This is a genomic window from Flavobacterium sp. CECT 9288, from assembly GCF_918731615.1.
Classification (GTDB): Bacteria; Bacteroidota; Bacteroidia; order Flavobacteriales; family Flavobacteriaceae; genus Flavobacterium.
This window is the reverse complement of sequence record NZ_OU957226.1, coordinates 173,015-288,357: the sequence shown is the minus strand read 5'-3', so window position 1 is coordinate 288,357 and position 115,343 is coordinate 173,015. Positions and strand designations below refer to the sequence as shown.

General features: G+C 33.8%; 93 protein-coding genes, 1 tRNA gene, 1 pseudogene and 1 riboswitch (2 of these 96 running past the window's edge). Of the genes and pseudogenes, 55 read left to right on the top strand and 40 right to left on the bottom strand.

Going from position 1 to position 115,343, the window contains the following annotated elements; all coding sequences use genetic code 11:
• From LQ189_RS01240 to LQ189_RS01215, 6 genes are all read right to left on the bottom strand, one after another.
• Window positions 1–1,149 carry the 5' portion of a PLP-dependent aspartate aminotransferase family protein gene (locus LQ189_RS01240; protein WP_230153951.1) on the bottom strand. It extends 24 nt beyond the left edge of the window, so 1,149 of the gene's 1,173 nt are visible here — the first part of the coding sequence; it begins with the start codon at window positions 1,147–1,149; its stop codon lies beyond the left edge, outside the window.
• A 90-nt stretch (window positions 1,150–1,239) separates the two neighbouring features.
• Window positions 1,240–1,671 (bottom strand): OsmC family protein, encoded by a 432-nt coding sequence (locus tag LQ189_RS01235; protein WP_230153950.1) that lies wholly within the window; start codon window positions 1,669–1,671, stop codon window positions 1,240–1,242.
• A gap of 73 nt (window positions 1,672–1,744) precedes the next feature.
• Window positions 1,745–2,365 (bottom strand): DUF3592 domain-containing protein, encoded by a 621-nt coding sequence (locus LQ189_RS01230; RefSeq protein WP_230153949.1) that lies wholly within the window; start codon window positions 2,363–2,365, stop codon window positions 1,745–1,747.
• A gap of 58 nt (window positions 2,366–2,423) precedes the next feature.
• Window positions 2,424–4,838 (bottom strand): bifunctional aspartate kinase/homoserine dehydrogenase I, encoded by a 2,415-nt coding sequence (gene thrA / locus LQ189_RS01225; RefSeq protein ID WP_230153948.1) that lies wholly within the window; start codon window positions 4,836–4,838, stop codon window positions 2,424–2,426.
• Window positions 4,839–4,857: 19 nt separating this feature from the next.
• The gene (locus LQ189_RS01220; RefSeq protein WP_230153947.1) at window positions 4,858–5,820 is read right to left on the bottom strand and encodes an alpha/beta fold hydrolase; all 963 of its coding nucleotides are present in this window, start codon (window positions 5,818–5,820) and stop codon (window positions 4,858–4,860) included.
• Between the two features lie 77 nt (window positions 5,821–5,897).
• A riboswitch (SAM riboswitch) is annotated at window positions 5,898–6,005 on the bottom strand.
• A gap of 226 nt (window positions 6,006–6,231) precedes the next feature.
• The gene (locus tag LQ189_RS01215) at window positions 6,232–6,444 is read right to left on the bottom strand and encodes a hypothetical protein (protein WP_086453330.1); all 213 of its coding nucleotides are present in this window, start codon (window positions 6,442–6,444) and stop codon (window positions 6,232–6,234) included.
• Between the two features lie 805 nt (window positions 6,445–7,249).
• Here LQ189_RS01215 and metK point away from each other — a divergent pair.
• Window positions 7,250–8,500 carry a methionine adenosyltransferase gene (gene metK, locus LQ189_RS01210; RefSeq protein WP_230153946.1) on the top strand — a complete coding sequence of 417 codons (1,251 nt, stop codon included), beginning with the start codon at window positions 7,250–7,252 and terminating at the stop codon, window positions 8,498–8,500.
• A gap of 76 nt (window positions 8,501–8,576) precedes the next feature.
• Here metK and LQ189_RS01205 read toward each other — a convergent pair whose 3' ends face one another.
• The 5 genes from LQ189_RS01205 to LQ189_RS01185 form a co-directional block, all read right to left on the bottom strand.
• Window positions 8,577–9,500 carry an IS3 family transposase gene (locus tag LQ189_RS01205; RefSeq protein WP_230158597.1) on the bottom strand — a complete coding sequence of 308 codons (924 nt, stop codon included), beginning with the start codon at window positions 9,498–9,500 and terminating at the stop codon, window positions 8,577–8,579.
• Entirely contained in the window at window positions 9,410–9,943 is a 534-nt protein-coding gene (locus tag LQ189_RS01200; protein ID WP_255667772.1) for a helix-turn-helix domain-containing protein, read from the bottom strand. Before LQ189_RS01200 ends, LQ189_RS01205 begins: the two co-directional genes overlap by 91 nt.
• 82 nt (window positions 9,944–10,025) lie before the next feature.
• Entirely contained in the window at window positions 10,026–12,776 is a 2,751-nt protein-coding gene (locus tag LQ189_RS01195) for a carboxypeptidase regulatory-like domain-containing protein (RefSeq protein WP_230153944.1), read from the bottom strand.
• A gap of 33 nt (window positions 12,777–12,809) precedes the next feature.
• Window positions 12,810–13,646, bottom strand: coding sequence for a GLPGLI family protein (locus LQ189_RS01190; protein WP_230153943.1), 837 nt, complete (start codon window positions 13,644–13,646; stop codon window positions 12,810–12,812).
• A 13-nt stretch (window positions 13,647–13,659) separates the two neighbouring features.
• Window positions 13,660–14,556 carry a GLPGLI family protein gene (locus LQ189_RS01185; protein WP_230153942.1) on the bottom strand — a complete coding sequence of 299 codons (897 nt, stop codon included), beginning with the start codon at window positions 14,554–14,556 and terminating at the stop codon, window positions 13,660–13,662.
• A 113-nt stretch (window positions 14,557–14,669) separates the two neighbouring features.
• Between LQ189_RS01185 and LQ189_RS01180 the strand changes: the two genes are divergently transcribed.
• Together LQ189_RS01180 and LQ189_RS01175 are read left to right on the top strand one after the other, a co-directional pair.
• Window positions 14,670–15,461, top strand: coding sequence for a hypothetical protein (locus tag LQ189_RS01180; protein ID WP_230153941.1), 792 nt, complete (start codon window positions 14,670–14,672; stop codon window positions 15,459–15,461).
• Window positions 15,461–16,075: a deoxynucleoside kinase gene (locus LQ189_RS01175; RefSeq protein WP_086453323.1), complete on the top strand. Its 615-nt coding sequence runs from the start codon at window positions 15,461–15,463 to the stop codon at window positions 16,073–16,075. The genes LQ189_RS01180 and LQ189_RS01175 overlap by 1 nt, the downstream gene beginning before the upstream one ends.
• A gap of 31 nt (window positions 16,076–16,106) precedes the next feature.
• Here the strand turns inward: LQ189_RS01175 and LQ189_RS01170 are convergent, their stop codons facing one another.
• The 8 genes from LQ189_RS01170 to LQ189_RS01135 all read right to left on the bottom strand — a co-directional run bounded on the left by LQ189_RS01170 (window position 16,107) and on the right by LQ189_RS01135 (window position 28,005).
• Window positions 16,107–18,695, bottom strand: coding sequence for a hypothetical protein (locus LQ189_RS01170; RefSeq protein WP_230153940.1), 2,589 nt, complete (start codon window positions 18,693–18,695; stop codon window positions 16,107–16,109).
• A 219-nt stretch (window positions 18,696–18,914) separates the two neighbouring features.
• Window positions 18,915–19,712, bottom strand: a complete 798-nt coding sequence (locus LQ189_RS01165; protein ID WP_230153939.1) for a GLPGLI family protein — start codon at window positions 19,710–19,712, stop codon at window positions 18,915–18,917.
• Between the two features lie 98 nt (window positions 19,713–19,810).
• The gene (locus tag LQ189_RS01160) at window positions 19,811–20,122 is read right to left on the bottom strand and encodes a hypothetical protein (protein WP_230153938.1); all 312 of its coding nucleotides are present in this window, start codon (window positions 20,120–20,122) and stop codon (window positions 19,811–19,813) included.
• Between the two features lie 360 nt (window positions 20,123–20,482).
• Entirely contained in the window at window positions 20,483–23,038 is a 2,556-nt protein-coding gene (locus LQ189_RS01155) for a sodium-translocating pyrophosphatase (protein ID WP_230153937.1), read from the bottom strand.
• Between the two features lie 111 nt (window positions 23,039–23,149).
• Complete coding sequence (locus LQ189_RS01150) at window positions 23,150–23,680, bottom strand: inorganic diphosphatase (RefSeq protein WP_086453321.1); 531 nt, start codon at window positions 23,678–23,680, stop codon at window positions 23,150–23,152.
• A 106-nt stretch (window positions 23,681–23,786) separates the two neighbouring features.
• On the bottom strand, window positions 23,787–24,389 hold the full coding sequence (locus LQ189_RS01145; protein WP_230153936.1) for a DNA-3-methyladenine glycosylase: 603 nt from the start codon (window positions 24,387–24,389) through the stop codon (window positions 23,787–23,789).
• Window positions 24,390–24,442: 53 nt separating this feature from the next.
• Window positions 24,443–26,929: a DUF5686 and carboxypeptidase-like regulatory domain-containing protein gene (locus tag LQ189_RS01140; RefSeq protein WP_230153935.1), complete on the bottom strand. Its 2,487-nt coding sequence runs from the start codon at window positions 26,927–26,929 to the stop codon at window positions 24,443–24,445.
• Between the two features lie 98 nt (window positions 26,930–27,027).
• Window positions 27,028–28,005 carry a pyruvate dehydrogenase complex E1 component subunit beta gene (locus tag LQ189_RS01135; protein WP_144891543.1) on the bottom strand — a complete coding sequence of 326 codons (978 nt, stop codon included), beginning with the start codon at window positions 28,003–28,005 and terminating at the stop codon, window positions 27,028–27,030.
• 291 nt (window positions 28,006–28,296) lie between these two features.
• On the opposite strand from LQ189_RS01135, the gene LQ189_RS01130 reads away from it, so the two are divergent.
• From LQ189_RS01130 to LQ189_RS01110, 5 genes are all read left to right on the top strand, one after another.
• Window positions 28,297–29,043, top strand: a complete 747-nt coding sequence (locus tag LQ189_RS01130; RefSeq protein ID WP_230153934.1) for an electron transfer flavoprotein subunit beta/FixA family protein — start codon at window positions 28,297–28,299, stop codon at window positions 29,041–29,043.
• Between the two features lie 101 nt (window positions 29,044–29,144).
• Window positions 29,145–30,110 (top strand): electron transfer flavoprotein subunit alpha/FixB family protein, encoded by a 966-nt coding sequence (locus LQ189_RS01125; protein ID WP_230153933.1) that lies wholly within the window; start codon window positions 29,145–29,147, stop codon window positions 30,108–30,110.
• A gap of 148 nt (window positions 30,111–30,258) precedes the next feature.
• Window positions 30,259–30,882, top strand: a complete 624-nt coding sequence (locus tag LQ189_RS01120) for a bifunctional nuclease family protein (RefSeq protein WP_086454858.1) — start codon at window positions 30,259–30,261, stop codon at window positions 30,880–30,882.
• A gap of 122 nt (window positions 30,883–31,004) precedes the next feature.
• Window positions 31,005–32,288 carry an amidohydrolase family protein gene (locus LQ189_RS01115; RefSeq protein ID WP_230153932.1) on the top strand — a complete coding sequence of 428 codons (1,284 nt, stop codon included), beginning with the start codon at window positions 31,005–31,007 and terminating at the stop codon, window positions 32,286–32,288.
• 18 nt (window positions 32,289–32,306) lie between these two features.
• A complete protein-coding gene (locus tag LQ189_RS01110) occupies window positions 32,307–33,131 on the top strand; it encodes a thymidylate synthase (RefSeq protein WP_230153931.1) in 825 nt (274 codons plus the stop codon).
• Window positions 33,132–33,150: 19 nt separating this feature from the next.
• Here LQ189_RS01110 and LQ189_RS01105 read toward each other — a convergent pair whose 3' ends face one another.
• Window positions 33,151–33,447 (bottom strand): isoamylase early set domain-containing protein, encoded by a 297-nt coding sequence (locus tag LQ189_RS01105; protein ID WP_230153930.1) that lies wholly within the window; start codon window positions 33,445–33,447, stop codon window positions 33,151–33,153.
• 240 nt (window positions 33,448–33,687) lie between these two features.
• Between LQ189_RS01105 and LQ189_RS01100 the strand changes: the two genes are divergently transcribed.
• From LQ189_RS01100 to LQ189_RS01085, 4 genes are all read left to right on the top strand, one after another.
• On the top strand, window positions 33,688–34,014 hold the full coding sequence (locus tag LQ189_RS01100; protein WP_230153929.1) for a 2TM domain-containing protein: 327 nt from the start codon (window positions 33,688–33,690) through the stop codon (window positions 34,012–34,014).
• A 15-nt stretch (window positions 34,015–34,029) separates the two neighbouring features.
• A complete protein-coding gene (locus tag LQ189_RS01095) occupies window positions 34,030–34,512 on the top strand; it encodes a dihydrofolate reductase (protein WP_230153928.1) in 483 nt (160 codons plus the stop codon).
• A gap of 578 nt (window positions 34,513–35,090) precedes the next feature.
• Window positions 35,091–35,822, top strand: a complete 732-nt coding sequence (ubiE, locus tag LQ189_RS01090) for a bifunctional demethylmenaquinone methyltransferase/2-methoxy-6-polyprenyl-1,4-benzoquinol methylase UbiE (RefSeq protein WP_086455530.1) — start codon at window positions 35,091–35,093, stop codon at window positions 35,820–35,822.
• A gap of 1 nt (window position 35,823) precedes the next feature.
• Window positions 35,824–36,528, top strand: a complete 705-nt coding sequence (locus tag LQ189_RS01085; RefSeq protein WP_230153927.1) for a porin family protein — start codon at window positions 35,824–35,826, stop codon at window positions 36,526–36,528.
• Between the two features lie 30 nt (window positions 36,529–36,558).
• Here the strand turns inward: LQ189_RS01085 and LQ189_RS01080 are convergent, their stop codons facing one another.
• Entirely contained in the window at window positions 36,559–37,284 is a 726-nt protein-coding gene (locus LQ189_RS01080) for an RNA methyltransferase (RefSeq protein ID WP_086455523.1), read from the bottom strand.
• Between the two features lie 38 nt (window positions 37,285–37,322).
• Between LQ189_RS01080 and LQ189_RS01075 the strand changes: the two genes are divergently transcribed.
• The 5 genes from LQ189_RS01075 (at window position 37,323) to LQ189_RS01055 (ending at window position 43,386) form a co-directional block, all read left to right on the top strand.
• The gene (locus tag LQ189_RS01075) at window positions 37,323–39,890 is read left to right on the top strand and encodes a BamA/TamA family outer membrane protein (protein WP_230153926.1); all 2,568 of its coding nucleotides are present in this window, start codon (window positions 37,323–37,325) and stop codon (window positions 39,888–39,890) included.
• A 61-nt stretch (window positions 39,891–39,951) separates the two neighbouring features.
• The gene (gene fbaA / locus LQ189_RS01070) at window positions 39,952–41,019 is read left to right on the top strand and encodes a class II fructose-bisphosphate aldolase (RefSeq protein ID WP_144891512.1); all 1,068 of its coding nucleotides are present in this window, start codon (window positions 39,952–39,954) and stop codon (window positions 41,017–41,019) included.
• A gap of 74 nt (window positions 41,020–41,093) precedes the next feature.
• Window positions 41,094–41,948 (top strand): acetyl-CoA carboxylase, carboxyltransferase subunit beta, encoded by an 855-nt coding sequence (gene accD / locus LQ189_RS01065; protein WP_086454725.1) that lies wholly within the window; start codon window positions 41,094–41,096, stop codon window positions 41,946–41,948.
• A gap of 143 nt (window positions 41,949–42,091) precedes the next feature.
• Window positions 42,092–42,520 (top strand): hypothetical protein, encoded by a 429-nt coding sequence (locus LQ189_RS01060; RefSeq protein WP_230153925.1) that lies wholly within the window; start codon window positions 42,092–42,094, stop codon window positions 42,518–42,520.
• Window positions 42,521–42,534: 14 nt separating this feature from the next.
• Window positions 42,535–43,386: an IS3 family transposase gene (locus tag LQ189_RS01055; RefSeq protein WP_221917391.1), complete on the top strand. Its 852-nt coding sequence runs from the start codon at window positions 42,535–42,537 to the stop codon at window positions 43,384–43,386.
• 85 nt (window positions 43,387–43,471) lie between these two features.
• Here the strand turns inward: LQ189_RS01055 and LQ189_RS01050 are convergent, their stop codons facing one another.
• On the bottom strand, window positions 43,472–44,722 hold the full coding sequence (locus tag LQ189_RS01050; RefSeq protein ID WP_086454723.1) for an ABC transporter permease: 1,251 nt from the start codon (window positions 44,720–44,722) through the stop codon (window positions 43,472–43,474).
• 196 nt (window positions 44,723–44,918) lie between these two features.
• Between LQ189_RS01050 and purH the strand changes: the two genes are divergently transcribed.
• The 6 genes from purH (at window position 44,919) to rodA (ending at window position 52,144) form a co-directional block, all read left to right on the top strand.
• A complete protein-coding gene (gene purH / locus LQ189_RS01045; RefSeq protein ID WP_230153924.1) occupies window positions 44,919–46,445 on the top strand; it encodes a bifunctional phosphoribosylaminoimidazolecarboxamide formyltransferase/IMP cyclohydrolase in 1,527 nt (508 codons plus the stop codon).
• Between the two features lie 53 nt (window positions 46,446–46,498).
• Window positions 46,499–47,527 carry a rod shape-determining protein gene (locus LQ189_RS01040; RefSeq protein ID WP_086454445.1) on the top strand — a complete coding sequence of 343 codons (1,029 nt, stop codon included), beginning with the start codon at window positions 46,499–46,501 and terminating at the stop codon, window positions 47,525–47,527.
• Window positions 47,528–47,628: 101 nt separating this feature from the next.
• Window positions 47,629–48,453, top strand: coding sequence for a rod shape-determining protein MreC (mreC, locus tag LQ189_RS01035; RefSeq protein WP_230153923.1), 825 nt, complete (start codon window positions 47,629–47,631; stop codon window positions 48,451–48,453).
• Entirely contained in the window at window positions 48,446–48,952 is a 507-nt protein-coding gene (gene mreD, locus LQ189_RS01030; protein ID WP_230153922.1) for a rod shape-determining protein MreD, read from the top strand. The genes mreC and mreD overlap by 8 nt, the downstream gene beginning before the upstream one ends.
• The gene (gene mrdA, locus LQ189_RS01025) at window positions 48,949–50,934 is read left to right on the top strand and encodes a penicillin-binding protein 2 (protein ID WP_230153921.1); all 1,986 of its coding nucleotides are present in this window, start codon (window positions 48,949–48,951) and stop codon (window positions 50,932–50,934) included. Before mreD ends, mrdA begins: the two co-directional genes overlap by 4 nt.
• Entirely contained in the window at window positions 50,909–52,144 is a 1,236-nt protein-coding gene (rodA, locus tag LQ189_RS01020; RefSeq protein WP_230153920.1) for a rod shape-determining protein RodA, read from the top strand. Before mrdA ends, rodA begins: the two co-directional genes overlap by 26 nt.
• 114 nt (window positions 52,145–52,258) lie before the next feature.
• Here rodA and LQ189_RS01015 read toward each other — a convergent pair whose 3' ends face one another.
• Window positions 52,259–53,041 (bottom strand): DNA/RNA non-specific endonuclease, encoded by a 783-nt coding sequence (locus tag LQ189_RS01015; protein WP_370634830.1) that lies wholly within the window; start codon window positions 53,039–53,041, stop codon window positions 52,259–52,261.
• A gap of 190 nt (window positions 53,042–53,231) precedes the next feature.
• Window positions 53,232–55,409, bottom strand: coding sequence for a carboxy terminal-processing peptidase (locus LQ189_RS01010; protein WP_230153918.1), 2,178 nt, complete (start codon window positions 55,407–55,409; stop codon window positions 53,232–53,234).
• A gap of 208 nt (window positions 55,410–55,617) precedes the next feature.
• Here LQ189_RS01010 and surE point away from each other — a divergent pair, with 208 nt between their 5' ends.
• The 5 genes from surE to LQ189_RS00985 are packed head-to-tail and all read left to right on the top strand — an operon-like array spanning window position 55,618 to window position 60,471.
• Window positions 55,618–56,400 (top strand): 5'/3'-nucleotidase SurE, encoded by a 783-nt coding sequence (gene surE, locus LQ189_RS01005; RefSeq protein ID WP_230153917.1) that lies wholly within the window; start codon window positions 55,618–55,620, stop codon window positions 56,398–56,400.
• A complete protein-coding gene (locus tag LQ189_RS01000; RefSeq protein WP_230153916.1) occupies window positions 56,390–56,662 on the top strand; it encodes a hypothetical protein in 273 nt (90 codons plus the stop codon). Before surE ends, LQ189_RS01000 begins: the two co-directional genes overlap by 11 nt.
• Window positions 56,663–56,699: 37 nt before the next feature.
• Window positions 56,700–57,812, top strand: a complete 1,113-nt coding sequence (gene lpxB, locus LQ189_RS00995) for a lipid-A-disaccharide synthase (protein ID WP_230153915.1) — start codon at window positions 56,700–56,702, stop codon at window positions 57,810–57,812.
• A 52-nt stretch (window positions 57,813–57,864) separates the two neighbouring features.
• On the top strand, window positions 57,865–58,371 hold the full coding sequence (locus LQ189_RS00990; RefSeq protein WP_230153914.1) for a C40 family peptidase: 507 nt from the start codon (window positions 57,865–57,867) through the stop codon (window positions 58,369–58,371).
• Window positions 58,372–58,431: 60 nt separating this feature from the next.
• On the top strand, window positions 58,432–60,471 hold the full coding sequence (locus LQ189_RS00985; RefSeq protein WP_230153913.1) for a ComEC/Rec2 family competence protein: 2,040 nt from the start codon (window positions 58,432–58,434) through the stop codon (window positions 60,469–60,471).
• An 11-nt stretch (window positions 60,472–60,482) separates the two neighbouring features.
• On the opposite strand, the gene LQ189_RS00980 is transcribed toward LQ189_RS00985, so the two are convergent.
• The 6 genes and pseudogenes from LQ189_RS00980 to LQ189_RS00955 all read right to left on the bottom strand — a co-directional run bounded on the left by LQ189_RS00980 (window position 60,483) and on the right by LQ189_RS00955 (window position 68,720).
• The gene (locus LQ189_RS00980; RefSeq protein ID WP_230153912.1) at window positions 60,483–60,938 is read right to left on the bottom strand and encodes a thioredoxin family protein; all 456 of its coding nucleotides are present in this window, start codon (window positions 60,936–60,938) and stop codon (window positions 60,483–60,485) included.
• Window positions 60,939–61,049: 111 nt separating this feature from the next.
• On the bottom strand, window positions 61,050–61,508 hold the full coding sequence (locus LQ189_RS00975; protein ID WP_086452723.1) for a thioredoxin family protein: 459 nt from the start codon (window positions 61,506–61,508) through the stop codon (window positions 61,050–61,052).
• A gap of 52 nt (window positions 61,509–61,560) precedes the next feature.
• Complete coding sequence (locus tag LQ189_RS00970) at window positions 61,561–63,072, bottom strand: peptide MFS transporter (RefSeq protein ID WP_230153911.1); 1,512 nt, start codon at window positions 63,070–63,072, stop codon at window positions 61,561–61,563.
• A 3-nt stretch (window positions 63,073–63,075) separates the two neighbouring features.
• Window positions 63,076–64,735 (bottom strand): annotated as a pseudogene (locus tag LQ189_RS00965) (peptide MFS transporter).
• A gap of 87 nt (window positions 64,736–64,822) precedes the next feature.
• Window positions 64,823–66,514 carry a peptide MFS transporter gene (locus LQ189_RS00960; RefSeq protein ID WP_230153910.1) on the bottom strand — a complete coding sequence of 564 codons (1,692 nt, stop codon included), beginning with the start codon at window positions 66,512–66,514 and terminating at the stop codon, window positions 64,823–64,825.
• Window positions 66,515–66,548: 34 nt separating this feature from the next.
• The gene (locus LQ189_RS00955; RefSeq protein WP_230153909.1) at window positions 66,549–68,720 is read right to left on the bottom strand and encodes a S9 family peptidase; all 2,172 of its coding nucleotides are present in this window, start codon (window positions 68,718–68,720) and stop codon (window positions 66,549–66,551) included.
• Window positions 68,721–68,900: 180 nt separating this feature from the next.
• On the opposite strand from LQ189_RS00955, the gene LQ189_RS00950 reads away from it, so the two are divergent.
• Both LQ189_RS00950 and LQ189_RS00945 read left to right on the top strand, forming a co-directional pair.
• Window positions 68,901–70,217: a hydroxymethylglutaryl-CoA reductase, degradative gene (locus LQ189_RS00950; protein WP_230153908.1), complete on the top strand. Its 1,317-nt coding sequence runs from the start codon at window positions 68,901–68,903 to the stop codon at window positions 70,215–70,217.
• Between the two features lie 60 nt (window positions 70,218–70,277).
• Window positions 70,278–71,192, top strand: a complete 915-nt coding sequence (locus LQ189_RS00945; RefSeq protein WP_230153907.1) for a GYDIA family GHMP kinase — start codon at window positions 70,278–70,280, stop codon at window positions 71,190–71,192.
• 72 nt (window positions 71,193–71,264) lie between these two features.
• Here the strand turns inward: LQ189_RS00945 and LQ189_RS00940 are convergent, their stop codons facing one another.
• The 5 genes from LQ189_RS00940 to LQ189_RS00920 all read right to left on the bottom strand — a co-directional run bounded on the left by LQ189_RS00940 (window position 71,265) and on the right by LQ189_RS00920 (window position 76,487).
• Entirely contained in the window at window positions 71,265–73,361 is a 2,097-nt protein-coding gene (locus tag LQ189_RS00940; RefSeq protein ID WP_230153906.1) for a peptidylprolyl isomerase, read from the bottom strand.
• Between the two features lie 347 nt (window positions 73,362–73,708).
• On the bottom strand, window positions 73,709–73,912 hold the full coding sequence (locus LQ189_RS00935) for a hypothetical protein (protein ID WP_086452715.1): 204 nt from the start codon (window positions 73,910–73,912) through the stop codon (window positions 73,709–73,711).
• Between the two features lie 11 nt (window positions 73,913–73,923).
• Window positions 73,924–74,439: an LPS export ABC transporter periplasmic protein LptC gene (gene lptC / locus LQ189_RS00930; RefSeq protein WP_230158595.1), complete on the bottom strand. Its 516-nt coding sequence runs from the start codon at window positions 74,437–74,439 to the stop codon at window positions 73,924–73,926.
• Window positions 74,440–74,508: 69 nt separating this feature from the next.
• Complete coding sequence (locus LQ189_RS00925) at window positions 74,509–75,759, bottom strand: hypothetical protein (protein WP_230153905.1); 1,251 nt, start codon at window positions 75,757–75,759, stop codon at window positions 74,509–74,511.
• Window positions 75,756–76,487: a type III pantothenate kinase gene (locus tag LQ189_RS00920; protein WP_230153904.1), complete on the bottom strand. Its 732-nt coding sequence runs from the start codon at window positions 76,485–76,487 to the stop codon at window positions 75,756–75,758. Before LQ189_RS00920 ends, LQ189_RS00925 begins: the two co-directional genes overlap by 4 nt.
• Window positions 76,488–76,585: 98 nt before the next feature.
• Here LQ189_RS00920 and LQ189_RS00915 point away from each other — a divergent pair.
• The 9 genes from LQ189_RS00915 to acs all read left to right on the top strand — a co-directional run bounded on the left by LQ189_RS00915 (window position 76,586) and on the right by acs (window position 87,950).
• Window positions 76,586–76,658, top strand: a tRNA-Phe gene (locus tag LQ189_RS00915).
• A 324-nt stretch (window positions 76,659–76,982) separates the two neighbouring features.
• Entirely contained in the window at window positions 76,983–77,402 is a 420-nt protein-coding gene (locus LQ189_RS00910; protein ID WP_086452712.1) for a helix-turn-helix domain-containing protein, read from the top strand.
• A 101-nt stretch (window positions 77,403–77,503) separates the two neighbouring features.
• Window positions 77,504–78,883 (top strand): porin, encoded by a 1,380-nt coding sequence (locus LQ189_RS00905; protein ID WP_230153903.1) that lies wholly within the window; start codon window positions 77,504–77,506, stop codon window positions 78,881–78,883.
• A gap of 19 nt (window positions 78,884–78,902) precedes the next feature.
• On the top strand, window positions 78,903–80,453 hold the full coding sequence (locus LQ189_RS00900; protein WP_230153902.1) for an MFS transporter: 1,551 nt from the start codon (window positions 78,903–78,905) through the stop codon (window positions 80,451–80,453).
• A gap of 11 nt (window positions 80,454–80,464) precedes the next feature.
• Window positions 80,465–80,689, top strand: a complete 225-nt coding sequence (locus LQ189_RS00895) for a DUF6814 family protein (protein WP_086452709.1) — start codon at window positions 80,465–80,467, stop codon at window positions 80,687–80,689.
• Window positions 80,690–81,039: 350 nt separating this feature from the next.
• On the top strand, window positions 81,040–83,745 hold the full coding sequence (locus LQ189_RS00885) for a sensor histidine kinase (RefSeq protein WP_230153901.1): 2,706 nt from the start codon (window positions 81,040–81,042) through the stop codon (window positions 83,743–83,745).
• 3 nt (window positions 83,746–83,748) lie between these two features.
• Window positions 83,749–84,111, top strand: a complete 363-nt coding sequence (locus LQ189_RS00880; protein WP_158728459.1) for a response regulator transcription factor — start codon at window positions 83,749–83,751, stop codon at window positions 84,109–84,111.
• Complete coding sequence (locus LQ189_RS00875) at window positions 84,108–86,027, top strand: propionyl-CoA synthetase (protein WP_255667910.1); 1,920 nt, start codon at window positions 84,108–84,110, stop codon at window positions 86,025–86,027. The genes LQ189_RS00880 and LQ189_RS00875 overlap by 4 nt, the downstream gene beginning before the upstream one ends.
• A gap of 15 nt (window positions 86,028–86,042) precedes the next feature.
• On the top strand, window positions 86,043–87,950 hold the full coding sequence (acs, locus tag LQ189_RS00870) for an acetate--CoA ligase (protein ID WP_230153899.1): 1,908 nt from the start codon (window positions 86,043–86,045) through the stop codon (window positions 87,948–87,950).
• Between the two features lie 111 nt (window positions 87,951–88,061).
• On the opposite strand, the gene LQ189_RS00865 is transcribed toward acs, so the two are convergent.
• The 4 genes from LQ189_RS00865 to LQ189_RS00850 all read right to left on the bottom strand — a co-directional run bounded on the left by LQ189_RS00865 (window position 88,062) and on the right by LQ189_RS00850 (window position 96,443).
• Complete coding sequence (locus LQ189_RS00865) at window positions 88,062–90,950, bottom strand: alpha-amylase family glycosyl hydrolase (protein WP_230153898.1); 2,889 nt, start codon at window positions 90,948–90,950, stop codon at window positions 88,062–88,064.
• 75 nt (window positions 90,951–91,025) lie between these two features.
• A complete protein-coding gene (locus LQ189_RS00860; RefSeq protein WP_230153897.1) occupies window positions 91,026–91,847 on the bottom strand; it encodes a SusE domain-containing protein in 822 nt (273 codons plus the stop codon).
• A 29-nt stretch (window positions 91,848–91,876) separates the two neighbouring features.
• Entirely contained in the window at window positions 91,877–93,487 is a 1,611-nt protein-coding gene (locus LQ189_RS00855; protein WP_230153896.1) for a RagB/SusD family nutrient uptake outer membrane protein, read from the bottom strand.
• Between the two features lie 10 nt (window positions 93,488–93,497).
• Window positions 93,498–96,443 carry a SusC/RagA family TonB-linked outer membrane protein gene (locus tag LQ189_RS00850; RefSeq protein ID WP_230153895.1) on the bottom strand — a complete coding sequence of 982 codons (2,946 nt, stop codon included), beginning with the start codon at window positions 96,441–96,443 and terminating at the stop codon, window positions 93,498–93,500.
• A 237-nt stretch (window positions 96,444–96,680) separates the two neighbouring features.
• On the opposite strand from LQ189_RS00850, the gene LQ189_RS00845 reads away from it, so the two are divergent.
• The 10 genes from LQ189_RS00845 to LQ189_RS00800 all read left to right on the top strand — a co-directional run bounded on the left by LQ189_RS00845 (window position 96,681) and on the right by LQ189_RS00800 (window position 109,896).
• The gene (locus LQ189_RS00845) at window positions 96,681–97,700 is read left to right on the top strand and encodes a LacI family DNA-binding transcriptional regulator (RefSeq protein WP_230153894.1); all 1,020 of its coding nucleotides are present in this window, start codon (window positions 96,681–96,683) and stop codon (window positions 97,698–97,700) included.
• A 274-nt stretch (window positions 97,701–97,974) separates the two neighbouring features.
• Entirely contained in the window at window positions 97,975–99,504 is a 1,530-nt protein-coding gene (locus LQ189_RS00840) for an MFS transporter (protein ID WP_230153893.1), read from the top strand.
• Complete coding sequence (pgmB, locus tag LQ189_RS00835; protein ID WP_230153892.1) at window positions 99,497–100,156, top strand: beta-phosphoglucomutase; 660 nt, start codon at window positions 99,497–99,499, stop codon at window positions 100,154–100,156. The genes LQ189_RS00840 and pgmB overlap by 8 nt, the downstream gene beginning before the upstream one ends.
• Window positions 100,157–100,239: 83 nt before the next feature.
• A complete protein-coding gene (locus LQ189_RS00830; RefSeq protein ID WP_230153891.1) occupies window positions 100,240–102,543 on the top strand; it encodes a glycoside hydrolase family 65 protein in 2,304 nt (767 codons plus the stop codon).
• Window positions 102,544–102,830: 287 nt separating this feature from the next.
• Window positions 102,831–104,603: a glycoside hydrolase family 13 protein gene (locus LQ189_RS00825; RefSeq protein ID WP_230153890.1), complete on the top strand. Its 1,773-nt coding sequence runs from the start codon at window positions 102,831–102,833 to the stop codon at window positions 104,601–104,603.
• An 87-nt stretch (window positions 104,604–104,690) separates the two neighbouring features.
• Window positions 104,691–106,343: an alpha-amylase family glycosyl hydrolase gene (locus tag LQ189_RS00820; RefSeq protein ID WP_230153889.1), complete on the top strand. Its 1,653-nt coding sequence runs from the start codon at window positions 104,691–104,693 to the stop codon at window positions 106,341–106,343.
• Between the two features lie 81 nt (window positions 106,344–106,424).
• Window positions 106,425–107,102, top strand: coding sequence for a glycerophosphodiester phosphodiesterase family protein (locus LQ189_RS00815; protein WP_230153888.1), 678 nt, complete (start codon window positions 106,425–106,427; stop codon window positions 107,100–107,102).
• Between the two features lie 104 nt (window positions 107,103–107,206).
• Window positions 107,207–107,614 (top strand): GxxExxY protein, encoded by a 408-nt coding sequence (locus tag LQ189_RS00810; protein WP_086452693.1) that lies wholly within the window; start codon window positions 107,207–107,209, stop codon window positions 107,612–107,614.
• Between the two features lie 225 nt (window positions 107,615–107,839).
• On the top strand, window positions 107,840–109,060 hold the full coding sequence (locus tag LQ189_RS00805) for an NAD(P)/FAD-dependent oxidoreductase (RefSeq protein WP_230153887.1): 1,221 nt from the start codon (window positions 107,840–107,842) through the stop codon (window positions 109,058–109,060).
• Window positions 109,061–109,143: 83 nt separating this feature from the next.
• Complete coding sequence (locus LQ189_RS00800) at window positions 109,144–109,896, top strand: hypothetical protein (RefSeq protein WP_230153886.1); 753 nt, start codon at window positions 109,144–109,146, stop codon at window positions 109,894–109,896.
• Between the two features lie 45 nt (window positions 109,897–109,941).
• Here the strand turns inward: LQ189_RS00800 and LQ189_RS00795 are convergent, their stop codons facing one another.
• A complete protein-coding gene (locus LQ189_RS00795; RefSeq protein ID WP_230153885.1) occupies window positions 109,942–110,418 on the bottom strand; it encodes a TspO/MBR family protein in 477 nt (158 codons plus the stop codon).
• Between the two features lie 110 nt (window positions 110,419–110,528).
• Between LQ189_RS00795 and LQ189_RS00790 the strand changes: the two genes are divergently transcribed.
• From LQ189_RS00790 to LQ189_RS00765, 6 genes are all read left to right on the top strand, one after another.
• Window positions 110,529–111,611, top strand: coding sequence for a diphosphomevalonate/mevalonate 3,5-bisphosphate decarboxylase family protein (locus LQ189_RS00790; protein WP_230153884.1), 1,083 nt, complete (start codon window positions 110,529–110,531; stop codon window positions 111,609–111,611).
• Window positions 111,612–111,655: 44 nt separating this feature from the next.
• Window positions 111,656–111,850 (top strand): hypothetical protein, encoded by a 195-nt coding sequence (locus LQ189_RS00785; protein ID WP_230153883.1) that lies wholly within the window; start codon window positions 111,656–111,658, stop codon window positions 111,848–111,850.
• A 51-nt stretch (window positions 111,851–111,901) separates the two neighbouring features.
• A complete protein-coding gene (locus tag LQ189_RS00780; RefSeq protein WP_230153882.1) occupies window positions 111,902–112,840 on the top strand; it encodes a mevalonate kinase in 939 nt (312 codons plus the stop codon).
• 89 nt (window positions 112,841–112,929) lie between these two features.
• A complete protein-coding gene (locus LQ189_RS00775) occupies window positions 112,930–113,886 on the top strand; it encodes a geranylgeranylglycerol-phosphate geranylgeranyltransferase (RefSeq protein ID WP_230153881.1) in 957 nt (318 codons plus the stop codon).
• A 320-nt stretch (window positions 113,887–114,206) separates the two neighbouring features.
• Complete coding sequence (locus tag LQ189_RS00770) at window positions 114,207–115,115, top strand: pseudouridine synthase (RefSeq protein WP_230153880.1); 909 nt, start codon at window positions 114,207–114,209, stop codon at window positions 115,113–115,115.
• Between the two features lie 76 nt (window positions 115,116–115,191).
• Window positions 115,192–115,343: the 5' portion of a nuclear transport factor 2 family protein gene (locus LQ189_RS00765; protein WP_230153879.1), read on the top strand. The gene runs 61 nt beyond the window's last position; only the first 152 of its 213 coding nucleotides appear in the window; the start codon lies at window positions 115,192–115,194; its stop codon lies beyond the right edge, outside the window.

Sequence of the window (115,343 nt, the reverse complement as noted above, 5' to 3'; positions counted from 1 at the left end):
GGCAATTACATCAGTTACGGTTTCTAAACCTACAGAAACACGAACCAGACCATCGGTAATACTCACCGCCAAACGTTCTTCGACAGATAATTTACTGTGTGTTGTTGAGGCTGGATGTGTAACAATAGTTCTCGTATCTCCTAAATTTGGCGAAAGCGAACACAATTTAATTTTATCTAAGAAAGCTCTTCCGGCTTCTAATCCTCCTTTTATTTCAAAAGCAACAATATTGCCACCCAACTTCATTTGCTTTTGTGCGATTTCATATTGCGGATGCGATTTCAAAAAAGGATATTTCACTTTATTCACCTGAGGATGATTCTCTAAAAACTCTGCTACTTTTAAGGCATTTTCGCAATGTCTGTCCAATCGAATGGCTAATGTTTCTAAGCTTTTTGACAATACCCACGCATTAAAAGGCGATAAAGAAGGTCCTGTAAGTCGGGAAAACAAATAGATTTTCTGAATCAAATCAGCATCACCAACTGTTATTCCACCCAAAACTCTCCCTTGACCATCCATTAATTTGGTAGCCGAATGCACCACTAAATGCGCTCCCCATTTGATTGGTTGCTGCAAATAAGGCGTTGCAAAACAGTTGTCAATAATTAAAATTAAATTGTGCTTTTTGGCAATATTTCCAAGCAATTCCAAATCAATAATATCAACAGCAGGATTGGTTGGTGACTCTGCAAAAAGAATTTTTGTGTCAGGCGTAATCAAACCTTCAATAGTCTCGGGTTGATTGATGTCAAAATACGAGGTTTGTATGTTCCATTTTGGAAAATAATTAATAAACAGTGAATGCGTGGCACCAAAAACACTGCTCGAAGAAACAATGTGATCTCCAGAATTCAATAAAGCAGCCAAGGTTGAATACACTGCTGCCATACCAGATGCAAAGGCAAAACCAGCTGCAGCACCTTCCATAGCGCATACTTTACTAATAAATTCGTTGTTATTTGGGTTGCTGTAACGGCTGTAAATATTCCTGTCTTTTTCCTCTGCAAATGAGGCACGCATGTCTTCGGCATCTTCAAATACAAAACTAGACGTGAGGTACAACGGCACCGAATGCTCTAAATATTGTGTTCTTTCTAACTGATTGCGTATGGCTTGGGTTTCGAAACCAAATTCTTGTTCGTTCATTTTAATAAGCTTTTAGCTATTGGCTTTTAGCTTATAGCTAATACCCAATGCAAATTATTAATATTTTGTTTTGTTGCTAAAAGCTAATGACTAATCGCTAAGAGCTTTTCCATTCAAAACTACCTTGTAATGTATGGTTGCCGTTGGTTCTAATGTTTTGGAAACCGAACAGTATTTTTCAAAAGAAAGTTGTGCGGCTTTTACAGCTTTGTCTTCCTTGATATCACCTTCTAAATAAAACACCACATGAATGTTTTTAAATGGTTTTGCTTCTCCAACCTGAACTCTTTCGCCTTCAACCTCAGCTTTGAAAGATGTGATTTCTTGACGTTGCTTTTTCAAAATCGAAATCATATCAATGGCGCTACACCCTGCAACTCCCATCAATACTAATTCCATCGGACTGGCGCCCATATCATTTCCTCCATATTCAGGACGGCTATCTACGTTTACCAAATGCCCTCTTTCGTTTTTTAATTCGAAATGGAAATTATCGTTTACTCTGTTTAATGTTATTTTCATCTTACTATAAATTTTACTTATCCTCAACTCCCCTCTTACAAAAGGAATAAAACATAAGAATTATTATCATTTCTTATTTTTCAATTGTTTGTAAATTAACTTTTTCTAGGACAACTACACTACTTTCCATATCAATATTCGTAGCGCCTGACAATAATAAATAAATACCTCCCAACCAGATTAAAATCAGAAGTACTTGAATATATTTTTTAATGTTTTCATACAGTAATGTCAAAAGTGAACCCATCATTGTCGCATTCCATAAAATTGAAAATATCAGAACAAAAACTATAGAGCCATTTATATTAGGTATTATAACAGACTCATTCTTGTCATTAGGATTAACGTAAACCATAATTTTTTTACTTTCTCGTAGTTTCCTAAATAAATCCTGATGATCTTCAAAATTATTCATACTATAGCCAAAAGCTAAATTCCAACCTAAATATTTTTTTGAATTAAATACATAGGAATACTTTACAATAAGTTCATATAATTCTGTTCCTTTTGAAGTTTTAGTTGAATCAATATAAACTTGCTCAACATTTGCAGCTGTTTGAGTCCAATCTTTAGCTTCTTGGATTTTGATTATATCTTTTAAACTAAAAAACAAAGTCATGAGACCAATGCCTAAAAATGGAATTATCAACAAAGATTTCCAACCATTTTTTACTACAAGCTCTTTAATTCTCATTATTCTGATTTACAATTAAATCCTTATATTTTTTTGTGATTTTTCAAAATCAATCAACTTAACCTTTATCAGACAACCTTAGAATATCACCAAACACACCTCTGGCTGTTACCGCAGATCCTGCGCCAGCGCCTTGAATTACAATTGGTCGGTCTCCGTACGATTCAGTGTAAATTTCAAAGAAAGAATCTGAACCTTTCAATCCGCCTAATGCCGTATCTGATGGTACCGAAACTAATTTTACTTCTAGATTTCCTTTGTCATTTTGCAAATCTCCCGATAATTCTCCAATGTAACGCAACACGTGATTCGGTTTTTGTTCTGCTTTTATTTTTGCATAAATAGGATCAAACTCCGTTAATTTATTCAAAAACTCTCCTACATCTCCGCTACGCAAATGTTCTGGAATTAAATTTTGAATAGCAATTTCTTCAAACTCATTTTGCAAGTCTAATTCTCTAGCCAAAATCAACAATTTTCGCCCTACATCATTTCCGCATAAATCCTCTCTTGGATCTGGCTCTGTATATCCATTATCGATGGCTTCTTTCAAGATTTCGCTAAACGGCGCGTCTTTGGCCGAAAAATTATTGAACAAATAACTCAATGTTCCTGAGAAAACACCTTTAATCTTTGTGATATTTTCGCCAGAAAGGTGCAACAATTTAATAGTATCAATCAACGGTAATCCTGCTCCAACATTGGTTTCATAAAGATACGTCTTTTGGTTTTCTGCCAGAACTTTTCGTAATTTTTTATAAAAACTATAACTTAACGTATTGGCTACTTTGTTTGACGAAATCAAATCGAAACTATTTTCAACTAACGAAATATAATTTGTAACAAAATCAGCGCTTGCAGTATTATCAATGGCAATTAAATTCTCTAAATGGTGCTCATTGGCATAGGCAATCACATCATCAATAGTATATGAGAATCCGTTGGTTTGAATCTCATTTTTCCAGTTAGGTGTCACGCCATTTTTATTCAAAAGTACATTCTTAGAATTGGCAATCGCAAAAACATTCAATTTAATATCTTTTCTTTTTTCGATGGCTGATGCCGATTCTAAAATTTGATTAATCAAGGTGCCGCCCACCAAACCGTGACCAAAAACAGCGATATTTATTTTCTTGGCTACGCCAAAAATCTCCCCGTGAATCACATTTAAGGCTTTGTGCAATTGTGATTTTTTAACCACCAAACTCACATTCTTGCCCGTCACTGTATTATTGAAAAGGATTGGGACTATTTTATTCTTGATTAAAGCCGTGTAAGGTTTGTGAAACGTGCTTAAATCCTGGCCAATAATAGAGATGACAGCTACATCGTCAGCAACAGTTATTTTATTGACATCTTTCGAATAGAAATCATTTTCGAATTCTTTTTCCAATTCAATCATGGCCGTAGTAGCTTTGTCAGCAGCCACAACCAAGCCTATTCCACGCTCTGATGAACCTTGCGAAATGATACTAACACTGATATTGTTGTCGCCCATTACTCTAAAAATTCGAGCATCGACTCCTGTTTTACCAAGCAAACCTCTTCCTTCCAGATTGACCAAAGCCACATTTTCGAGAACCGAAAGAGTTTTAATTCCTTCCTTATTAGAATTGGAAGTTATTAAAGTTCCTTTATTTTCATGATTGAAAGTATTTAAAATTCGAAGCGGAATGTTTTTTTCTAATAACGGAATGATGGTTTTAGCGTGCAAAATAGTAGCTCCAAAATTAGCAATCTCATTCGCCTCATTAAACGATAAGTGATCAATTTTCTTAGCATCTACAACTAAATCAGGATTGGCAGTATAAATTCCGTCAACGTGTGTGTAATTTTGTAATTCGTCGGCATTTAAATAATTCGCAATCAACGAAGCGGTATAATTACTACCGTTTCTCCCTAGAGTTGTAGTATCATTATTGGTCGTAGAACCTATAAAACCTGTGATTATACTTACTGTATTTTCAGTGTTTTGCTTAAAAAAAGCAACCACATTTTTCTTCGAAAGTTGTTCTAAGGGTTGTGCATCACCAAATTTAGCATCGGTTTTTATCAATTCACGCGTATCTGTAAAACGAGCATGAATTCCTTTTTCTATCAAGATTGCCGTCAGTAATTTTGCCGAAAGCAATTCGCCTTTTGACAAAATTTGGTCTTTGATCTTTTTACTGTAATCGCCTATAAGACTTACACCTTCGAACAATTTTTCTAAAATAGTAAACTCCTCAGACAAATCAACAGCTTCATAAACGTTTTGCTGGTATTTTTTAAAATCTTCAAAAAGAGGCTTGTAATCTCCGTTTTGAGAAGCAATGGTTAAAATTTGTTCCAACTCATCCGTTGCATTACCACGTGCCGAAACTACAATTGCTATTTTTTCGCCTTGATTTACTTTGTCTATTATTATGGCAACCACCTTATTTATACCGTCACCATTTGACAACGATTTACCTCCAAATTTTAATATTTTCATTGTGTTGTGTGTTTGTAGCTTAGAATAAATCCTTAAGCAAATTGTGTAATTGTTTGTATTCTATTAAAAAAGCATCGTGTCCGTGAATGGAAACTATTTCTTGGTAACTAACTTTTTTATTTATTTTTTGTAGTTGCTCAAAAGTGGTTTTGTTTTCACTGGCCGTAAAAAACAAATCCGAATTGATGGCTATGATTTGAATTTCTGCCGTTATAGCTTCAATTGTGTTTTCAAACGAAGTTCTATTGCGAGTGACATCAATGGTCTTTAATAATTGATTCATCATTTTGTAGGATGCCAATTGAAAACGCTGTTGCAGTTTTTCGCCGTGATGTAACAACCAACTTTCAACATTAAAAATGGCTAACTCTTCATTAGTAGTTCGTTGAAATTTTGCGGCAAATGATTCTGGAGTTCGGTAACACAACATAGCGTGCGCGCGCGCATCTTGAATTGGTTTAGATGAGTTATTCAGAATTTGTTCTTGCAAAAAACAATTGGCAATAAGCCAGTCTGTCGCTTTCCAATCGGTAGCAATAGGGATTAATTTTTGGGTAATTGTTGGTTCTAATGCAACCATTTCCCAAGCAATTCCGCCACCCACAGAACCTCCAATAATGGCATATAGATTTGTAACCCCAAGCAAATTAATGCCTTTTATAAAAATTCTAGCAATGTCTCTTGCTGTAAAATCAAGATAATTTTCAATTACAGATCCATCAAATCCATTTCCAGGAATATTAAAAGCAAGTACGGTATATTTTGTAGTATCAATAGTTTTGTTGGCGCCAATTAGGTCATTCCACCAACCATTATCGCCTACAACCTGTGAATTTCCGGTTAGCGCATGATTGACCAAAACGATGGGAGCTTTATGCAAAGGCAATCCAAAAACTTGATAACTTAAGTTTAGAGCATTATAAATTGCACCTGACTCCGTGGTGAAATTGTATATTGTAAGTGTTGTTGGTTTATTTTCCAATTTCAAATCTGTTATAATTAGGACTTGTGTTTGGAAATATTAGAAAGAAAGCTAGGTGTTATCTAGACAAATTCTTAGTGTTATCTTTCCACGATGGGCGTGGTAGAATGCAGCACCTTCTTCGATAAATCGAAGGGTTGCTAAGGCTTCATCGGGTCTAATCCCTCTGCCTTTCTTTATAACATTTCAATACTGTTGTGAACTTTAATGGTGCAAATAAAGCACTAATTTTTATTCTGAGCAAATTTTTCTGCAAAGTTTAGACTGAATTAATTTTGCGGTATTCGCAAAAGTATGCAAAAAGCAAGCTGTTTTAACAAAGAAATATGTCGTTTTAGACCAAAACTCCGTTAAAACAGCAACCATAATTTAAAATGTATTTCCTCACAAGTTAAAATACATTTGCAATCACTAGATAAAAAGGACATCATTTTCCTTAGAATACATTAAAAAAAGTAATGAATTTGGCACTGCCTTAAGTGCAATATCATCATTTGTATCCATCTCAAATCTAGGATGAACTAGCTCATTTACCACTGGAGCAGTAGTGTTACTTTTTTTTGACCCCCATAATCCTTGCCTTATTAAAAGGATTGCTTTACTAAAATAATTGTTGTTTTTCATTGTTGTTCATTTTAAGTTATTAATTGTGTACTGATTATTTTTCCTTTTTAGTATCAACTTCAATACCAGTTTTTACTATGATTTAATTTTTATTGTATTTTTTTAATCTTTTTTGTTCCGAATCTTGAAAAAGACATTCATCAAATGCTACTTTTTTATTCTTTAATAATTGAAAAAGTGCTAAAAGCAACAAACCCCTTTTAGATACGTATCCAAAAGGGGTTTAGTTTTATTAACCTGTCCTCTCGGGGTCACGATATATCAAATAGTACAACAGCACAAATAGGCGCTATTGCATTCATTTTTTGTTGGCATTTTAATGTGTTCATAAATTTTTATTCTTTGTGGTATTTCAAAAAAAAAGCTTCCCAAATACTGGGAAGCTTTACTATATAATTTAGTTCAAATTATGCAATAAGCAACCCTCAGGAGTTTTCCTGTGCGACCTTTAACATATTGCAAATAAATGATTTCATGATTACTTATTTTGATTGTCAAATATCGCAAATGTTTTTTAAAGTACAAAATTTTTATGTCGCTAATTTTGTTTTTAATTTAAAAAATATTTCTAAAAGATAAAACAGTAAAAAAAAGTTAAGATTAATATGCAATTCAAAATGGTTTCATACCTTTGCACCCAAATACAAGAGGAAAAATTTGAACTGATTGCAACCTCTTCATAATGAAATCAATTCATTGTGAATACTGAATAATTTTCAGTAAAAAAATGCTAAAGCAGGAACTCTCCTTTAGACCTTTTCAGCAATTATTTTTTCTCGCTTAATTTTATAAAATAATAAAACTTATGGCCTATTTATTTACGTCAGAATCTGTGAGCGAAGGACATCCAGATAAAATTGCAGATCAAATTTCAGACGCATTAATCGATAACTTTCTAGCATTTGATGCTGAATCAAAAGTAGCTTGTGAAACTTTAGTAACTACTGGTCAAGTTATTTTGGCTGGTGAGGTTAAATCAAATACATACTTAGATGTGCAAAATATTGCACGCGAAGTCATCCGAAAAATTGGTTATACCAAAAGCGAATACATGTTTGAAGCGAACTCATGCGGTATTCTTTCGGCTATTCATGAACAATCTGCTGATATCAATCAAGGGGTTGACAGAGCAAGTAAAGAAGAGCAAGGCGCTGGTGACCAAGGAATGATGTTTGGTTATGCAACTAACGAGACTGAAAATTACATGCCATTGGCACTTGATTTGTCTCACAAATTATTGCAAGAATTAGCTGTTTTAAGACGCGAAAATAACGAAATTACATATTTACGTCCTGATGCTAAATCACAAGTAACTTTAGAATACAGCGACGATAACAAACCAACTCGTATTGATGCGATTGTTATCTCTACGCAACACGATGATTTTGATGAAGAAGCTGCTATGCTTGCTAAAATCAAAAAAGATATTATCGAGATATTGATCCCAAGAATCATTGCTAAAAATCCTGAGCATGCTCATTTATTTAACGATGCTATTCAGTACCACATCAACCCAACAGGAAAATTCGTAATTGGAGGACCTCACGGAGACACTGGACTTACAGGAAGAAAAATCATTGTTGATACTTACGGAGGAAAAGGAGCTCACGGTGGTGGTGCATTTTCTGGAAAAGATCCAAGTAAAGTAGACCGTTCTGCTGCTTATGCAACACGTCATATTGCTAAAAACTTAGTTGCAGCTGGTGTTGCTGATGAGATTTTGGTTCAAGTTTCGTACGCTATTGGTGTTGCTAAACCGATGGGAATTTTTATCGAAACTTACGGAACTGCAAAAGTGAATTTGACTAACGGTGAAATCGCTAAAAAAGTAGAAGCTATTTTTGATATGCGTCCGTACTTCATCGAACAACGATTGAAATTAAGAAACCCAATTTATAGCGAGACTGCTGCTTACGGACACATGGGACGTACTCCAGAAACCGTAACTAAGACTTTCTCTGCTCCAGGTGGATTAACAAAAACAGTTGAAGTAGAATTATTTACTTGGGAAAAATTAGACTTTGTAGATCAAGTAAAATCTGCTTTTGGACTGTAAAAAATCAAAACATAGTTTATAAAAAAAGGGGATTTAGCTACATATACTGCACCCCAAAGTTTAGACAAATTTATAATTAATTTTGATAATAATGAGCTCGATATTGTATCGGGCTCATTCCTTTTAAATTGAGTTTTATTCTTTCATTATTGTAATATTTGATATATTGTATAATTTCAGTTTTTAAGTGGTTTATGTCTCTAAATTTCATAATATAAAACAGTTCTGATTTTAATATTCCAAAGAAGTTTTCAATAATTGCATTATCCAAACAGTTTCCTTTTCTAGACATACTTTGTACTAATCCTTTTTCTTTCAATAGTGTTTGATATTGTTTCATTTGATATTGCCAGCCCTGATCTGAGTGCAGTATTAGATTGGTATTATTAGGTATTCGTTTAAAAGACTTTTTAAGCATGTTGGTTATTTGATTAAAATTAGGTCTTTCAGATAATTCGTAACTTATTATTTCTCCATTATATAAATCAATAATAGGTGATAGATATAATTTGTTGCCTGAAACATTAAACTCTGTTACATCAGTTGCCCATTTTTCATAGGGATTTGCTGCTTTAAAATTGCGTTGTAAAATATTTGGAGTTATTTTTCCTTGTTCGCCTTTGTAGGATTTGTATTTTTTAACTCGTATTAAACTTTTCAATCCTAAACTTTTCATCAATCGTAATACTGTTTTGTGATTAATTATAATTCCCTTTTGTCTGATTACTAAAGTAATACGACGATAACCCAATCTGCCTTTATGGTGATTGTAAATCTGCTTAATCAATTCTTTAATATCCTTGTATTTGTCAACTAATTGACTTCTTTTTTCATAGTAATAATAACTACTTCTGACCATTTTCATACAATTGAGTAGAACCTCTAAATCGTATTTATGCCTTAATTCCATTATGGTTTGAGCCTTTTGTTTTGCTTGGCTTGTTCGGCTTGAACTAAGGCATTGAACTTTTTTAAAATTTCGTTCTCTGCTCGTAAATATTCAAGTTCTTTTAGAAGTTCTTCTTCTCTGGTTAATGGTTTATCTGTTTTTCGTTGCTTTCTCTTAAAATTCATAGTTACAGGTCTGCCTTTAGGTTTATCTTGTAAACCTGCTGCTCCTTCAATTTCGTATTTTCTTTGCCAACTTGTTATAGTTGACTCTCTTGGAATATTAAAAGTTAAACAAGCTTTACTCAAAGATATTGACTTATTTTCAATAGCTCGTAGTACTTTCAGTTTAAAGTTTATACTATAGTTTTTGTTTTTCTGTCTTGGTAAAAGACCCTCATTTCCAAATTCAATATAAAACTTAATCCAGCGATCAAGATTAGAACTTGATATACCATTTTCATAGGCTACCGAATAAACCGAACGATGTTTTCTTAGAACTTCTGCCACACAGCGAAGTTTAAATTCATAATTGTACTTGACTTTTCTTTCCATAAAAATGCCCCCAAATAGCGTCTAACTTTTTGGGGGCAGTTCATACAACTAAATCCCCTTTGCTTTTTAAGCTAAATTAAGCTTATAAATTGTACTTCACTATGAAAGTTACAAATCGAGGTAGGATGATATTTTCATTGGCATTAAAACCGTTTACACTAAATGAGTTGTTCAATCTTGAACGAGTATTCAAAAGGTTATTCGCCTGAATGCGGTATTCAAACTTTGCATCTTTCTTGATGTAGTTCAAACTAGCAGTCATAATTTCGAAATCATTTGTTATACCATTAGTTTGATTTTTAAATCGGTTAAAGGCATAATCCCAATTAACATTCAATCCATTCAAGAAATAATAATTCAGTTTTACGGTCGGTGTTTGGGTGGTGAATTTATTTGCTGCTTGCTCTGAAAAATTCACACGGTAACCCAAATCTACGTTTGGATATTTTTTGAATTGCGTTGCAAAAGCTAGGTTGTACGCATGATTCACATTCTCGATTCCTTGGATGAATTCTTGAGTCACTCCGCCTTGAACTCTTCTGTTTAATACAAAATTGCGATTCCAACCTGCATTGGCTCCAGCAGTAACTTTATAATACTTTTTGAAGCTTTTAGAATAAAACAAATTTCCGTTTAAATTTTCGTTTTCAGCATCTAAATTCAAACGGTCAGAGGTTGAATAAATACTTTGGAAAGAAACTCCATTTACCACTGGATCTTTGGTAGTTGTATAACTAATGTTTGCAAAAATCGTAGTGAAATTATACAAGTTGTACTTAGAATAATTCAAACGATGACTTGTAACTAATGAATTTTCTAATTGCGCATTTCCTCGTGATAAACTGTTAAAATTGGTAAAAACAAATCCTTCAACCAAAGCATTCACATCATTAAAGCCGTTACGCATATTGAAATTGTAGGTTACATTTTCTGATTTCTTCAAGTCCCAACGCGCAAACATATCAGGCAATAATCTAGTAAAATTAAGTTTGAATGGCGATGAAAATTGCTCGTTTGAAGTGTTGTATTGGTGCAAAGAAAAACCAGGATTAAAAGTAAACTTACCTCTGATAAACTTATAATGCAAACCTATAAAAGCATCATTAAATAGGTAACGCACATCATTATTATAAGCAGCTTGCTCTACCGGATTTACTGAATTATCTTGAAGAATTTGCAAAATACTCGAGTTGTACGATTGGTAAGCATTCGTATTTCCCGCAGTTACATTCAAGATACTTTTGTTCGAGATTTGATAAAAATAGTCAACTTTTGCATCTAACTTATTCGTTTTTACGAAACGAGATTGCTGTATGTTTAGGGCATTTTCATTTACAAAAACCGCACTTGGATCGTTCGGGTTTGTTGAATTTGCATTTTGGTATGGATTTACCGAAAGCTGCGGATTGTAAAAAGGGTCTTCATCCTCGTATTGATGTTGCATTTCTAACACCCAAGTTGACTTTGGATTTTGAGTATAAAACATATTCAAACTCTGATTGAACGATGCTGGAGCTTGCTTTTGAAAAGCAATTACGGTGTTGTTATTTGTTACCGTATTCCCGTTTGAAGTAGAGGTGAAATTAGTTTGACTATTATCTACATCTTGCTGATCGTTTTTTCTAAAAAAAGCATCATAATCCAATTGAAAATTCTCATTGGCTTTGTATTTTGAACCAAATTTAGAAATGAAGGCATTGTTGCGAGATTCTGTATTGTTTTTTCTGTTTTCTAAAGTCGCAATATTTGTAGTGTTTGGTTCAAAAATTCCTCGTTCTGAATTGGTAATAGACTGATTGAATGTTGCCGAATAAGCCGCAAAACCGGATAAAGTCCATTTTTTAGAAACCGAATGATTGACATTTATAGTCCCAAATTTATCACTCGCTTTGGCCACATTATCACCACCTGATAAACCGAAAAAGTTTCGATTAAAATTTAATGAAGTACCGTTACGACCAATCGTGTTTCGTGCTCCCCCATTAATTCTGAAAAAATCAGCCGAAGTCAATGAAACTTCACCAATATTATTAAAGTTTACAATAGAGTTGATACTAGTTTTTGGCGAATAATAAAACACCTTTGGATTAAAGATATACCCTTTATCATTAGCCAAACCGCCACTTACGTCACCAAACCAAAATTTATCTTTACCTTTTTTAAGTTTGATATTAATAGCAATGTCGTCATTATTGTTTTCGAGGCCTTTCATTTGCGATACTTCGTTAAAATTACGAAGTACTTGCACTTTATCGACTGCATCGGATGGAATGTTTTTTGAACCCAATTTCGTATCGCCTTCCATAAACGGTTTTCCATCTACAAAAAGCTTAGTCACTTTTTTTCCCTCTACTTGCACTTGTCCGTCACCTGTTACTTCAAAACCTGGTAATTTTTTAAAAACGTCCTCTAACTTGCGTTCTTCTCCCGTTTTAAACGAATCAGTATTGTACACAATGGTATCCCCTTTGATAGAAACTGGCATCTCGCGCACAATTTCTACACCATCAAGCTCAATCCCACCCGCTTCCATGGTGATATTTTGCACCAAGTTTTGAGAAAGTGTAGCAACAGTCACTTCCTTATTTTGCATGCCCAAATAACTTAGTTTTAAAACATAAGTCGTGTTAGGTTTTAGGTTTAAAATAAACTTGCCTTTATCGGTGGTAATAGCGTATGCATCCATTGCTTTGGTAGTTTGATTCACTGCCATAACGTTAGCCATTTCTAGTGGACCAGATTTAGAATCAGTTACGAGACCTTCTAATTTAACTGATTGAGCAAAAGAAATAGAGCAAACAAAAAATATTAAAAAAAGAAAAAAATGTTTCATATGTTAAGTGTGTAGAATGTAAAACTTAATCAATTAGTTGCTATTAATAATTATAGCCTCGCCATCGCCTTTTATACTGTCTATTTTTGCTTTCTCTAAGGCATCAAATTCTGCTTGTGTGACTTTTTTTCCTGTATTTGGTTTTTTAATTTCAGCTACTTCTTTGTTACTCAATGTAACTTTAGAGCAGAGCATAATAAAATCACCCTCGTTTATCTCTAAAATTAGCCCTGGTAAGCCCCAGTAGTTTTTTGGTCCAAGACTAACAGGTATTTCTGGCGTGTACCATGCAGTAACAACTTTGTCTTTAGGTTCTTGCATAGGAAAAAGACTAGTTTTGTTTTCTTGCCTCTTCAAGAAATCTTTATAGTCACTTTTTTGTCTCTCAGTTACAGGAATGATCACTTCTGCTTTATAACAGGTATAATCACCAATCTTTTTTGTCTCATCTACCAACTTCCATTCTGGTTTTACCAACGCATCAACGATTAAAAATTCTTTACCAAAAATTTCATTCTCATTTATTTTTATTTTTGCTTTTGTATCTATATATGATTGACCATCAAGTGAGAACTTCACACTTATAACCATACCATTACTAGGTGCCTTTGGTTTTTCTAATTTTTGTATTTCTTCATACAAACACTCTTGCTTATTAAAAGTGAGCAAGTATGTTTTTTCACTTGCGGATTTCATAGCGTCTAGAAGCGATGCAGAAAGAACCGCATCTTTTTCTGAATTTTTCTCGGTATTTTCAGGTTTGTTTTTTAAAATAATTTTAGAAAGGTATTCTGCCTTACCTTGAAATACTTGTGCTTGTAGACCAAATCCAGCAAACAAACATACTAAACTGATGATTGAACTCTTCATATCTTTACTTTAATTAATTTCCGAAACGCATTTGCATACCTCCATTTCCACCACGGCCTTGATTCATCTCTCTCCACTCTTCCATTTTTTTCATTACGGCTTCGTCATATTCTTTTTGCGAAACTACTTTTCCTTTTGCAACCGCTTTAATCTCAACTTTATCTTTTGGGTTTAAAACTACTTTTGAACACAAAATAGTTGTGCGTCCATCATTTACTTCCAAAATTAATCCCGGCAAACCCCAATAGCCTTCAGGTCCTTGACTCACTGGGATTTCAGGCGTATACCAAGCAGTGATTGCGATTTCTTTTGGCACCTCAACAGCATCCAAAAAATTGGTTTTTTTCTCCTCAGCAGGTTTTGCTCCTTCTTTCTTTTCAGCATCATCTTTACGAGGACGCATATTTCTAAAATCTGTAGCGCTTGGTTTCTTTGTTGCAGTAGCTTTGTAACAAGTATACCCGCCTATTACTCTTGTTTCGGATTCCATTTTCCAAGCTAGACTTGTAAGCGAATCTTTAACCAAGAATTCTTTACCCATGAACTCTTTGTCGTTGCTGTATTGTTTGTCTTTTACGTTTTTATAATAAGTTCCCCCGCCTCCTGCAAAGCTTGACATCATTCGGAATCCGCCACCTGCTTGATTTGAAGCCTCTAATTTTTCTTCTTCTTTATAAATGGAAGCCGTTTTATTAAAGTTGAGAATAAATGTTTTTTCGAACATTTTTTTCATTCGTTCTTCAATCATTTTTTGCATGTCAGGCGTCATGTTTTTGTTGCCTTCCATTCTGGATTTAAAATCAGAAGTACTCGTTTTACTTTCATAAACAGCCATTCCTTGAAATTCCTGCGCTTGTAACCCTAAAAAGGAAACTACTGCGATTACCAATGTTAAAATTAATCTTTGCATCTTGATGGTTTTTAATAAATAAGAGTAGATATTAGTATTTTTGTTACAACGATACTGTTAAATAAATACTAAGACAATCAATTACGCTTTTGGTTTAATTGTACTTTTACTTTATGAAAAAATTAGTTTTTTTGACCCTATTTTACTGTTCAACGATAGGTTTTTGTCAAAATCAGAAACCAACTGTTACAAGATTGAACACGATTGCTGTGGATGCTGATGATTTTTTAGGATACGACTCCTTTGGTTTTTATTATACCCTTAAAAATGATGTTTTTTCAAAAATTAATGGGAGCGAAAGATTGGATTACAAAAACATTTCTTTGGGGAAGATCACAAAGGTCGATCTACAAAACCCTCTCAAATTAGTTTTATTTTACGAAAATTTCAATATGGTTATTACTCTTGACAATCAACTGAATGAAACTCAAAAAATAAATTTTTCAGAAAATCCAATACCAATAGTGGCAACAGCGGTAGGTATAGCTTCTCAAAACCAAATTTGGGTTTATAACAGTATGAATCAACAAATAGGCTTGTACGATTATTTGAATCAGAATTACAAAACACTTGCGACACCCTTAAGTGAAAACATTATATTTTACAGTACTGATTTCAATTTGTTCCAATGGATTGATACCGCAAAAAACTGGTACGCTTGTGATATTTTTGGAAAAATAAAAAAAATACATAGCATCCCAGATTTTGATTGCATTGCCCTTTTAAATGACACCCAATACATCTATTCTAAAAGCGGAGAATTATACTTTATTGATGTAGTAAAAGATAAAAAAATACAATTGGTAATTTCCGAAAAAACGTTTGTCAAATTTCATTACAAAGACCAAATTTTATCTATTTTTACAACCTCAGGAATTAGCAATTATAAAATCACAATACCGTAATGCACATAGCAATAGCAGGAAATATAGGCTCGGGAAAAACAACCTTAACCCGATTATTAGCCAAACAATTTAAGTGGGAACCGCATTTTGAAGATGTAGTTGACAATCCGTACTTAGATGATTTTTATCATCAAATGGAACGATGGTCCTTTAATTTACAAATTTATTTCTTGAACAGTCGTTTTCGTCAAGTGATGCAAATTCGCGAAAGCGGTAAAAAAATCATTCAGGACAGAACCATTTATGAGGATGCGCACATTTTTGCACCCAACTTATATGCTATGGGTTTAATGACCAATCGTGATTTTCAAAATTATTCTTCTTTATTTGAATTGATGGAGTCCACGGTTAAAGCACCCGATCTACTGATTTACTTAAGAAGTTCTATTCCTAATTTAGTGGGACAAATACACAAACGTGGCCGCGAATACGAAAACTCCATATCAATTGAGTACTTAAGCCGTTTGAACGAACGCTACGAAGGCTGGATTCAAACCTATGACAAAGGAAAATTATTGATCATTGATGTAGACAATATCAATTTTGTGGACAATCCAGAGGATTTAGGAAACATTTTCAACCGAATTGATGCCGAATTGAACGGGTTGTTTTAGATAAAAAATCCATTCTGTTTTCAATAATTGCTTAAAAAGTAAATTCCACATTAATCAAGAAAAAACGTTTCGTTAAATTTGTTTGCGATATATAAGCTGAGAAATCATTATTTTCAACCTGATTGAAACTTTTTAAATCCAATAAATTATTGGCTAGTAACGTAAGGTTAATATTATCATTAAATTTGTAACCACATTCCAAATCTACAAAATGATAGCTGTTACTGCTATTACTTAGGTTTGGAATGAAAAAATCACTTTTCAAGGTTGCGCTTGACTTCTTACTAATTCGTGTTCTCATCGAGAAACTATTCTGTATAGACTCTACTCGATTCGTTACACCTGATTTTGATGCAATAGAACTATGCGAAAACGTATTTTGAAAATTAATTCGGCTCGCAAAACCCGTCCCTATTTTTAATGAATTATTAATTATCTGGTTATTATTCTTTCGAATATCTGAACTATTTACAATATTAAGATATTCTGTCGCCGTTATACTTGAAGTGGATGTTGCGGTAGTTTTTAACTTTTCAAAAAATCTTGAAAATCGTAAATTTGCACTTAATAAAGTATTGTATACTTCATAAAATACATTTTTAACAACAACAGTATTCTCATCAATGGTAAAATCTGACAAATAGTTTCCGTTGTTTTTATCGTATTGTATAGACATATTCAAGGTCGCATTACTTGAAAGGTCTGTATAAAAATAACTTAAACTGTAGGCGTTTCTTTTTTGAAAATCAAAAGACGGCTTGTTTAAAATTGTAGTTCTATTACTTACAAACACACGATCGATAAATATATTTTCCTCTTTAATAGGCTTTCTAGTGTTCGAATACAAAGCAGTAAATAAAGAACCTTTCATCTTGTACTCAGCACTAATAGAAGGCTCTATAATAACCGTATTAACTGGTGAAATAATATTTAATCCACTACTACTTAAACTTAAGTAGTAGTTAGTAAATGAAATACCAGGGACAAATGTGATTCTGCCACTATTTATGCGGACTCTAGAATGATTATATATGGTATTGTTAATAAATAATGTATTATTACCTACTATGGAATTTTGTGATAAATAAGGTGTTTTAATATTATTCGAACCCATCTGAATGGTGTAACTTAAAAACTTTGACTTTCCAACCAAATTATAATTAATCAATATGGTAGACTTCTTAAATTTACTATCTTGAATCAATGATTCATTTGCATTTACACTACTAAATTGCTGAGGAATTATGTTTATTGCATAGTACGCATTGCCTTGTAGAGCTTTGTTGGAGGCTATTTTCCAGGTATGAACTACTTTGTTAATTCCCAAATAATTTTCTGAAATATTAATATTATTATAAGCTAACGAATTATTTTTAGTATAATCGCTAAATAACTTGGTACTTTCAAAATACTGTTTACTGAAAATTTCTAACAAACTGGACTTTGAAGTATTTATTCTTAATTCTAATTCTGCAGTAAATACCTTTGGTTTTTTCTTAAAAATGAAATTATCATTAGTCTCAACAGTTGTATTATTAAAAAAGTTTTGAGTCATTACTCTTTGCTCAGAATCAATTCTATCATCAATAAAGTTCAAATTCGTTTTGAGACTTACCTTCTTATTGAATTTATATAAATTATTGTGACTGATAAAAAATTGATTATTTCTATTGAATCTTACAGGATCTAAACTAGGCGCAAATAATTGATCTGATAACAATTTAATAGTTTTAAAGTCTTCTTCAGATTTTTTATCTAAACTTTTTGAATTTTGTTTTTCGTAAAAAAAAGAATCACTACGCCCAATATTATTCAAATTTAGGGTTGTAAATGATTTGACACGCGCTGCAATCTGCATCAAATAAGAATTAGAATAGTACGCACCATTAAGTTCATTTTTTAAGCCTAAACCATTTTCAAGATTACCTGAATAATCTGACTTTCCTTTTTTTAATTTTAAATTCAGTGCGACTTTTCCATCACTTTCAATACCTTTTAGCAATATATTATTAGTGTAATTTTCGATAGCTTCTATTTGTTCAACCATATCAATATTGATATTCTTAGTACCTAATTTATAGTTACTATTAAAAATATTATCACCGTCTAAAGTGACCGTTTCAAGTACTTTTCCTCTATATTTTATCCCACCGTTAACATCTACCTCAATCCCGGGTAACTTTTTTAATAAATCCTCAACCTTTTTCTCGTTGCCATCTCGATACTTTGCTACGTCAAAAATTACAGTGTCTTTTTTTACAGAATAAGGCCGGTCTGGTGTTTTTATAATAACCTCATCGAGTTGTTTCATATGGTTATTTTTCATCACTATACTAAAGTTGTAAGTTTTGTCTTGATCTGGATTTTCGATTACTACTTTCTCATAAAAATAGTTTACAGATTGTACATTAATTATAAGAGAAGTGTACTTTTTCTTAACACTATAAACACCTATACCATTTATAATTTTAGTAAATTCAAGTGTCGCGTTTGTAGATTTTTCTATTAATAATACATTGCAAAAAGGTATTGCAATACCTTCTTCATCTTTAACGTTAAAATTAATAGTTTGACTAAATGCGGTAGTACTCAAAAAAAGCAATAAGAAATATTTTAACATGATATGATTTGGGATTGCTATTTCCGCCACTTAATGCGCAGCGGTTAAGCATATTGATTTTGAATATTATTCACTCTCTTAAGTCACGACTATTACTTTGAAGATACTATTGCTGGCTAAAACGTTTAAGACATACATATGTATTTACACTTTATTATTATTTACAACGCAACATAACAGTAAGCATCAATAAATATTACCACTTTTAGAACTTATTCATTATTCATAAACTCGTGTGCCATTGAGTCCAATGTCTTCAATACCCTCATGCGGTCCAAATTTTGCATTAATAAGATTGCCTCCTGCATCTGCCTTTCTTTTTGCTACCGCTTTTTTCTCTTTTTCAATAACTATAGCGGCTAAGTCCTTAAACAATATTGTCTTTTTACCCAAAAAAGGATTTTTAAGCACTTTGTCTTCATTATTATTGATTATAATTGCTGTAGGCTCAATATTGACATACCCGTCTTTAGAATCAACTTTCAAAATAAAACCAGGTAAACCATCAAATTTCCAAGGCCCACCGTGATTTGCAATTTCATTACTATAGTAAGCAGTATATTCTCTACCTCTGAACTTAGTAATCGCTTTTTTGCATTTAAAATTAGCTATTAAAGTATCCTTTTCGTTAAGAAGTTCCCAATTAAATATATCAATATTATCTTCTAAATATGCTGAGCCTCTAAAAGAAATATCATGTAATATTTGCATATTATTTCTATAATCTTTATAATGTTTATTTTTAGCTAGGAACAGAAATCCTTGATCATTAACATTGTAAGCACAAATTGAATCGCTGGCTTTTAACAATGTAATTTCATTATGATATTTAAATTGTTTCGAATCTGTAATATTATCTGTATCGATAATAGCAGCATCCCCATTTTGCTGCATCGTAAAGTCAATTGTAGTTGTAGCTTTATCGAAAGAAAAATTAGTTGTAAACTTGTATTTGAAAGTCACTTCTTGAGCAAAAAAACTAGTTGTAAAAAATAAAAAGAAAATAATTTTTTTCATTTAAAAAAATATAATTGATAAATAACACCTGCTATTATACTATAAAACTTTATAAATTGAGACTCGTAATAAACTACAAGTCTCAATTTATTTTGTCACTACAAAGCTAAACCACTCTCTTTAGCCGCTGATGCAAGACAACCATTTTCAGAGCCACCCCAACAAAAAAAACAAGAATACTCAAATGTTTCCCAACCAGATGGATTAGATGTTGTTACTCCTGTGTATAGTGTGCATTTAACTGTCTTAACTTCTTCTTTCACTTCAACAGTTTTTAGTTTTTCCAGCTTCTTTTTAGAAACAATTTCTTTTCTTACGGTTTCCTTAACTGGTTTTCCAATTTCTCCGGTTGAAGCACTAGCAAATGCTGTCATTCCTACAGCCAAAAGGCAAAATACAATTTTTTTCATGTGATAATTTAATAATGTTAATAATGTTTTTTTAAATAGTTTTCGCGATAACTTTTTTAATAAATCAAATCTAAAGAAATTTTATTAATAATTTTACCTTTAATTTTAAAAAAAATACAAATTTTATTACATCCTTTAACACAGTATTTATACCGCATATACTTAACATTACATAGTTACAAAATAAGCAAAATATACCCTTAGATATGAATCAACAATTTAATACCATTGGATAAAAACAGAGTGAAATGATTTATGTTGTAATGGACAAAAAGAGAGAACTTATTACAACCAATTATTATAAAACATAAATGCCTCGCAAATTGCAAGGCATTTTTTTTATTATATGATTTTACTATTTTACTTCACAGCATCAATTTTGGCTTTTACTTCAGCTTCTGTGCCTTCAAAAACCTCTGTTGTTGTTTTACCGTTGACTATTTTTGTTACTTTTCCAACAGTCTTTCCATCTGTAGAAGAGATACTTACGTTCACGGTTTTTTTCTCGTATTTACTGGTGTCAAAACAATCTGTTTTTTGATATTTATATTTACCATTGGCATCAAAATTTGCCAAACATTTTGCTGTTTGTTCAGGTGTACATCCGTTTTCTTTGCACATCGCTTCACATTCTGCTTTAGTCATGTTAGCCATTTTTGAAAGGTCACATTTGCCCATACTATAAACCATTTCTGTTTTTGAATGAGCAGCGCAACAAGACTTAACTGTAGCTACATCTGAATGACCATTTCCTAAAATTGGAGCAATAACCAAACCTATTAAACAAGTCAATTTGATTAAAATATTCATAGATGGTCCCGAAGTGTCTTTGAAAGGATCACCAACAGTATCTCCGGTAACCGCTGCTTTGTGCGCATCAGATCCTTTATAGGTCATTTCACCATTAATCACCACACCCGCTTCAAAAGACTTTTTGGCATTGTCCCAAGCACCTCCAGCATTGTTTTGGAAAACGGCCCACAAAACACCCGAAACGGTAACTCCAGCCATATAACCTCCAAGCATTTCGGCAATGAGTTGGTTGTTATCTGAATACACTAACTTTCCTAAAAGTACAATGGCAATTGGAAAACCAATAGTCAAAACACCTGGTAACATCATTTCGCGCAAAGCGGCTTTTGTCGAAATATCGACACATTTTGCATATTCTGGTTTTGCAGTTCCTTCCATAATCCCGGGGATTTCTCTGAACTGTCGACGCACTTCGTACACCATATCCATGGCAGCTTTCCCAACTGAATTCATGGCTAGCGCCGAGAAAACTACGGGAATCATTCCGCCTACAAATAACATGGCCAAAACTGGCGCTTTGAAAATATTGATTCCGTCAATCCCCGTGAATGTTACATAAGCTGCAAATAAGGCTAGTGATGTCAATGCTGCCGAAGCAATAGCAAATCCTTTCCCAGTTGCTGCTGTTGTATTCCCTACAGAATCTAAAATATCGGTTCTAGTACGCACTTCTTTAGGTAGTTCACTCATTTCTGCAATTCCGCCCGCATTATCAGATATAGGTCCAAAAGCATCGATTGCTAATTGCATAGCTGTGGTTGCCATCATTGCTGATGCCGCCAAAGCCACACCATAAAATCCTGCTAAAGCATAGGAAGTCCAAATCGCTGCCGCAAATAATAAAACCGTGGGGAAAGTTGAAATCATTCCGGTTGCTAATCCTGCAATTACGTTTGTACCCGCTCCCGTACTTGATTTTTGTACAATTGCCATTACCGGTTTTGTACCCAATCCCGTATAATATTCAGTAACCGATGAAATAACCGCACCTACAACTAGACCAACAATTGTTGCGTAAAAAACACGCATAGATGAAATTTCTTTTGTTCCTTCTCCAAAGAAATCCATTTTCATGGTTTCAGGTAACATGTATTGTACGAGAAAGTAACAAGCTACTAAAGTCAAACCTATCGAAACCCAATTACCAATATTTAAAGCCTTTTGTACTTGTGCTTCTTTGGAATTGTCATCGGATATTTTAACCAACATGGTTCCGATGATAGAGAATAAAATTCCAAAACCAGCAATTGCCATTGGTAATAAAATGGGTCCAATACCTCCAAAAGCATCTTGAATACTTCCGCCCATATCTTTGATTACATAATTCCCTAGCACCATAGCTGCCAAAACCGTTGCAACATAAGAGCCAAATAAATCAGCACCCATACCAGCAACATCTCCTACATTGTCTCCTACATTATCTGCAATTGTAGCTGGATTACGAGGATCATCTTCTGGGATTCCTGCTTCTACTTTACCTACTAAATCAGCACCTACATCGGCGGCTTTAGTGTAAATACCGCCACCAACTCTTGCAAATAATGCTATTGATTCCGCTCCAAGAGAAAATCCTGCTAATGTTTCTAAAACAATGGTCATGTCTTCTGTTGAAGTCCAGACACCGTTCATAAAAAAATGAAAGAAAAATATAAAGAATGTGGTCAAACCTAAAACCGCTAAACCTGCAACACCAAGTCCCATTACGGTTCCACCACCAAAAGATACTTTTAAAGCTTGCGGCAAACTCGTTCGAGCAGCCTGCGTAGTTCTCACATTCGTTTTAGTCGCTATTTTCATTCCCATATTTCCAGCAAGGGCTGAGAAAAAAGCACCAAAAATAAAAGCTACTACTATTAATATATGTGTTGTGGGAACAATAAACGAAATACCAGCCAATGCAATACTGGCTCCAATAACAAAGAAAGTCAATAATCGATATTCTGCTTTGAGGAAAGCCAAAGCGCCTTCGTAAATGTAATCTGAAATCTCTTTCATTTTACCATCACCTGGATCTTGTTTTAAAACCCATGCTCGTTTTGTAAACATAAATGCCAGTCCAATGAATGCCATGGCGATTGGCAAATAAATCATAATTGTATTCATAATTTTGGTTTGGTTTATAGTTAATACTTATTGTGTAACCAAACGAATTTAAGCAAAAAAGCAATACTCCAAACGGAATATTGCTTTTTTTACAATTATTATGCTAAATTATTACTTAATGCTAAATAAACCTTCTGGTTTGTTTTCGATAGCATTAAAGCGTTCTGTACATTCTTTGATGATAGCATATGCTTCGTTTACATCTCCCCAACCTTCAACATCTACTTTTTTGTTTTCAAGATCTTTGTACACTTGAAAAAAGTGCTCAATTTCTTTTAATAAGTGAGGGTTAATGTCTGAAAGGTTTTCTAACGAATTCCAAATTGGATCAGAAACAGGTACGCAGATTACTTTTTCATCTGGTCCTTTATCATCAGCCATGTGAAATACTCCAATAGGCTTTACTTCCATTACGCAACCTGGAAAAGTTGGTTCGTTTACTAATACTAATACATCTAATGGATCTCCATCTAATGCTAAAGTTTCAGGGATAAATCCGTAATCAGCTGGATACATCATTGAAGAGAATAACATTCTATCAAAACGCATTCTTTTTATTTCGAAATCATATTCGTATTTATTTCTACTTCCTCTTGGTATTTCGATTAAGACATCGAAAGTTGTTACTTTGTCTGCAGTCATTTTAGTTTTTCTTATCTATAATTATCCTGCAAAAGTAATCAAACGATACGTTTTTGCAATGAAAATTAAAGGTTATCTCTACAATAAATTTAAAAAAAACCTACTTTTAATACGTAATGGTTCTATTTCGTTTCTTCAAGTAATGATGCCACAATAAATAAGTCGCATAGGACCGATAAGGACTCCATTGCTGTGCGTGTGCATACATGAGTTCCTTGTCATAAATGTCCAGTAATTCTTTTAACGTATTGACAACTGCTATATCACCAATTGGCAAAACATCTGGTGCTTGCAAGCAAAACATTAAATAAATATCTATGGTCCAGTTTCCTATGCCTTTGATTTTGATGAGTTCTTCCCGAACTTCCTGAGCGGTTTTAGTTGGTAAACTTTCTAGATCAAGTTCTTTATTTAATAGCGCTGTCGCCAAAGCTTTGATATAAGACGTTTTTTGTCGGCTTACGCCAAGATTCCTAAAATCGACATCAGACACATCAAGAAGAATTTCGGGTGCCATCGTTTTTAGAGTAGTTTTTATTTTCATAAAAGTGGCTTTCGCCGAATCAATAGAAACTTGTTGTTCCAAAATTAACAATACCAAAGTCTCAAAACCTTGTGGTCTTTTGGGAACAGTTGGCAATCCATAATTTTCAATAATTGACTTGAAAATGGCATCTTTTTCTAAAAGGTAGTCAATAGCTTCTTGCATAATTTGATTTTTTAGCCCGGATAAAAGATTGTAACGAATAGCCGGAATAGCTCCTAGAAATTAAATCCAAAAGAGCCTTTTACCGTAAAATTATTGGCCCCTGGCGTGTTGAGATAATTACCTCTCCAAGCAAAATCAATACGGAATACTTTAAATATATTTCCAATACCAGCGCTGTATTCCCAGTAGCCTCTTTCTGGCGCATTGTAAACCAAGCCAGATGCATTTATTGCTCTATTACCATCAGTAACAGAACCGTATACGCCGCGCACTGCTATAATTTCTCTCCAATTGAGTTTGCGCATGAACGGAATTCTAGAAAAAATGCGCCCATTAAAGTTGTGATTCCATTGTAAGGTTATGTACTCATCTGAAACGAACTCGTAGAAATTAAGATTGCTAAAAGTGTTTTCGATAGTAAAATACGTTTGATTTCCTGGAATTACGCTCAACAAACCAAGCGGAATTTCTCCAAAAGTCTTCCCTACTTCCATGATTAAATTTGTTCTTCCTAGTGGACCAATAATGATAGGCTGCTTGTAATACAATTGCAACTTATCATATTTAAAATCACTATCCAAAAGTCCCTTGAAACCATGACTATAATTGACAAAGAAGCGGCTATAGGGACTATCTACAATACTGCGCTCTACGCCAAAACCAATTGTTTTACGTTTTGGAGAAAACTCAATTTGAAGGTTGGCTTCAGATTGTTTTACATCACTTTTGGTCACCTGATTTGCACTATCTGTAAAATAATCCAAACTAAAAGTAGAAGATGCCGACTCAAGAGTACGATATGAAACCCCAGCTTGAATGACTACGTTTTTAATAGGTTCTATCTCTAGTGCAATATTGGTCAAGTTAATGTTAGTCAGCTTCCCATTACTTCCGGATGAAAAAACAGCTGACGAAGCAAAACTACGTCCCAAAACATCATTGGTTGTGGTTAAGCTCGCGCCTATTTGCTCAATGTCACGCCTGTTTCCTCCTGAAATAATGATTCTATTTTTTTTATCAACCATCCATTTTCCCGAAACGCCGTATTTAAATTTATTATCATCAAAACCATACGCTGTATAAGCTTGAAGTCGCCAAGGATCATTAGGTCCAAAATACGTTCTACCACCAGCACGCAATCGTATTCCTTCAACTTCATTGAATCCAAAGGATGAAAAAACAGGACCAAAATCAAAATTTTTAAACTCAACATAGCCACTACCAAGTATAGAAACAAGGTTGTACAAGCGTTTGAATTTATTGACTGTTTGTAGGGTATCTAACATTTTATACACCCCTAACTCATCTTTGCTTAAATTCTCAAATCGGTTGTCGTCCCAATATTCTTCTGATTTGTTATAGACTTCATCATCCATATAATTGACTTCGTCTTTGTAAAAAGATGCCGGTAAGGGTTTGTTGAACTGATGATTTCTAAAATAAGTCGTTCGTTTTCCATAAACTCCTTTTGAATCTTCTTTTTTATTCAAGGCAAAGTCAGACATTAAATAATCCTTTGTCAATAAAAAAACGGAGTCACTAACTACCTCAAATTCTTGTTCAATATAAATGTCTTTTACCCAGTTAATATTAGCACTTTTAGTCACTGCCATATTAATTTTCTTGATAGCATAAGTAGAATCATTGACCCAAAAATCTCCTTTAAAAGTCAATTCGTTTTTTCTTCTTGGATAAAAAACAATATTATAGCACCATTTTTTATCAATATAGGCACTATCACGCAGTACATAATTGTAGACATCAATTCCTGTTTTAGACAATGGGCTCGTAAAACTCTTATCAAAAAAAGTTAAGTGATTGTTGTAAATATTATAATCCGAATATAAATCTTTGACAAAAGCTAATATTTGCTGATTTCCATTAAATCCAGATGTTTTACTGGCTTTAATTTTATCTTTTACTTTCTTTAAAACATTATCTCCGTAAACATCATTAAGAGATTCATTAATAAAAATAGGCAAGTACGTTTTACCCGTAACTCTTGATGTATCCATTTGATTGAAGATAAACTCCATGCCCTTAAAAATTTTATTTTTCATGAAAGCACTGTCAATGGAGTTCATGTCAAATTCTATTTTTTCGTATTTTTCCATTTGGTATTGATCAAACTGGTACAAACCGTTTTTACGTTTTCGTTCCCAAATTTTTCTCAAAATATCCAGTGCAGGATTGTTTTTCTTTGAAGTTTTACCTGCAAAAACGACTACTTCATTTAAACTTTCGGCTTCATTAAGCGTGATTTTAAAATTATAGTTAACTGCTTTTTCTAAGGTAATTTCTCTTTCCGAAAAACCTACTGAGGAAACCAACACCACGGTATACGTTTTTTGGGATTCCAAATAAAAATTCCCATCTTCATTCGTAACAATTCCTTCACTTGATCCTTTAAAAACCACATTGGCAAACGGAATCGGCTGGTTTTGTTTGTCTACTACAATACCGCTTATTTTGGTTTGCGCCAATACGGTATGGAATACACCACAAAAAAACAAAGTCAAAATCAAAAGATACTTTTTCATAACAAATAAAAAAACTTCATCAATAGAAACCATTGATGAAGTTATTAAGGTTAAAAATCACAAATACAAACTCCATCAACAAGAGTTGTATTTTAATTTTATTTATACATTACTTTCTTTACCGCTTTTACAACGTCACCAGCATTAGGCAACCATTCTTTTAATAAAACCGGAGAGTAAGGCGCAGGAGTATCAGCCGTTGTGATACGTTGAATAGGTGCGTCTAAGAAATCAAAAGCACGCTCTTGAACAATATATGTAATCTCCGATGCTACACTTGCAAAAGGCCAAGCCTCTTCAAGTACTACTAAACGATTCGTTTTTTTAACCGAAGTCAAAATCGTTTCGTAATCCATCGGACGTACTGTTCTTAAATCAATAATTTCACAAGAGATACCTTCTTTAGCTAATTCGTCAGCAGCAATATGAGCCTCTTTGATAATTTTACCAAAAGATACAATTGTTACATCAGTACCTTCTCTTTTAATATCAGCAACTCCCAACGGAATTACATATTCACCATCTGGCACTTCACCTTTATCACCATACATTTGCTCAGATTCCATGAAAATAACAGGATCGTTATCACGAATAGCTGCTTTTAATAATCCCTTCGCATCATAAACTGTAGATGGAACTACAACTTTAAGACCCGGCGTATTGGCAAACCAGTTTTCTAATGCCTGAGAGTGCGTTGCACCTAATTGCCCGGCAGAAGCTGTTGGCCCACGAAAAACAATTGGCACATTAAATTGGCCACCACTCATTTGACGCATTTTTGCAGCGTTATTAATAATTTGATCAACCCCAACCAAGCAAAAGTTGAAAGTCATATATTCTACAATTGGTCTACAACCATTCATTGCTGATCCCACTGCAATACCTGAAAAACCCAGCTCTGCAATAGGAGTATCAATCACTCTTTTTTCACCAAACTCTGCAAGCATCCCTTTTGATGCCTTGTAAGCACCATTGTATTCAGCTACTTCTTCACCCATTAAGTATATGGACTCATCGCGACGCATTTCTTCACTCATCGCTTCGCAAATAGCCTCTCTAAATTGTATCGTTCTCATATTATATGTTGTATGTGTCTAATTTTCGAAAAGCAAAAATAAATATTTTAAATCACTTAAAAGCATAAAACATACTAAATTAATTCAGGATTTACACGCATGATTTTTAGGAGCTTTTTCCGGCTCTACGCTGTATCTTCCTGTGCCTAAAGGCAGCACAGGAAGGATGCCGCTACTATCCGGGCTACGAAAACGTTGTAATTTTAAAAAAATATTATGCACGCATAGTATATTATTCAAATTAATATTTTAAATTTGTAAAAGAAATTAAGAATAATTAAAAATATAGGTATGAAAATATTAGTTTGCATCAGTCACGTTCCTGATACTACATCAAAAATTAACTTTGTAAACGGAGATTCAGAGTTTGACACAAACGGTGTTCAATATGTAATTAACCCAAATGACGAATTTGGTCTAACACGTGCTATCTGGTTTCAAGAGCAACAAGGCGCTACTGTAACCGTAGTAAATGTAGGAGGTCCCGACACAGAACCTACTTTAAGAAAAGCTTTAGCAATTGGTGCTAACGAAGCTATTCGTGTTAACGCAACGCCTACTGACGGATTTTTTGTAGCTAAACAATTAGCAGAAGTAATCAAAAACGGAGGATACGATATTGTTATCGCAGGTAAAGAATCATTAGATTATAATGGTGGAATGGTACCAGGAATGATCGCTGGAATTTTAGGTTATAATTTCCTTAACTCTTGTACTAACTTAACAGTTGATGGAACTACTGTAAAAGCAGTACGTGAAATTGATGGTGGAAAAGAAACTGTTGCCACTACTTTACCATTAATCATTGGTGGACAAAAAGGACTTGTAGAAGAAAAAGACTTGCGTATTCCAAACATGAGAGGAATTATGACTGCAAGAACAAAAGCTTTAACTATCCTAGAGCCAGTTGACGCTACATTAAACACAAAAGCAGTTAAGTTTGAAAAACCTGCACCTAAATCAGCTGTGAAACTGGTATCTGCAGATAATTTAGATGAGTTAATTAACTTATTACACAACGAAGCAAAAGTAATCTAACTGTCATAAAGTCGAATGTCGAAAGTCGAAAGGAAAGAAGTTGATAATAATTTCCCTTTCGGACTTTAGACTTTAAAACTTTAAGACTAAAATTAAAAATTATGTCAATATTAATATACGCGGAATACGCAGAAGGAAAATTCAAAAAAGTAGCATTCGAACTAGCTTCTTACGCAAAAAAAGTAGCTGAAACGCTAGGAACAACAGTAACTGCCGTAACTGTTAATGCAAGTGATGTATCTGAATTAGCTAAATACGGTGTAGACAAAGTTCTTAATGTAAACAATGATAAATTATCTGGTTTTACTGCAAAAGCTTATGCTGATGTTATTAAGCAAGCTGCACAACAAGAAGGTTCAAAACTAGTTTTATTATCTAGCACTACAGATAGTATTTACTTATCATCACTAGTTGCAGTTGCACTTGAGGCTGGATTTGCATCAAACGTGGTAGGTTTACCAGTTTCTACAAGCCCTTTTCAAGTAAAAAGAACGGCTTTTTCAAATAAAGCTTTCAACATTACTCAAATAGATACTGACGTTAAAATTTTAGGCTTAGCCAAAAATTCATACGGAATTTTTGAAAATGCTGTTTCAGCAACCGAAGTAGACTTCAACCCAACAATCGGTGAAAATGATTTTGGAGTTAAAGTAGAATCTGTTGAAAAAGGTTCTGGAAAAGTTTCTATAGCTGATGCTGACATTGTAGTTTCAGCAGGACGTGGACTTAAAGGTCCAGAGAACTGGGGAATGATCGAAGAACTAGCAACAACGTTAGGAGCAGCAACAGCTTGTTCTAAACCAGTTTCTGATTTAGGATGGAGACCTCACGGAGAGCACGTAGGACAAACAGGAAAACCGGTAGCCACTAACTTGTATATTGCTATTGGAATTTCAGGTGCTATACAGCATATTGCCGGAATCAACTCTTCTAAAGTTAAAGTAGTTATCAACAGTGATCCAGAAGCGCCTTTCTTTAAAGTTGCTGATTACGGAATTGTTGGTGATGCATTTGAAATTGTGCCTCAATTAATTGAAAAATTCAAAGCCTTTAAAGCACAAAACTAGTAAGGAAAAAGAAATCATTACAACATTTTAAATGCTACTTAAATCAAGATATTTGTATCTTTGCTTTTAAGTAGCATTTCTTTTTACAGGAAATACTAGTTACTTTTAATTAAAAAAAAGTACTTTGTACTTTTCCATCAACACAATTATGAGCTTAGTTAAACTATCTATAAAAGGAATTTCATACAGTCAAACTCAAAACGGAGCCTACGCTTTAATCTTAAACGAGGTTGACGGCGAAAGAAAACTACCCATTGTAATTGGTGCTTTTGAAGCCCAATCAATTGCCATTGCATTAGAAAAAGAAATAAAACCACCACGTCCTTTGACTCATGATTTATTTAAAAATTTTGCAGAACGCTTTGATATTGTAGTAAAACAAGTTATCATTCACAAACTAGTAGATGGTGTTTTCTACTCTAGTATCATTTGTGAAAGAGACAAAATTGAGGAGATCATTGACGCTCGAACTTCAGATGCTATAGCACTGGCTCTGCGTTTTAAAGCTCCTATTTTTACCTATAAAAACATACTAGACAAAGCTGGAATTTTCCTAAAAACAAATCCTCTTGATCCTAACAAAGACAATCAAGACCTAGATGATGTATTATCAAATCCAGAAACTTTTGGTCATGAAGACGAATCAAATCAAGCAGGAAACACCTATTCTAAGCACACTTTGCCAGAGCTCCATGATTTATTAGATCAAGCTGTAACAAACGAAGATTATGAAAAAGCGGCAAAAATACGTGATGAAATTTCAAAAAGATAACACAAGAAATTCATAAAGGATACTAATTATTTAGAATTGGCAATACTAAAACAGTACAACATTTATTTGAAAACTGTTTTATTAAATCCTATATTTGATTGCAATTACCTATAAATCAAACTATGAAAACAAAACTTGCCTTACTCCTACTTGTATTAGGATGCAGTACTGATGCTTTTTGCCAAGACATCTATTTGCATTGCGGAAAAATATTAAATACCTTAACTGGAAAAGAACTGGTAAACCACACCGTAATTGTTTCCAAAAATAAAATCGTAAAAATCCAAGAAGGTTTTGTATCGAAATCTCAACCAAATGATATCGAAATAGACCTTAAGAAAAAGTACGTTTTACCAGGCTTAATTGACCTTCACGTTCATATAGAGGGCGAACACGATACTAAAAGCTACATGTCTAAGTATCTGGAAAACGAAGCAGACATTGCTTTTCAAGCTGTTCGTTGTGCCGAGGTAACCTTACTTTCAGGGTTTACAACAGTACGAGACTTAGGCGGAACTGGGGTAAATATATCTATTAGAAACGCTATTAATAAAGGAATTGTAAAAGGACCACGTATTTTTACTGCAGGTAAATCTATAGCTACCACTGGCGGTCATGCTGACCCAACAAACGGTAGTAATCATAAGCTTGTAGGTGATCCTGGACCACATGAAGGAGTAATCAACTCACCCGAAGAGGCCGTAAAAGCAGTAAGAGAACGTTATAAAGAAGGTGCCGATGTAATTAAAATAACTGCAACTGGCGGTGTATTAAGCGTGGCAAAAAGCGGAAAAAATCCTCAATTTACTTTAGAAGAAATAAAAGCAATAACATCAACAGCTAAGGATTACAACATGCTCACTGCTGCACATGCTCATGGTGACGAAGGTATGCAAAGAGCAATCATTGGCGGAATAAAAACCATTGAACACGGTACTTTTATGAGTGAGGAAACCATGGAGTTGATGAAAAAATACGATACCTACCTTGTCCCTACCCTAACTGCAGGTAAAGAAGTAGAGAAAAACGCAGAAGTGAATGGATACTATCCTGAAATTGTAGTCCCAAAAGCAAGAGAAGTAGGTCCACAACTGAAAGCAACTTTTGCAAAAGCATATAAAAAGGGCGTAAAAATTGCCTTTGGCACTGATGCAGGTGTTTTTACTCACGGAAATAATGCAAAAGAATTTGGTTATATGGTAGAAGCAGGAATGCCCGCGCTAGAAACAATACAAGCAGCCACAATTACAAATGCATTCTTATTAGGAATAGCTGATACTGTAGGTCAAATAAAAGAAAATTTTCTTGCAGATATCATTGCTGTTGACGAAAGTCCTATTACAACAATAAAAACACTTGAAAAAATAGTTTTTGTAATGAAAGACGGTAAAATTTACAAAAACTAACGTTTTGAAAAACTAAACATGAAACAATATTTAGACTTAGTACAACACGTTATGGAAAACGGTTGTCAAAAAGGAGATCGAACAGGAACGGGCACAAAAAGTGTTTTTGGCTATCAAATGCGTTTTGACTTAAACGAAGGTTTCCCAATGGTAACTACTAAAAAACTGCATCTAAAATCAATTATTTATGAATTGTTATGGTTTTTAAAAGGAGATACTAATATAAAATACCTTCAAGAAAACGGAGTTAAAATTTGGGATGCCTGGGCTGATGCCAACGGTGATTTAGGGCCTGTTTATGGAAGACAATGGCGCAACTGGAATAACGAAGAAATTGATCAAATAAAAGATTTGATACAAGAATTAAAAACCAATCCTAACAGCAGGAGATTACTTGTGTCTGCATGGAATCCTTCTGTATTGCCAGATACAACAAAATCATTTGAAGAAAATGTTGCTAATAACAAAGCTGCCTTACCGCCGTGTCATGCTTTTTTTCAATTTTATGTAGCGGATGGTAAGCTATCCTGCCAACTATACCAGCGCAGTGCCGATATTTTCCTTGGTGTGCCGTTTAATATTGCTTCTTATGCATTGCTAACCATGATGGTTGCACAAGTTTGTAATTTACAAGTCGGTGAATTTATTCACACTTTTGGCGATGCTCACATTTACAACAATCACTTTGAACAACTGGAACTACAATTAACCCGAAGCCCAAGACCATTGCCAAAAATGATCTTAAATCCAGAAATAAAAGACATTTTTGCATTTGAATTCAAAGATTTTACTTTAGAAGGCTATGATCCTCATGACAGTATAAAAGGAAGTGTTGCAGTATAATTAAGAACAGTGCTACAGTTTAAACAACTAGAACACTGTTTTCATTTCCAGCAAAGGCATTCCATCGGTAGGAGTCAGCTTCAGGTTCATTGACGTAGTTTCCGTCTACTAGATACTTGAATTCGTAATCTGCATTTTTATCCAAATCAAAAACCCCCTTAAAAGTACCGTTCTTTAATTTACTTAATGCACCAACTGAAGGATCCCAATTATTAAAATCACCTACAACGGCCACTTGTTGAGCTGTTTTAGCAGGAAAAGAAAAAGTAACTTTACAGACAGGTTTAGCTTTGATAAATTGTTTCTTAACAGACATAACTATTTCATTTATAGATTTATACAACAAAGTAAATAAAAATCAACCAAGATACAAACGCTCATTGATAGAATTTCTAAAATGCTTTAAACAATGTTAATTTTTAAACTTTTATATATTTTTACAGGCATAAAATTTTGAATTCAAAAATTGCGCATAGATTGCGTACAAAATTATACGATTTCAAATTGATTCATTTTAAGAAATAAACTTTATCTTTATACATTAAAAGCTTAAAAAATGGAACGAGAAATACACGAGCAATACGAATATGCAAGACGTAGGATAAAGCAAAAAAAACTACTTTACTTTCATTTTGTTCTCTTTGTGCTAAGTAGTTTATTGTTATTTACGTTAAAACATTTATTTGAAAATTCTTTTATTTCAAATTGGTACTTATACATCATCACTGTATGGTTATTTTTATTTACGCTACATTTTATAAAAATATTTATCACAGATCGTTTTATGAATAAAAATTGGGAAAGAGAGCAAATTGACAGATTAGTTGCCTTGCAAAAAAAGAAAATAGACCAATTACAAACTCAAATTAATAACGAACAGTAATAACCCGTTACAATTATGATCATAATGATTGCTGCCGTTGCAGATAACAATGCTTTAGGAAAAAACAACGATTTAATGTGGCATTTACCAGATGATTTTAAAAGATTTAAAGCGCTAACATCTGGTCATCATATTATAATGGGCAGAAAAACATTTGAAAGTTTCCCCAAACCATTACCTAATAGAAAACACATCATTATTACCCGAGACAAAAAATACAAAGCAAATGACTGTATTATTGTAGATAGTATTGAAAAAGCACTTGCTCATTGCCCTGAAAATGAAGATAAATATATTATTGGTGGAGGAGAAATATATGCACTAGGACTCAAATACGCAGATCAATTAGATATCACAAGAGTACATCACCGCTTTGAAGCAGATGTTTATTTCCCAGATATAGATTTAAATATTTGGAAAATTAGTACAACCGAATATCATGCTCCCGATGAAAAACATCAATATGCATTTACATATCAAACATACATTAGAGTATAATACAAAAAAAACATCCTTTTCAGGATGTTTTTTTTTAGCAATTGGTTAAAAGTGGTGAACTACTCTAGAAAGAGTATTTGATAACATAAAATAAAAATTACAAACACTAAAAACACACCGGAAACGGCAATAATAATGTTTGAAAACCTTTGAGAGTACATCTCAAAGTAGCCTTTAATACCAAATACCACGAAGGTACTAAAGACGAAAAAAATTAAAATTTCCAAAAACAAATTTAATCCTAAGAACGTATGTTGCGTTTTAACCTCTATACTGCATTTTAGAACAGCATTCTCAAAAAATCTAACTAGAACAAACGAGATAAGTAACGCAAGAACTATCCATTTGCTTTGGTTCACCAATTGTCTTTTAACCATTTATTGTGCTTATTTCTTCGGTACAAATGTGTGGATTAAAATCCACCTCCACAATACCCACTTTTAGTGATATTTTGATTTTTTTTGTAAAAAATTGAAAGAATCTTTTTTCAATACGTTAAAAAAATAAATCTTAGGTCAAATTATAGAAACACATTACTAGTTCATTTAGATTGTATTATATTTGTACAAACAAAAAAAATGTCACAAAAAATCACTCCATACAAGGATTCTTCTCTAGGTAAAAAAGAACAAGTTGCGCAAATGTTTGACACCATTTCTGGAAATTATGATAGCCTCAACCGTGTTATCTCTTTTGGAATAGACATCAAATGGCGCAAAAAAGTTTTGCAAATTGTTGCTAAATCTAAGCCTAATACAATTTTAGACATTGCAACAGGAACTGGAGACCTTGCTATACTAATGGCTCAAACCAAGGCAGAAAAAATCATTGGCCTAGACATATCTGCAGGAATGCTTGAGGTGGGCGAACGTAAAATTGCTGATAAGAATTTGACTAAAACGATAGATATGGTTTTAGGAGATTCTGAAAACATGCCCTTTGAGGACAACTATTTTGATGCTATAACTGTTGCTTTTGGAGTAAGAAACTTTGAAAATCTTGAGAAAGGTCTCGGTGAAATTTTGAGAGTACTAAAACCAAATGGCGTTTTTGTTATTCTAGAAACTTCGGTTCCCGTGAAAACTCCTTATAAACAAGGCTATAACTTTTACAGTAAAAACATACTACCACTAATAGGAAAATTATTCTCAAAAGACAACGTAGCATACGGCTATTTATCTGAATCGGCAGCAGCTTTCCCATATGGCGAAGCCTTAAACAATATTTTAAGAAAAACTGGGTTTATAGATGTTGTAGCTTTACCACAAACTTTTGGGGTTGCTACCATTTATTCAGCATCTAAAAAATAATATGAAAAAAATAATTATTGCCCTATTTTTAACTGGAATTATTACTGGAAATGCACAAAATTCAAAAGGTATTTTCAGCAAAGACCCCATTATAAATCTTGAAAATTTTCAGCAAAAAAAAGTGTATTTTGGATTTTTCTTGGGTTTTAATACTTTCGATTTTAAAATAGACTACAAGACAGAAACTCCAGATATTCTTGTAAAAAAGACAACAGGATTTAATGTAGGTATTGTAGGGGATTACAAACTACATGAATATATCAATCTGCGTTTTGAACCAGGATTGTATTATTCTAAAAGAGATTTAAACTACCCAAATTTTTCTAGTCCAAATGATGCATTAAGAGAAGTCAACAGCACATACATCCACTTTCCTCTTTTATTAAAATTCTCATCTTTAAGAACAGGAAACATTAGACCTTATGCACTAGGCGGGTTATCTGCAACACTCAACTTATCCAGCAATGCTAAATTAATGGACGACAACTTGCAACAACGTTTTAGGGTAAAAAGCTGGACTACAAATTACGAATTGGGATTTGGGATTGATGTATTTTCAGAATACTTTATCTTCTCCCCTTCCATTAGAGGTGTTTTTGGAATTAATGATGAGTTAATTAGAGACAATGATCCAAATAGCCCGTGGACTAGTAATATTGAATCCCTAAAGTCCCGAGCAATTTTAATCAATTTTACATTTCATTAAAAAAAATAGGTCAAGCTCAAAGTTATCTTATTAGCCTCTACAAAATTCACTCAAAACAATTGCTGTAGCCGTTGCTACATTAAGACTTTCTGTTTTTTGTACAGCTCCAAATCTTGGTATTGTGAGTCTACTTGTAATTTTAGATTCTATTTCTTGTGATATTCCATTAGCCTCATTACCCATTACTATGATACCTTGTTTAGGCAAGGAACTTTGATAAATGTTTTCGCCATTCATAAACGTACCGAATACTGGTAGTTGTGTTTGACTTAAAAACAAATTCAAATCAACATAATTCACATTTACTCTTGAAATAGACCCCATTGTGGCTTGCACCACCTTTGGGTTATAAAGATCAACTGTTTCTTTTGAACAAAGCACTTGTTGGATTCCAAACCAATCACACAATCGTAAAATAGTGCCTAAATTTCCTGGATCTCTAATTGCATCAAGTGCAAGAATCAAACCCGAGGTTTTAATTTCTTTTTCTACGGGCATTTTAAATACTGCTAAACAAGAATTAGGAGTAGCTAGTGCTGAGATTTTCTTCAAGTCTTGATCTTGCAACATCGTTCTTATGGCAGGAGAAACATTTTCAAAATCATTTAAGGTAGTATACAAATGAACTAACTCAAAATTTGAATCTATTAGCTCTTGCACACCCTTTACCCCTTCGGCAAAAAATAATTGATGGGCTATTCTATATTTTTTTTGCTGTAAACTCGTTATAAGTTTTATTTGGTTTTTACTAACCATAAAAAAATGTACTTTTGAATTAAATATATTAAGACCTCTTGAAAAAAATTTCTACAAAAATAACTGCATTTATTCTAATTGCAATACTTATTTGTGCCTGTAACGCTGTAAAAAGAGTTCCTGAGGGCAAATTATTGCTCACAAAGAATGAAATAACAGTGAATGATAAAAATGTTTCTGATGAAACTATTTTCAATCAATTGTATCAAAAACCAAATAGCAACTTGCTAGGTTACCGATTAAGACTTAATTTATACTCCATTGCAAATTTAAATTCTGATTCAACTTATCAAGCTAAGTTTACCAATAATCCCAACAAGTACAGCCGTAAATCAAAATGGCTTTCTGCAAAACAGGTTGACCGATTAGGTAAATCTTTCTGGTACCATGGAATTCATGATTTTTTAAAAACAACAGGAGAAGCTCCCGTAATTTTAGAGAAAGAAAAAGCAGATAAATCGTTATTCAGATTAAAATATTATTTTTTCAATAATGGTTTCTTCAATGTAAATGCATCTTATGTTATTGACACACTGGAGAGAAAAAAAGGAAAGATTAAGTACAATATTGTATCTGGTTCACAATACACTCTGGATACTATAAAATCAACCATTTTAACTCCTGCCCTAGATTCATTATACACTTCTATAAAAAGTACAAGCTTCATTAAAAGCGGAAAGCCATACAAAACAGAGGATTTTGAGAATGAAAAAAACAGAATTACAACTCATTTTAGAAACAATGGCGCTTATTATTTTCAGCCAAATTACATAACATTTAATGTAGACACCATCAAAAAAGTCAATAAAGCAAACATCAATTTATTGGTTGCGAATTATACATACCAAATGAATGATAGCACTAAAACGGAACCTTTTAAGTTATATAAAATTAGTGATGTAAAAATATTTTCGGATTACAGTCCTAATTTAAATTCGTTTCAAATCAAAGACAGTGTCACGTATAATGGCTTTACAATTTACAGCCAAAACAAACTTAAGTACAAACCAAAGGCTTTAACTAATGCGCTATTTATCACCAAAGGAGGTTTATATGCCGACAACAAAACGGTATTGACAACACGTTATTTAAACAATCTTAAAATTTTTAATTACCCCTCTATTCAATACGAGGTTGATAAGAGAGATACTACTGCGCATTCTCTAATTTCTAAAGTATTTTTGACACCTAGAAAAAAATATAGTTTTGGGACTAGTCTAGATGTAACCCACTCTAATATTCAGGCTTTTGGAATAGGAGTTAGCGTGTCAGAAACAGTACGAAACGTGTTTAATGGCGCCGAAACATTAGAACTAGCAGTACGAGGCAACATTGGATCGTCACAAGATTTAGCTAATCCGAATAATAATTTCTTCAATGTTTCTGAATATGGTTTAGATCTAAAACTAAATATCCCAAGGATTTTTATGCCTTTCAGAACCGAAAAAATCATTCCTAAAAGCATGATCCCATCTACTTTAGTCACCGTAGGTTTTGCTAAACAACAAAATATTGGACTTGATAAAGAAAACTTTACGAGTACACTTTCTTACAATTGGACACCGCAAAAAAACAACACTGCTCGATTTGATTTACTAAACACACAATTTGTACGAAATTTAAACTCACAAAACTACTTCAATGTTTATAAATCATCCTATAATGCTTTAAATAACATTAGTAAAGAATACAATACCAATACTACATATTACGATAACCCTGCAAATAGAAATTTAAGCATAGAAAGAGGTACTTCGGGATTTACAAATGATGTCTTAAACAATAGAGGTACATTTTTAAAGCCTATTACTCCAACTGATTTTCAATCTATAAAAAGCATTGAAGAAAGAAGACAAAGATTAACCGAAAATGACTTTATTCTAGCAACCAGTTTCACTTTCTCTAAAACGACTAAAAAGGACATAGCAGACGATACCTTTTATTTATTTAAAACAAAAATAGAATCGGCAGGTACTTTATTGACGGCTTTTGCTAGTTCTACAAATCAAAAGAAGAATTCAGGCGGTAATTATGAAATCTTTAATCTTGAATATTCAGAATACATAAAAACCGAATTTGATTACATAAAACACTGGGCTCTCTCTACAGAAAATAAAATTGCCTTTAGATCTTTTTTTGGAATAGCAATTCCTTTTGGTAATTCAAATAACATTCCGTTTTCACGAAGTTATTTCTCAGGAGGATCAAATGATAATAGAGCGTGGCAACCGTATGCACTAGGCCCAGGCAGTAGCGGAGCTATTAATGATTTTAATGAAGCCAATATGAAAATTGCCATTAGTGGTGAATTTCGATTTAAAGTACTTGGCGATTTAAAAGGCGCCATATTTGCAGATGCTGGAAACATCTGGAATGTACTGGATAATGTTGAGGATGAGAAATCTACCTTTACAAGTTACCGTGATTTAAAAGACATTGCATTAGGCACTGGTTTTGGACTTAGATATGACCTTAGTTTTTTTGTAATCCGTTTTGATTTGGGTTTTAAAACTTACAACCCAGCCAATGAAATAAATAAAAGATGGTTTAGAGAGTATAACTTTGCGAACTCCGTTTTAAATTTTGGTATAAATTATCCGTTCTAATACTATTTAATTCCTATTTTTGCAGAACTAAAAACTAAAAAAATTACTAAAAATTAACACTATGGCACACAACATAAAACCAGGAGTAGCAACAGGAGATCAGGTTCAAGAAATCTTTAATTATGCTAAAGAAAAAGGATTTGCATTGCCTGCAGTAAATGTAACTGGCTCAAATACAATTAACAGCGTTCTTGAAACAGCCGCTAAATTAAATGCTCCCGTAATCATTCAGTTTTCTAATGGTGGAGCACAGTTTAATGCTGGTAAAGGATTATCTAATGCAGGAGAAAAAGCAGCAATTGCTGGTGGAATTGCTGGTGCTTTGCACATTCATACACTAGCAGAAGCCTATGGTGCAACGGTAATTTTACACACAGATCATTGTGCAAAGAAATTATTGCCTTGGATTGATGGATTATTAGACGCATCCGAAGCACATTTTGCAAAGACTGGAAAACCGCTATATTCATCACATATGATTGATTTATCTGAGGAGCCAATTGAAGAGAACATCGAAATTTGCAAAGGCTATTTAGAGCGTATGAGCAAAATGGGGATGACTCTTGAAATTGAACTAGGTATTACAGGTGGTGAAGAAGATGGTGTAGACAACTCTGATGTAGATAGTTCAAAATTATACACACAACCTGAAGAAGTTGCTTATGCTTATGAGGAACTTTCTAAAATAAGTCCTCGTTTTACAATTGCAGCCGCTTTTGGAAATGTACACGGAGTATACAAACCAGGAAATGTAAAATTAACTCCAAAAATCTTAAAGAATTCTCAAGATTTTGTTCAAAATAAATTCAACACTGGGCACAACCCAGTTGATTTTGTTTTCCACGGTGGGTCAGGATCTACACTTGAAGAAATCAGAGAGGGAATTAGCTATGGTGTTATCAAAATGAATATTGACACTGATTTGCAATTTGCATTTACAGAGGGTATTCGTGATTATATGATTAAAAATATTGATTATCTAAAAACACAAATTGGTAATCCAGAAGGCGCTGACGCTCCAAATAAAAAACATTACGATCCAAGAAAATGGTTGCGTGAAAGCGAAATCACTTTCAATACAAGATTGGAGCAAGCATTTGCTGACTTGAACAACGTGAATACATTATAATAAAAAGTTTAAAGTTTCAGGTTTAAGGTTTCAAAACTTTAAACTTTAAACCTGAAACAACAAAAACAATAAATATGGCTTGGTTTAAAAGAAAAGAAAAAGGGATTACAACAGCTACTGAAGACAAAATGGATATCCCAAAAGGGCTTTGGTACAAATCTCCTACAGGAAAAATTATTGATGCAGATGAACTTGCTCGCAACTTATTTGTAAGTCCAGAAGATGGTTTTCACGTAAGAATAGGTAGCGCTGAGTATTTTCAAATTTTGTTTGACAACAATGAATTTGTTGAGTTAGACAAAAACATGACTTCAAAAGACCCTCTTCATTTTGTGGATACAAAAAAGTATGCCGATCGATTGAAAGATGTCATGGATAAAACCAAACTTAAAGATGCCGTACGCACAGGTGTTGGGAAATCAAAAGGTAAAGATTTAGTAATTTGCTGTATGGATTTTGCTTTTATTGGCGGATCTATGGGAGCTGTTGTAGGTGAAAAAATTGCGAGAGGAATAGATCACGCAATCAAAAACAAAATGCCGTTTTTAATGATTTCAAAATCTGGTGGAGCCAGAATGATGGAAGCTGCTTACTCTTTAATGCAATTAGCAAAAACATCTGTAAAATTAGCACAACTTGCCGAAGCTAAATTACCTTATATCTCACTTTGTACAGATCCAACAACGGGTGGAACTACCGCTTCCTACGCTATGCTAGGTGACATTAACATTGCTGAGCCGGGCGCATTGATAGGTTTTGCTGGTCCTAGAGTTGTAAGAGACACCACTGGAAAAGATTTACCAGAAGGTTTTCAAACTGCTGAATTTCTTCTTGAGCACGGTTTCTTAGATTTTATCACTCCAAGAAAAGAATTGAAAGATAAGATTAACTTGTATATAGATTTGATTCAAAACAATCCTGTACGATAATTTGAAATCCAAAGTATAGGCTGAATATTATTCAATACTTTTTGATTCATTAAAATAAAAAAAGCAGCTTCTCTTAATTGAGAAGCTGCTTTTTTTTTATAACTTGTCCCGTCCTGAAATAGCGATACACAAAAACAATCGTTATGGAAGAATACACGAATTATGTAAAGCGCACCCAGCGAGATTACAGCATGTCCTTAAAACTTCAAATCGTTAGAGAAGTTGAGCAAGGTAGTTCATCAATTACCCAAATTAGAAAACAATATGGCATTCAAAGCCATGCTACAGTTCTGGGCTGGTTACGAAAATTTGGTAACTTTGATTGGGAAAACCAACCCCCTTTGAATATGGCAAAGTCACCCGAACAAAAAATTATGGAACTTGAAGTCCAAGTCAAGCTATTAGAAAAACAAAAGGCTCTTTTAGAACGACAAGCTTACGTTGCAGATAAAAAAGCAATCTTGTTTGACATGATGATTGATTTAGCTGAGAAAGAATATCATATAGATATCCGAAAAAACTCTGCACCCGAACAATCGCCCGCTTTAGAGCAAAAGAACAAAAAACAGTAGCGTTTACCTGTTATTTGTTCGGGATAGACAGACAGGTTTATTATCGAAAGACTAGAAGAATAGCATCCAAACAAAACAAAGCCAAAGAAGTGATTTTGATGGTGAATAATATCAGGAAGACAATGCCTAGAATAGGTACTCGAAAACTATATTATCTTTTGTTTGATAAACTTCAATTAATGAAAATTGGAAGAGATAAGTTCTTTGATATACTCAGAGCCAATCATTTATTGATACATCCTAAACGAAGTTATCATGTAACGACTAACTCACATCATCGATTTAATAAACATCAAAATCGAATTCTAGATTTAGAAATTAACAGACCAGAGCAAGTTTGGGTCTCTGATATAACCTATATAGGAAAAAGAGATAATCCTTGCTATTTAAGCTTAGTCACAGATGCTTATTCTAAAAAGATTATGGGATATTATGTTGCCGATAACATGAACACAGAAAGCAGTTTGAAGGCTTTTAAAATGGCTCTTAAACACAGAAACAACAAAAACTTACCATTGATACATCATTCAGACAGAGGGATTCAATATTGTGCTAATGACTACCAAATGCAACTTAATAAAAATAAAATTCTATGCAGTATGACACAAAACTCTGACCCTTATGAAAATGCAGTGGCAGAAAGGATCAATGGTATTTTAAAACAGGAATTTAGGATTGACAAATACAATCAAAAAGCAGAAATCATGCAAAAAATTGTAAAAGAAGCTATTGATATCTATAATGAAATCAGACCTCATTATTCTAATTACATGCTTACTCCAAATCAGATGCATCACCAAAACAAAATTAAAATGAGAACCTATAAAACAAAAAACAGTAGCAAACCAGAGCTTGCTACTGTCTAAAATTGTACTTTTATTTTTTATTAATCCTGTATCACTTTTTCAGGACTAGACAACTATTAAACCTATAAAAATTAGAAAGAACCTTTTACATACCTGTTCGAATAGCCTCAACAGGATCTAATTTTGAAGCCGAAATTGCTGGTAAAATTCCCGAAATTACCCCAACAATAATGGATAATCCAGAACCTATTAAGATGTTCCAAAAACTTAAAACAAACTCAAACTCTAAAACATTAGTAAGCAATATAGAAAGCAACCAAACAATTATCAAACCGATAGTTCCTCCTATTACGCATAGAATAATAGCTTCAAATAAAAATTGGAACAGTATAAATCTGTTTTTGGCCCCTAATGATTTTTGAATCCCAATTAAATTAGTACGCTCTTTTACAGAGACAAACATAATATTGGCTACACCAAAACCACCCACTAAAAACGAAAAAACACTAATCAATATTCCACCACCACGCATTGCACCAATGATTCCGTCTAATAAATCTGTAAATCCGGAAAGCACATTGACAAAAAAGTTATCTATTTCATCTACTTTCATTCCTCTAATGTTTCGTAATTTCTGAGTTAACTCAGCCTTAAACGCTTCCATGTCAACTCCTTTTTCTGGCTTAACAAGGATAACAGGCGTCATAGCGCTATTGTTATCCCCATACATTCGTCTTAAAAAATTAACTGGAATAAAAACAGATGTGTCATTACTATCGCCAAACATTCCTTCACCTTGCTTTTTTAAAGTACCAATAACACTAAAACGTTGTCCGTACAAACGCAGGTTTTTACCAATAGGTTCGCTTTCGCCAAAAAGGCTTTGGGCAATATCATATCCTAAAACAATTACAGGAGCACCAGAATTAGATTCGGATTCATTGTAAAACCTACCTTTATCAAATTCGAGACCCTGAATGTCAATAAACTCATGAGAAACAGGAACAATATTCACATCACTTACAGACTCTGATTCGTATTTTAAACTTTCTCGATTTACAAAAAATTGAAATGCCATTTCATCAACATCATTCATAGAGCCTTTCAAATATTCGTACTCATCGTATTTCACATCAGGAAATTGCTCTCGTTTCCATTGTGGGATTTCAGAAGGACCAAAAGAAAAGCGCATCAAATAAATCGTATTTTTATCTAAACTACTTAAATCTTTCTTTATTTTTTTGTCTAAAGAATCTACTGCAGCTAGAATTGCAATAATTGAAAAAATTCCGATCGTAACTCCCAATAACGAAAGTAAGGTTCTTAATTTATTGTTGCGCAAGGCACTCATAGCAAATCCAAAACTTTCTCGTAACAATCTAAGGTAAACTAACATATAATGTGTATTGTGTTAAGTAAAAATCTATAAATAATATTCAAAAACCTAATAAAGATAAGAAAGGTTATATGAATCCTTTCATTTTAATAGAAACTCTAAATAAGAGATTTACAAATTAAAATTATCTCATTTTCAAATGGCTTAATTTTAACATTAAAAAACTATTTTTGCAGCTCATAACTATAACTACATAATGAGCACAACAAAAACAATTCAATCAGCATTAATCTCTGTATTTTCAAAAGAAGGATTAGAGCCAATCGTTAGACAACTAAACAGTCAAAATGTTACAATTTATTCTACTGGTGGAACAGAAGATTTTATAAAAAATCTTGGAATCCCAGTAATTCCAGTAGAAGATGTAACCTCATATCCATCTATATTAGGAGGAAGAGTAAAAACATTACACCCAAAAGTTTTTGGCGGAATACTAAATCGTCAAGATAATGAGAGTGATGTGCAACAAATGAAAGAATTTGACATCCCGCAAATAGATTTAGTAATAGTTGACTTATACCCATTTGAAAAAACAGTTGCTTCGGGAGCTAGTGAAGCGGATATAATTGAAAAAATTGACATCGGTGGCATATCGTTAATTCGTGCCGCTGCAAAGAATTTTAAAGATACCGTTATTGTTTCGTCAATGGAGCAATACAGTTCATTTTTAGAAACTATCACAAAACAGAACGGAGCTACAACATTAGAAGATCGTAAATTATTTGCTACCAAAGCATTTCACGTATCTTCACATTATGACGGAGCTATTTTTAATTATTTCAATACAGATGAAACCATTTACAAAGAAAGTATTGCAGATGGTCAAGTTTTAAGATACGGAGAAAACCCTCACCAAAAAGGATTCTTCTTTGGTGATTTTGATGCGATGTTCAAAAAAGTTCACGGAAAAGAACTTTCTTATAACAATTTACTAGATGTAGATGCAGCCGTAAATTTGATACATGAATTCAAAAATGATGGCCCAACTTTTGCTATTTTAAAACACAACAACGCCTGCGGATTAGCCAGCAGAACTACAATTCATGACGCGTATCTAGCCGCATTAGCTTGCGATCCTACATCAGCTTTTGGAGGTGTTTTAATTTCAAATACTAAAGTAGATTTAGCAACCGCTCAAGAAATCAATTCTTTGTTTTGTGAAGTAGTTATTGCTCCTGCTTATGATGACGATGCTCTTGCCATATTACAAGAGAAGAAAAACCGAATTATTTTAATCCAAAACGAATTAGATTTGCCACAAAAACAAGTACGTACGTGTTTGAATGGGTTATTAATTCAAGAAAGAAACAACATCACAGATACTAAAGAAGACTTAAAAACCGTTACCAATACAGCGCCTACTGAGCAAGAAATTAAAGATTTAATTTTTGCTTCTAAAATTTGCAAAAACACAAAATCAAACACAATTGTATTTGCAAAAAACGGTACGCTTATTGCTTCAGGTACAGGACAAACCTCTCGTGTTGATGCTTTAATGCAAGCTGTTGAAAAAGCTAAAAATTTCGGATTTGATTTACAAGGTGCATCAATGGCCAGCGATGCTTTTTTTCCGTTTCCGGATTGTGTAGCATTAGCAAAAGAAGCAGGAATCACAGCCGTTATTCAACCAGGAGGATCTATTAAAGATGAATTGAGCATTAATTATTGCAATGAAAATAATCTTGCAATGGTATTTACAGGAACGCGTCATTTTAAACATTAATTTGTTTAACTTTGTCTGGCATTTTTATATAACTTTTAACCCTTAAAAAACTTATGGGATTTTTTGATTTCATGACCGAGGATATTGCGATAGACCTTGGTACCGCAAACACTTTAATCATACATAATGATAAAGTAGTAATTGACAGCCCTTCGATAGTAGCACGCGATAGAATTTCTGGAAAAATCATTGCTGTTGGTAAAGAGGCCAATATGATGCAAGGTAAAACGCATGAAAACATTAAGACAATAAGACCCTTGAAGGATGGTGTAATTGCTGACTTTGATGCTTCAGAAAAAATGATCAGTATGTTTATAAAAAGCATACCTGCATTAAAGAAACGAATGTTTACACCAGCGCTTCGCATGGTAGTATGTATCCCATCTGGAATTACTGAGGTGGAAATGCGTGCTGTAAAAGAATCTTGTGAGCGTGTAAATGGTAAAGAAGTATACTTGATTCATGAACCAATGGCAGCCGCAATAGGTATTGGTATTGATATTATGCAACCTAAAGGAAACATGATTGTTGATATAGGTGGTGGAACTACTGAGATTGCTGTTATTGCTCTTGGTGGAATTGTATGTGATAAATCTGTAAAAATTGCTGGTGATGTTTTTACAAATGATATTGTATACTACATGCGTACACAACACAATTTATTTGTGGGAGAAAGTACCGCCGAAAAAATAAAAATCCAAATTGGAGCCGCAATCGAAGATCTTGAAACTCCACCAGAGGATATGTCTGTTCAAGGTAGAGATTTATTAACTGGTAAACCAAAACAAGTAGAAGTATCTTACAGAGAAATTGCAAAAGCATTAGACAAATCTATTCAAAGAATTGAGGATGCCGTAATGGAAACTTTGTCTCAAACACCTCCAGAATTAGCTGCTGACATCTACAATACAGGTATTTATCTTGCAGGTGGTGGATCAATGCTACGAGGTCTTGACAAGAGAATTTCTCAAAAAACAGATTTACCGGTTTATATAGCTGAAGATCCTTTAAGAGCCGTTGTAAGAGGTACTGGTATGGCCTTAAAAAACATAGTTAAATTTAAAAGTATACTTATTAAATAATTAAAACATTTAAACTAAATCCTAGTTAGGTATACCAATTGAATTTATAATTAGGATTTAGTTTTTGTTTCAATTTACTTTAAAATAATTCATTTAAGAAAATGCAGCAAATTTTTAATTTTATTTTTAAAAACAGCAACCGATTGCTGTTTTTGCTGCTTTTGGGTATATCACTTTCCTTGACTATTCAATCACACTCTTTTCATAGAAGTAAAATAATAAGTTCCGCTAATTTTTTGAGTGGTGGCGTTTATGAAAAAATAAACAATGTCAATGAATATTTGAATTTAAAAGCTCAAAATGACGCATTGGCACAAGAAAACGCAACCCTTAAAAGCTTACTCTTTAATAAAAAAGATACCGCTAGCGTAAAATTAACGGACAGTTTAAAAGGCGTAAAACCTAGTGACATATTAGTTTCTAAAGTTATTCACAACTCCTATAACGTTTATGAAAACTACCTCACTATAAATTCTGGCGAGCTGGATGGAGTAAAACCTGACATGGGCGTGATCAACAGCTTAGGGATTGTAGGAATTGTAGAAAACACCTCAAAAAATTATGCGACCGTAATATCTATCTTGAATAAACGATCGCAAATTAATGCTAAGATTAAGAAGTCAAACCACTTTGGATCATTAAACTGGAACGGAAAAAGTACTGGATTTGTACAATTGACAGATTTGCCAAGACTTGCCATGATTAAAATTGGCGACACTATTGTTACAGGTGGTCAGTCTGTGATTTTTCCTGAGAATATAAATATTGGTACTATTTCAAAAATTTATAGAGACACCCAAACTAACTTTTATACACTTGACGTAAAGTTATTTAATGATATGACTAATCTGGGTCATGTATATATTATTAAAAGTAAGGACAAAGAAGAGATTACTAATTTAGAAAAAAAAGGCAAAGATGAATAGCACCTTGTTAGTCAATATTCTTCGATTTATTCTTTTATTAGCACTTCAGATAGTTGTTTTCAACAATATGAACTTACTGGACTATGTTAGTCCGTTTCCTTACATATTGTTTATCATTTTGTATCCTGTAAATGGAAACAAATCTGCCTTGCTGGCATCAAGTTTTTTATTGGGTATCATAATGGATCTTTTTAGTAATTCTGGAGGAACACATGCAACAGCATGCATTATACTGGCTTACTTACGACCTACTCTTTTTAAATTTGCATTTGGTTTAAGTTATGAATACCAAACCATAAAATTAAATGAGGTACTTACCCCACAACGATTTACATTTATCTTACTATCGGTTGTGATTCATCATTTTACCTTGTTTTTATTAGAAGCTTTTCAATTAAGTTTTATAGTTGACACACTCTTAACGGTGCTATTAAGCACTACCTTTACCATAATTATCTGCATCATAATTATCTATTTAATCAAGCCTAATAAAAGATGAGAAAAGCATTATTGCCTGCCTTAATAACCATAGCTACACTATTATTGGTTGTAAGGATTTTTTATTTGCAAGTAGTTGATGAAACCTTAAAATTAAAATCAGAGAACAACGCTATTAAAAAAAAATACGAGTATCCTGAACGCGGATATATTTATGATCGTAACGGTAAATTACTTGTGGCTAACCAAGCATCTTATGATATTATGGTTATTCCTAGAGAGGTCAAAAACACAGATACGCTAGAGTTTTGCCAACTACTTAATATTACAAAAGAGGATTTTATAAAAAAAATTGAAAAAGCAACTGTTTACAGTCCTAGGTTGCCTTCTGTTTTTTTATCGCAATTAAATAAAAATGAGTTTGCCGCTTTTCAGGAAAAGATTCGAAAATACGAGGGTTTTTATTTCCAAAAACGTTCTCTTCGAGATTATGAAGTGAATTTTGGCGCCAATATTTTTGGTTTTATAACACAAGTAAATGAAAAACTAATTGAAAAAAATCCGTATTACAACAGTGGAGATTTAATTGGAAAACAAGGTGTAGAACAAAGTTATGAAAATTTATTACGCGGTATTAAAGGTGTAAAATACCTTCAAAAAGACAAACACAACCGTGAAATAGGATCCTACAAATCAGGTAAGTATGACACCATAGCCGTTCAAGGGCAAGACATTAACCTTACCATTGATGCCGAAATCCAAAAATATGGCGAAGAACTGATGATTAATAAAAGAGGTGGAATTGTTGCCATTGAACCAAAATCTGGTGAAATCTTAGCACTTGTAACAGCTCCATCCTACGATCCTGGAATTCTTGTAGGCAGACAACGCTCAAAAAATTACACACAATTATACCGTGACTCTATTGCTAAACCATTATACGATCGTGGTTTACTAGCTGAATACCCCCCTGGTTCACCATTCAAAATTTTAACGGGTCTTGTTGCGTTACAAGAAGGTGTAATTGATTATAACACAACCGTATTTTGTAATCGAGGTTTTAGCTATGCTAGAGGTAGATTTATGGGTTGCCACTGTCATGGAGGCGCGCTTCAATTGCATAGAGGTATATTTGAGTCTTGCAACTCTTATTTTGCAACTGCTTATATGAAAACCATCAATAAGTATGCTAAACCTGCCTATGCCGTTGATGTTTGGAGTAATCACCTTAAAAGTTTTGGTTTAGGCCAATTTATGGGTTATGATTTACCTATTGGCAAAAGAGGACTAGTCCCAACTTCAAAAACATACAAACGCATGTACCCTAATGGTGGCTGGAGAAGCACTGCTATTGTATCTAACGCTATTGGACAAGGAGAAGTATTGATGACACCTATTCAACTAGCAAACATGATGGCTACAGTAGCTAATGAAGGATATTATTATACGCCTCACATCATAAAGAAAATAGAAGGTATCCCAATTGAAAGTAAGTTCACTACTAAACATACCACAACAATTGATAAAAAGTTTTTCAAACCTATCATAAGCGGTTTATTTGACGTGTACAACCTAGGTACAGCAAGAGGACTTCGAGTAGAGGGAATTGAAATATGTGGAAAAACTGGTACAGCCGAAAATTTTACAAAAATTGGTGGTGTTCGAGTAAAAATGGAAGATCATTCGATATTTGTAGCATTTGCCCCAATGAATAACCCTAAAATTGCCATAGCAGTAATGGTAGAAAATGGAGGTTATGGAGCTACAATTGCAGGTCCGATTGCGAGTTTGATGATTGAAAAATACCTTAGGCATAAAATCACCCGTGTAGATCTTGAAAAAAGAATTCTAGCAACGAGTTTACAAGGTCGTTACGCCAAATTAGGTGGACTTTCGGAAACCGTTAAACTGCAATTAAAAATAGCAGATTCGTTACAAAAATTAAAAACAGGAACACCTAAAAAAGTTCCGTTGACTACTGATACCATTAAAGAAAAAAAACTAGCTTCCCAATCTAATGAAAAACCAAAGTATAACAAATAATATTGACTGGATCAGCATCATTATTTATACGGTGCTAGTACTATTAGGTTGGTTGAATATTTATTCTTCCTCATTATCGTCTATGGAAGACACTTATGAGAAACAATTAATCTTCATACTATTTACCATCCCATTAATCTTTATTGTTGTATCTGTAGATGGTAAGTTTTATGAAAAATATGCTAGTATCATTTTTGTAGTAGCACTTATATCTTTAGCGGGTCTATTTTTATTTGGGAAAACCATAGCTGGGCAAAGGTGTTGGTATGCAATAGGAAGTTTTACAATTCAACCCTCGGAGTTTGCAAAAGCAGCAACCTCACTAGCATTAGCAAAGTTTTTAAGTGATTCTCAAATCAATTTAAAAGATCCAAATAGACAAATTCAAGCACTAGCTATAATATTTTTACCTGTTCTTCTTATACTTCCGCAACCAGATCCTGGAAGTGCTTTAATATATAGCATTTTTATTATCGTGTTGTATAGAGAAGGCTTGCCATCCTGGTATGTTTGGACGGGTTTCATAACCATTCTATTATTTGTACTCACATTAGTAATTGAGCCTATTTACGTTGTTTTGGCAGCTTTACTTGTTATTGTTTTAGTTCATTATAGATCAAGATTAGCAGATAGAAACGTAGTACTAAGTAGTATCTTGTTTGTACTGATAACTGGTTTTGTATTTTCTGTTGATTATATTTTCAATAATGTCTTTAAACAGCATCACAGGGATCGTTTTAATATTCTACTAGGGAAAGCAGTAGATTTAAAAGGACCAGGTTATAATACCAATCAATCAGAAATAGCAATAGGTTCTGGTGGTTGGCTGGGAAAAGGTTTTCTAGAAGGCACACAAACAAAAGGTGGCTTTGTACCAGAACAACATACCGATTATATTTTCACAACAGTTGGCGAAGAATGGGGATTTGCAGGATCACTAGTAGTAATAGCGCTATTTGCAGGATTGTTTCTTAGAATTATATATTTAGCCGAAAGGCAAAAAACCAAGTTTAGTAGGGTTTATGGGTATTGCGTAGCGGGTATTTTGTTTACCCACTTCTTTGTAAACATTGCTATGGTATCTGGAATATTCCCAACAATTGGTGTACCATTACCTTTTTTCTCCTACGGAGGATCAGGGCTATGGGGCTTTACAATACTACTGTTTATTTTCATCAAAATGGATGCGAATAAAGTGAATGAATGGTAATTGTTGCATAAGTTTAAAACTATTAGCTTAATCCTTATCGAATGAGTAGTAGTAGTAGTAGTAGTAGTAGTAGTAGTAGTAGTAGTAGTAGTAGTAGTAGTAGTAGTAGTAGATTTAGTTAAAACTCCAATCTTTATAATCCTTGTTAGCTTCTAATTGATTTTCTAAACGATCCTCTAATTGAGGGAAGAAGTTAATTCCCGTGAGTTTTTCTATTGCATCTACAGAGACTACAAATTTGTATAATGGTTCATCACTTGGTTGATTAGGCATTAAAAAACCAATCATTTTCACTCTATTTCCAGAGCGATTCATTAATATTTTATAAAAATATTGAGGCACAGCGACCTTTTCTTTTCCAATAGTTTTTAAGGAATTGTTCAAAACACCTCCTGTCACTACATACACACCATTCTCTTTCACTGCCCAATACCTAACTTTTTGCTCTAATCTATTCCAAATACCGTTATTGAATTTCTTATCCTGAGGAGCTATATTTGAGGTTAAAAAAGTATCATTGTACGCTGACATTGAAAATTCCATGTCTCCTGCTGGACACAGATGCCCTTTATCATAATTAGAATTCTTGTAATTCCTCCAATCAGCAGAACCTGTTTTAACCTTAGCATCCTCAATAAAATAGGGGCGTTTAAAGTTATTGTTCTTTATGTAATCTTTCTTTAATTCATAAGCCACCCACTCTGCTTGTTCATAAATTTCATTATAAGAAAGAGAATAATAATTGTGCTTTACAATTGTATTTGTTGTTGATATTGGCAACAAATCATTTGTTGTATAACGTAATTCTGTTTGATTTACATCCTCAGACTTACTCCTCTTTTCGTATTCACTCTCTTCATTTGCAATGGGTACAAAACCATTTTGAGTATTTGACATCTCTTTTTTACAAGAAGAAAGTGTTGTAATAATCACAAAACACCCTACTACTATTCTACTGCTATTAAACCTCATACAACTTAGATAACGTTAAAAAACTAATTAAAATAAAGATAGGGAAATATTAAAAAGAGAGCATAAAAAAACGCTCAAAATTACTTTTGAGCGTTTTAGTAGGGTTGTTATAAAATTATGACTTTACAAGCTTGTCTTTTTTTACCTTAACCGGTAATACTTTGTTTGTAAAAGCTTTAGACTGTAAATCATCTAATACATTTAATGCTTCTTCTACATAGATATCTTTAGACAATGCTTCATGCCATCTTTCTCTTTTTTCTTTCAAAGAACTATCTTGATTCATAGCCTCAACTTCGTGTGGCAAAGAACTGAATCTTAAATCATTCTTATAATCAACAATTGATTTATACTTTTTTGCTTTTTCTTCAATTTGAGTTTGAGCAATTTTAAATTTAGTAATATTTAAACTGTAAATATTTTCCTCACTGCGTCCATCAATCCATTTTGCATTATCTTCAATCAATTGAAATTGTGGGTTCTGAGTAATTCTATTTTTACTATTCATTATTACTTGGGCAAAATTAGAATTATCATTCCATAATTGATAGCTAGTTTGATCAATTTTATCCCAAGGCATTGCGTTGTCAATATCCCTTTCACCCATTTTTAAATAAGAATAGCGATCTGGCATTACAATATCACTGTGTACACCTTCTAGTTGTGTAGATCCTCCATTAATTCTATAAAATTTCTGAGTAGTGGTTTTAATAGCCCCTAAATCTCCCACTGCACTATTACGTACAAGTGTATTCAAGTCATACACATTTTGAACAGTACCTTTACCATACGTTTGTTTACTTCCTATTACAATTCCGCGTTTGTAATCTTGAATTGCAGCTGCAAGAATTTCAGAAGCCGAGGCCGAGAAGCTATTTACCATAATTACAAGTGGTCCATCCCATTCAATTTTTGGATCCTTATCATACAAAACTTCTTTTTTACGTCCAGCCGATTTAATTTGAACTATAGGACCTTGCTCAATAAACAATCCTGCAATATCAACAACAGTAGACAAAGAACCTCCTCCATCATCTCTAACATCTAATACGATTCCGCTAACACCTGCATTTTTCAAACGGTCAACTTCAAGAGCAATATCTTTACCTGCATCTCTACCCTCTGGATTTTCAAAATCGATATAAAATTTCGGCAAATAAATAACCCCATATTTCAATCCATTTTTCTCAACCACACTTGACTTAGCGTATGTTTCTTCAATTTCAACTATATCACGAATTATAGAAACAATTTTAATAGTTCCATCCACTTTTTTAATGGTAAGACGTACTTCAGAACCTTTTGGTCCTTTAATTTTTTTAACCACATCATCAAGACGCATTCCTACAACATCGACAGCCTCTGCATCACCTTGAGCAACTTTCATAATTAAATCACCCGATTCTAGTTGTTTACCTCTCCAAGCAGGCCCACCAGAAATAAGTTCAGATATTTCAGTAAGATCATTTTTCTTTTGTAATCTTGCTCCAATACCTTCTAACTTACCACTTATACTTACATCAAAACGTTCTTTTTCTTCGGCAGCAAAATAATTCGTATGAGGATCAAAACGACCTGTGATTGCATTTATGTAAACTGAAAACCAATCATTACGATCTAAATCTTTTATAAAACTGAAGTACTCATCAAGAGATTTTAAAGAACTATCTCTTGTTTCTTTCTCTAATGTTTCAAAAGATTTTACCACATACTTATCGTCATTTTTCTTTTTATCTTCTTCTAACCTTTGTTTGTCAACCAATGAGGAAAGAGTTGACAACTTGATTTGTTTTCTCCATTTATCATTTAATTCGGTAAGATTTTTAGAATAAGGTGCCTTCTCATAATCAACATTGAAGCTCTCGTCAGTTTCATAATTAAACGGTTTACTAAGCACTGATTTGTAAATTTTAGTACTCTCGTTCATCCTTTTGATCAAACGATCGTAGGTAAGATTAAAAAAACTTAAATCTTTATTCAATAATTGATCGTCTAACTGCAGTTCAAATTTTGAAAACTCATCAATATCAGATTGCAAGAAAAAACGTTTTGAAGGATCTAATGCTACAATGTAATCCTTGTAAATGCCCTTGGAAAAATTATCATCAATTGTAGCAGGGCTGTAATGTCCTTTCTCAATAACAAAAGTCAATAACTCTAGTAGTAACTTATCTTTTTCAGGATCATTACTTTTTGAGCTTTTGATATTAAATGCAAATAAAGCCATCGAAATACACGCGACAACAATTAATATTTTATAATTTCTTTTCATAAAGTGAAGTATAGTATTCATGAATTTTTTTATTCTAAGATACGGTAAAAACCATGCCATATAAAGACATGATGCCATAAATTTTTGTTAAAGATATAAAATGTTTTATTCTAATGAAATGAAAGTTCAATTGATATTAAATTTTTACATTTAGTTCAGTTTTTACCAGTTTCAGTCATTACATTTGTTATTAATTTAAATAAATATTCTTTTTTTTAATTTTAAGTAAATGAAAAAAAACAAGCCGCTGATACTTATTACTAATGACGATGGCATATCGGCACCGGGATTGAGAGCTTTAATAGCTGTAATGCAAGAAATTGGCGAAATTGTTGTTGTAGCACCCGACAAGCCTCAAAGCGCTATGGGACATGCCATTACCATAAACAGCACCTTATACCTAAATAAAATATCCAAAGATTCAGACGCCTTTTTAGAATACAGTTGCTCTGGAACTCCAGTAGATTGTGTTAAACTTGCCGTTAATGAAATCTTAGAAAGAAAACCGGATCTTTGTGTTTCTGGAGTAAATCATGGTTCAAATTCATCCATCAATGTTATTTACTCAGGCACTATGAGTGCTGCCATGGAGGCAGGAATTGAAGGAATACCTGCTATAGGATTTTCACTTTTGGATTATGATTGGAATGCAAATTTTGATGCCATCAAAACCTTTATTCGTAAGATTGCGCTACAAGTTCTTGAAAATGGATTACCCGAAGGTGTATTACTGAATGTTAATTTCCCAAAACTACAAGAAGAAAACATAAAAGGAATACGAGTATGCCGACAAGCAAAAGCCATTTGGGTAGAAAAATTTGACAAGCGCAAAACACCTCAAGGCCGAGATTATTACTGGTTAGCTGGAGAATTTGTAAATCAAGATCATGGAGAAGACACTGATGAGTGGGCACTAAAAAACGGTTACATATCCGTAGTACCAGTACAATTTGACTTAACAGCATATCATGCCATTCAACAACTTAACACCTTTTCATGGAATGAAGAATAAAGATATACTCATAGGATTTATAATAGGCCTTTTGACTACAGGTTTAGGCAGTTTTATTTTTATGTATTTTTTTACAGATTACCATTTTATTGCGGGCATTCAAATCTTACAATCTCAAGGGAATCTTGGAAAAATAATCACATTAGGCTGTGTTTTAACGCTGGGAGCATTTGGGGTAGCTCTAAAATTAAACAGAGAAAAAATCGCGCAGGGAATTGTGTTTTCAGTTATTGCTTTAGCCATTTTAACCTTAGTAATATAAAAACAGAATTCATTTTTTAAATTTAGATTTTACAACCATGAAATATTACATAATTGCAGGTGAAGCCTCTGGAGATTTACACGGCTCTAACTTAATGAAAGAGCTTCTCAAAAAAGATCCACATGCAGAGATTCGTTTTTGGGGAGGTGATTTAATGGAGAACGTAGGCGGTACCTTAGTAAAGCACTATCGCGATCTTGCCTTTATGGGTTTTATTGAGGTTGTATTCAATTTAAAAACGATTTTAAACAACATTACCATTTGTAAAAAGGACATTCAGAACTTCCAACCTGATGTGTTGATTTTTATAGACTACCCTGGATTTAATCTCCGAATTGCAAAGTGGGCCAAAAAACTAGGAATCAAAACACATTACTATATTTCTCCTCAAATATGGGCTTGGAAAGAAAGCAGAATTACCGATATCAAAAGAGACATAGATAAGATGTATGTTATATTACCTTTTGAGAAAAAGTTCTACGAAGAAAAACACCAATATCTAGTTGACTTTGTGGGACACCCCTTGATAGATGCCATTCAAAACAAATCGAATGTTAGTGAAATTGATTTTAGAAAAGAAAACAATCTGAGTGACAAACCAATCATAGCAATTCTTCCTGGAAGTAGAAAACAAGAAATTACAAAAATGCTGCAAATCATGCTCAGTGTTTCTAATGATTTTCCTGAATATCAATTTGTAATTGCTGGGGCTCCTAGTCAGGAATTCTCTTTTTATACCCCATTTATAACACAAAGTAACATCCAGTTTGTAGCAAATAAAACCTATGATTTATTACAAAATGCTACAGCTGCTTTAGTAACATCAGGAACAGCTACGCTTGAAACGGCTTTATTTAAAGTACCGGAAGTAGTATGCTACAAAGGCAATTGGATATCTTATCAAATTGCAAAAAGAATCATTACATTAAAATACATTTCATTAGTCAACCTCATTATGGACGAAGAGGTAGTTACAGAACTAATTCAAGATGAATGCAATTCCAAACGCATCAAAGAAGAGTTGTACAAAATCTTGAAAACCGAAAAACGCAATACTATTTTAGAAAAATACATACTTCTTGAAAAGAAATTAGGTGGTCGTGGTGCCAGTGAAAAAACAGCAGCTTTAATTGTAAAAGATTTATTTTAAATTGAACTTCATAACTTCATACACATTAATAAAACAACTACTAAGATTCAGTATGACAATTGTTGTTATTATGATTTTTAGTTACAGTTGTGCACCTAAAAATTATAGTTCAACGTCGAAAAAAATTGGTTATAAAGAAATCAAATCTTCAACTGATAAAAAAAAGATTGAAAAAATAGTCCAATCGGTGGTAGAAAATGCTCACAAAGCACTTGGATCTCCCTACAAATATGGAGGAACTAATACAAAAGGTTTTGACTGCTCTGGATTAATTATTACCCTATTTAAACAACAAGATATTATTTTACCACACAATTCACTCCAATTATCCAAAACTGGAATAGTTCTTAATGCAAAAAAAGACAAAGTCAATAAAGGAGATTTAGTGTTTTTTTCAAATAGCAAAAATAAGACCATAGACCACGTGGGCATTGTAATTGATACCTCTGATGAGGAAATTAAATTTATTCACTCCTCTACTTCAAAAGGTGTAATTGTATCCTCTACTAAGGAGCCTTACTATAAAAAGAATTTTGTTCAAGCCAATAGACTTTTTTAATTTTACAATTTTCTTACTAAAAAACAGCTCTTACTTGTTTAAAATGTGTACTTTAGAGTTATGAAAGTGCTGCATTTCCCACTGATAAAAATTACAATTGGTTTTATAATAGGACTTATTTTGTCTCATTATATTTTTTTGCCCACAAAATATATTTTTTCAGTAATACTACTTTCACTTATTGGATTAGGAGTACAATACTTTTTTCTCAAAAAAAATAAAAAAGCAGCACCATTATTTGGGATAAGTATATTGTTTTTAGCAGGATTAATTGGAGTTTCAACGCAACGCATACATTCTGATAGTTTCAAAGAGAGTCACTATTTACAAGTTAAAAATGTATTCCAACAAGAAAAAACATATACATTAATCATTAGAGAAAAATTAAAAAAAACTTCATTTAGTGATCGGTATGTAGCAATACTCACTCACATTAACAATGAAACTAAAACAGGTAAAATAGTCCTGAACATTAATAATGACAGTATCCAAAAAGCATTAAAAGTAGGTAATATAATTCAGTTAAAAACCTCAATACACCCCAACACTTCACCCAAAAATCCTTATCAATTTGACTATGGAAAGTATTTAGAGAACAAACATATTTATGGTCAAATATACACATCAAGTAACGCCATAAAAATTGCAAAACAATTAAAAAAGGATCTTTGGTATTACTCGGATGCATTAAGAACACGCATTTTAAAAAACTTACAAAATAATAATTTTAACGATGAAGAACTACAAGTTGCCATGGCACTCATACTTGGGCAACAACAAGACATCGCACCAGATATAATTAAAGACTATCAATATGCAGGTGCTGTACATATCCTATCCGTTTCGGGCCTTCATATAGGTTTCATACTAATGTTTATGACATTGATTTTAAAACCTATACCAAACAACAAAAAAGGTTCATGGCTAAAACTATTTATTATATTAACATCACTTATTTTGTTTGGTATACTTGCTGGATTAGCACCATCAGTGGTACGCTCTGTGACAATGTTCTCTTTTATTGCAATTGGAAGCCATCTTAGACGCAGCGTAAACATCTATCATACCTTAATCGTTTCCATACTAATAATTTTACTTTTTGAACCTTCATTTTTATTTGACGTAGGATTTCAACTAAGCTATTTAGCGCTATTTTTTATAATTTGGCTACAGCCAATGTTAAACCTGTTATATCAACCAAAAAATAAATTAACAAAATATTTTTGGGATATTTTAACCGTATCATTTGCAGCACAAATTGGCACCCTTCCATTAAGTATTTATTATTTCCATCAATTTCCAGGACTCTTTTTTATAACCAATCTAATAGTAATACCATTATTAGGGGGAATAATGATAATTGGGGTTCTCGTAATGCTTGGCGCTGCTTTATATGATGCACCACAATTTTTATCTCAATTGTTTGAATGGAGCATCTATTTTCTAAATAAAATCATCCATAGTATTGCCTCCTATGAACAGTTCATCATTAGAGATATACCTCTGCACTTATTCATGCTACTTAGCGCTTACGCCTCTATAATTTGTATTGTACTTTGGGTTAAAAAACCAAATTTCCATAAATTAGTTGGAGTGTTGACCTCAATTATAGTAATGCAAGGAGCGTGCATCTACACCCGCTGGCAAGACTCAAAAAATAGCGAATTAATTGTTTTTCATTTACCCAAGGAGACGTTAATTACTATAAAAAAAGGGACTATTTGCGAGATATATAGCAACACTAACAAAGAAAACAAAGTAAACAAAGCAAAAAGTAACTTAAAAACATACCTATTGAGTACTAATGGTATTATAGAAAAAAAACAGTCTTTGAGGAACTTCATCTATTTCAAGGGAAAAAGAATTTTTGTATTAGACAGCGCTAATCAACTTATCGCAAATATAAATCCCGATGTTTTGCTATTAACACAATCAACAAAAGTAAATTTAGATCGTGTGTTACTGGAGTTGAAACCCAAAATGGTTGTAGCAGATGGATCTAACTTTAAGTCCATACAACAAACTTGGAAAAAGAGTTGTGACAAACAAAAAATCCCTTTTCACATGACTCATGAAAAAGGATTTTATAGTATTAAGTAACTAAGAATTAATTATTCTTCAGTTACTCTTAAAAGTGCTGTAACATCAGCTAACCATGCCTTTACCCCTCCGGTTTTGTAAACCATTTTACCTATCAACTGGTAATTAATCTTACCTTTTCTAGAACTAGCTCTTGCAAAACATATTGAAGGAATAACATCCACACCAAAAGCGCTTTTTAAATTTAAGTTGCGATCAATATATTCATTTTCATCACCTTGGGTAAGATCAATTTTAACAATCACTACGTTATCCCTAGACCATAAAGCAAAATCAAGAGTATTTAAAACCTGAGAAAACAACAGGGTATTTGAGGCATTTTTATCTGCAAATAACAATAATAAAGGCTTGTTTTCTTTATTACTAATTTCAATAGCAGCATTTACATCTGTTAACCAATTCAAGGATTGGGCATTCATATTAAAGCTATACAAAAGTATAAACACAAAAAGTAAATTCTTAATCATAATGTAGGTCTTAAAAAGTTTTTATAAAAATAACAAAAAAACAGAATAATCAACAATAAAAAGAAGATTTATATTCAATTAATCTTTACAAAACAACAAAACCTTACCAAATTACTTTTTTAAAATTTTATTAGCTTCTGTTAACCAGGCTGCTGGTCCTCCGGCAACATATCCCGTACTTCCTAAACCTTCAAAATTAACCTTACCATCAACTGTTTTAGCATTTACAAAATGTACTGTTGGAAAACCTTGTATACCAAAAGCCATTTGCAATTCATTATTCTGTTTTTTAATTTCCTCTGTTTGGGTAGACTTTCTAGGAAAATCAAGTTCAACCAAAACTACATTATCATTTGCCCATTTTGAAAATTCAGGTGTTTTAAGTACTTCTTTTTGCAACCTAATACACCAGCCACACCAGTCACTTCCTGTAAAAAACAACAACATCGGTTTTTTGGTTTTGGTTGAAACTTCCATTGCCTTGTTAATATTAGTTTCCCAAACCAACTCTTGTGCTTGCGTAGCAACTGAAAAAGTTATCAGCAAAAGCGTAATTATAATTTTTTTCATTGTGTTTTATTTTTTACAAATATATTCAAAAATAGTACCAAAAAAATAGCTGCTACTTTACTTCCTGCATTAATTTTTTAATGAGTGGCGAACTTAAAATCAAAACTAAACCTGCAATTAAAGCATAAATCCCCAATTGGTAATACCCATCAGCATATACGTAAAGTTTGTCTAGGTTGGATGCATTTTCAGATGCTTCTGCAATATTTGCACCTAATATTCCAGCAAAATACTGCCCATAAGCACTAGCTAGAAACCACATCCCCATGATTACGGCTTGTGTTTTTTGTGGAGACAGTTTAGTCATTGCTGACATTCCTATTGGTGATAAACACAATTCTCCAAAAGTGATGATAAACCAACCTAAAGTAAAAACTCCTAATGAGGTTCTTCCGTTTAAATCAGCAAAAAATTTAGTGTAATAAAATATCCAAAAACCTCCAGCAAGAAATACAAAGGCCAAACCAAATTTAATAACTGTATTAGGTTCTATCTTTCTTTTCGCCATCCACAACCAAACCAATCCCACTAATGCTGCAAAACCAATAACAAAAAACGAATTGGCTGCATTGTTTACTCCATTTGGACTTAATTCAACTCCTAAAATATCATTGTTTAAATTATTTGCAGCAAATAAGCTTAAAGAACCTCCACTTTGCTCAAAAAAAGCCCAAAAGAAGATTGAGAAAATGATAAACACTAAAGCAGCTAAAAGCTTTTTATTTTCTGCTAAAGAAAAATTCTTCATTTCATAGAACAAATACAATATAGAGGCAGGACCAATAAAAATCATAAAATAATCAGTATACTGGGTATTTGCAACCATGATTATAATTACTGGAATAATACAAAGCGAACCTAAATATGTTGCAATTTCAAGATTTTTTTTCTTTGATTTTTCAATGCCCATTAAGGGAGAAAGTCCTATTGGGCCTAAACTTTTTTGAGTTTGAGTAAAGGTAAGCAAGCTTATAATCATCACAACCGCGGCAAACCCAAAGCCTACATTCCATCTTAAATTTTCTGGAACTAAAGATTGCCACATAGAGCCTTCGGCTACAGCAATACAAATATAACCACCAATCAATGCTCCAAGATTTACACCCATATAAAAGAATGAAAAACCAGCATCTCTGCGTGGATCGTCATTTTTATATAACTGTCCCACCATTGATGAGATGTTGGGTTTAAAAAAACCCGTTCCAACAATTGTGAAACCCAAACCAATAAAGAACAAATTCTTAGGATCAATGGCCAGAATAACACTTCCTACAATCATTAAAATTCCACCCCAAAAAAGTGACTTTCTTAAACCTAAAATTTTATCAGCAAATAATCCTCCAATAAATGTAAAGGCATATACCCAAGCTTGAGTAGCACCATATTGCAGGTTAGCTACCGTTTCATTCATAGCTAAATGATTCACCATGAATACCACGAGCATACCACGCATACCGTAGAAACAAAACCGTTCCCACATTTCGCTAAAAAATAAATACCACAATTGTTTTGGATACTTTCCTTTAAAATTTTGAATTTCTTCTAATGACTGATTGATTTCCATACCTTAATTAATTCCGTGGTCTTTCATTACTTTATTTAAATTTTTAACTAAAGCAAACATTAAAAGTGTAGCAAACATAAGTAAGGCAAAATTAACCCAAAAGAAATTAGCCTTATCGTCATATTGATCCCACATACTTGCCAAGACTCCAGATAATTTATTTCCAATGGATGTAGATAAAAACCATCCACCCATCATTAAAGCAGTGATGTTTTTAGGAGACAATTTAGAGACAATTGACAATCCCATCGGACTAAGAAATAATTCTCCAATAGTTATGATTCCGTAATTTGCAACAAGCCACCATACAGATACTTTTTCCATTCCGTTACTACCAATGTGAACAGCAGCAATCATTACCAAAACAGACAATGCCGATATTAACAATCCGAATGCAATTTTTGTTGGTGTTGAAGGTTCTTTTTTTCTGCTTCGTAAAAACGTAAAAAAAAGCAACAACAAGTGGCGTCAAAATAATAACCCATCCTGGATTGATAGATTGACTCAAATTTGTAGCCCAAATAGAAACTGTTGAACCTTCTTGAGGTGTTTTACTTTTTGCTACATTTCTAAAATATACTGGATAATCTACAACTTTTTTAACGGCACCGTTTTCTTTTTGCAATCTAAAACTAGCATCGTACAATTCTGTTGAGTCCTTTTTATATTCAATGTCTTTAGCTAATTTTAAATTACTAAAAACAACTTGTGTAGTACCTGTAATTTCTCTATCAGTATATCTATCAGCCCAAGTTGTTAATGCCGACCCATTTAATTTAAAAACAGCCCAAAATAAAATCACTACTGCAAATATGGAAAGTAATGCACCAATTGGTCTTTTCTCTTCAGGTTTTGCTTTAAAATACAAACTTCCATAAAAGTAAATTACAGGCAGACAAGCAAAAATAAATGCATCAGTACTATCAGATCCAAAAATAGAACTGTCTAAATTCATCTCAGATTGTACCCCTTTGATTAACCAACCTATCACCCCAAAAACTACCGATGGAACTAAAATGTACAATACAATTTTTGAAAAAGGCATATCCCCTTCTTGAATTCCTTTCTTTTCGGTTTTATCACCATAGTGCTTAGTTCCCAAAAGAAAAACTATTACACCTATAAACATTCCTAAACCAGCAGCCATAAAAGCATACTGCCATCCTAATAAAATTTGCAAAGCCGCACCAAAAAAGTTGCAGATAAAAGCACCTACATTTATCCCCATATAGAAAATATTGTATCCTTCGTCTTTCTTTTCTTTATATTGATCTTCGTTATAAAAATTACCTAATAACGTTGAAATATTAGGTTTGAAAAATCCGTTTCCTACAATTACCAAAGTCATGGCAAAATACAACATCGGCAAACTATGAATTCCCATCATAAAATAACCGGCGCCCATCATTATACCACCCATGACGATTGACTTTTTATATCCTAAATATCTGTCGGCAATTAGTCCCCCAATAAATGGAGTTAAAAATACCAAAGCAATGAAAGTTCCATACAAATCAGAAGCTTCTTTCTCCGTCATGGCAAATCCAGCCTCAACATCTTTAAGATATAAGGTAAAAATTCCGATCATTAAATAATAACCAAAACGTTCCCACATTTCGGACAAAAACAAATAAGGCAAGGCTTTAGGATGACTTTTCCACATAATAATACAATTTAAAAAAACAAACCTACAAGTTCACAGTGGCGAATTGCAGGTTTGAAAGATATACAACTATTTTTTAGAAATTAATTAACGCACACCGTGCATCATTTTTTTGATTACTGGCGTTAAAGCAAATAATATTACTGCTGCAACTCCTGTTAAAACAACAAATACCATAAAAAATTCAAATAAATTATGAATTTCAAAACCAGCAAAAACAGGATTAGTTGGGCTAATTTGATTTTTTTCTAAAAGAACCAACTGCTCTGCTGATGGTGTTATTGTTTTGTCTAAAACTCCTTGTAAATTAATACCTAACTTTTCTGCTTTCAAAAATTTGTCTCCGGTAGCAGGCATAATTGAACCTAAAGTTCCCGACAATGCATAACCAGCAGCATTTGACAAGAAGAAAACTCCAAATAATAATGAAGCAAAACGTTTTGGCGACAATTTACCTACTAATGACAAACCAATTGGAGATAAACACAATTCAGCAAAAGTTTGAATTAAATACAAAAGAATTAACCATTTGATAGCTAATAACCCGCTATTTCCTAAATCTTTAACGTTATAAGCAATAATAAAATAACTCAAGGCAATCAATCCTAAACCAATGGCTTGTTTTACTGTAGACAAAGGTTCTTTCCCGTTAGCTCTTAATTTATCCCACAAAATACTGAATGGTAATGCAAAACCAAAAACAAAAATTCCATTAAAAACTTGAACCATTGAAGCGGGCATTTGCCATCCAAACATGAAAGTTCTATCTGTTTGATTTGCTGCAATAAATGTTAAAGAAGAACCAGCTTGCTCAAATGCAGCCCAGAAAAATATGATAAAGAAACCAACGATGTAAATAACAAAAATTCTATCTCTTTCAACTTTAGTTAATGAACTGTCTGATACAATAAGTCCTGCAAGAGTTAATCCACTTGCATAAATGATTGGATAAATAATTGTTTTAATAAAATTGTCTCCATCTAACAGAAATCTAAAAGCAAAAAACAAAGCTACAAAAGCTATAAAAGCTCCAATTAATGATTTTGTTGAGAAAACAGCTGTTTGTGATTCCCCTTCTTCGTAATCTGAATTATCATTGTATTTTGGCAATCCCCCAAGTGGCTTACCTTCTGGAGTAACTACATATTTATTTTTCAAAATGTAAAAAACCGCTGTACCAATTAACATAGCAACTGATGCTGCTAAAAATCCCCATTTAAACGCGTGAACATTTTGCACTCCATTTACAACTTCATCCCCAAGGTAAGGACAAATTGTTTGACCTAAGAAAGCTCCTAAGTTGATACCCATATAAAAAATAGTAAAAGCTGTATCCAATTTTGTCTTTTCTTGTTTTGGATACAAACTCCCAACCATAGAAGAAATATTTGGCTTAAAAAAACCATTTCCAAAAATTATAATACCTAGTGCTGACCACATGAGCATATTTGCTAAACTCAAATTAGAACCAAAAACTGAGGCACTGGTAAACAATAAAAATTGCCCCACAGCCATCATCAATCCGCCAAGTAAAATACAATTTCTGTTTCCAAAAAATCTATCGGCAATAAATCCACCTAACATAGGAGTTAAATAACACAGTCCTAAAAATCCACCGTAAATCAAGGAAGCATCTTCTTCTTTCATCATCAATGAATTTACCAAAAACAAGGTTAAGATAGCTCGCATTCCATAGAAATTGAATCGCTCCCACATTTCGGTTCCAAATAATACCCAAAGTCCTTTTGGATGTCCTGTTTTTACTGCTGTTTCACTCATTTTTATTAATTTGGTTTGTTTTTAATTATCGCTTTTATAAATTCTCTTTAATGAAATTTGTCATTTTTGTATACAATTGAACTCTAGTTTTACCACCATAAATTCCGTGGTTATTATCCGGATATATCTGAGAATCAAATTGCTTATTGGCTTGTATCAAAGCCTCCATCATTTGCATAGCATTTTGAACGTGTACATTATCATCTCCAGATCCATGAATCAACAGGTACTTTCCTTTTAATTTATTCACGTGGTTTATAGGAGAATTATCATCATATCCACTAGCATTTTCTTGTGGCGTTTGCATGTAACGCTCTGTGTATACACTATCGTAAAAACGCCAGTTGGTAACAGGTGCCACAGCAATTGCCATCTTGAAAACATCATTGCCTTTTAAAATACAATTTGAGGCCATAAAACCACCATAAGACCAGCCAAATATACCAATTCTAGATTTATCTACAAATGAATAATTTCCTATTACTTTGGCAGCATCAATTTGATCCTCTACCTCATACTTACCTAGCTGCAATTGAGTCACTTTTTTAAAATCGGCTCCTTTAAAACCGGTCCCTCGTCCATCAACACAAGCCACAATATACCCTTGTTGTGACAACATCATGAACCAGTAATCATCTGTACTGTTCCATTCATTATTTACTTGTTGAGATCCTGGACCCGAATATTGGTACATGAATACTGGATATTTCTTGTTTGGATCAAAATCTTTTGGTTTTATAATCCATGCATTCAATTCTATTCCTTTTTCTGTTTTCAACACAAAAAACTCTTTGTTAGGCAGATCGTATTTCTTTAATTTGGTTGCAAGAGCCTCATTATTTTCTATTACTTGAATTTGTTTTCCAGCCTTGGCTTCATTTAAAGTATAAGTAGTAGGCTGCGAAGCGCTAGAATATGTATTGATGTAGTATTGAAAATTTGGGCTAAAAGTAGCTGCATTAGTACCTGTGTTTTGAGACAGTCGTACTTTTCCTTTGCCATTAAGCAAAACTTTATATACATCTCTATTAATGGAACCGTTTTCTACAGATTGATAAAAAACCGAATTAGTCTTTTCATCATATCCATAATAATTAGTTACTTCCCAATTTCCATTGGTAACCTGATTTTTTAAACTTCCATTTTTGTCATATAAGTAAATATGATTAAAACCATTTTTTTCACTCGTCCAAATAAAACTATTGTCTTTAAGAAAAGTCAAATTATCAGTAACATCAACATAGGCTTTGTCCTTTTCATTCAAAACTACTTTTGTAGTTCCAGATGTGGCATCAACAAAAATTAAATCTAAATTATCTTGATGACGGTTTAAAACCTGAGCCGAAACAAGATTACTGTCATTTGTCCATTTTAATCTGGCAATATAAAAGTCATTATAATTGTCCAGCTTTATATTTTTTACTGCATTTGCATCTACATCATAAATATGTAAAGATACTACTGCATTTTTTTCACCTGCTTTTGGATATTTAAAGGTTTGCATTGTAGGATATAAATCTTTAGCAAACATAGACATAGAGAATTCAGGTACTTTACTTTCATCGAAACGAATGTAAGCTACTTTTTTACTATCAGTACTCCAGTCAAAAGCTTTCACAAAAGCAAATTCTTCTTCGTAAACCCAGTCTGTAATTCCGTTTATGATACTATTTTTTTGTCCGTCTGTTGTTATAGCAGTAGATTTAGCAGTAGCTAGATCATAAACATACAGATTATTCTCTCTAGCATAAGCAATTTTTTTTCCATCAGGTGAAAAGGTTGGCTCTTGAACTTGAAAATCAAAAAGTTTTTTCAACTTTTTTGTAGTTATATCGTACAAATAATAATCGGCTGTAAATGAATGACGAAAAATTTGATTGGAATTACAAGCCAGCAATATCATTTTTTCTGAAGCATCAAAGGAATAACTGTCAATTCCGCTTGCCAGCTCATGATGTAATTTAGTATCAATTAAAGTTGCCGTTTTCTTTAAAGTCGCAAAATCATACACATCAATTTGCATACTCCTAGATTGCATATCTACGTTTAAAACAGTGTATTGATTCGTATTTTTTAAGGATTGCAATTCATCCATTCCTTTGGTTCGAAAGGTACCGTTGTACATTTCATCAATGGTTATTTTTTGTTGTCCAATAACCGAAAAACAAATAAATAAAAATAAAGCGATATAATTTTTTGAATACATACTATTAAATTAAGGATAAAAAACCGTCAATTTTAGTGAAAAAATTACAATAATCAGTTATTTTTTATGTTAAATGTAAAAACCGCTTACCAAAACTCACTCCTATTGAAATGATTTAGATTGCAAATAAAACCGCTAATAACGTATCTTTGCAGTATAGTATACCCTAATCAATTGAGAATGAACAAGACCATAAGTGGATTTTCAAAATTATCAAAAGAAGAAAAAATCAAATGGATTGCAACAGAATATTTCTCCAATCCATCTGAAGCAATTGCGGTAATTAAAAATTATTGGAACAACGATGAAAAAATTCAACAACTTCATGATGAATTCATAGAAAACACGATTACAAATTTTTACATCCCCCTTGGAATTGCTCCCAACTTTTTGATAAACGGCAAGTACCGCACCATACCAATGGCTATTGAGGAAAGCTCTGTCGTAGCAGCAGCATCCAAAGCTGCCAAATTCTGGGCTACACGAGGAGGTTTTAAAACCACGGTTATCAATACTGAAAAAATTGGCCAAGTTCACTTTATATTCAAAGGTGACGTATCTAAACTAAGCCTATTTTTTGCACAAAACAAAAATAAATTTTTCTCCGAAACAGAGTCTATCACCGCTAATATGCAAAAACGCGGCGGTGGAATTACCGATATAATTTTAAAAGATAAAACTGATTTATTACCAAACTATTACCAGTTACATGCTACTTTTGATACTAAAGATAGCATGGGTGCTAATTTTATAAATTCGTGTTTAGAACAATTTTCCAAAACCTTAAAAGAGGAAGCACAACATTATGATTTATTTTCAACATCAGAGAAAGATATTGAAGTAGTGATGAGCATTCTTTCGAATTACGTGCCAAATTGTATTGTAAGAGCTGAAGTTTCATGTCTTGTTGCTGAATTAGAGGAAAAACAAATACCAAACCCACAGGTATTTGCAGAGAAATTTGTACAAGCTGTTCAAATTGCCGAAGTAGAACCATACAGAGCAGTTACTCACAACAAAGGAATTATGAACGGAGTGGATGCCGTTGTACTGGCTACTGGTAATGATTTCCGTGCGGTTGAAGCAGGAATTCATGCCTACGCTTCCCGTAACGGAACTTATTCGAGTCTTTCACATGCCAAAATAGAAAATGGAATTTTTACTTTTTGGTTGGAGATTCCTTTGGCCTTAGGAACCGTTGGCGGATTAACATCACTGCATCCTCTTGTAAAACTCTCTCTAGAAATGCTAGAAAAACCCTCTGCACAAGAACTCATGCAATATGTTGCAGTTGCAGGGTTAGCACAAAATTTTGCGGCCATACGTTCTTTAACCACAACTGGTATACAGGAAGGCCACATGAAAATGCACTTAAACAACATAATCAATCAATTTGAGGCCAGTAATGAAGAACGTCTTTTGATTCAAAATCATTTCAAAAAGAATGCTGTTTCTCATAGCGCTGTAGTTTCCTTTATTGAAAACTTAAGAAAATAAGATTGATTTTTGGTTTTCCTATCAAAATTAAAAACCTTGATTTGGATTAAAACAATACTGATGAAAAAAACATTTTACAGCAATGGTAAACTTCTAATTACTGGAGAATATCTTGTTCTTGATGGCGCACAAGCCTTTGCATTGCCTACCAAACAAGGACAAAATCTTTGTGTAGAAACAAGTAAAAACAATGAAATAGTTTGGACAAGTTATGACTTTGACGGTCAAATATGGTTTCAAGACACCCTTTCATTTTCTGATATTACTAATGGGACTAAGGATCAAACGGAATCTGTAAAAAGTACACTTACCACTATATTACACGAAGCTTATAAATTGAATCCTGAATTCATTCTCAATGCTAATGGATACACAGTTACTACTGAACTCAGTTTTTCCAAAAATTGGGGGCTAGGGACGTCATCTACTTTAATTAACAACATTGCCCAATGGTTACAAATTGATGCCTTCACGTTGTTAAAAAACAGCTTTGGAGGTAGCGGATATGACATTGCTTGTGCACAATTTGACACGCCTATTCTTTTTCAGATAAAAGATGGTAATCCAACCGTTAAACAAATTGAATTCAATCCTGAGTTTAAAAAAAATATTTATTTTGTGTATCTCAATAAAAAGCAAAATAGTAAAACAGCTATTGCAGCCTATCAAAAAAATAAAAAATACAACCTAGCCGAAACCATTGCTTTAAATGACCAATTGACAACAGCTGTTTACAACGCTCCTGCTCTTTTGGCATTTAAATATGCATTAACGCAACACGAAACCCATTTGAGTTCCATTTTAGAAACTACAATAGTGAAAGATACTTTATTTCCAGATTTTGATGGTGTTGTAAAAAGCCTTGGCGCTTGGGGCGGAGATTTTATAATGGCAGTATCAGAACATAACCCAACCGCTTATTTCAAGTCAAAAGGATATGAGACTGTAATTCCTTATGAGGAGATGATCTTGTAGTTCATCATTTATATTCATAAAAAAACCCGATACTTTGTCAGTATCGGGTTTTTTATATTTGATCAGCTTGGATTAGTAATTAAAATCCATTCTGTTATCTTCAATTTTTGCGTTTTCTTTAAGAGCAGGAATAACTCTATTAGCATCTGATGCACTTTGAGTTTTAAGCTTTGTAACATAAGCAGCATGGCTTTTTAAGGCTGGCGCTTTTACAACTCCTACATTTTTTACCACATAAACTCCTGTATTACCTTCAATTGGTGCAGAAAGTTTGTTAGTTGCTATTGCAAATGCATTACCTACTACTTTTGGTTCTGGACCTACGCTCGGCAACATGGTATTTTCCATAGTTAATCCTGTAGCTTGCTGTACTGTTCCTCCCACTGCTTTTGCAATAGCTTCAAGAGAAGAACCATTCATTTTAGCTTTGATTAATTCTGCTTTCTTTTTGTTTTTCAAAATAGACTCAACGTAAGGTCTTGCAACAGAAACTGCAATTAGTCCAGAATCGTCAATGCTTTTCAATTTAGCAATAACGTGCCCAACATTAGCAACCTCAAAACGTTTTACATCACCAACTTTTACTCCTTTTTCAAAAGCCCAACGAACAATTGTTCTTTGATTTCCAAGAGAACCAAAATTCTCATCTAATCCTTTTACAGAAACTGCAGGAGCAACTTTTAATCCTAATGTTTTTGCAACTGCATTAAGATCTTTATCAGCAGCATCCATTTCTAGTTTTGTAGCTTGCGTAAATATTTTATCAGCAGTAGCCTCAGAAGCCTCTACTTTTTGAGCAACAGTTGCTAAACGAATTCCGTCTTGTTTATCAGTAACTTTAATTACGTGGAAACCAAATTCAGTTTCTACTAAACCTACTTTACCAATACCATTACTAAATACAAAATCATTAAACGGTTTTACCATTTGGTTTGGACCAAAGTAACCTAAATCACCACCTTGTTGCGCAGAAGAGTCATCAGAAGCTGTAAAAGCTAACATCATAAAACTATCTGGATTGGCCGAAACTTGAGCTAAAATACTTTCTGCTTTAGCTTTTGCTTCCTCTTTAGTTCTTTTTTCTTTTTGATTTGGAACTTGAGAACCTTCATATCCTATTAAAATATGACTTGCCTTAACATTTACAGCAGCTCTCTTACCTAATGATTTTGACAAACAAATGTATTTACCAAACATATAAGGTCCGTAAACAGCACCAGGAGCAAGGTTAAACAATTTATCAGCATCTACAGCTGGTAAATCTTTTTTAGCAATGTATGTAGAGTCATAAGGAATATCTGAATTTGAATTTACAAACTCAACCACATTTGCAGTAGTTCTAAATCCTGGCAAAGTATCATTTTTACCTGTTTTTTGGTTGTAGACAACACTACCAGATAACAACCCATTGATTCTAGTTTTAATTTCGGCTTCATCAGCAGGTGAAGCTTTGTCTTCAATTAAAACATATTCTACTTCACGAGATTCGTCAGCTTTGTATTTTTTCTTGTTTTTATTCATAAAGTCAACAATTTCTGAATCAGAAATTTTAACTTCACTATCTTTAATTGTTGAATACAAACCAGCAACATAAGCAAAATTTACTTTGTTAGATTCCATTTCGTACTTCAACTTACCTTCGCTATCCGTTGTAAAAACTGAAGCTTTGATAAGCGTGTTGTACAATTGAAATTTAGCATTCAAATCAGCATCTTTTTCTCTATCTTTTAAAAACTGAGCTTGCTCTGGATTTGCTTTAAAATATTGTTTAAATTTTGCAACATCAAAAACGCCAGCAGCATTTAAAAACAATGGATTTCCACCAATGTTTTGATCCGCTTTAAAAACCTCTAACAAATGTTTTTCGCCTACACGCAATCCTAGTTTTTCAAACTCAGATGTTAATAAAGCAACAGAAACCTCTTGATCCCATACTCTATTTGCAGCTTGTGTAGAAGTAATGCCTTGACCACTTTTTTCAACATTACTAACTTTAACTCTAAAATCTTCAAATGAAATGTCTTTTCCATCAACACTACCTACATCTTTTGAAGTACTACTAAAACCACCACTGTTGAATATATCACCTATGATAAATGCTAATAAACAAAACCCAATAACGAGTATCAAGAGAAGTGAACGTTGTCTAATTTTTTGTAAAACTGCCATTTTATTGTTGTTAATTTTTATATTCAGTTTGCGAAAATACAATTATCTAATTAATAATTATACTAGTAGCCTTTTATTTTGCAAGAAAATTTGTTTTCCCAATAAAATAAAGCCTTCAAGCATTATTTAGTATTTTTAATTTAACTTAAACCAATGATTTTAGAGGGTTTTAAACACTTTTTAAGGCTTTTTTCATGATTATTTAATCTTTAAAATAAACATTAAATTAGATCTGAAAATCACTTAAAACTAATATTACCAAACCTAAAACCGTTCTATTTTATTGAAGTTAAAACCCTAATTTTACCAAAGAAAGCTATCTTGACAAATAAACAAACCAAGTGCTTTTATGGTTTCATATTTTTATTTCTCTCTTCAAATTTTTTAGCAAATCTACGTCTGAAGAAAAACATAAATACTGCAAAAGCTGCAATAATGAAATTCAACCAAGCTTCACCAAGAGCTGGATTATTAAGTTTTTTAACTCCATCAAAAATAAGATAGGCTGCAAAAAGTAAGTAAATGTATTGAGTGTATTTAAAATATTTCATGATGATAAGTTTTATTCTTCTGTTTGAACCTCTCCCGTTATTTTTTGTGAATTAATGATCTTAAAGTCTTTACTAAAATCTATTCCTTGACCGTTTGAAACGCCTTTGGCACCTGATAATTTAAACTTTCTTTCGGTAAAAAACCATTCGTTTTTTTGGTCAAAATACAATTGCTCTGTTTCTAATTTTTGACCGTCTTCGGTGAAGATTTTTACGTTTCCTTGCAAATCAATCATATTAGTAACTTTGTAAGAAACTGCATATTTTGATTGAATAAACGTTTTTTTTCCTTTCTTGTCATACAATGTTACATCAATACCTTTTGGGAATTCAGTGAAAGGAAAATCAACGGTAGCATAATCTAGCATTTTTGGACTTACTAAAACCGCGGTAATTCTTCCCGAATCAGTATATTTTAAGTCTACTAAATCAGCATCACTACTAGGTACAAACTCAGAGAAATTGATTTTTTGAATGTTTTTAAAATTACTTTCGCAACTTACAAGTGCAAATACACAACTGCCCATGGCTGCAAATTTTAAAAAAAAACGTTTCGTAATTGTCATATACCGCTATTAAGAGCAAAAAAAAGAATCCTAGTAGAATTTTCTTCTTTCAAACCATTTTTCATTAAGAGAAAAACCAAAACTAACATTAGCATAATTTTCTTGAATCAAATTAGCTTTTGTAGTTCCTCTTTTTCCCATTTCAAATCCAATGTTTACATTTGAAAAAGTTCCGTTAAGTGGCAAACCTACACCAAGTGTAAGTCCCATGTCATTAATAGATTCTGTATTAATAACAAGACCCGTTTTTTCATATCTTAAACCACCTCTATACACAATACGTTTTGCATAACTGGTAAAAGAATTGTATTTTGGGATGTAATAACCTCCAAGCGCTACACTTCCATATTTTCCGTATCCTACATTAGCGTTGTTATTGTATTCATTGGCTTGACCAGAAGTTTTTCCGTACTCAATTGTACCTCCTAAAAGCCATTTTCTAGACTCTCCAATACCTCCACCTAATGCTATTTTACTTGGTAAAATTAAATCAGTAGCCGAATTAATATCAGCCAAAACATCAACAACAGCAATATTAAAGTCTGAATTATACAATGCCGTGGCTATATTTCTAGAATTATTAGACCTCAAATTACTCTCTATAGTATACGTTAAGCTTGTGTAAGCATTAATTTTCTTATACAATTTGGTTTCATACATCATTCCAACACTAAAATTAACACCTGATAAATCAGCAGTGTTTAACTCACGAGTTCCAGTAGCAACATCATTCACATACTGAAAACTATTAGTTTCAATTTTTCCAAAATTATAACTCACATCAGCTCCTATATTAAATTTGGGAGCCACTTTATAACCTAAACCAACGAAGGCCTTATTCATGCCGCCTTTACCATCAAAACGACTATTAGTTGCACCCACTTCAGTAGAAGTTGATTGTACTTTGTATCCTACAGATGAGTATGGTATTAAACCAAAACCTAGTCCAAATTTACCCATTGGCAAACCAACAGCTAAGTAATCTATAGTTGTTCTTGTTGCATTTGCAGACTTTGAAACGCTTTTTAAAGCTGTAGTTCCATAGGTTCCACCAAGTGCTACACTTGTATATTTCAAATTAGCATAACTAGCCGGATTTTGCAAATTGACATGAATACTATCCTGCTCTACTGCTACTCCAGCCATGGAACGATATTCATGGGCGCCTCTAAACCTTACTTGACCTATACCGTAAAAAGAATATGGAGATGCCGATCCTTCTTGTGCGAAAGTTGCTATTGAAAAAAACAAGCAAGAACTTATTAAAATTTTTTTAATCATTTTTTGATATTATAATGGAATTTTCGATTCAAACTCTCCAAAAGGAAATTTGAATTGGCAAATATGGTATTTTTTAATCGTTTAGCCAAAAAAACTGTATCGCCGCCCGTTAAAATTATTATAAAATTTGGATACTTCAACTTGTAATCTGCTATGAATCCATCAATTTCATAAACCAATCCGTTAACAACACCGGAATGAATGGAACTATTAGTAGAATCGCCTATAAGCTCCTTAGGATTTTCGAGTGTAAGCAATGGCAATTTAGCAGTAAAATTATGCAAGGATTCGTACCTCAATCTTAAGCCAGGTGAAATAGCACCTCCCAAATAATGATCTTGTTCATCTATAAAATCATAGGTCACACAAGTACCTGCATCAATAACCAGCCTGTTTTGTCTAGGAAATTGCAACACAGCTCCAGCCGCCAAAACCATTCTATCAATTCCTAATGTTGCTGGTGTTGCGTATTTATTTACAAAAGGAAACTCTTCTTCACGAGTTACGAAGTGTATTTTTAATTTAGATTCAAGCTTTAAAAAGGCAATTTCATCAACAAAACCAACTGACGAAACTACAACTTGAATGAGCAAAGGATATTTTTTTAAAATATTTACACAATTTTTTTGAAGCTCCTCTTTAACAAATACAAAAACCTCTAGAAGCATATTCCCCTCAAAGACAGCCGCTTTAATCCTTGTATTGCCCACATCTATAACTAAAACCATAATTCAATATTTACGATCACGAAGATACAAATTCATTTTTTTTAAAATTTGTTTTGGAGAAACAAAAAATGATTCTATATTTGCACCCGCAATAGCAAGGTACCTTAGCTCAGATGGTAGAGCAATGGACTGAAAATCCATGTGTCCCTGGTTCGATCCCTGGAGGTACCACAAAACCCGAATAGAAATATTCGGGTTTTTTGTTTTATATGCCTCTCAAAAAAATTGAAAACAAGTTTTTACTTTTTTTAAACATTCAGCAATACCAATAAACTATTCTTCACAACACCATAAATCTATTTGTAACAATTTTACTATTGATGCATTGAATCTTCCATTTTTCAAAATCACTTTACAGCCAAAACCTTATTTTACTGATAATACAACAACAATTCATTGATAAAAATAGACAGTTTGTAATTTTATTTGATATTTTTTATTTTATTACAAATATAGTAATTGCTAATTTACTATATTTATGCAAAATTTATATACATGGAGATTTTAGCCTGTCCAAAATGTCAAGAAACTCATATTACAAAAAGTGGCATCATCAACAATAAACAAAGGTACTTGTGTAAAAAATGCAAGTATTTTTTTACCGTAAATAAATTGGGTAAAAAAATAGACGACTACTACGTAACTAAGGCCTTGCAACTTTATCTAGAAGGCTTGAGTTATAGAGAAATTGAACGCATCATAGGAGTTTCGCATGTTACCGTTAGCAATTGGGTAAAATCTTTTAATATCAAAAAACCATCTCATACCAACTACCATCCTACTTACAAAATTTTAAATCACTTAGAATTAATAGAATACATAAAGAAAAAAGAACTTATATCCGGCGCAGGAATGATTATTACAGAGCTAGGTGATAAATTCATGCTAATAAAATGGGAGCGTTTCAAAGATTAACTATAGACTTTACACAAAAATATATCTAAATTTTTTTTCACAATAAAAAAATAGAATTTGGCACTTTATTAACCAACCATTAACTAACCAAAATTTTATTTATGAAAAAAATATTGTTTAAAGCGTCGGTCCTCTTACTATCGCTACAAGGTTTTTCACAAGGATCCACAGAGTACGGTGGAGGCTTGAAATTTAACCTGAATGAAGATGGGTCAAAATTCATGCGTGTTATAGCGTGGAACCAGATCTGGATGCGCTCCTCTGAGATGAATCCCGGAACAATGATTGGTGGCGAAGCAACATCAACAGCAACAGACATAGGAAACAGACGTTTGCGTTTCCTAGCTTATGCACAAGTTTCTAAACGATACATGATTTTAACCCATTTCGGGATTAATAACCAAACCTTTACCAATGGCGGCGCAGCAGGAACATCTGGAACAGGTGGTTATGGCGCAGGTAAAAAACCAGGTTTGTTTTTTCATGACGCTTGGAACGAATATGCAGTAGTTCTACCTGAAAAAGACAAAAAATTTAGTATGTCACTGGGTGCAGGATTGCATTACTACATGGGACTATCTAGAATGACCATGGGATCGACTTTGAACTTCTTAACTATAGACGCTCCTATTTTTAACTGGCCATTAATAGAAAACTCAGATCAATTTGCTAGACAAGTGGGACTTTTTGCCAAAGGTAAATATGGCAAACTAGAATATCGCTTGAGCTACAATAAGCCTTACGCTACAAACCTTGCTCCCGTTAATACCACAAATGTTGCAAACGCAGTAGCGGTTGACAATAGTGGCTTGACAAAATGGTCTAAAGCAGGATACTTAGAATATCAATTTTTAGAGCAAGAGGCAAACGTACTTCCTTTTAAAGTAGGAAGTTATTTAGGTACTAAAAAAGTATTCAATCTAGGTGCAGGTTTTTACACAGCTCCAGATGCTACTAGATCATTGGTTAACAACACCATAAACAAACACGATATTACCCTTTTATCTGCTGATGCTTTTATGGATTTACCTATTGGAAAAAAAGAAAAGAAAATGGCTGTAACTGCATACAGCGTATTATATGATTATGATTTTGGACCTAACTATCTTCGTAATGTGGGTATTATGAACGTAGGAACATTAGACCCTAATTTTACGGGGAACAGAGCAATTGCCGGTCCTGGAAATGCGCAGCCTACAATAGGTTCTGGAACTATCTGGTACACTCAAGCAGGTGTTTTATTGCCTAACAAAGAGGCGAAACCAAAAGTGAGAATCCAACCTTTTGGAGCAGTCACTTACAAAGACTTTGATGCTTTAGCGCAAACAAGCACACAATTTGACATAGGATCAAACTTTTTCCTTGACGGACATCACGCTAAAATTACAGCACAATATTCAACTAGACCCGTTTACACTTCGCTAACAAACAAATCTGGGTCCTTAGGAGAGTTTGTAGTACAACTTCAAATCTATTTATAACCAATTAAAAAAAATATTTATGAGTACAAAATCAACAAAAGGAATCTGGAAAGTGATCTCCGCATCCTCAATGGGTACCATGATTGAATGGTACGATTTTTACATCTTCGGTAGTTTAGCCGTTGTATTATCAACAAAATTTTTCCCGTCAGACAATCCTACTGCTGCATTTTTATCTACACTAGCAACATTTGCTGCAGGTTTTGTGGTACGTCCTTTTGGAGCCTTATTTTTTGGTAGATTAGGAGACATTATCGGTCGAAAGTATACCTTTATGGTCACGTTAATGCTTATGGGTGGTGCCACCTTTGTCATGGGATGTATCCCTACTTATGAAACAATTGGCTTTACGGCACCTATACTAATATTAATTTTACGTTTGTTACAAGGTTTAGCACTTGGTGGTGAATACGGCGGTGCAGCAACGTATGTAGCAGAACATGCACCGACTGGTCAAAAAGGATACTGGACGTCTTGGATACAAACAACTGCTACTGTTGGTTTATTTGTCTCGTTAGTAGTAATTTTAGTAACAAAAGGGTTGCTAACTAAAGAGGCCTTTGACGAATGGGGTTGGAGAGTGCCGTTTTGGGTATCTATAGTAATGGTGGGTATATCCTACTTGATTCGAAAAAATATGGATGAATCACCTGTTTTTGCAAAAGCAAAAGCAGAAGGAAAAACAAGTACCAATCCACTAAAAGAAAGTTTTGGTAACCGCTACAACTTAAAATTTGTTTTATTAGCACTTTTTGGAGCTACAATGGGACAAGGTGTAGTGTGGTATACAGGTCAATTTTACGCAATGAGTTTTTTAAAAACAGTAATGTTTGTTGAGGCATCTCAAGTAGAAACATTGTTAGGAATAGCCTTAATATTAGGAACTCCATTTTTTGTTTTCTTTGGATGGTTGAGTGACAAAATAGGAAGAAAGTCTATCATGATGGCTGGTTTGTTAATAGCAATCATTGCGTATAGACCTATTTACAGAGCCATGTTTCAAACTACTGATTTAGCTTTAAAAACTGAAATCGTAGCGCAAACTAAAACGGTTCCATCTTTAAAAGAAATCAGCGAAACTAAAACCGACTCTATCTACACGACTTCTAAATCATACACAGATGGTACAGTTGCTGAGGAACTAAAAACAAAACATTTTGAGAATGGAAAGATAATGTTAGATGACAAGGGAGCTGAAAAAATTGAAACTAAAATTACCAAAACAATTAACGATGCAGACAAATGGATGCTTGTATTCCTTGTGTTTCTTCAAGTGATTTTTGTTACTATGGTTTATGGTCCAATTGCAGCATTTTTAGTAGAAATGTTCCCTGTAAAAATTAGATATACATCAATGTCTTTGCCGTATCATGTAGGAAACGGTATATTTGGTGGATTACTTCCTGCTATTTCAACATTTTTAGTAACTACAGCAAAAGGAACAGGGCCTACGCCAGCTAACCCTGAGTATTATCTAGAGGGTTTATGGTACCCAATCATCATTGCAGGTATCTGCTTTGTTATTGGAATGATTTATATAAACAGAAAAAACAATACTCTTCACGACTAAAACATATCATTATGAATTCAATTAAAAAACTTTTAGGAATAGTATGGATACTACTAGCCTTGGCAGCAGCCTTTTATAGCGTTGAAATGTTTGGACCTAAACTTACATCAGGCAAGCAAGACGACTTAGTATTTGGAATTATTATGTTCTTTATTTTACTACCCCTTATTGTAACTGGATTGGTCACTTTTGGCTATTTTGCATTTTCGGGTGATTATAATGAAATGGATGAATAGCAAAAACTAATTTTAAAACCATAACAATCTCTGCATTACTATGTGGAGATTGTTTTATTTAATTGTAGCATTCGATACTAAGAAAACTAAAGAAAAAAATATAAGATAAATGGTTATTAGAACGGACCATTTCAAACCAATAGATTTCTAAATGCATCCTTTTATGAAAAAAAGACATGAACAAAAAATGGTAATTCTTTCCTTGCTAATGCTAATAGCTTTGAATTTACCACTCATTCTTTTATTTGACAGTTCCGAATCTCTTTTTGGATTTCCCATTACATATATTTATATTTTTTCGGTTTGGCTTTTTTCTATAATTGTATCTTTCATCATCATAAAACGATATTATGAGTAGTGTAGCTCTTTTATTCATCTTATTAATTTATGTATCTATTCTTTTTTTCATAGCCTACTGGTCAGAAAAAAGAAGTCACTCTATATGGGCTAATAATCCTTATGTATATTCCTTGTCTCTGGCGGTATATTGCACTGCCTGGACCTACTATGGGAGTATAGGCGTAGCAGCCGATTCTGGCTTAGGCTATCTCCCTATTTATCTAGGTCCCGTATTAATAATTCCTACTTGGATTATTTTACTAAAAAAAATTATTAGAATTTCACGTGTAAATAAAATATCCAGCATTGCTGATTTTATTTCGTTACGCTACGGAAACAGTAGATGTCTAGGTGCCATAGTAACACTAGTTTGCATTTGCGGAATCTTACCTTACATAGCGTTACAGCTAAAAGCCATTTCGGACACCTTTCACATTGTAACTAAAACTCAAGCGAGTTCTAACATTTTTACAGACACCACAACTTATGTATGTCTTGCACTTGCCTTGTTTGCCTCCTATTACGGAACAAAATATGTAGATGCATCAGAGAAAAGAAGTGGTATTGTTACCGCAGTTGCACTTGAATCTGTTTTAAAATTAGTGTTTTTTATCACTATAGGCATATACGTAACCTATTTTGTATATGATGGGTTTGATGATATTTATAAACAAGCCGCGGTGCTAAAAGATTTTGATAAAAAAAATACCATAGGTACACTAAGTGATGGGATTAACTGGTTTTTCTTGTGCCTCGTATCAATGTTTGCCATCTTTTTATTGCCAAGACAATTTCATACAGCCATAGTAGAGAATAATAAAGAAACGCATGTAAGAACAGCAGTATGGTTGTTTCCGTTGTACTTACTTTTGTTTAATTTATTCGTATTTCCTATTGCTTGGGGCGGTAACATTCTTTTTGAAGGAAAAGGACTGAATGCCGATACTTATTCTTTATTAATTCCTCAGTATTTCAATAACACAACTTTGACTGTTATGGTTTTCCTTGGCGGATTTTCGGCAGCTATTTCTATGATTATTGTATCCTCAATAGCTCTTGCCACCATGTTAAGCAACAACTTGCTTATTCCTTATGGATTTATAGGGTCTTTAAAAAACACCTCAGAAGTTAAAAACAGTAAACGCATTGTGAACAGTCGCAAGATTGGTATATTCTCACTCATTATTATTGCTTACATTATTTATCGCTTGTTTATCTTAGATTATTCGTTAGTATCTATAGGTTTAGTAGCTTTTGTAGTCATTGCACAGCTAGGCCCTGCGTTTTTTGGAGCTCTTTTCTGGAGACGAGGCTCCAAAAAAGGAGCCATAACAGGAATACTATTAGGGTTTGCAGTATGTGTGTATTCTTTACTCATACCGTATGCAGTAGGAATGACAAATGCAACAAATCCTTTTATACTTGAGGGGCCAATGGGTATTTCTTGGCTAAGGCCATTTCAACTGATGGGTCTTGATTATTTAGAACCTATTCCGCATGCTATTTTTTGGAGTTTATTAATTAATACCATGAGTTACGCGGCAGTTTCTGTAAGTTTTAAAGGGAATTATAGAGAACGAAATTATGCCGAAATGTTTGTGGATATTGACAAGTACATTACCAATCATGAAAATGCCTTTGTATGGAAAGGAACTGCTTACGTCTCTGACATTCAAAAAGTATTACACCGTTTTTTGGGAGAAGAAAGAACTAAACGTGCCCTTACTATTTTTAATTTAAAATACAACATTGATAAAAACATAACCACAGCCGATGCCCGCTTTATAAAATTTGCCGAAAATTTACTTACCGGTCACATAGGTACGGCTTCCGCCAAAATATTAATTGCAAGTGTGGTCAAAGAAGATAAAATAAGCCTACCCGAAGTATTGAGAATTTTAGAGGAATCCAAAGAAAACATCATCATTAACAAGAAATTGACGGACACATCAAACGAGTTAAAAAAAATATCAGAACAACTCAAAAATGCGAATCAAGAACTAGTCAATAAAGACATCCAAAAAGATGAATTTCTAGACACCGTAACACATGAATTAAGAACGCCCATAACAGCCATTCGCGCAGCAAGCGAAATTTTGTATGATGATGACGCAGTACCCGAAGAAATGCGAAAACAATTTTTGCAAAACATCATTTCAGAGTCGGATCGGTTGAATAGGTTGATTGATAAAATTTTGGATTTAGAAAAATTTGAAACGGGAAAACAGAAAATCTACTTATCAAAAAACAACATTACAAAAACGATTTCAAAAACAGTAGCGTCATTAAATCAATTAATTAAAAACAAAAAAATCACAATTGACTTTGACAAAGCTGATCACGTTATTAAGGCTTTTTATGATGAAGAACGAATCATACAAGTAATCCATAATTTATTGTCTAATGCTATAAAATTTTGTTTAGAAACGGATGGAAAAATAACTATTTCTATCCTTGAGAATGAAACAAATGTAGCTGTCAAAATTCACAATAACGGCAAACGTATTAAAGAAGAAGATGCCGAAGCTATTTTTGATAAATTCTATCAATCTCGGAACCAAAACATAAAAAAACCAATAGGCAGCGGATTAGGATTAGCCATTTGCAAACAAATTATAGAACATCATAAAGGAACCATTTGGAGTGAAAAGAATGAGGTTGAAGGCGCCACTTTTACTTTTACATTACCCAATTATAATACAAGCGAAACGAATTAAAACATGAAAAAAATTTTAATTGTAGATGACGAACCAAACATTGTAATGTCATTAGAATATACTTTCAAAAAAAACAATTTTGAGGTTTTTATAGCCCGTGACGGACAAGAAGCATTGGACATTTTGCAAACTAAACTCCCAGACGTTATTATTCTAGATGTCATGATGCCCATGGTGGATGGTTTTGCAACATTGGAACAAATAAAAAAAGAAGAACGTTTGCAACATTGCAAGGTAATTTTCCTTTCGGCAAAAAATAAAGAAAAAGACATTGAAAAAGGGCTTTCATTAGGTGCTAACTTGTATGTAGTAAAACCTTTTTCGATCAAAAAGTTAGTAGAACAAGTCCAGGATTTAATTCAATAAAGAACAAATTCAACACTATGAAATACCAAGAAATTTATACCCGAAGCATCGACCAACCCGAAGCATTTTGGACAGTACAGGCCGATGAAATTGAATGGTTCAACAAACCAGCGACCATTTTATCGAAAGATGAAAATGGATATCCGCAATGGTACAAAGACGGAGAATTGAACATTTGTTATTTAGCCCTTGACAAACACATTCAAGATGGATACGGCGACCAAGTTGCCATTATATATGATTCTCCAGTAACACAAACCGTAAAAAAATACACTTACTCTGAGGTAAAAACTGAAGTAGCAAAACTAGCAGGTGGCATGCTTGCATTAGGGTTAAAAAAAGGCGATACGGCCATTATTTACATGCCTATGATCCCGCAAACAGCATTTGCAATGTTAGCTTGCGCACGAATTGGAGTAATACATTCGGTTGTTTTTGGTGGTTTTGCACCACATGAATTGGCTATCCGCATTGATGATTGTAAACCACGTGCCATCATTACGGCTTCATCAGGAATAGAAGTAGATCGATTAATTGCCTATAAGCCATTAGTTGATGAAGCCATTGCATTAGCGAGTCACCGACCAAAAAAAGTAATCGTTTTTAATAGAAAATTAGGAGCTAGAATTCCGTTTAAGAAGTATGATGTAGATTATGACGCATTGGTGTACGGATCCGAAGAGACGCCCTGTGTTGCCTTACCTTCCAATCATCCGCTTTATATTTTATACACATCTGGAACTACAGGAAAACCAAAAGGAATTGTAAGAGATACGGGAGGATATGCCGTTGCATTGAAATTCTCGATGAAACATATTTACAACGTAAATCAAGATGAAGTTTTTTGGGCAGCGTCGGATATGGGTTGGGCAGTAGGACACAGCTACATTTTGTACGGGCCATTATTAAACCGAAATACAACCATTGTATTTGAGGGCAAACCCATCAAAACACCTGATGCCAGTACGTTTTGGAGAATCATTTCGGAGCATAAAGTAGGCACCATGTTTACAGCACCAACTGCCATTAGAGCCATTAAAAAAGAAGATCCTAACGGAGAATTCATCAAACAATACGATTTAAGTTGTTTAAAAAATCAATTTTTAGCAGGAGAACGCTGTGATAATGCTACTTTAGAATGGTATCAAGAACACATCCCGATTCCTGTTATAGACCATTGGTGGCAAACCGAATCTGGTTGGCCCATGATTGCCAACTCCCTTGGAATTGAAAAAATGCCTGTCAAATCTGGTTCGGCTACAAAAGCAGTTTGTGGCTATGACATTAAGATTTTCAATGAAAACGGCCAAGAACTAGGTCCAAATGATGAAGGGCTTGTGGTCATAAAATTACCATTGCCACCCGGAAACTTATTAGGAATTTGGGCAAATGAAGCCCGATTTAAAGCCAGTTACTTCAGCAAATTTGATGGCTATTACCTTTCTGGTGACGGTGGTTATAAAGATGAAGACGGTTATATTTTTATTACCGGAAGAACCGATGATGTTATTAATGTAGCTGGTCACCGCTTGTCAACCGCAGAAATGGAAGAAGTTGTGGCTGCTCATCCTTGTGTTGCAGAATGTGCAGTTATAGGCATTCACGATGAGCTAAAAGGACAAGTTCCGCTAGGATTGGTTGTGACTAAACTAGGAACCGAAATGGAACAATACCAATTAGAACAAGAAATTATAAAACTGGTTCGGCAGCAAATTGGCGCAGTTGCTTCGCTGCGAAATGTAGTTGTAGTGCAACGTTTACCAAAAACACGATCTGGAAAAATCTTGAGAAAACTAATGCGAAGTATTGTTGATGGTGAAACCTTTCAAATTCCATCTACAATTGATGACGAAACCATTATTGACGAAATTACGCAAACAGTACAAAAACATAAAATAGGTAGTTATAATTTATAAAATTTATCAAACATAATGAGTTACTATAAAATTAATACTTTAGAAGAATATTTTAAACATTACAAAAAATCAGTTCGTGAACCAAAAAAATTCTGGGACAAAGTAGCCTCTGAAAACTTTACTTGGTACCAAGAATGGGACAAAGTGGTTGATTTTAATATGGCTGAAGCCGAGATAAAATGGTTTACCGAAGCCAAAGTAAACATCACTAAAAATTGTATTGACAGGCATTTAGCAAAAAACGGAACAAAAACTGCCATCATTTTTGAACCCAATGATCCAACCGAAAATGCTTTGCACATTTCCTATAACGAACTACACGAGCGTGTGTGCAAAATGGCTAATGTTTTACAAGAGCAAGGCATACAAAAAGGAGATCGCGTATGTATTTATTTGCCTATGATTCCAGAACTAGCTGTTACTACGCTAGCTTGTGCAAGAATAGGTGCTATTCACTCCGTTGTTTTCGCAGGATTCTCGGCATCGGCGGTGGCAGCTCGTATTAATGACAGCTCCTGCAAAATGGTCATCACTTCAGATGGTGGTTATCGAGGCAATAAAACAATTGATTTAAAAAGTATTGTTGACGAAGCCTTATTGAGTTGCGATTGCGTAGAAAAAGTTTTAGTTGCAAAAAGAATTCATACCACGATACCTATGAAAGAGGGACGTGACCAATGGTTACAGCCACTTCTAGATGCTGCCTCAGACAATAATGTAGCTGAAATTATGGATGCCGAAGATCCGTTGTTTATTTTGTACACCTCTGGCTCTACAGGAAAACCAAAAGGTATGGTTCATACTACTGCAGGCTATATGGTGTATACTGCATATACGTTTAAGAATGTTTTTAATTACGAAGAAAATGATATTTTTTGGTGTACTGCTGATATTGGTTGGATAACTGGACACTCCTATATTTTGTATGGCCCTTTATTGAATGGAGCTACGACAGTAATTTTCGAAGGCGTTCCCTCCTATCCTGATTTCAGTAGGTTTTGGCAAACTATTGAGAAACATAAAGTCACTCAATTCTATACCGCCCCAACAGCCATTAGGGCTTTAGCGAAAGAAAGCATCGAATTTGTACAACGATACCAATTGACTTCTTTGAAAGTCATTGGATCTGTGGGAGAACCTATTAATGAGGAAGCTTGGCACTGGTACAACAACCACGTAGGTGATAAAAAATGTCCTGTAGTGGACACTTGGTGGCAAACCGAAACTGGTGGAATTATGATATCGCCAATTGCTTTTGTAACACCAACTAAACCTACTTATGCATCATTACCATTACCGGGAATACAACCCGTTTTGATGGATGAAAAACGCAACGAAATTGAGGGCAATCAAGTTACAGGAAGTTTGTGTATTAAATTCCCATGGCCAGGAATTGCTAGAACTATTTGGGGTGATCATCAACGTTACAAAGACACATACTTTTCTACCTTTCCAGGTAAATATTTCACTGGCGATGGAGCTTTGCGTGACGAAGTTGGGTATTACAGAATTACTGGCCGTGTAGACGATGTTGTAATTGTTTCTGGTCATAACCTTGGAACAGCCCCTATTGAAGATGCTATCAACGAACATCCAGCGGTTGCTGAAAGTGCTATTGTAGGTTTCCCGCATGATATTAAAGGAAATGCTTTGTATGGCTTTGTAATTCTAAAAGAAACTGGAGAATATCGTGATAGAGAAAATCTGAGTAAAGAAATTAATCAACACATATCAGATCACATTGGTCCTATTGCTAAGTTAGATAAAATTCAGTTTGTCTCTGGTTTACCCAAAACCAGATCTGGCAAAATCATGCGTAGAATTCTACGTAAAATAGCCGAAGGAGATTACTCTAATTTTGGAGATACTTCAACCTTGTTGAATCCTGAAATTGTGGACGAAATCAAAGATGGTAAAATTTAAATTTTAGTTTTAATTTGTTGTTGAAAAACTGCTTCATTTCTGGAGCAGTTTTTTTATACAAAAACGGCTGTCTTTTTAGGGACAGCCGTTTTTAACTAATTCAACCAAATATTAATTCTTCAATAACTTCAATACCTTCATGACATTATTTTCATCCAATGTTTTTACAATATAAAGTCCTTGATTCAAATCACTAACTAAAAATGGAGATCCTGCTGTTTTAGTAGCATCAAAACTTTTAACCAATTGTCCCGTGATAGAAAAAATTTGAACTTTAGAAGTAGTTTCATTCAATGTAAAATAATCAGTTGCTGGGTTTGGATACAACACAATTGATGGTGATTCTTCATAATCGGCAATTGCCAAAGAAGCTGTTTTATTCCCGTATATTTTAAATTCACCTGGCTGTAAAGATATTGGTTGTGATGTACTTGAAATTACAATTTCACTATTGTCCATCAAATTATACCATGTACCTGTATAAGCAAAACCAGATGGAACTGTTTGAGCGGTTATATTAAAATTAGCTAGGATTAAAACATCTTTTAATTGGCTTGAAGCCAAAGCGCTGTTTGTAATTTTAATGTTAGGGTATAACGAACTCGTGTTTGCAATGCTTGCAGTACCAGAAAAAACCGGTTCGATTGTTTTCATGGTAATCATTTTGGCCCAATCATCGTAAATTTTACTTCTATTGGTATCCCCAAGCCAGTTACCAGTCCATTGCGGTTGTGGTTTTGTATCTAGCTTACAATCGCCAGAAGTACCATCAGAAGGTGTGTTTACAACACCATTGTTACAAGAAAATATTGACTTTTCCCAACCTAACTCCCCAAATTGCCAAATCATTTTTGGTCCAGGAACTAATAATGAAACGGCTCCCAAAGCAGACATTCTGGATAATGCAATATTCAAGTTTTTAACATCATGATTGGCCTCAGAACTGTTACCGGTCTGTAAGTTGTTGTACATCAAACGTTCTTCATCATGACTTTCAGCGTAGCCCATTAATCGATGACCCGTAAACCCTCTGCTAGACGCGTTCATTCCTGATATGTTTCCAGCAAATCCTTTTGTAAGATTGTTGTATTGACTTGTCAATATTCCCCACATCATTACTCCTTTACTTGGTGTTTCATTCAATCTGTAATTGGCCCATTGCTGCTCTTCGTCATTTCCGCCTAAATGTTCAAAAATAACATAGTGATTTGGATCTAAATTCCAAGAATAATCGGCATATTTTTGCAATACCTCTACTCTATCTTGCTGTCTATTTCCAGTACAATTTTCCTGACCACCTGCCACATTAGCTGGGCAATTTTGGGTAAATCCTTTGGTTAAATCCCATCTAAATCCATCAATTTTATATTCTTCAACCCATTGTTTAATGACCCGTTGCACGTAGTTTTGTGTTCTAGGTTGCTGATGATTAAAATCTTCACCCACACTGTAACTGTGCATGGCTGTTGTATTAAAATAAGGATTCTCAGTAGAGGGTGAACCCCAACCATCACCATCTGGATCGTTCATCCACATACGAACCATAGGATTACGACCAAAAGCGTGATTTAACGCCACATCAAGAATCACTGCAATTCCGTTTTGATGGCACAAATCAATAAATTCTTTTAGTTTATCAGAAGTACCATAAAACTTGTCTAATGCCATGTGAAATGAGGTGTTGTATCCCCAGCTTTCGTTGCCTTCGTACTCCATAACAGGCATTAACTCAATTGCATTTATTTTCAAATTTTTGAAATAATCAATCTTATTAATTAAGTCCTGATAGCTTCTATTAGCATCAAAATCACGCACTAATAATTCGTAAACAACTAGTTTTTCTTTGGCTGGTTTGACAAAACTAGTTGTAGCAGCACTCCATGCAAAAGGTGTTTTACCAGTTTGCAATACTGTTACCTCACGTTCCTGACCAGCAGGATACACAGGCATGTTTGGATATTTTGAAGCGGGAATGCCCCCATCATCAAAAGGAGACAAAACTAAAGTAGAATAAGGATCGGCTGTTTTTACAAGTGATGGTGATCCAGCACTTGGAGTAGCATCAACAACCCAGTATTGATAGGTGTAATTTACTCCAGATGTTAAGCCTGTTAATTCTAACCAAAACTTGCCAGAGATCGGGTCCTTTTTCATAGCATAAACGTCTGTAGGTTGCCAATTATTAAAACTTCCTGCAACGTAAACAAAATCTTTAAATGGCGCATCAAGTACAAGTGTTGCTTTTGAGGCATCCGCATTATTATAGTTTATACCATCTAACAACCCCATTGGTATGGCTTGGCTAGCAGCATTTGGGTTTACAATAGCGCTAAATTTTTTACTAATTGTTGTGGCACCTTGAGTTACTTGAAGTTCGTAATTTTGATTGCTATTAATTCCTGTTTGATTAAAATTGTAGCTAGCAGTTGCAGGGTTTGTGTTTACTGTTACTCCGTTTGCTTTTAATACATAACTCGCACTACCACCCGAATTTGAAGCTGAAATATTCAAACTTCCGCCACTAGAAATGATAGTTGCGCTGTTTTCTGAAGGAGCAGTCAATGTTACTTGAAATGAACCTACTTCATTGATTATATCTTGCGATTTTTTATCTCCCGTACCGTCTTTAGCTTTTACTAAAAAACCGATTCTTCCGATTCCGTTTCTACTGTAAAAAGTGTTTGGTGTAAATGTTTTTGTGTAGGTATCTGAGCCCGAATCATACGTAAATCGGTTCGCTTCATTAGAAGCTGTCCATGCACCGTTAGTAGGACAATCAACAATATTTGCATCATTGATGTCAAAAGACCATGCCCAAATATATAAAGCATTGCCCGTTACTCCCCAAGCAGACTCATTTACACTACTCCCATTGATGGTAATAGTTATAGAATTAGTTTCTTCAAAAGTTGAAGGAGTAATTACGTACGTTATGTTTTGTTGCTGCCCAAAAACCGATAGCGATACACAAAACAATACAAAAAGTACAATTTTTTTCATGGTTTAAAGAGTTAGATGTAGTGAAATAAAAAAAGGGCTATCTGTATGACAGCCCTTTTTTATCAAAAAAAAAAATTAATTTAAAGTGATCGTCTTAGCAACTCCATCTACTTTCAGTACTCTTAAACCTGTAGTTCCTGTATATTTAAAATTACTATCTCCATCATTTGCATTAACTAACTCTGGTGTAATAGTATAACCTGAATTAGCATAAAATGGGTAATTTCTACTTGAATCCCAATTTCCGTTGCTTGTAAAGTTATTTCCTAAAAAGATACGAAATGCTTCACCGTTTTTCAATACTACTGATACTTGGTACACATTAGTTTGACCCTGTACAAGAGGAAACTCAGTTTCTGCATCGTTATCCCATGTCCATCCACCAGGAGTGGCAGCACCTACTAACCAGTGTGATGATGCTAGTGGTACACGGTATGGAGTAGCTTTGATTGTAAACGAATTAGAAAATTGAGCAGCAGTTGCAGCAGCACCCACTGATGATTTAATACGAATATCAACTAGATTTTCTTGCTTGTCAATAAAACCTCCGTTTATTAAAGCTGCGTTTAACTCAGCAACTGTAATACTTTTAAAACGACTTGTAGTTGTAGTTACTACTGTTGGACTAGCAAATTTAGTACCTGCTTTTGCAATTTCAATACTGTAATTTACAACAGTTGAAGTTCCCGCATAAGCAGCGTCATCCCAAACCATTGTTGTTGCAATATCCTTTTCGGTAGCCTTTGTAAGGACAATATTAAAATCTCCTTTTGGAGTCAATAATACAGGTGCAGTAGTTGCTGCTACTGGCTCTCTATCCGTATTTTGAATGTCATCGGTACATGAAATGGCTACTAAACTTAACATAGCCAGTACAATTTTATTAAAATTTTTCATCTTTTATGTTTTTTGAATTAAATATTATATTAGTAACCCGTGTTTTGAGTTAAGTTTGGATTTGCAGTAATAGAAGCGCTAGGAAGTGGAAACACATTCAACTCAGAAGGAATAGAAGTTCCATTTGCAATATTACCTTTCCAAGCCCAATTGTAAGATCCACCACCATATTTGTTAAAACGAATCAAATCTTGACGTCTGTGTCCTTCCCAATGCAATTCTCGTGATCTTTCGTCAATCATAAAATCAAGATTCACTTGTGATTGCGTAACATTTGCAATTGTTGCTCCACCATTTGCACGTTGTCTTAAAGCATTAATATAAGTTAATGACTGAGCTGTTGCAGTTGTAGCATTATTAGTGTTTGTAGCACCATCTTTTCTCATTTGAGCTTCGGCATACATTAAATAAGCATCAGCCAATCTAAAAAGTGGAAAATCAGTATCTACAAAAGTAGAGTTTACACCAGCAACACCTGTTGATGTTTTGTTAGAATACTTGCGTAAAATGTAACCTTGTCCAGCATTGGTCAAATCAGCAATATCAATAGGTCTAGAACCTGCAGAATACGTTTTTCTCTCATCATTATTAAATTGAGAACCATCAAACTTTTCAACAAATTGTTTTCTAAGTCTAAGGGCACCACCCCAACCACCTACAGCAAACTCAGCACCATTAGACTCAACCGAGCCAACTTGACCGTTAATCATAACAGTTGTTGCACCATAATTTTGAGTTTTTACCCCGTCTGATTGTAATGTAAAAATCATTTCAGATGAAGTATGGTTATTTGCCTTAAAGTTGTCTAGGTATTTTGTAGTTAAGGTATATCCACCAGCAATTACCTCTTGACATTTTGCCATACACTCAGCATACTTTGGAGTACCAATGTAAACTTGAGCATTCAAATACATCTTAGCCAAAATCATTTGAGCCATAGCTTTGTCTAGCCTTCCGTACTCATTTGTTCTAGCTGCTTTTAAATTAGGAATAACCTCATTCAATTCTTTTTCAATAAAAGTAAAAAGCTGCTGTCTGTTATATTGTGGTCCTTTAAAATCTAAAGGATCATTTTCAGTAACAAACGGTGCTTTACCAAACAAGTCCATCATGTTATAATAAGCAAATGCTCTTAATACACGTACTTCATTTCTATAAAAATTGATCTCAGCAACATCGGCTGGACTTGTAATTCCTCTTGAACTAAGCAAAGCTGGAGTAGATTGTCTCAAGAAATCATTAGCTAGAGCAACCTCAGCCATGGTTCTACTAAACATTCCCAATAAAATAGGATTAGCAGATGACCATATATTACGCTGAAGTTCAGCAGTCCCTTCGTCATTCTCATAAGTCCACACTACCTCATCAGTAGTTAAATTTTGTAAATACCACATACAACGACCAAACTGGCTTGTACCGGCATCAATACCTTGTAAGAAAGACGAACCAGCATCACCAGTTCCTGTCAAGCTTAAATTACCGTAAACTCCTCCTAGTGCTTGCTTGTACCCTTGAGGCGTAGAAAACAACTCCGCAGGCGTTAGCACACGAGAATCCTCAGCTACAACATCTAAATCACCGGTACACGATTGTAAGGTCGCGAAAGCGAATAGTATGTAAATAAAATTTATTTTTTTCATAATTTAATTATTAAAATTTAACATTAACCCCACCTAAAATAGAACGTTGTCTAGGATAAATTGTTTTATCAACACCATTATTAGCAACCTCTGGATCCAAACCTGAATAATCAGAAATTACAAAAACGTTTTGCATTCCAGCAAACAAACGTAGTGATGCTTTCCCTTCTAACCATTTTGGGAAAGTGTACCCTAATGTGATGTTATCCATTCTTAAAAACGATGCGTTTTCTACATACAAATCAGATAAAAATACATTTGATGTTGTTTTAAAATCAGTATCTAAAACTGATGTAGGAATGTTACCTACCATAGCATCAGGTACTAATTGATCATATTGAGCTCTTCCAGCATTAACAGCGTTAAGCACTCTATTTCCTAAACTCGCTCTTAAGTTGAAAGAGAAATCAAGGTTTTTATAATTTAATGTTGAAGCTAAACCAAAAGTAGCTTTTGGATCTGGATTTCTGTATACATATTTATCATTAGCATTGATCACACCATCATTATTTAAATCTTGATATCCATTCTCGATTGGTTTTCCTGCAGTATCAAATAATTGTTTATACAGCAAGAAAGAGAATGGAGCAAAACCTACTTGATGTACTTGCCCTTGACTTCCTGTACCTGCAATAAGATCACCTGTTACAATTAAATCTGTTGTTAATTTTGTTATCTCTCTTTGAAAAGTAGTGGCATTAAAGTTTAAATTCCAGTTTACAGCTTCTGATCTAATAATATCAGCACTCAATGATAGTTCAACTCCTTTTGTAGTAAAGCTACCAATGTTTTGCCAAGATCGGTTAGAAAAGTTACTTCCATCAGCAGTAGCTACATCAGCTAATAAATCTTTAGAGTCTTTGTAAAAAACCTCAACACTACCTGTAATTCTATTGTCATACAAACCAAAATCTAAACCGGCGTTGTAAGTAGTAGTTTCTTCCCACTTAAGGTTATTACTTAGTCTTGCAGAAACCACAATAGGCAAAGCAACTGTACCAAAATAATATTGAGAGCTACCGGTTCCTACATTATATTGTTGTAGGAAATCATTATTGTTACCTATTTCTTGTTGCCCAGTAATACCGTACCCTACTCTAAATTTCAAGTCAGATACTGTAGTGTTATTTGACAATAAATCTTCTTTAATTTTCCAAGCAAATGCAGCAGCAGGGAAATTACCCCATTTGTTATTTTTATCAAAACGAGAAGAACCGTCTCTTCTATAAGATAAAGTTAATAAATATTTATCATTAAAATTTAAGTTAGATCTTCCAAAGAATCCAACATTTACTCTATCTATATCAATATAGGTTCTCGGGAAACCATCCTGAGAGGCTGGTAGTAAATTTGGGTCGTTTGTATTTCCTGTTACATAATTATATGAATCCCATTTTTGGTAAGAGTATCCTACTGTAGCATCAAAAACAAGTTTATCAAATGTTTTGTTGTACACTAAATAAGCATCTAGCAACTTGTTTTTCCTTTCACTTTTTGAAAATTCATTTGTCCCAAAAGGCATATTGTTATTTGCACCTGAGCTCGCAGCAAATCTCGAAGCTGTTTTAGACCTTTCTCCATCCGCTTGATCAAAACCTGCATTTACTACAGCTCGTAAAGCTGGCATGAAATGAAATTTATAATCTACCTCAAAGTTACCAAAAAATCTATTATTTAATCCTTTATCAAATGTTTGTAACAATTGAGCAACTGGATTACGTGGTGAATTAGGAGACAATTCACCGTTGATTCGGTTGTAATATTCAAAGAAACCTCCATAAATTGATCCCGCGCTGTAAATAGGTTGTGTAGGATCAAAACGAATTGCTGAACCCTCAACACCTTCTGCAAATCTATTTTTCTCATTAGCGTAATTGGCATTCAATTTTATTCTTAAATGATCTTTCAAGAAAGAAGGGTTTAAAGCTAAACCAATTGTGTTTCTATTGAACGTATTTGTTAATCGTAATCCTTCTTGGTAGGTATTACCAATAGTTAAACGAGTAGGTATTGTATTAAATAAGTTACCTCTTATAGAAACGTTATTATCAACATAATCCGTTCTTCTATAAATTGCTTTTTGCCAATCTGTGTTTGCAGTACCTAGTTTAGATAAATCACTCGGACGCTTATCAGCAATTAATGCTCTAAATTGATCCGCATTAAATACTGGAATCGTTTTATCAAGTGATCCACTACCATATTGAAAATTATAATCAACAGCTAAGTTTTTACTTCCTTTTTTAGTAGTAATGATAATCACACCATTAGAAGCTCTTGAACCATAAATAGCAGTAGCCGAAGCATCTTTTAAAACAGTCATAGACTCTATAGTACTTGGATTAATTGATGCTAAAATAGAAGTTGAACCAAAGTTTTTATCAGAGTTATTCTCTATTGGCAATCCATCAATAACAATTAAAGGATCATTACTTGCAAATAAAGATGATCCACCACGAATTCTAATTTGAGAACCAGAACCTGGCGCACCACTAGTATTCACAGTAACCCCTGCTACTCTACCGTTTAATAAATTCTCAGCAGTTACGTTTGCTCCTTTGTTAAAATCTTTCGTCCCTAATACTGTTACAGCACCAGTAGCATCTTTTTTCTTAACAGTTCCGTAACCTACTTGCACCACTACCTCTTTTAACTGGTTTGCATCTTCTTGCAAGCTCACATTAACTGTTTTTTGGCTTAGGTATTCCACAACAGCAGTTGTATATCCTATAAAAGAATAAACAATCTTGTCTCCTGCTTTTACATTATTTAATTGGTATTTCCCTTCGTAATCCGTAGATACACCATTTTTAACACCTTGAACGTTGACGTTAACTCCAGGAAAAGGTTGACCAGTGGTTTTATCAACAACAGTTCCACTTACTGTACTCTGAGCCAGAATACTAAATGGGAGTAACAGTACTAAAATCAACAACTTTTTATAAATTGTTTTCATACTTTTTGTTTATTTTAATTTAATTTTGTTTTGGTTGCGTTATAGCTTTAACAATTACTTCGAATGTTAAATTTATGTAAAATTTAATACACTCAACAACCTAAAAAAAATATCAGGTTACGAAAACGTAATAGTGTTGAAAACTTTCTATTTTATTGAAAATTTTGAGAGTATAATTACCATATTAAAAATAAAATTTTACCTTTATTGAGAAATAAATTTTTACCAAATATTAATATGAAAAGGAAAATAACGCTTAAACAAATTGCAAAAGAATTAGACGTTTCCATTTCTACCGTTTCCAAGTCCCTAAGAAATAGTCTTGAAATAGGCGAAGAGACAAGACTTAAAGTTCAAGCTTTCGCGAAATTTTACAACTACAAGCCTAATAATATTGCCCTAAGTTTAAAGAACCGAAAAACTAAAGCCATAGGAATCATCATTCCTGAAATTGTGCATCATTTTTTCTCTACTGTAATAAATGGTGTTGAACAAGTGGCTAATGAACACGGGTATAGCGTAATCATTTGTCTATCTGATGATTCTTTTGACAAAGAAGTTTTAAATATGGAAATGCTCGCAAATGGCAGCATTGATGGCTTTATCATATCTTTATCAAAAGAAACCCAATTTAAAGCTGATTTTCATCACATTACTGAAGTTATCAATCAAGGAATGCCTGTTGTCATGTTTGATCGTGTGACAAGTGACATCTTGTGTGATAAAGTAATTATTGATGATCAAGCTGCAGCTTATGAAGCCGTTCAAAGCTTGATTGACAAAGGCCGAAAAAAAATAGCTCTAGTAACTACTGTTGACTACGTGAGCGTGGGAAAATTAAGAACTGATGGTTACACAAAAGCGCTGTTGGATAACGGAATTCCATTTAATGAAGATCTAATCATTAAAATTGAAGACGTAAACACCTGTGAAATCACCATTAGTAAACTCTTAGAGGACAAGGCTATTGATGCGGTTTTTGCTGTAAACGAACTATTTGCCGTAACAATAATCAAAACTGCCAATAAAATAGGTTTGAATGTCCCTAAAGATCTAGCAGTAATTGCTTTTACAGATGGTATCATTTCTAAATATTCTACTCCAACTATTACCACTGTAAGTCAAAGTGGTGTAAAAATGGGAAATAAAGCTGCTAAAATGCTTATTGACCGACTTGAAGCCGAAGATGAGGAAGATGAAAACTACAAAACTGAAATTATAGAAACCCACTTGATTGAAAGAGAATCTACAAATTAGTAGTTATCCGATTTAAATCGCAGTTTTCAGCTGCAGTTTTTAGTCCCTTTTTCTAAACTGCAGCTGAAAACTGAATTGATTTTTTAAAAATTCTTGTATTATATTCATTACTACAACCTTGTAGTTAAAAAAGATTGCTGATATTTCTATTTGCAAAACAATTGTTCCAAATATCTTTTTATATTTACCCCGCAAAGCTTTAACTTTTACTTCGAAAATAAAGATAAGTTTTGATAAGCATAGCGCTTATCGTATTAATTTTTAAATTACGATAATGGAAAAGCGTAGATTAAATTTCTGGCAAATTTGGAACATGAGTTTTGGATTTCTGGGAATTCAAATGGGTTTTGCTTTGCAAAATTCAAATGTTAGCAGGATATTTCAAACCCTCGGCGCTAACATTGATGACATTCCTATTTTATGGGTTGCCGCTCCAATGACTGGATTAATAATTCAGCCAATTATCGGATATTTCTCTGATAAAACTTGGACTAAATTGGGAAGAAGAAAACCTTATTTTCTTGCTGGCGCCATTTTAGCCTCGGCCGCTTTATTCATAATGCCAAATTCTCCTATGTTGTGGTTTGCTGCAGGTATGCTATGGATTATGGATGCTTCCATAAATGTTTCAATGGAACCTTTTCGTGCATTTGTAGGTGACAATCTACCTGATTCACAAAGAACGACTGGTTTTGCCATGCAAAGCTTTTTTATTGGAATTGGAGCTTACTTTGCCTCTAAACTTCCGTTAATTTTTACGCATTTTGGAGTAAGCAATACCGCTCCACTAGGTGTAATTCCTGATTCTGTTAAATATTCATTTTACCTTGGCGGAATAGCTTTCCTGCTAACAGTATTATGGACAGTTTTAACTTCTAAAGAATATTCACCAGCAGAATTAGAAGCTTTTGAAAACCATAACAAAGAAACTTATCAAAAAGAAACACATTCAAAAGAATGGTTTTTAGCAAATGGTAAATCTCATTTAAGTAAAGGATTATTATTTTTAGTTGTAAGTGCTGTCTTCTCATTTGCAATTTATAATTATGATTTGAAAAAGGATTTATACGTTCTTTCTATCGGATTAATTGGTCTTGGTGGAATAGCAATGCTGATTTCTGGTTTACTGCAAAAAGCAAATAATACAGAAAATGGTTTTGTAACAATAATGAATGATTTTCAGTTCATGCCCAAAATAATGAAACAATTGGCGTGGGTACAATTCTTTTCTTGGTTTGCACTTTTTTCAATGTGGATTTACACTACACTTGCAGTTACACAACACATTTACAAAACAACAGACACAACTTCTGAAGCCTACAATATTGGCGCAAATCAAGTGGGTGAAATGTTTGCCAACTACAATTTAATTGCAGCGATAGCCGCATTTCTTTTGCCAGTATTAGCCAAATATACTAGCAGAAAATTTACTCATTTCGTAGCGTTAGTTTGTGGAGGACTAGGTTTAATTTCTGTTTATTTTATTTCTGAACCAACGGTTTTCACAATGGAATGGCTTCCGATGATTGGAGTTGGAATTGCATGGGCTAGTATTTTATCAATCCCATATGCAATGCTTTCAGGTTCATTACCATCTAGCAAAATGGGGTATTACATGGGAGTTTTTAACTTTTTTATTGTAATTCCTCAGTTAGTAGCAGCTTCTATTTTAGGGTTTTTAGTTTCTCAATTTTTTAACAGTGAACCTATTTATGCTTTACTAATTGGTGGAGCATCTATGATTCTTGCCGGACTAATAGCTTTAACCATTAATGACAAATCGAAAATTAATTTAAATGAATAACATTAAAGCATTTATATTCGACCTTGACGGCGTAATTGTAGATACGGCTAAATACCATTATTTGGCTTGGAAAAAAATTGCTAATTCACTTGACATCGATTTTACACACGAGCACAATGAATTATTAAAAGGAGTAAGCCGCGTGCGCTCTTTGGATATTATTTTAGATTTAGGAAAAGTAACTGCATCACAAGAAGACAAAGACCGATGGTTGCTTCAAAAAAATGAAGACTACTTGACGTATTTAGTAGACATGAATGAAAGCGAAATTCTACCGGGAGTTTTTAGAATTTTACAATTTCTAAAAGAAAACAATCAACCCATAGCATTAGGTTCAGCCAGTAAAAATGCGAGACCTATTTTAGAAAAAACAGGACTGCTACCCTATTTTGATGCTGTAGTTGATGGAAATGATGTGACCAATGCCAAACCTGATCCAGAAGTTTTCTTGATGGCTGCAAAATTATTGAACATAAAACCAGAAGATTCAATCGTTTTTGAGGATTCAGTGGCGGGAGTTCAAGCAGCAAATATCGCAAATATGATTAGTGTAGGAATTGGAGATGCAACTACTTTGCAGGAAGCTAAATACATCTTTAATGATTTTACAGCTATCGACACCCAATTTATAGAAGTTTTACTTAGAAAATAAAAACAAGATTCAAAAACAAAAAAATCTGATTGTACCAAGCTAAAAACAATCTTTAAATTTTTGAATTTTTAAATAATAAAAGAATGAATCAAGATTATATAAAACCAGACAATTGGTCCATCATAGAAGAAGGTTTTGATGCCGAACGTGTAAAATCATCCGAAAGTTTGTTTAGTATTGGCAACGGAGCTATGGGACAACGCGCTAATTTTGAAGAAAATTATAGCGGAGAAACCTTCCAAGGCAGCTACATTGCTGGAATTTATTATCCAGATAAAACAAAAGTAGGCTGGTGGAAAAACGGATATCCAGAATATTTTGCAAAGGTTTTAAATGCACCAAACTGGATTGGGATTGACATTGAAATCAACGGTGAAAAATTCGATTTGAATACCTGTACCGATGTCAAAAACTTTCGTCGTGAATTGAATATGAAAGAAGGTTGGTACCACCGTTCTTTTGAAGCCACCTTAAAAAATGGAACAGAAATTTCAGTTAGCATCAAGCGTTTTCTTTCTATCGTCTTGGATGAAGTTGGGCTTATCCATTATGAAATTACACCTTTGAACAAAGATTCTAAAATTGTATTCAAACCTTATATTGATGCCGGTGTAACTAATGAAGATGCCAACTGGGAAGAGAAATTCTGGGAACCCCTTGATGTGAAAAAATCAGGAAATGAAGCTTTTGTAACGGCTCAAACCTTCAAAACCCATTTCAAGGCAACCACATTCATGCACAACAGCATTTTAACTAATGGTGAAAAAACAGGAATTTCACCATCAAATATTGATGCCACTACAGATAAAATCCAATTTAGCTACGATGTAATTGTGGCTCAAGGCCAAAAATCATCTATCCAAAAAATTGGAGGTTACACGGTTTCTTTAAACCATGAAAACACTGTTACTGCTGCCGAAAAAGTCATACAAGCTGCCTTAACTTTGGGCTATGACCAAATGCTACTGGATCAGATTGACGCTTGGGCAAAAATTTGGGAAATGTCAGATATTACTATTGATGGCGATGTCAAAGCACAACAAGGAATTCGTTTCAATATTTTTCAATTGAACCAAACCTATCTTGGTAAAGATTCTCGTTTGAATATTGGACCAAAAGGTTTCACTGGCGAAAAATATGGTGGTTCTACCTATTGGGATACCGAAGCATACTGTATTCCGTTTTACATGGCGACTAAGGATCAAGAAGTAGCGCGCAACTTGTTGACGTACCGCTACAATCAATTAGACAAAGCCATTGAAAATGCAACTAAATTAGGATTTACTAATGGTGCAGCTTTATACCCAATGGTTACTATGAACGGTGAAGAATGCCATAACGAATGGGAAATAACGTTTGAAGAAATTCATAGAAATGGAGCCATAGCATTTGCTATTTACAACTTTTACAGATATACTGGTGATTACAGCTACATTCCTGAAAAGGGTCTTGAAGTCCTTATTGGTATTGCTCGTTTCTGGCATCAAAGAGCGAATTTTTCAGCAAATTTAAACCAATATGTAATTCTTGGTGTAACGGGTCCAAACGAGTATGAGAACAACGTAAACAATAATTTCTATACCAATTATATTGCAAAATGGTGTTTGGATTATACCTACGAACAAATTCAGAAAGTATCCCTGGAATATCCATCAGATCACAAAAGAATTACTGAAAAAGTAAACATCACAGACGCAGAATTACAATCTTGGAAAAAAGTTTCGGACAATATGTACTTTCCGTTTTCGGAAGAACATAATGTATACTTACAGCAAGATGGTTTCCTAGAGAAAGATTTGGTTCGCGTAGCTGATTTGGATAAAAGCCAAAGACCTATCAATCAAAAATGGTCTTGGGATCGCATTTTACGTTCGCCATACATCAAGCAAGCCGATGTTTTACAGTGTTTTTATTTCTTTGAAGATCATTTTACGAAAGAAGAACTGAAAAATAATTTTGAATTCTACGAATCCTTTACGGTTCATGAAAGTTCACTTTCACCTTGTGTACACTCTATTCAAGCGGCTTTGTTAGACAAAATGGATATGGCTTATACCTTCTATTTAAGAACGTCACGCCTAGATCTTGATGATTACAATAAAGAAGTAGAAGAAGGTTGTCATATAACCTCAATGGCAGGAACTTGGATGAGTATCGTAGAAGGTTTTGGCGGAATGCGAGTTAAAGATAATACACTTCATTTTTCGCCAAAAATCCCAAAAGAATGGACAGCATATTCGTTTAAAATCAATTTCAGAAATCAAATTTTGACTGTGAATATCAATCACAAAGAAACTACTTTCTCTATTGTTGGCAATACAGAATTGACAATTGTAGTAAACGGAGAGCAGGTTATGGTCTCTCCAGAAAACGCACTTGCAGTATAAAAAAATGTTAGAACTTGTAGTACAATCTATCATTTAAAAATTCCTTTACTAGGAAAAAACAATCCCAATTTCCATTGGGATTGTTTACATAATGTTGATTCTTAAGTACATTTAACAGTAGAATACACCTAGACATAGCATCAGCTTTTCTAACCTCGCTTTTTAAAATTATATCATAGACCATGGACAAAATTATTTCTCTATCTTTAGCTAACAGGAATTTTTTTAAAAAGATAACCTTATTCCTTTTTTTTATGTCTGTAACGCTACACGCTCAAATTGACAAAATGGAACCACCGTTTTGGTATGCAGGAATGAAAAATACAGAATTGCAGATTCTGTTTTATGGCAAGGACATTTCTCAATATCAAGTCACGGTTTCTAATGGGGTAAAAATAAGCTTCGTTCAAAAGACAGAAAATCCAAACTATCTTTTTGTTACCATTGATACCAAAAAAGTCCCCACCTCTGATTTTACATTTACCTTTAAAAGTAAAAACAGAGAAACGTTTACACAGAAATATTCTTTGAAGCAAAGAAGAGAAAACTCAGCGCAACGCAAAAGTTTCGACTCATCGGATATGATGTATTTATTGATGCCAGACCGATTTGCGAATGGGAACGCAAATAACGACAGTGAAAATTCGACCCAAGAAAAGTACAATAGAGATTTACCTGGTGGAAGACACGGTGGCGATATTGAAGGAATTATTAAAAACCTAGATTACATTTCATCCTTAGGCGCAACAACCATTTGGAGCACGCCGCTTTGCGAAGATAATGATGCAAAACATTCCTACCATACCTATGGTCAATCTGATGTGTATAAAATTGATCCGCGTTATGGAACTAATGCTGATTATGCTAGATTGGCTTCTGAAATGCATAAAAGAGACATGAAACTGGTGATGGATTATGTAACCAACCATTGGGGCATTGAACACTGGATGGTTAAAGATTTACCCACAAAAGATTGGATTAACCAATTTGAAAAATACACACAAACCAATCACAAACGAACTGTTATTCATGATATCAATGCGTCTGAAATTGATAAAAAAGTAGCTATTGACGGCTGGTTCGTACCATCGATGCCCGATTTGAATTTGAAAAATACTTTGACTTTAAAATACCTGATTCAAAATGCCATTTGGTGGATTGAATCAGCTGATTTGGATGGATTTCGAGTAGACACTTACAACTATTCTGATCCAGCAGGAATTGCCACGTGGACAAAAGCCATTACCAACGAATACCCAAATTTTAATATCGTTGGCGAAGTCTGGATGCAAAGTCAAGCGCAAATGGCCTATTGGCAAAAAGACAGTAAAATTTCAGCAATCCAAAACTACAACTCAAACTTACCAAGTGTGATGGATTTCACACTCTACGAAGCCACAACCAAAGCATTCAACGAAGACGATGCAGGATGGGACAAAGGCTTGATGCGATTTTACGACAATTTCTCGAATGATTTTTTATATCCAAACCCAAACAATACTTTAATTTTTGCGGAGAATCATGACACCAATCGGATCAATGAAACTTATGGAAAAGACATTAGAAAATATAAAATGGCCATGACAATTCTTGCAACTGTTCGCGGAATTCCTCAATTGTATTACGGTAGCGAAATAGGTATGGCCGGAAACAAAGATAAGGGTGATGCTGATATTCGTCAAGATTTCCCTGGCGGATGGGAAGGCGATGCAAACAACGCTTTTACTAAAGAAGGACGATCTATAGCCCAAAACGAATACTTTGATTTTACGGCTAAGTTATTCAATTGGAGGAAATCAAAAACAGTCATTCATTATGGAAAAATGACGCATTACATTCCGGAGAACAATGTTTACGTGTATTTTAGATACAACAATGATGAAACCGTGATGGTGATCATGAACAACAGTAACGAAACCAAAACGATAAAAACCGATCGTTTTAAAGAGAACATTAAAAACTTTCAATCAGGAAAAGACGTTATTTCTGAACTTACTTTTGACGTTACCAATGAAATTAAAATCGAAGCTAAATCGGTTTTGATTTTAGAGTTGAAATAGTATAAACCATAAAAGTCATTTAAGAAATTTGAAAGTAACTAATATGACTTATATGTTTCAAAATCAAATTATTTACTACTAAAAAAAATGAAAAAATACTCTCTTTTACTATTGACAATGATAACTTTAAACAGTTGCTCCAATGCACAAACAGTTGTTGAAAGTAACAAAACTCCTTTCGTTTGGGAAGGAGCGAATGTGTACTTTTTGATGACGGATCGTTTTAATAATGGCGACAAATTAAACGACCTAAACTTTGACAGAAGCAAAACTACTGGAAAACTGCGTGGTTTTGAAGGTGGTGATATCAAAGGAATTTCTCAAAAAATTGACGAAGGCTATTTTGACAAACTCGGCATTAATGCCATTTGGTTTACTCCTGTAGTAGAGCAAATTCACGATGGTGTCGATGAAGGTACTGGCTTGAGCTATGGCTTTCACGGCTACTGGGCCAAAGATTGGACGGCTTTAGACCCAAACTTTGGAACGAAAGAAGATCTAGCAACACTGGTACAAAAAGCACATGCACACGGCATCCGAATTATTCTTGACGGGGTTATCAATCACACCGGGCCAGTTACTCCTATTGATAGCGTTTGGCCGCAAGATTGGGTTCGAACAGGTCCAACTTGTGATTACAAATCCTTTGAAAACACAACTGCCTGCACACTTGTAACCAACTTACCTGATGTTAAAACCGAAAGCAATCAAACTGTGGCTTTACCTACTATTTTAATCGAAAAATGGAAAAAAGAAGGCCGTTACGAACGAGAAATGAAAGAACTCGATGCGTTTTTTGCTCGCACCGGATATCCAAGAGTACCAAAATATTACATCATCAAATGGCTGACGGATTATATTACGGAATACGGAATTGACGGATATCGCGGCGACACCGTAAAACACACAGATGAAACCGTTTGGGTCGATTTCAAAACACAATGTGATTACGCATTTGAAACTTGGAAGAAAAACAATCCAACAAAAGTATTGGATAACAACTCCTTTTACACCATTGCCGAAGTCTATAATTATGGCATCAGCGGCGGTCAAGATTTTGATTTTGGCGATAAAAAAGTAAACTATTTTAAAAATGGTTTCAACAACATGATCAATTTCGAATTCAAGTGGGATGCTCAAAAAGATTATGAATTTATTTTCTCCAAATACTCTAACAAACTGAATAATGACTTGAAAGGCTTTAGTGTCTTGAATTATATGTCATCGCACGACGACGGTGCACCGTTTGATGCGAAACGTACTAAAAATAAGGAAACGGGAACCAAATTACTGCTTTCGCCAGGAGTTTCGCAAGTATATTACGGTGACGAAAGCGCTCGTTCTTTAGTAATTGAAGGAACACAAGGCGATGCAACTTTACGATCTTTTATGAATTGGGATGAAATTAAATCAAATCCTGAAACTCAAAAAACGTTGTTGCATTGGCAAAAATTAGGTCAATTCAGAAAAAATCATCCATCAGTTGGAGCAGGAATTCACAAACAAATTTCGGCTCAACCCTATACTTTTTCTAGAACTTTCTCACAAGGAGACTATACAGATAAAGTAGTTGTTGGCTTGGATTTAAAAAGTGGAACTAAAGAACTTTCAGTGGGAACAATTTTCGCTGACGGAACCAAAGTGAAAGATGCGTATTCAGGAAAAGAATCTGTTGTTACTAATGGAAAAGTGACCATAAATACTGAATTTGACATCGTTTTATTAGAATTAAAAAAATAAGTCTAAAAATATTTACACTAGAACGCCTTTAGAAATGAAGGCGTTTTTTTTATGTTTACCTTTGCCTCAAAACCGAAAACAATGCTCAAAATTGGACATCGCGGCGCAAAAGGATACGAACCCGAAAATACTTTGGTTTCCTTTCAAAAAGCATTAGATATGCACGTGGACGGCATTGAACTCGATGTGCATTTGAGTGCTGATGGCGAAATAATCGTAATTCACGACGAAACAATTGACCGAACAACCAATGGAAAAGGTTTTGTAAACACATTATCTTTGCAGGAATTGAAGGCTTTTTTAATAGAAGGAAAATACGAAATCCCCACGTTACAAGAAGTTTTTGATCTAGTAAACCAAAAGTGTTTCATCAATATCGAAATCAAAAGTCATGATACAACTGATAAAGTGGTGGCGCTAATTGAAAAGTATGTTACTAAAAAGGGCTGGAATTACGAACATTTTTTAGTTTCTAGTTTTGATTGGAACGCGTTGCAACAAGTAGCTTTACTAAATAGCAAAATTGGCATCGGGGTTTTAACAGAAACTGATTTAGACTTGGCTTTGGCTTTCGCCGAAACGATACAAGCAAAATCAATTCATCCGTATTTTCATTTATTGACAATAGAAAACACAGCGCATATCCAGGAAAAAGGTTTTCAGATTTTCCCTTGGACCATCAATGAAGTCGAAGACATTCAAAAAATAAAAAAATACAACTTAAACGGAATCATAACCGATTTCCCTGATAGAATATGAACCAGAATTTCGATATTATTATTAGCTTTTTTCCGAATAAGATTTTATTTTTAAACCATTAAGAGAGTTAAGTCAATTAAGCAACGAGGTAAATAATTATGTTTATGACAAAAAAAGAGATAACGCAATTATCCTATGAAATTATTGGTTATGCCATAAAAGTTCACAAAAAACTAGGGCCAGGACTATTAGAAAAAATTTATGAAGAATGCTTGAAATATGAGTTAGAAAAAAATGGGTATAATGTAAAACAACAATTAAATATTGAAATAGATTACTATGATTTAGAACTCGCACATCCACTTCGATTGGATTTACTTGTAAATGATGCTATCATTGTAGAGTTGAAAACCGTTGAAAAATTCCACCCAATTGATGAAGCTAAACTATTGACCTACATGAAACTATTAAGTATTCCGCAAGGATTGCTAATCAATTTCAATACCACCAACATCACAAAATCATGCAAACCCCTAATTAACGAATATTTTTCAAGGTTAGCTGATGATTAAACTTATAAATCTTAACTCTCTTAATGGTTAAAATAATGACTCGAAATAATCAACCATTAAGTGAATTAAGCCTGTTAAGTAAATATAAATTCAAAATTAAACATTAAAACTTAACTTTTTTAATGTTTAAAAAATGGCTCAAAATTCTTAACCTTTACGTAAATTATAACTCTTGATGAACTCATCAATAAGCTTAAAAATCTTAACTCTCTTAATGGTTAAAAAATGAATCAAAATTTCGATATAATAATTGTAGGTGGTGGCGCAGCAGGATTTTTTACAGCGATTAATATCGTCGAAAAAAAACCAAAACTGAAAGTCGCAATTTTAGAACGCGGTGCTGAAGTATTGCAAAAAGTTCGTATTTCCGGTGGTGGACGTTGCAATGTAACGCACGCTTGCTTTGAACCAAATGAATTGGTAAAATTTTACCCTCGTGGCGAAAAAGAATTACGTGGTCCTTTTCATCAGTTTTGTTCAGGCGATACGATTGAATGGTTCGAAAAACATGGCGTAGAATTAAAAATCGAAGCTGACGGACGCATGTTCCCCGTTTCGAATTCCTCACAAACCATTATTGATTGTTTTTTGAAAGCCACACAGAAACTCGGAATCGCAGTTATTACAGGACAAAGTGTACAATCTATTTTCAATCCCGAAGTTTCGGGAGAAAACGTTTGGAAGATCGAAACACAAACCGAGAATTATCTTTCTGAAAAGCTAATTTTAGCTACAGGCAGCAATCCAAAAGTTTGGGAAATGTTACAAAATTTTGGTCACGCAGTTGTCAGCCCAGTTCCTTCCCTATTCACTTTCAACATCAAAGATTCCAGAATAAAAGAGTTACCTGGCGTTGCCACACATGTAACCGTGACCGTAAAGGACACCAAACTTACATCAACAGGACCGTTATTAATTACACATTGGGGAATGAGCGGCCCAGCAATTTTGAAACTCTCCGCTTGGGGAGCACGCATTTTGCATGACAAAAATTATCAATTTACCATTTTCGTGAATTGGTTGAATGATGAAGACACAGCAGATGTTGAGAAAAAGCTGAAAGACTTAAAACAAGAACACGCAAAGAAATCAGTTTCTAAGAAATCACCATTCGAACTAACCAACAGATTATGGGAAAGTTTAGTACTTGCCTCTGGAATCGAAACTGAAACAAAATGGGCTGATTTGTCCAAAACGCAAGTACAAAATCTAGCGAATCAATTGACGAAAGGAACTTTTCAAGTTAATGGAAAAAGTACGTTTAAGGAAGAATTTGTAACAGCTGGCGGAATTGATTTAAAAGAAATCAACTTCAAAACCATGGAAAGCAAACTACATAAAAACCTCTATTTTGCTGGTGAAATTGTCAATATTGATGCTATTACAGGCGGTTTCAATTTTCAAAATGCTTGGACAAGTGGGTTTATTGTGGCGAACTCTATTTGATTTTAATTAACAAGAGTTTAAACCTTCAGTAAGTTTTATTTAAGATGATTCTGATACCTTTACCAGTCTATTATCAGAACTTTATGAAAACAAAATTACTCACTTTACTTCTTTTTGTGCTTTATCAAACTGGATTCTCACAAGTTACAGAGCGCATTCAAGGGAAAGTTGTTTTTGATAAAACTGTAGCAAACAAGGTCGAGGTTATCAATGCTACAAGTAAAAATGCGGCCTTGACAGATACTGAAGGTAAATTTACCATTACAGTTGAAGCCAACGATCAATTGGTTTTTGTAGCCAAAAATCATGAAATAAAAGAATTGAAAGTTACAGCTGCAATTTTAAAACAAGGTTTCATCAGCATGACTTTGGTCGCTAAAGTGGAAGAACTAAAAGAAGTAGTGGTACAAAACACTCCTTCAATCAAATTAAGTAAAGATGCCAAATGGGAACAAGCAAAACGAGATCAGTACACATTAGAGAAAAATGCTAGCAAACTAAAAAATCCAGGGGTTTACGATGGTACCATTGAAAACGGCATGGATATAATGAGGATTGGCGGAATGATTGCCAAGCTGTTCAAAAAGAAAACTACCGACATTGAGACAAAAGGTCCTGTATTACCTTTCGCGGTAGCAGCAAAAACCCAAATCGAAACAGAATTTTATACTGACAACTTACAACTTCGTCAAGAAGAAATTGCTACTTTTCTAGATTTTTGTAACAAAGACCCCAAGTCGAAAATAATTGCTGCACAGCAAAATATACTTTCGCTCCAGGAATTTATGAGCAGTAAAATACTGCAATTCAAAAGCCTCTCAACTTTTAGTGATTGAACAAACTGTTTACTGAGACTGAAAACTGAGACTGAAGACTATCAACTATCTATTCAACCACCAAATACTTCCGTTCAAAACCGCAGCAAAACTCACCCAAGCCAAATAAGGAATAAACAAATACCCAGCAATCTTGTTAATTTTTGAAAACTGAACGTAGGTTTCATAAATCATTAACCACAGCACAATAATTTCTAATCCTGCGAGCATTGGGTTATGCAAACCAAAAAACAAATACGACCATAAAGCATTTAGTCCTAGTTGTATCAAAAAGAAAATTAAGGCTTTTTTTACGACCTCTTCATTGCTTTTAATTTCGCTCCACACGAATCCTGCAGCCACACCCATCATGGCATACAAGGTACTCCAAACCGGTGCAAAAATCCAATTGGGCGGATTAAAACTTGGTTTGATCAAAGTAGGATACCAAGTTGTAATAGATGAGCGAGTCACCATTCCTGATGTATATCCAATGGCAAGACAAGCTGCGACCGCTATGATTATTTTGAGAAATTTGTTCATGGGACTTTTATTTTACCATCCAAAAGTACTCAAAACTTTGCAACTAATTGCGTACTAAACCAAGAAACAAATACAGTAAAAAAAGTATCTTTGCGTAAATTTTTCATTTTATGATTGCAGCAAACGATTTTATTCCATCATCATATACCAATACTGTTGAAAGCGGGAGTTTTCAATGGAGTGCACCTAGTAATATTGCACTCGTAAAATACTGGGGGAAAAAAGAGAATCAAATTCCAGCTAATCCATCGGTGAGTTTTACGTTGAATAATTGCAAAACGATTACCGAATTGGCTTTCGCCAAAAAAGAAAACGACGGTTCTTTCTCTTTTGATTTACTTTTTGAAGGGCAACCTAAAGAAGATTTCAAACCGAAAATTCAAAAGTTTTTGGAGCGAATAGAAATCTATTTGCCGTTTTTAAAAGACTATCATTTTACAATTGACACCGAAAATACGTTTCCGCACAGTTCCGGAATTGCGTCATCGGCATCAGGAATGGCAGCTCTAGCCATGAACTTAATGAGTTTAGAAAAAGTGTTAAACCCGGCAATGACTGAAGATTATTTTTATCAAAAAGCGTCTTTACTTGCCCGTTTGGGTTCCGGAAGTGCTTGCCGAAGTGTAAAAGGACAAGTCGTGGTTTGGGGCAATCAGGCAAACATTCCAGGAAGTTCAGACTTATTTGGAGTGGAATTTCCGCATGCGATTCATACTAATTTTAAAAATTTTCAAGACACCATTTTACTGGTTGATAAAGGCGAAAAACAAGTCTCGAGCACCGTTGGTCATGACTTGATGCACAACCATCCTTTTGCCGAAAGGCGATTTGCTCAAGCGCATGAAAATCTAGATGCACTGATTACTATTTTTGAAAGTGGCGATTTAGACGCGTTTATCAAAATTGTAGAAAGTGAAGCCTTGACCTTGCACGCCATGATGATGACTTCTATGCCGTATTTTATCTTGATGAAACCAAACACATTACAAATCATTAATACCATTTGGAAATTCAGGAATGAGACCAAAATACCTGTTTGTTTCACGCTAGATGCAGGTGCCAATGTACACGTTTTGTATCCCGAAAACGTTAGCGAAAAAGTTTTACAATTTATTAAGGACGAATTAGTTGGCTATTGTCAAAATGGGCAGTACATTTGTGATCAAATAGGAAACGGAGCAGCGCTTGTTTAATCTTTTTTTTGTGTATCTTTAAACATTCTTAAAAAAAGAAGTTGATGGATATTCAATCAGAAAAAATAGAATTGATCAAAATGTTACTCGCAACTAATGATGCTCCATTATTAGTAGCAATTAGAAACGTTTTTGAAACACAGCAACAAACTGTTTGGACGGAACTATCAGCCGAAGAACAAGAGCAAATTGAAATTAAAATCCAAGAAGACAATCGAGGCGATCAATTGGATTTATAAAAATAAATACAGTATAATTACCAACCCCAAATTGTTAATTTAAAAATACATATGAAAGGACCATTATTTTATTCAAAAATATTACTCTTTGGAGAATACGGAATCATTCGTGACTCAAAAGGGCTTTCTATTCCTTATAACTTTTACAACGGTGCTTTAAAAAGAGACGAAAATCCATCTGAGGAAGCAATCAAATCAAACGGACACTTAAAACGATTTGTAAGTTATCTTGAAACTTTGCAAACAGAGCAGCCGGATTTGGTGACGTTTGACCTTGACTTATTAAAAGAAGATGTTAATACGGGAATGTATTTTGACTCTAGTATTCCCCAAGGTTACGGTGTAGGTAGTAGTGGCGCTTTAGTTGCAGCTATTTATGATAAATACGCTCACCACAAAATCACGGTTTTAGAGAACCTAACTCGTGAAAAATTATTGCAGTTAAAAAATATCTTTTCTCAAATGGAGAGTTTTTTCCACGGGAAAAGTTCTGGTTTAGACCCTTTAAATAGTTACTTGAGCATTCCAATTTTGATTAATTCGAAAGATAATATCGAAGCAACAGGAATTCCTACTCAAAGTTTTGATGGCAAAGGCGCTGTATTTTTGTTAGATTCAGGTATTGTGGGCGAAACCGCACCGATGGTAAATATCTTTATGGAAAACCTGAAAGACAAAGGTTTTAGAACCATGTTGAAAAATCAATTTGTAAAATACACCGATGCTTGCGTTGAAAATTTCTTAGGCGGAGATATGAAATCACTATTCATGAACACGAAGAAACTTTCAAAAGTAGTTTTAAATAACTTTAAACCAATGATTCCTGAGCAATTTCACGGCATTTGGCAACAAGGTATTGACAGTAATGACTATTACCTGAAACTTTGCGGATCTGGTGGAGGTGGTTACATTCTTGGTTTTACCGAAGACTTAGAAAGAGCCAAAGCTTCTCTTAAAGATTACAAACTAGAAGTAGTTTATCAGTTTTAAAAAATACAAACTCCCTGACTCATTCATCAGGGAGTTTCTTAATACACTCATTTGTACCACGTACTCAAATACTCTTTAACCAATTTAAAATGTTAAGCAGACAGCACAAACTTCTAATAATGAAAATTGCAAGTTTGTTCTCTGTTGTGCGAGGATATAACATACCTGTAATTATTATCGCACAATATCTTTCGGCGATTTTTATATTGGCACCAGAAAAAAGAGCACTTGACATTGTTCTCAATTTCAATCTTTTTATACTGGTTTTTGCCTCGTCACTTACGATTGCTTCGGGTTACATCATCAATAATTTTTACGACAGTCAAAAGGATTTAATCAACAGGCCTACTAAATCGATGTTAGATCGTTTGGTGAGTCAAAAAACCAAATTACAAGTCTATTTTACACTAAACTTTATCGTAGCTTTGATGGCGTTGTTTGTATCTTGGCGTGTATTTTTGTTCTTTTCAGCATACATCTTTTTTATTTGGTTTTATTCCCATAAAATAAAAAAACATCCTATAATAGGAAATCTTACCGCTTCGTTTCTGGCTGTAATGCCTTTTTTTGCGATACTTCTGTATTTTTATACGCGGATTCCATTTGAAGAAATTGAAAATTACAAACAACAACTTGGGGTTATTTTTGCTCATGCATCCTTTTTATTTTTATTACTGCTCATACGAGAAATGATCAAAGATTTAGAGAACTTAAAAGGCGATTTAATCAATAGTTACCAGACAATTCCTGTGGTGTATGGCGAATCACAATCTAAAAAAGTCATTACTTTACTAACCCTACTCACTATAGTGCCTGTATATCTTTTGATTGCTATTTATGATGTGGGGTACATGGATATTTACTTTTACTCCAGCCTTATTGTTTTGATTTTTTTCTTGCTTTACTTGTGGAAATCTAATGCTAAATCTCAATTTTTATTGCTTCACAACGTCTTGAAATTTCTTATTGTTGCAGGTGTTTTTTGTATTGTACTCATTAATCCGAGTGTACTGTGGCACGGAAAAAAATTATTGATGACTGTTTAAATTTATTCTAGTTCTAGCATATAAAAAGGTTGCATAAATACGCTGAAAGACTACCAAATGTTTCATTGAAGATAGCCCCGATTACTTCACTATATTTCTACTTTCAGCGGAATTCAGTGAACTTCGTTTGCAGTGAAAATCCTTTTCTTTTTCCCTTTAAAAAAGAAAAGATTGCAACGGATAGCGGGAATTAGCTCCAAAAAAAACGATACTTAAATACATTAATTAGCTTACTAACTAGCCAGTTAGCGTTTTTATAATTGGTGGTTATTGATTGTCAAGTATATAAATAGTATCTTTGCATAAATTATTGGAATATTATGAATAACAAGGAAGGCAATAATAAGAAAAGTGGTCCAAGAGCAAACAGCTCAAGACCAAGTTCGAATAAGCCAAAACCTGCCATGCAGAAGCGCGCTCAAGGGCCGAAAAAAGTTAAAGTTACTACTAAAGTTGCCGATATTGCTACTGACAAAGTAGAGAAAAAACCAAATCAAGCACCAAAGAGACCGAAAGTAAAAGACGAAATTCGTTTGAATAAATATATTGCCAATTCTGGTGCGTGCTCACGTCGTGATGCCGATATTTACATACAATCTGGAACGGTAAAAGTAAATGGAATTCCTGTAACCGAAATGGGATACATGGTAAAACCAGGTGATGTTGTGAATTTTGATGGATCTACATTGACTCCGGAGAAAAAAGTATACATCTTGTTGAACAAACCGAAAAACTTTACGACTGCCATGGACGAAGGTCAGGAATACCGTAACGTTTTGGAACTGGTTAAAGGTTCAACGACTGCAAAAATTGGTGCGGTTGGGAGAATGGACAAAAACACAACTGGTTTGTTGTTGTTCACGAATGATACTGATATGATTCGTAAATTTACGTTACCAAGTCAAAAATCATCTAAGATTTACCAAGTTTCATTAGACAAAAATCTAAAATTTGAAGATTTAGAAAAAATCCAAAAAGGATTAACACTAGACGGTCACCGTGTTTTTGTTGAAGAAGTAAGCTACATTGAAGGTGAAGCAAAAAGTGAAATTGGATTGCAATTGCGTTCTGCTAATGTAAAAGTAGTTCGTTCTATTTTTGAGCATTTTGACTATGATGTATTGCGAATCGACAGAGTTGCTTTTGCTGGTTTGACCAAAAAGAATTTACCAAGAGGAAACTGGAGGTTACTTACTGAACAAGAAATTATCAATTTGAAAAACGTATAAACGCTTTTCAAAATTTCATTTTAATCCCTTTCGTTTTTTTTCGAAAAGGGATTTTTTTATACACTAACAAACACGTATGACTCCAGAAAAATTACAATCTATTGCTTTTAAATGGTTTGAAACTTTCAATGCTAAAGAATTAGAAAAATTACTATCTCTGTATGATGATGAAGCCATACATTATAGTCCAAAATTAAAAATGTACAAACCCGAAAGTGACGGTTTTGT

Excerpts from the sequence above, each read along its gene's own strand:
- LQ189_RS01235 (WP_230153950.1), bottom strand. The coding sequence starts at position 1,671 with ATGAAAATAACATTAAACAGAGTAAACGATAATTTCCATTTCGAATTA.
- LQ189_RS01230 (WP_230153949.1), bottom strand. The coding sequence starts at position 2,365 with ATGAGAATTAAAGAGCTTGTAGTAAAAAATGGTTGGAAATCTTTGTTG.
- thrA (WP_230153948.1), bottom strand. The coding sequence starts at position 4,838 with ATGAAAATATTAAAATTTGGAGGTAAATCGTTGTCAAATGGTGACGGT.
- LQ189_RS01215 (WP_086453330.1), bottom strand. The coding sequence starts at position 6,444 with ATGAAAAACAACAATTATTTTAGTAAAGCAATCCTTTTAATAAGGCAA.
- metK (WP_230153946.1), top strand. The coding sequence starts at position 7,250 with ATGGCCTATTTATTTACGTCAGAATCTGTGAGCGAAGGACATCCAGAT.
- LQ189_RS01200 (WP_255667772.1), bottom strand. The coding sequence starts at position 9,943 with ATGGAAAGAAAAGTCAAGTACAATTATGAATTTAAACTTCGCTGTGTG.
- LQ189_RS01195 (WP_230153944.1), bottom strand. The coding sequence starts at position 12,776 with ATGAAACATTTTTTTCTTTTTTTAATATTTTTTGTTTGCTCTATTTCT.
- LQ189_RS01190 (WP_230153943.1), bottom strand. The coding sequence starts at position 13,646 with ATGAAGAGTTCAATCATCAGTTTAGTATGTTTGTTTGCTGGATTTGGT.
- LQ189_RS01185 (WP_230153942.1), bottom strand. The coding sequence starts at position 14,556 with ATGCAAAGATTAATTTTAACATTGGTAATCGCAGTAGTTTCCTTTTTA.
- LQ189_RS01180 (WP_230153941.1), top strand. The coding sequence starts at position 14,670 with ATGAAAAAATTAGTTTTTTTGACCCTATTTTACTGTTCAACGATAGGT.
- LQ189_RS01175 (WP_086453323.1), top strand. The coding sequence starts at position 15,461 with ATGCACATAGCAATAGCAGGAAATATAGGCTCGGGAAAAACAACCTTA.
- LQ189_RS01170 (WP_230153940.1), bottom strand. The coding sequence starts at position 18,695 with ATGTTAAAATATTTCTTATTGCTTTTTTTGAGTACTACCGCATTTAGT.
- LQ189_RS01165 (WP_230153939.1), bottom strand. The coding sequence starts at position 19,712 with ATGAAAAAAATTATTTTCTTTTTATTTTTTACAACTAGTTTTTTTGCT.
- LQ189_RS01160 (WP_230153938.1), bottom strand. The coding sequence starts at position 20,122 with ATGAAAAAAATTGTATTTTGCCTTTTGGCTGTAGGAATGACAGCATTT.
- LQ189_RS01155 (WP_230153937.1), bottom strand. The coding sequence starts at position 23,038 with ATGAATACAATTATGATTTATTTGCCAATCGCCATGGCATTCATTGGA.
- LQ189_RS01150 (WP_086453321.1), bottom strand. The coding sequence starts at position 23,680 with ATGACTGCAGACAAAGTAACAACTTTCGATGTCTTAATCGAAATACCA.
- LQ189_RS01145 (WP_230153936.1), bottom strand. The coding sequence starts at position 24,389 with ATGCAAGAAGCTATTGACTACCTTTTAGAAAAAGATGCCATTTTCAAG.
- LQ189_RS01140 (WP_230153935.1), bottom strand. The coding sequence starts at position 26,929 with ATGAAAAAGTATCTTTTGATTTTGACTTTGTTTTTTTGTGGTGTATTC.
- LQ189_RS01135 (WP_144891543.1), bottom strand. The coding sequence starts at position 28,005 with ATGAGAACGATACAATTTAGAGAGGCTATTTGCGAAGCGATGAGTGAA.
- LQ189_RS01130 (WP_230153934.1), top strand. The coding sequence starts at position 28,297 with ATGAAAATATTAGTTTGCATCAGTCACGTTCCTGATACTACATCAAAA.
- LQ189_RS01125 (WP_230153933.1), top strand. The coding sequence starts at position 29,145 with ATGTCAATATTAATATACGCGGAATACGCAGAAGGAAAATTCAAAAAA.
- LQ189_RS01120 (WP_086454858.1), top strand. The coding sequence starts at position 30,259 with ATGAGCTTAGTTAAACTATCTATAAAAGGAATTTCATACAGTCAAACT.
- LQ189_RS01115 (WP_230153932.1), top strand. The coding sequence starts at position 31,005 with ATGAAAACAAAACTTGCCTTACTCCTACTTGTATTAGGATGCAGTACT.
- LQ189_RS01110 (WP_230153931.1), top strand. The coding sequence starts at position 32,307 with ATGAAACAATATTTAGACTTAGTACAACACGTTATGGAAAACGGTTGT.
- LQ189_RS01105 (WP_230153930.1), bottom strand. The coding sequence starts at position 33,447 with ATGTCTGTTAAGAAACAATTTATCAAAGCTAAACCTGTCTGTAAAGTT.
- LQ189_RS01100 (WP_230153929.1), top strand. The coding sequence starts at position 33,688 with ATGGAACGAGAAATACACGAGCAATACGAATATGCAAGACGTAGGATA.
- LQ189_RS01095 (WP_230153928.1), top strand. The coding sequence starts at position 34,030 with ATGATCATAATGATTGCTGCCGTTGCAGATAACAATGCTTTAGGAAAA.
- ubiE (WP_086455530.1), top strand. The coding sequence starts at position 35,091 with ATGTCACAAAAAATCACTCCATACAAGGATTCTTCTCTAGGTAAAAAA.
- LQ189_RS01085 (WP_230153927.1), top strand. The coding sequence starts at position 35,824 with ATGAAAAAAATAATTATTGCCCTATTTTTAACTGGAATTATTACTGGA.
- LQ189_RS01080 (WP_086455523.1), bottom strand. The coding sequence starts at position 37,284 with ATGGTTAGTAAAAACCAAATAAAACTTATAACGAGTTTACAGCAAAAA.
- fbaA (WP_144891512.1), top strand. The coding sequence starts at position 39,952 with ATGGCACACAACATAAAACCAGGAGTAGCAACAGGAGATCAGGTTCAA.
- accD (WP_086454725.1), top strand. The coding sequence starts at position 41,094 with ATGGCTTGGTTTAAAAGAAAAGAAAAAGGGATTACAACAGCTACTGAA.
- LQ189_RS01060 (WP_230153925.1), top strand. The coding sequence starts at position 42,092 with ATGGAAGAATACACGAATTATGTAAAGCGCACCCAGCGAGATTACAGC.
- LQ189_RS01050 (WP_086454723.1), bottom strand. The coding sequence starts at position 44,722 with ATGTTAGTTTACCTTAGATTGTTACGAGAAAGTTTTGGATTTGCTATG.
- purH (WP_230153924.1), top strand. The coding sequence starts at position 44,919 with ATGAGCACAACAAAAACAATTCAATCAGCATTAATCTCTGTATTTTCA.
- LQ189_RS01040 (WP_086454445.1), top strand. The coding sequence starts at position 46,499 with ATGGGATTTTTTGATTTCATGACCGAGGATATTGCGATAGACCTTGGT.
- mreC (WP_230153923.1), top strand. The coding sequence starts at position 47,629 with ATGCAGCAAATTTTTAATTTTATTTTTAAAAACAGCAACCGATTGCTG.
- mreD (WP_230153922.1), top strand. The coding sequence starts at position 48,446 with ATGAATAGCACCTTGTTAGTCAATATTCTTCGATTTATTCTTTTATTA.
- mrdA (WP_230153921.1), top strand. The coding sequence starts at position 48,949 with ATGAGAAAAGCATTATTGCCTGCCTTAATAACCATAGCTACACTATTA.
- rodA (WP_230153920.1), top strand. The coding sequence starts at position 50,909 with ATGAAAAACCAAAGTATAACAAATAATATTGACTGGATCAGCATCATT.
- LQ189_RS01015 (WP_370634830.1), bottom strand. The coding sequence starts at position 53,041 with ATGTCAAATACTCAAAATGGTTTTGTACCCATTGCAAATGAAGAGAGT.
- LQ189_RS01010 (WP_230153918.1), bottom strand. The coding sequence starts at position 55,409 with ATGAATACTATACTTCACTTTATGAAAAGAAATTATAAAATATTAATT.
- surE (WP_230153917.1), top strand. The coding sequence starts at position 55,618 with ATGAAAAAAAACAAGCCGCTGATACTTATTACTAATGACGATGGCATA.
- LQ189_RS01000 (WP_230153916.1), top strand. The coding sequence starts at position 56,390 with ATGAAGAATAAAGATATACTCATAGGATTTATAATAGGCCTTTTGACT.
- lpxB (WP_230153915.1), top strand. The coding sequence starts at position 56,700 with ATGAAATATTACATAATTGCAGGTGAAGCCTCTGGAGATTTACACGGC.
- LQ189_RS00990 (WP_230153914.1), top strand. The coding sequence starts at position 57,865 with ATGACAATTGTTGTTATTATGATTTTTAGTTACAGTTGTGCACCTAAA.
- LQ189_RS00985 (WP_230153913.1), top strand. The coding sequence starts at position 58,432 with ATGAAAGTGCTGCATTTCCCACTGATAAAAATTACAATTGGTTTTATA.
- LQ189_RS00980 (WP_230153912.1), bottom strand. The coding sequence starts at position 60,938 with ATGATTAAGAATTTACTTTTTGTGTTTATACTTTTGTATAGCTTTAAT.
- LQ189_RS00975 (WP_086452723.1), bottom strand. The coding sequence starts at position 61,508 with ATGAAAAAAATTATAATTACGCTTTTGCTGATAACTTTTTCAGTTGCT.
- LQ189_RS00970 (WP_230153911.1), bottom strand. The coding sequence starts at position 63,072 with ATGGAAATCAATCAGTCATTAGAAGAAATTCAAAATTTTAAAGGAAAG.
- LQ189_RS00960 (WP_230153910.1), bottom strand. The coding sequence starts at position 66,514 with ATGAGTGAAACAGCAGTAAAAACAGGACATCCAAAAGGACTTTGGGTA.
- LQ189_RS00955 (WP_230153909.1), bottom strand. The coding sequence starts at position 68,720 with ATGTATTCAAAAAATTATATCGCTTTATTTTTATTTATTTGTTTTTCG.
- LQ189_RS00950 (WP_230153908.1), top strand. The coding sequence starts at position 68,901 with ATGAACAAGACCATAAGTGGATTTTCAAAATTATCAAAAGAAGAAAAA.
- LQ189_RS00945 (WP_230153907.1), top strand. The coding sequence starts at position 70,278 with ATGAAAAAAACATTTTACAGCAATGGTAAACTTCTAATTACTGGAGAA.
- LQ189_RS00940 (WP_230153906.1), bottom strand. The coding sequence starts at position 73,361 with ATGGCAGTTTTACAAAAAATTAGACAACGTTCACTTCTCTTGATACTC.
- LQ189_RS00935 (WP_086452715.1), bottom strand. The coding sequence starts at position 73,912 with ATGAAATATTTTAAATACACTCAATACATTTACTTACTTTTTGCAGCC.
- lptC (WP_230158595.1), bottom strand. The coding sequence starts at position 74,439 with ATGGGCAGTTGTGTATTTGCACTTGTAAGTTGCGAAAGTAATTTTAAA.
- LQ189_RS00925 (WP_230153905.1), bottom strand. The coding sequence starts at position 75,759 with ATGATTAAAAAAATTTTAATAAGTTCTTGCTTGTTTTTTTCAATAGCA.
- LQ189_RS00920 (WP_230153904.1), bottom strand. The coding sequence starts at position 76,487 with ATGGTTTTAGTTATAGATGTGGGCAATACAAGGATTAAAGCGGCTGTC.
- LQ189_RS00910 (WP_086452712.1), top strand. The coding sequence starts at position 76,983 with ATGGAGATTTTAGCCTGTCCAAAATGTCAAGAAACTCATATTACAAAA.
- LQ189_RS00905 (WP_230153903.1), top strand. The coding sequence starts at position 77,504 with ATGAAAAAAATATTGTTTAAAGCGTCGGTCCTCTTACTATCGCTACAA.
- LQ189_RS00900 (WP_230153902.1), top strand. The coding sequence starts at position 78,903 with ATGAGTACAAAATCAACAAAAGGAATCTGGAAAGTGATCTCCGCATCC.
- LQ189_RS00895 (WP_086452709.1), top strand. The coding sequence starts at position 80,465 with ATGAATTCAATTAAAAAACTTTTAGGAATAGTATGGATACTACTAGCC.
- LQ189_RS00885 (WP_230153901.1), top strand. The coding sequence starts at position 81,040 with ATGAGTAGTGTAGCTCTTTTATTCATCTTATTAATTTATGTATCTATT.
- LQ189_RS00880 (WP_158728459.1), top strand. The coding sequence starts at position 83,749 with ATGAAAAAAATTTTAATTGTAGATGACGAACCAAACATTGTAATGTCA.
- acs (WP_230153899.1), top strand. The coding sequence starts at position 86,043 with ATGAGTTACTATAAAATTAATACTTTAGAAGAATATTTTAAACATTAC.
- LQ189_RS00865 (WP_230153898.1), bottom strand. The coding sequence starts at position 90,950 with ATGAAAAAAATTGTACTTTTTGTATTGTTTTGTGTATCGCTATCGGTT.
- LQ189_RS00860 (WP_230153897.1), bottom strand. The coding sequence starts at position 91,847 with ATGAAAAATTTTAATAAAATTGTACTGGCTATGTTAAGTTTAGTAGCC.
- LQ189_RS00855 (WP_230153896.1), bottom strand. The coding sequence starts at position 93,487 with ATGAAAAAAATAAATTTTATTTACATACTATTCGCTTTCGCGACCTTA.
- LQ189_RS00850 (WP_230153895.1), bottom strand. The coding sequence starts at position 96,443 with ATGAAAACAATTTATAAAAAGTTGTTGATTTTAGTACTGTTACTCCCA.
- LQ189_RS00845 (WP_230153894.1), top strand. The coding sequence starts at position 96,681 with ATGAAAAGGAAAATAACGCTTAAACAAATTGCAAAAGAATTAGACGTT.
- LQ189_RS00840 (WP_230153893.1), top strand. The coding sequence starts at position 97,975 with ATGGAAAAGCGTAGATTAAATTTCTGGCAAATTTGGAACATGAGTTTT.
- pgmB (WP_230153892.1), top strand. The coding sequence starts at position 99,497 with ATGAATAACATTAAAGCATTTATATTCGACCTTGACGGCGTAATTGTA.
- LQ189_RS00830 (WP_230153891.1), top strand. The coding sequence starts at position 100,240 with ATGAATCAAGATTATATAAAACCAGACAATTGGTCCATCATAGAAGAA.
- LQ189_RS00825 (WP_230153890.1), top strand. The coding sequence starts at position 102,831 with ATGGAACCACCGTTTTGGTATGCAGGAATGAAAAATACAGAATTGCAG.
- LQ189_RS00820 (WP_230153889.1), top strand. The coding sequence starts at position 104,691 with ATGAAAAAATACTCTCTTTTACTATTGACAATGATAACTTTAAACAGT.
- LQ189_RS00815 (WP_230153888.1), top strand. The coding sequence starts at position 106,425 with ATGCTCAAAATTGGACATCGCGGCGCAAAAGGATACGAACCCGAAAAT.
- LQ189_RS00810 (WP_086452693.1), top strand. The coding sequence starts at position 107,207 with ATGACAAAAAAAGAGATAACGCAATTATCCTATGAAATTATTGGTTAT.
- LQ189_RS00805 (WP_230153887.1), top strand. The coding sequence starts at position 107,840 with ATGAATCAAAATTTCGATATAATAATTGTAGGTGGTGGCGCAGCAGGA.
- LQ189_RS00800 (WP_230153886.1), top strand. The coding sequence starts at position 109,144 with ATGAAAACAAAATTACTCACTTTACTTCTTTTTGTGCTTTATCAAACT.
- LQ189_RS00795 (WP_230153885.1), bottom strand. The coding sequence starts at position 110,418 with ATGAACAAATTTCTCAAAATAATCATAGCGGTCGCAGCTTGTCTTGCC.
- LQ189_RS00790 (WP_230153884.1), top strand. The coding sequence starts at position 110,529 with ATGATTGCAGCAAACGATTTTATTCCATCATCATATACCAATACTGTT.
- LQ189_RS00785 (WP_230153883.1), top strand. The coding sequence starts at position 111,656 with ATGGATATTCAATCAGAAAAAATAGAATTGATCAAAATGTTACTCGCA.
- LQ189_RS00780 (WP_230153882.1), top strand. The coding sequence starts at position 111,902 with ATGAAAGGACCATTATTTTATTCAAAAATATTACTCTTTGGAGAATAC.
- LQ189_RS00775 (WP_230153881.1), top strand. The coding sequence starts at position 112,930 with ATGTTAAGCAGACAGCACAAACTTCTAATAATGAAAATTGCAAGTTTG.
- LQ189_RS00770 (WP_230153880.1), top strand. The coding sequence starts at position 114,207 with ATGAATAACAAGGAAGGCAATAATAAGAAAAGTGGTCCAAGAGCAAAC.